We start from the raw sequence: 115,343 nt of genomic DNA, 5'->3' as shown, positions 1-115,343 counted from the left end.
CTAAGTATTGAAGCCGCAACAACTGAAACACGTGCTGCGGTTCGCACCAGATACGCCATGGATGAAGCGGATGCGGTGCGCGATCTTGCCGACCGTCTGGGATTGCCGGCGGAACGCCGCGACGCAATAGTTGAGGAGGCTGCAAAGCTTATTCAACGCGTTCGCGATGACACAGATCCGACCATGATGGAGGCGTTTCTCGACGAATATGGCCTGTCCACCGAAGAGGGTGTCGGGCTCATGTGTTTGGCTGAGGCGCTGCTGCGCGTGCCGGATGCCGAAACCATCGACGACCTGATCGAGGACAAGATCGCGCCGTCGAACTGGAGTTCCCATCTGGGGCATTCGTTCTCGCCGCTGGTCAACGCGTCCACTTGGGCGCTGATGCTGACGGGCCGCGTGCTGAAGGACGATCCTTCGCGCCCTGCCGCCGGTGCGCGACGTCTGATCAAGCGTCTTGGTGAACCGGTTGTCCGGACCGCGGTGGGTCAGGCCATGCGCGTTATGGGCCAGCAGTTTGTTCTCGGCCAGACTATCGAGGAAGGCATCAAACGGGCCGAACCGCTGCGGAAAAAGGGATATACCTATTCTTATGACATGCTCGGGGAGGGGGCACGTACTGAGGCGGATGCCCAGGCATTTTTTGACAGCTATTCGCACGCGATTTCACAGATAGCCAAGGCCGCTAAAGGCGACGTGCGGGACAATCCCGGGATCTCCGTGAAACTGTCCGCTCTTTCACCGCGTTACCTGACGACCCATCGCACGTCACTCGAGAATGATGTGATCCCGCGCTGCCTGAAACTGGCGCAAATGGCTGCCGAAGCCAAAGTCGGCTTCAATATCGATGCCGAGGAGCAGGACCGGCTCGATGTTTCCCTCGATGTAATTGATGCGGTGCTCTCCGACGAAAGCCTGAAGGGCTGGGACGGATTCGGTGTTGTGGTTCAGGCCTATGGCAAGCGCGCGCCGGAGGTTCTTCGCCATCTGCATTCGCTTGCGGAAAGCCTCGACCGGAAAATCATGGTCCGCCTCGTAAAGGGGGCCTACTGGGACACCGAGATCAAGCTTGCACAGGAACTTGGTGCCTCATCGTTCCCCGTGTTCACCCGCAAGGTCAACACGGACCTGTCCTATATGGCCTGCGCAAAAATGCTGCTCGACATGCGCGACCGGATCTATCCGCAGTTCGCAACGCATAATGCCCATACATGTGCGGCTGTCCTTGAAATGGCCGGCAACGACCGCGACGGATTTGAGTTCCAGCGCCTGCACGGAATGGGTGAATCGCTTCATGGCATCGTGCGGTCGCAGGCCGGTACCCGCTGCCGCATTTATGCACCCTGCGGACCGCATAAGGACCTTCTTGCCTATCTCGTACGGCGGTTGCTCGAAAACGGCGCCAATTCCAGCTTCGTGAACCAGATCGTGAATGAGGAGATACCTCCGCGCGAAATTGCCGCCGATCCGGTGGAGCGGGCTCTCGAAAACGACCCAATCCAAAATCCGGACATCCGCCTTCCCCTCGACCTGTTCCGGCCACGACGGCAGAACTCGAAAGGCTACCGTTTGGAGGAGCCCGCGAGTGCGCTGGAGCTGATAGAAGGCCGAAACGCTTTCGCGGACACCAAATGGACAGCCCGACCGGTTCTTGCCGATGACGCCGACCCCGAAGGTCCCGCCATTGAGGTCAAGGCGCCAGCCGATGGCAGCCCTGTGGGGACGGTCCATGAAGCGACCTCCGGCGAGGTCGCGCGAGCGCTGGAAGCGGCGAAGTCCGGTTTTGAGGAATGGTCCGCGACGCCGGTGAGCGAACGCGCCGCCATACTTCGTCGGATTGCTGACCTCTACGAGGACAACATGGCCGAGTTCTGTTCCATAGCCACGCGCGAGGCCGGAAAGATCCTGCTCGACGGGGTTGCCGAGGTTCGGGAAGCGGTCGATTTCCTGCGCTTTTATGCCGACGAGGCCGAGCGCCTGGACGAGGAGGAGCCGGGTTCCGCCAGAGGGATTTTTGTTTGCATCAGTCCCTGGAACTTCCCGTTGGCGATTTTCACTGGACAGATTGCTGCGGCCCTCGCAGCTGGAAACTCGGTGCTGGCCAAGCCCGCTGAACAGACGCCGATTATAGCAACACGCGCGGCCGAAATGTTCCGGGAAGCGGGCGTGCCAAAAGCTGCGTTCCAGTTGTTGCCGGGTGACGGACCGACCGTGGGTGGTCCGCTGACGTCGCATCCCGGAATTGCGGGAGTGTGCTTCACCGGTTCGACGGAAACGGCGCAGCGCATTCATGCGGCCCTTGCGGCGAATGCGCCCGCCGATGCAGTCCTCATCGCTGAAACAGGCGGCCTGAACGCGATGATCGTCGACTCCACCGCGCTTCCCGAGCAGGCAGTGGATGACATCGTCGCCTCGTCGTTCCAGTCGGCCGGTCAGCGCTGTTCGGCGCTTCGTATTCTCTATGTGCAGGAGGATACCCGCGACCGTCTTGTCGATATGCTCAAAGGAGCGATGGATGCCCTGGTGACGGGTGATCCATGGTCGATTGATACGGACATCGCCCCCGTGATCGATTCTGACGCTCAGGCGGACATTTCCGGATACATTGAGGCACAGGAGAAGAAGGGGCGGCTACTGAAACGGCTGGATGCGCCCGAAGAGGGCACATTCGTCGGCGCGGCCATGATTGAGGTTGGTGGCATCCAGGATCTTGAGCGTGAGATCTTTGGTCCGGTGCTTCATGTTGCGACGTTCAAGGCCAAAGATATCGATAAAACGGTGGATGCGATCAACGACCGCGGCTTCGGTCTGACATTTGGTCTTCATACCCGTATCGATGACCGCGTTCAGCAGATCGTCGACCGGATCCACGTGGGCAACATCTACGTCAACCGAAACCAGATCGGCGCCATTGTCGGCAGTCAGCCGTTTGGTGGCGAGGGCCTGTCGGGGACCGGACCGAAGGCGGGCGGGCCAAACTACGTCAACCGGTTCCGCAGAACGGAAACTCCGGGCGAGCATCCGGCGCCGGACGTTGAGGCTGTAGGTGGTGCGCAGATCGAGGAGGCCTTTGGCAAACTCGACGCGACCGCATGGGCGGCCCGCAACGACCGGGTTCAGGTCTTGCGGCGCGCGCTTGACGGAAAGGGCGCCGTGGTGAGGCGGGCGGTTAATGCCGCCGCCTCATTCGACAGCGGCCAGTTTGATCTGCCTGGTCCGACTGGTGAGTCCAATCAGATGTCCATGCCGCCCAAGGGCCCTGTGCTCTGTCTTGGTCCCGAGATTGAAACGGCTCTGGCCCAGGCGGCGCAGGCCCTTGCCGCGGGATGTCCGGCGGTGGTCGTGGCACCGGGCGCGGCCCAGGCGGTTGCGCCCATGGTCAGGGCAGGTGCGCCAGTGAGCGGGATCGATGGCACCGTGTCAGATGACACCCTCGCCAACGCCTCGGGTTTTGTTGCTGTGGCGGCAGCCGGGGCCTCTGACTGGACCCAGAATTTGAGAAAAGCGCTGGCGGGCCGAAACGGACGCATCATCCTTTTGGAAACAGAAGTGATCTGTCCGGCGCGATATTATGCCGAACGTCATGTCTGCATCGACACGACGGCGGCAGGCGGGAACACGAGTCTGCTGGCCGCCGAGGCCTGAGGACGCGTACCCAAAACATAGGAAGGGAGCACGATTATGCAGACTGGAATTTGGATCAGCCTGATCATTTATTTCGCTGCCATGCTTGGAATTGGTTTTTATGCGTTTCGCAAATCCACATCCAATTCCGAGGAATACATGCTGGGCGGGCGCAACCTTCCGCCCGCGGTTGCCGCCCTGTCCGCGGGGGCATCGGACATGTCCGGTTGGCTTCTGCTGGGCCTGCCCGGTGCCCTGTACGCTGCGGGACTGGTTGAGGCGTGGATTGGTATCGGCCTCTTCATCGGGGCGCTGGTCAACTGGATCGTGGTTGCGCCAAGGCTTCGTGAGCAGACGGAGCGGTATGATAACGCCCTGACCATCCCGGAATTTCTTGCGAAACGTTTCCCGAGCCAGGCCACTGCGCTACGCATGGTGTCCGCGGTCATCATTGTGGTGTTCTTCGCGGTCTATACTGCGTCCGGCCTGGTCGCGGGCGGCAAGCTGTTCTCCTCCGCATTCGACGGTGGATACCAGACCGGCGTCTGGCTCACGCTTGGTATCGTGCTGGTTTACACGGTTGTGGGTGGCTTCCTGGCCGTTTGTCTGACCGACTTCGTCCAGGGCTGCATCATGATGCTGGCCCTGATCGTGATGCCGGCGGTTGTGCTTTACGCCGGTGACGGTGGCGGTTTTGCACAGGCGGGTGAGACGCTTGCGGGCATTGAGGGCTTTACAATGTCCTGGTGGACGGAAGGCATGACGCTGATCGGGTGGCTCTCGCTGATGGCATGGGGGCTCGGCTATTTCGGGCAACCCCACATCATTGTGCGTTTCATGGCCGTACGGAGCGTCGAGGAGGTCGCAACCGCTCGAAACATCGCCATGGCCTGGATGGCGATTTCCCTCGTTGGCGCGATTGGTGTAGGCATCCTGGGTCGGGCCTATGTGGAGAGAAACGGGATTGAACTCGGTGACTCCGAGACGATTTTCATCCTGTTGGCCGAGACACTGTTCCCGGCGATCATCACGGGCTTCCTGTTTGCTGCTCTTTTGGCTGCGATCATGTCGACCGTATCGAGCCAATTGCTGGTATCCTCGTCCTCGCTGGCAGAGGACATCTACAAACTGCTGGTCAACAAAACGGCCAATGAAAAGACCATTGTGGCCGTTGGACGGATTGCAGTTGTAGCCGTTGGGGCGGTGGCCGCTGTGATTGCGGGTGATCCGGAGAGCAAGGTTCTTGGCCTCGTGGCAAACGCCTGGGCCGGCTTTGGTGCCGCGTTCGGTCCGCTGATGATTCTGGCGCTGACATGGAGCAGAATGACCGGGCGTGGGGCTTTGGCGGGCCTGGTTGTGGGTGCGTTGACCGTGATCATCTGGATCGCGTTTGGCTGGAACTCCAGCTTCTTGGGCGGTCCGGGCATCTATGAGATCATCCCCGGTTTCATCTTCGCGATGATTGCAATTGTTGCGGTCAGTCTGGCTACGGAAACCAAGGATGAGTTCAGACCTCTGACTGCCAGGTAGCGGCCTTACATAGACTGATTGAGGGCCATCGGGTGGAAGTCCCGATGGCCCCTTTACTTGGGTTATCGGCTTCGGTGATCGGGCAGGGAGCTTCCCTAGAAGATGAAATCCGCTTCCGTGTAGGATGAGGCCCGAACGTTACCATCCCGGATAATGCACTGGAACTCTATGGCGCGGTCTCCATCCGTGTTTCCGCAGATCAGGGTGTTTTTGCCGGAGTCGATCGCCCAGAGCCGACCTTTCCCGGTGGCGTTTCCGAACTCAAAGTCCTGAATGCCGCTTCGGGTGGTGTCTGCATCAAATGCCGAGAGGTCGATGCGGTCGCCAAAACCGCTGTCTGCGCGTTGAAAAGCGGATGTTCCGTCCCCACCACGAATGACGTCAGCCGCCCACGGCCTTGAATCCGAGGCATCGACAAACCGGAAAACGTCGTTCCCCGAGCCGCCAACCATGACGTCCCGGCCACCGTTGCCCTGAATAACATCATTTCCCGCGCCGCCGCGCAGGGTGTTGGCGGCACCGTTGCCTATCAGCGTGTCGGCGCCGGACCCGGTGACGGCGTTCTCGATTGAGACGATCTGTTCCCCCTGCCAGGGCTTGCCCGGAAAGGTGACGAGTCCAGCCGTCAGATCAACCCGCACGGAACTGGTATTCGCACTGTAGAGCACGGTGTCACTGCCGGCACCTCCATCAAAACTGTCGGTTCCTCCACGGCCATCAAACGTGTCATTTCCAGCGCCGCCTGAAAAAGAGTTGCCCGAGCGATTGCCTATGAGCACATCATTGCCGGAGCCGGTTACCGCGTTCTCAATCGAGACAAGCGTCTCTGCCGCCCAGTTGTTTCCTGGGAACGTCGCCTTGCCCGCGGTCAGATCAACCTTCACGGCCGACGTGTTGGAATCATATAGAACGGTGTCGCTACCGCCGCCGCCATCCATTGTGTCATTGCCACCGCCGCCGTCCAGGGTATCGTTCCCGCTGAGGCCGAACAGCGCATCCCTGCCGCCACCGCCGCTGAGAGCATTGTCCACTTCATTTCCGTAGATCGTGTCATGGCCTCCGCCACCAACCGCATTTTCGATCAGCGACCGCTGGTCTCCGTCGTGCAGCAATGCGTTGAAAACATTCCCGCGGGCGTGTCCGTTGTTTGGGCCTCCTCCAAGATAGGCGAGCTGTGCCGAGGAGAACTCGGAATGCGCCCCGGCCCGCAGATCAATATCAACGGACGTGTTATAGGCGGAAAGATCGTAGGTGTCGTTTCCACCGCCGTCCCATACCGTCATGAAAATGCGGTTGTCTGCGGAGGAGATGGCGGTTGCCCCATCGACCACTGTGTTGCCGGAGTTTGGTTTCCACGAGTAAACGGTGTCGCCGGAACTCGTGGTGTAATCCGCTCCGTACATATGTTGAAGTGCGGCAATGTCATACATCATGAAAGTCTGTGCATAGCCGCCATACTCGTTTTTGTAGTAGGCTGGATCGTGACCGACATGGGATCTGTAGGTCATCACAGAGTATTCCATGGAATCGGTATTGTAGGGGAGGCTCCCGTTGGGCGTCGTTTCGTGCCCGTGTTTCAGGCCAAGCGCATGCCCGATTTCGTGGATGACGGCATGGTAGTCATAGTTGCCAGCGTAGGGATAGTCGCCTGACGGACCGAAAAATACGTCACCGCCCCAAACTCCGGTGCTGGGGTAGTACGCGTAGGCTGTCGACGGGTCGCTGGTGTTTGCAAGGCGGATGGTGCCGTTGCCACTCCCGTGCCCAGCGTAATTCACGGTCAGATTGGTGAACCCTTCGACGGAAAACCCGGCATGGGCTGCGGGTTGAGTGAACGTGTCCGAATCAAGAGTTGCGTGAACCGCCCGCATTTGGGTGTCCGTGAGTTGGCTCAGGTTCGTAAAATTCTCCGGATGGTTGGTCTGGTAGTCCCAGCGTTTGTCCGGGTCGCTGTAGCTTATCGTGCTACCGGCCCATTTGATACCTTTAAGGAGGCCATCAATGCGCTGGTCATTCGTCTTCCCAACCCACTGAGTGCTGAATGACCCGCCCGCGCTTACCGGGGTCTGCCATCCGGAAGCATGTGCGTGTTCGCCTTCTTCTGCATGTGAACTTTTGGATTCACTTATCTGAAATCCGTGCATTTCAATTACCCCACCACAAGTAAGAACAAAAAATAAAATGGTCGTTGCAGCCATGCTTCAGATTAAAATTCCGGGCCGCAGGTTGAGTATACTTGGATGAGATGCCCGGTACAGGCTGTTTTTGGATAATTTTTGGGTGCAGCCGAGATGAATGCGTTGAGTCACTCCTATTACGATTTCTATATAAGGGAGTTCTCGAAAAATTTGGTGGAGCGATTCAATCTAATGAAAGCCTTGCTGATACCCCGCTTTATAGCGGGTCGGTATCACGCCGGAAAGCTTCTCAATACTAATCAGGCTCCCCGTAAGGATAGCTTCAACTCAATTGGATTTTTGGGAGGATTGGCTGGGGAACCTGGATTCGAACCAGGACTAACAGAGTCAGAGTCTGCGGGTCTACCGTTAACCTATTCCCCAGTAGAATGCGCGCTGTCTACAAAACCGGATCGCATAGTTCAAGACAAAGTATCGGCAATTTTTCATCATTCCGCATTTGAATGCGTCGATCCGCCAGCAGCCCTGGTTCAAAATGACAGGCGGTGGGCAGTCACGCGCTGTCGTGCGCTGCGGATTTCGACTCGGCCTCGTTAGAGAAACTTCTCAAAATACCCGGTAACCCCGAAAAAGATTGAAGCCAAAAAAGGCTAAAATTCAGACCGTTACAACAAGTTCCAACCTCGCCCGCGGTCTTGGAGCGGCGCTGGGCACAGGCTGGAAGCTCGGCGCGAAGATCCCACAAATGGCGACAATTTAAGGGAAACGGCCCGGGGTATTCGGTTCAAAATGTATGTATTTCAGTTGTTTAAATCCCGTTTGTCGGGTGGAGCGCAAAGTTGGTTAACTTCCTGTTAGCAACGTTGGCATCAAATCGCCTGGTAGTTTGTTTTGGGAGTATCTGGTTATGAGTGCATCTTCAGGAGAGCCCCGCCCGGTTTCACTTGGCGGTTTGCGCCGGCACTGTCTGTTTGCAGTTACAATTCTTCTCGTTGAGGACAGCCGTAGCGCATCGGAGGCCATTCGCCTCTTCGCCGCCGAAAGCGGCGCGCGGGTTCGCAGGGCGGACACCCTTCATTCCGCAAGCCGTCACCTGGCCATTTACCGGCCCAACGTGGTGATTGTGGATCTTGGTCTGCCCGACGGGGATGGCATGGCTCTGATCCGGCATCTCGCCTCCGCATCCACACCAATCAGCGGAATCATCGCCATGAGTGGCCACGACCGTGATGCATGGCAGGATGAGGCGCGGGCCGCTGGCGCCGCCACATGTCTGCAAAAGCCGATCGAGAGCCTTGCGGCTTTCCAGGAGTGCATTCTGTCCGTACTGAGCGATGCCGACAGCCGGATTGGCCCGGATCAGCGTTCCGTGGATTTCTCAGACCGTTCCTCCATGAGGATTGCCTTTAACGAGGACATGCTGCGCGCGCAGACGCTTCTGAATGAGGCGATGAAGGAAAATGACGCGGAAACCATCGCGTACTGCTCGCAGTTCCTCGTCTCCATCGGTGAGATGCTCGATGATCAGGAACTCGCTCGCACCGCCAGGGCTGCCGTTACGGATGCCGGGTCCGCCGCTGAACTGATGCTTCTGCTCGCGGCACGGATTCAAAAGGACGAACCGCCAGCCATCCGTGGTGTGGCCTGAGCCTCTGGTGGGGTCTGAAACTGAAAAAAGTGACGTTCCGGGGGCCGGGGCGTGATCAGTGCTCGCCGTCTGAGGCGCCCCGCTCGCGGTAGGGCGTCGTGCTGTACATGCTGCGATAGCATTTGGAGAAATGCGACGGTGAGGCAAAGCCGCAGGCTAGCGCCACATTTATGACGCTCATATCGGTTTGCAGCAGCAGGTTCCGGGCCTTTTTAAGGCGCAGCTCCATATAATACCGCTTGGGACTGCGGTTCATGTACCGTCGAAACAGCCGTTCCAGCTGGCGGGTCGACATGCCCACGTCTTTGGCGAGGGTCGATGGCGAGATCGTTTCCTCAATATTGTTTTCCATCTCCTGCACCACCTTCGCCAGTTTCGGGTGCCGCACGCCAATGCGTGTAGGGATCGAAAGGCGTTGTTCGTCTGATTCGGAGCGCAGTGAGGTGTGGATCAACTGATCCGCCACCTGGTTTGCAAGATCGGTGCCGTGTTTGCGGGCCACCAGGTTGAGCATCATATCGAAGGACGCCGAGCCTCCCGCAGCCGTGTAGCGATTCTGGTCGATGATAAAAACACTCTGGGTGAGTTCGATTTCCGGGAATTCCTCCATGAAGCTGTCCCGGTTTTCCCAGTGCGTGGTGCAGCGTTTCCCATTGAGCAGCCCCGCGCTCGCGATGGCGTAGGCACCGGTACAGACCGCACCAATCGCCATGCCCCTTCGGCTCTCCCGCCTCAGCCAGTTCAGGACCGTTTTGGTGGTCGACTGTTTGATTCCGATGCCGCCGATCACGATAATTGTCGTGTCACGGTCAAATTCCCCGAGGGCCTGATCGCAGCTGACCTGAACACCGGAGGAGGACGTAACCGGATTGCCGTCCTCGCTGACCACGACCCAATCATAAAGCTTCGTGTTGCTGATATGGTTGGCCAGTCGCAAAGGCTCGATGGCACCGGCAAACGCACTCAGGGTAAAGTTTTCCAGAAGTAGAAAAACCATCCGTTCGGCACGGGGGGAGGGGCCAGCATTCATGTCGATCCGTAACCTGTTCCAATCCCGCGAAACCTGTGCCTTGACGAAGCTGATTCGGGGATTGAAAAACCTAACGCCAAAAGGACGGGTATGGTCAACAATGAGCCCTGTCGCTATAGACGGAGCCCGAATCGAAATCGACTGCAGGGAGCAGGATAATGAGTGCTGAATGGGTCAAATCCGAATGGCGTGCCAAACCACGGGTCCAGATGCCGGATTATACCGATGCCGACGCCCTTAAAAGCGTTGAGGGCAAACTTGGCTCCTATCCACCGCTGGTGTTCGCCGGTGAAACCCGCAAGCTGAAACAGCAACTGGCCGAGGTTTCGGAAGGCAAGGCGTTCCTTCTGCAGGGCGGTGACTGCGCCGAGAGCTTCAATGACTTCCGCGCGGACATCATTCGTGACACCTTCCAGGTGATGCTGCAGATGGCCATCGTGCTGACCTTCGGCGCGAAATGCCCAGTCGTCAAAATCGGGCGTATAGCAGGACAGTTCGCGAAGCCCCGGTCCTCACCCACTGAAAATGTGAATGGTGAGGTTCTGCCGTCCTACCGCGGTGACATCATCAACGGTTTTGAGCCGACGTCCGAAAGCCGGATCCCTGACCCGGACCGCATGCTTCAGGCCTACACACAGGCTGCCGGTACGTTGAACCTTCTGCGCGCGTTCGGGCAGGGCGGTTTTGCTGACATCGCCCGGGTTCATGCGTGGACGCTCGATTTCACCGCCGGTGCCGAGGGATATTCCGAGTACCACAAAATTGCGAACCGTATTGGCGATTCACTCGAATTCATGCGGGCTGCGGGCGTTGACGGATCCAGCAACGACACACTGAGCCGGGTTGATTTCTACACCAGCCATGAGGCGCTTCTGCTCGAGTACGAGGAGGCCCTTTGCCGTGTCGACAGTACAACCGGTGTCCCGGTTGCCGGGTCCGGCCACATGCTCTGGATCGGCGACCGTACCCGCCAGCCGGACGGTGCGCATGTCGAGTTCCTGCGCGGTGTACAGAATCCGATTGGCCTGAAATGCGGTCCGTCGATCACCGAAAGTGACCTTCTCAAGCTGATTGACACGCTCAACCCCAAAAACGAGGCAGGGCGCCTAACTCTGATTGCTCGTTTTGGTGCCGGTCAGGTGGGCGAACACCTGCCGCGTCTCATCCAGGCCGTGCAGCGTGAAGGACGCAAGGTTGTCTGGTCATGCGATCCGATGCACGGGAACACGATCAAGTCGGAATCGGGCTACAAAACCCGTCCCTTTGACCGCGTCCTGCGTGAGGTGCGTGAATTCTTCGCAATCCACAGTTCCGAAGGCACGGTTCCCGGTGGCGTTCACTTCGAGATGACGGGCCGTGACGTGACCGAATGTACCGGTGGCGTGCGTGCGGTATCCGATGAGGATCTCTCCGACCGCTATCACACCGCCTGCGACCCGCGTCTAAATGCGGCGCAGTCGCTTGAGTTGGCCTTCCTCGTGGCTGACATGCTCCACAAGCGTCTTGAGGAACAGCGCGCGGTTAGCTGACCCGCGGGCTAAATTGAGTAAACGGGAGCCGGTGCATGAGTGGCCAGGGTTTTGTGGTTGTAACATCGGCTTCCGGCGTTTCCGACGCAGAGGCGGCTCAGGTCGCTGACGCGTCAAACGGCACCGAACCGCGACGTCTGGCGGACAGCGCGGTGGATTTTGCTCTGTCCTCCGCACCGGATGTTGAGGCCCTGCGCACGCAGTTTCAGCACTTCGATCTGAACTGGGTTCCCGAGCGCAACCGCGAGAAGAAACTCCTGATCGCAGACATGGACTCCACGATGATCAGCGTGGAATGCATTGATGAGCTTGCGGATTTCGCGGGCGTGAAGGACGAGGTTTCGCGCATCACGGAACTTGCAATGCAGGGCGAACTGGACTTCGAGGAGGCCATTCTCGCGCGCGTTGGCCTGCTACGGGACCTGCCGGTTGCATCGCTGTCCGACTGTTACGCGGAGCGTGTCAAACTCAATCCCGGCGCGTGGAGCCTGGTCCAGACAATGAATGCCCGTGGTGCGGTCACCGCGCTGGTTTCAGGCGGATTTGACTATTTTACCGGACGCGTGGCGGAAGAGGTTGGATTTGCAAGCCACCAGGCCAATGTCCTGCTGGAACGGGACGGTCGGCTCACCGGGGATGTTGGACGGCCGATCCTTGGCCGCGCGGCAAAGCTGGAAGCACTCGGCGAAAAGCTCCGGGAAAATGGTTTGGGTTTTGAGGAAGTGATTGCCGTCGGGGACGGTGCAAACGATCTCGACATGATCACGGCGTCAGGCCTTGGTGTGGCCTATCATGCCAAACCCGCGCTTGCGGAGGCTGCGGACGCCCGGCTGGACCATTCTGATCTCACCGCGCTCCTTGCGCTTCAGGGTATTCCGCAATCCTCCTGGATCACGCGGGACCACTGAACCCGGTTCTCAATCGCCGACTACTTGCCGTCGATAATTCTCAGTTTCGGCGCACCCTCGCGCGACCGCGAGCGGGCCTCCGGATTGCCCTCGATGGAGGTAAGTTTCGGCTGGCGTGGCGGCGGGCCATCAAACGATGCCTGTTCTTCCGCGAATCCTGGCAGCGGCTGACGCGCCTCAGACTTGCCGGACTGGTTTGTTTCAATCGGCGTTACGGTCACGTCCCTGATCGAGAAGGACAGGGGCGGGGCGAAAATATCGCTCTCGCCGGCCGTGCAGCCAAGCACACGGTTGATATCGCCAAAATCACTGCGCAGCGGCATCATCAGCATGGTCGCGTGATAGGAGCCCGACCGGTTCGGTGCCTCAAGCTTCAGCTCAACCACAGCGGGTTCGTTCATGACAACGTTGAGCAGCCGTTCATAGCGCTCACGGTCCACCTCGTTCACGAGCTGACCGGGCTGCATGCCGCGGACTTCCATATTGGCCATTTCGCAGATTTTCATACCGGCCAGCCGTATCCGCATGTTGTCCGCACCGATCTTTTCGATGATAAACATGTTTTCCAGAGCGGACTCGAACTGCCGCGGATCGATCTCCGCGCGATACGGCGCAACTCTGCCGGCGCGAAGACGCTCCCAGTAGGATTTCAGCGATGACAACATCAGATCATTCATTACTTAACTCGATCGTACCAAAACATCCCGCTGCACCTGTCCGTACGGGAAACGGACGTTGGTAAACAACTTCTTTATACGCTATACGACCTTTCCCGCAAAGTCGCCCGTTTTACGCGAGTTACGTTAATTTGCGCAAAAAAAATGAAAAAATTGATGATACTCTCTGATAAATTGCTGGAGCCGTCCCCAAAATGCCACTGAATTCAATGACCGGCTTCGCCGACCACTCCGGCACTGACGAAGAAACGTCCTGGGTGTGGGAAGCGAGGAGTGTCAACGGGCGCGGGCTGGAAATTCGTCTGCGTCTGCCGGATGGTTTCGAATCGCTCGAACCGGTGGTCCGGACGGCGGTCTCAAAAGCCTTCAGCCGCGGCAATATCAGCGTTTCCCTGAAGCTCGGCCGCCGTACCAGTGTAGCCGCACCGCGATTAAACCCCGCGGTGCTGGAAGAAGTCATTTCCGGCATTGAACAGGCTTCCACGCTTGCTGCCGAACGTGGTCTGGATCTGATGCCTCCAACGATTGCCGACCTGCTATCGATGCGTGGCGTTATGGAAACCGACACGCGGCTGCCGTCGGACTCGGCCGAACTCATGGCGGCGCTGAAGGCCGGGATTTCTGATCTGGTATCGGGTCTGAAAGAAGCCCGCGCTACCGAGGGCGCCAGCCTGCAGTCCATTCTTTCCGAGAAGCTCGATACCATAACGCAACTCTGCGCCGATGCCCGCAAGGCCGCGGAAGAGAGCGGCTTCCGCTCCGGAGAGGTTCTGCGCGCCCGGCTCCAGACAATTCTCGACAACACGGCGGACATGGACGAAAGCCGGATCGCGCAGGAACTGGCGGTCATCGCCGTGAAGGCGGATGTCTCGGAGGAACTTGACCGCCTGGATGCGCATCTGTCCGCTGCCCGCGACCTTCTGAAGCAGGAAGGTCCAGTGGGAAGAAAGCTTGATTTTCTCACCCAGGAATTTAACCGTGAGGCAAACACCCTTTGCTCCAAGGCCGGATCCACCGATCTCAAATCGGTAGGCTTGGAGCTGAAGGTGGTGATCGACCAGATGCGTGAACAGGTACAGAATGTGGAGTAGGCCATGAGTAACGTAAACCGCCGTGGCCTGCTGATTATCCTGTCGTCCCCCTCTGGCGCGGGCAAATCGACCCTGTCCCGGCGTTTGCTGGAATTCGACTCAAACGTACGGTTTTCGGTCTCCGCCACGACCCGCCCGCCGCGTCCCGGAGAACAGGAGGGACGGGAGTACTTCTTCCGCAGCCGCCATGAGTTCGAAACCATGGTGCGTGACGGAGAAATGCTTGAGCATGCCGAGGTGTTTGGCAATCTTTATGGTACGCCCCGCGCTCCGATCGAGGCTGCGATCAATGCCGGGCAGGACGTGCTGTTTGACGTGGATTGGCAGGGTGGACAGCAGATCCGCAACTCTCCGCTGCGGGACAGTGTTGTCTCGATCTTTATTCTGCCCCCATCAATTGCCGAACTGGAAAACCGTCTGCGCACGCGGGGTCAGGACAGCGAGGAAGTCGTGCGCAACAGGATGGCAAAATCACGCGATGAGATCAGCCACTGGGCGGAATACGACTATGTTTTGATCAACGAGAGCCTGCCAAACTGCGAAAAGGAACTGCTGGCAATTATCCAGGCCGAACGCCTGCGCCGCGACCGGCGCACGGGCCTGATGGAACTGGTCAACGAAATGAACCGCGAATTTGAGGAGCGCAACTGATGCCCCTGTTCACCCTTGACGGAACCGCGCCCAATCTCCCGGAAAACGGAGACTGCTGGATCGCACCCGGAGCGCAGGTGATGGGAAAGGTCATACTGCACGAGGGCACATCGGTCTGGTTCAATGCGGTCCTGCGCGGTGATAATGAAGCCATCACGTTGGGCGAGGGATCAAACATTCAGGATGGTTGCGTCTGTCATACCGACATGGGCTTCCCGCTGACCATTGGCGCTGGCTGCACGGTTGGGCATATGGCTATTCTGCATGGCTGCACCATCAGCGACGGCAGTCTCATCGGCATGGGATCGACCGTCCTGAACGGAGCGGTGATCGGCGAAAATGTTCTCGTCGGTGCTGGCTCACTGGTCACCGAAGGCAAGGAATTCCCCGAAGGCACGCTTGTGGTCGGACGTCCCGCCAAACCCGTTCGCGACCTCACGGAAGCTGAAATCGCGGGTCTCGCGAAATCGGCTGAAGGATATCGCCGAAACATGATGCGTTTCCGCAAGGGCCTGAACGAGCCCGTTTGAGATCACCAGGGAATTTCCCGTCCGGCATAGTCGAAGAATTTGCCGGTCTGGTCCGGTTTCAGGCTCTCGATTACGTTGAGCAGATTCGCCGCCGCCTCGTCCGCAGGCACCGTGTCGTGCCGGTCGGCATATTCGGCAGTGAAGGGTGTCTCGACCGTGCCAGGGTGGAGACAGACGCAAACAGCCTGTTTGTGGGTCCGCGCAACCTCAATAGCTGCACCATGTACAATCTGGTTCAGTGCCGCTTTCGACGCGCGATAGGAGTGCCATCCTCCCAACCGGTTGTCACCAATCGAACCAACCCGTGCCGAGAGTGCCGCAAACACGCTCCGTCGGTCACGCGGCAACAGCCTGAGAACGTGTTTGAGGATGAGAGCCGGCCCAATAGTGTTGACGCGGAACTGTCCCATCAGGCCCTCGGCTTCCAACGCCCGCACTGATTTCTCCGGCTGGTATCCATCCACCACCAGAGCGCCGGTCGCCACCAAGACGAGGTCGAACGTACCCGACAGCCGCCCGACAATGCGGTCGACAGAGTCGGGGTCGGTGATATCCAAACCATCACCGCTGCGCGAAAGACCCGTAACCTCGTCACCGCGTTCAGCGGCAGCGGATGCCACCGCGCTTCCGATACCGCCGGAGGCTCCAATAACGAGTGTACGCGCCATGTTTCGTTTCTCCCGTCAGCGGTTGATATTCAGTCGTCGTCCTTAAATCCGCTGTAAGCGTCAAGCGCGGCCTCGCGCCCCTCACGCAGACCAACGACAGGGGAGGGATAGTCATCCTCCGGTGAAAGCCCCCAGCTTTCCGGAATCGCCTCGAAATAGTCGAGCGCGTCCTGCGCGGGCTGCGAACGGCCTTCTGCAATGAACCGGTTGCGGTAGTCACCGTCGGAGTCAAACTTGTCGCCTTGAGTTTCCGGGTTGAACACCCGAAAATAGGGGGCCGCGTCCGGCCCGCATCCGGCGACCCACTGCCATCCGAGCGCGTTTGAGGCCGGGTCCCAGTCGATCAGACAGTCCTCGAACCAGGCCTTGCCGACCTTCCAGTGTGTCATCATGTGCTTGGTCAGGTATGACGCCACGATCATCCGCGACCGGTTATGCATGGTTCCGGTGACGTACATCTCGCGCATTGCGGCATCGACCATCTCGATCCCCGTGCGGCCCTGCTTCCATCGCAGCGCGTCCTTCCGGTCGTCCTTCCATGGAAAACCGTCCCAGTCGCCGTTCCAGTTTTCGGAGACAATTTCAGGCGTGTGATAGACCAGATGATAGGCAAATTCGCGCCAGACCAGTTCCTTCAAAAACGTTTCCGCACCGCGTTTGCCTTCCTGCACGGCCCGCCAGCCCGCGTGCCAGCATCGCCGCGCGGATATTTCGCCATAGGTGAGGTTTTCCGACAGCCTGGACGTTCCGTTCCCGGATGGTAGATCCCGCTTGTCCTTATAGCTTTCGATCCCGTTCGCGATGAAGGAGCCAAGTCTTCCCACGGCCGCGGATTCACCAACGCTGACGTGCTTTTTGACGATATCGGCGCCCCGCCGCATGGCGTCACCCATCTTCAGGTCGGCCAGGTCTTCGCTGTCAGGCCAGGTGTCCGGTGGCTGAAGTTCAGTAATGGCCGGCAGGCATTCAGCAATGTCCCGGTCGCGCACCGCTTTCCACATTGGCGTGTAGACCTTGTAGAACCCGCCGGATTTCGTCTCGACGGTCCATGGCTCGAACAGGACATGACCGGGGTGGCTCTCCGCCTCCAGTCCGTCATCCTTCAGGGCCGATTTGACGTCTTTGTCGCGTGCGACCGCATCCGGATCGTAGGCCCGCGTCCAGTAAACCGCCTCGGCTCCGGTCTCCTTGATAAGATCCCGAAGAACCTCCAGCGCCTTCCCTTGACGAATTATCAGTCGCGAGCCGATCTTTTCCAACTGCTCGGTAAAGTGTTCCACGACAAGACCCAGACGCCATTTCGGCGCGGCACCATGGGTTTCAACCACCTCATCCAGAATAAATACGGGTATGACCGGACGACCGGTCGCGGCAGCTTCCGTCAGCCCCGGATGATCGCCAAGTCGGAAATCCCGGCGGAGCCAAAAAATTACCGGTGCATTCGCCATTCGCAGCCTTTCAGTGATTCAAGGGACAAATCCCGCAGCGGCGTTTTGGTTCCACTGCGTCATGGCAATGGTACAGGCCTGTCATAACATTGTGACAAATTTTCACTATTTCCAGCCGGAAATGGAGAGGAACAGTCATGAAAATTGCGGTACTCGGCGGCGACGGTTTCGTGGGATGGCCAGCAGCCCTTCACCTGTCGGCTCAGGGACACGACATCCATATCATCGACAACCTTAGCCGGCGCTGGATTGATACCGAACTCGGTGTGCAGTCGCTGACACCGATGGACAGCATCCAGGAGCGCACCCGCATCTGGCTCTCTGAAACCGGACGCCGCATCCATTTTCACCTGATCGACATAGCCAAGGACTATGAAATTCTGAAATCCTGGATTGCGGAGGAGAAGCCCGAGGCAATAATTCATTTCGCCGAGCAGCGTGCCGCGCCCTATTCCATGAAAACGGACCGCCACAAGGTTTACACGGTCAACAACAACGTCAACGCAACACACAACGTGCTGAGCGCGCTTACCGAAACCGGTGTTGACGCTCACCTCGTCCATCTCGGCACGATGGGCGTATACGGTTACTCGACCGTCGGTGCCGCCATTCCGGAAGGCTATCTGCCCGTGCGGCTCGACCGCATGGATGGTGGTGAGACGGAGCAGGAAATTCTCTATCCCACCCGTCCGGGCTCGGTCTATCACATGACCAAATCGCTCGATCAGATCCTGTTTCAGTTCTACGCACAAAATGACGGGCGGCGGATCACCGATCTGCACCAGGGCATTGTCTGGGGCACGCACACGGACCAGACGCGCCGCCATGAGCAGCTCATCAACCGTTTTGACTATGACGGCGATTATGGCACGGTCCTGAACCGCTTCCTCATTCAGGCCGCGATTGGACACCCCCTGACGGTTCACGGCACCGGCGGGCAAACGCGCGCGTTTATTCACATTCAGGACAGCGTGCGCTGCGTGGAACTTGCCCTGCAGAACGCACCACAGAGAGGTGACCGGGTCCGCATCTACAACCAGATGACCGAAACCCACCGGGTACGCGATCTTGCCAACCTGATCGCGAAACTCACCGGAGCGGAAATCGCCTGGTTGCCCAACCCGCGCAAGGAGGCCGCCGAAAACGACCTTGTGGTGAAGAACGATCAGTTCCTCGCGCTCGGGCTTGATCCCATTCGCCTTCAGGACGGCCTGCTCGCCGAGATCATGGACGTGTCGCGCAAATATGCGCACCGCGTTGACCGGAGCCGCATTCCGTCGGTCTCTGCATGGACGCGCGACATTGAACCAACTATCGAACGTGACCCTGAGGGCAGGGCACTCAGATCAGTGTCGTGAGGAAAGCCTACGTCACGCTCGTCACCAATGACGGGTTCGCGACCGGCGCACGTGCGCTGGTAAATTCTCTTCGGCTGACGGGAACGGATGCGGATATTGTTGTCATGCACACCGACGGTGTTTCAACCGCGGTGCTGCCTGACGTCGTCCATGAACGTGTTGCGCTGCCGGAAACATCCGACGCATTCAACGCCCGCCATGCAAAACGTGAGGTCCACGCCAACGCGCCGTTCACCAAGGGGCGCAAACCGGAATTCCACACGCCTCTCGACAACTTTGCCAAGCTGCGGCTTTGGCAACTGCCCTATGACCGGGTCGTGTTCCTCGACGCTGACACACTGGTTCTGCGCAATATCGACAAGCTTTTTGACTACCCGGAGTTCTGCGCCGCTCCGAATGTCTATGAGAGCCTCGCCGACTTCCACCGCCTGAACTCGGGAGTTTTTACCGCGCGCCCGTCGCAGGCTACTTTCGACGCCATGATTGCCCGTCTCGACGCGCCGGACGCATACTGGCGGCGCACGGATCAGACGTTCCTTCAGGACTTTTTCCCCAATTGGCATGGCCTGCCGATTTACTACAACATGTTGCAATATGTGTGGTTCAACCTGCCTCAGCTGTGGGACTGGGCATCGGTGAAAGTGGTCCATTACCAGTATGAAAAACCCTGGGAGCGCTGCCATCCCCGCGCTGAACAACTCGGTCCGCTGATTGACCTCTGGTACGCCCATGCCGAAAGGGTTGCGCCCGATCCGAATTCACTGGCGAACCGATGCGTGCGCTGATTACCGGCGCTTCCGGTCTGGTGGGCTACCAGATCGCAAGAACCATGACAGCGCGGGGCTGGCGCATGGTTTATCTGGGCCGAAATCCGGTCGATGAGATTTCCTGGGAACTCGGTGAGGACCCCGACCTGCCACCAGCGGACGTACTGATCCATTGCGCCCTCGACCACGTGCCGGGTCTCTACCGGGGCGGGGAGGGCTCGGATCCGGCGGGCTTTCGCCGCCGCAATCTCATGGGGACACTGACACTGGCCCGTGCCGCTCAACGTGCCGGGGTGCCGCGTATCGCCTTCCTGTCCTCCCGCGCAATCTACGGCAGTCAACCACCGGGACAGCGACTAACCGAGGAGACAAGCCCAAATCCCGACACGCTCTATGGTGCCATGAAGCTGGAAACGGAGCACGCATTAAACCAGATGTCGACGCCGGATTTTACTGCGGTCTCCGTCCGGGCAACCGGCGTGTACGGTGAGCCACCATCAGGCCGGAATCACAAATGGCATTCGCTTTTCGAGGATTTCGTGGCGGGCCTCGCGATTAAGCCCAGATCAGGCACCGAGATCCATGGAATCGATCTCGCATATGCCGTAATGCGACTGGTGGACGCACCGCCCGGAGCCTACAACGTCTCCGATATCATCCTTGATCGCGCCGATCTGCTGTCCCGGTTCGCCGCACTCACCGGCATTGCGGGAAAGTTGCCCCCGCGGGCGGATGCGGAGGCGCTGAACGTGATGCTGACCGAAAAACTCCGCGCCCTGGGTTGGACGCCGGGCGGAATGTCCCGTTTTGACCAGACGCTTCCGCAACTGGTGCAAAGGCAATATGCGGTTCAGGAAAGCGCCTGAACCAACGCTCTTTACCGGCAGATGTGGCTAAACAGTCTGCGGCACCTTGCAGTCCAGCCGCGCGGTCGCCTCGGTTTCCCCGAAGTTGACATCCAAGTTCGAACCGGACCGCTCAAGCTCGCCTCTAAGTAGAGCAAACTGTACGCCGTCAGATTTCAGCCCATCCAGTTCGACACCGTCAAGCACGTGGTTCCAGAACTCCGCCGGCGGCGCAACTTTTCTCGCATTGATGGAAAACGCATAGCTTTCCGATCCGCCGGTCACAACAATTTGCCCTCCCATCGGCAGGCCTTTTTCAAGACAGAGCAGCGTAAGAAACAGCATCTGTCCGCAGCTGCGCGGGATATCCCGCTCCGCGATGTCCCAGGTCACGGTGATCCGGTTGTTGTAAATCCCGGACGTCACTTCGCGCATTTCATCTACCATCAACCGGCCTTCCGGGTCTGCCGGGCCGAATGCGATGCGGAAAAAGCGGATTTTCGACATGGCCGTACCGAGACTGTCCGATATCAGGTCGATTTCGGCTGATCCCGCGCCACCTGAGAGCTGCAAAAGTTCCAGGCCATTGCCGATAGCCCCTATAGGGCTTATCAAATCATGGCAGAGACGCGCACTGACCAGTGCACTCAGGTGTTGTGCGTTCATATATGAATCCCCTCGGGAGCGGTATCAACCTTGAATGAATTTCTGGAACCCGGAAACCTCGTGAGCCATCCGGACAGACCCGACTGGGGTCTTGGACAGGTGCAGTCCGTAATCAATGATCGCATTACGGTCAACTTCGAGCACGCGGGCAAGGTGGTCATCAATGGATCCCAGGTTCTGCTGGTTCCCGAATACGACGTTCCGGGAAGCTGACCGGAGTGTTCCCACACAGTTATTAATCGTATGTTAACCGTGTCCCCGGGCGGCCGTTTGTTGCCTGGCCCCGTTTCTGACGGTAGACAGGTCGCCGGACGATTGCCGTGAACGGGAAACGCAGCCCATATGCAGTTTGATGCAAGCCGCTACAAAGTGAAGATCGCTGACACGGAGGAGGAAATCCTCGGTGCCCAACGTCTCAGATACCGGGTGTTCGTCGAGGAAATGGGTGCGGGCGGCGAGGGATGCGACCATGTGCGGCGTCTTGAAACGGACCGCTTCGATCCGTGGTTTGATCATCTTATCCTGATGGACCGTGAAGCAAAGACGGATGATCCGCTCGACCGGGTGGCGGGTGTCTACCGGCTCATGCGCGACGATGCCGCCCGCGTGGGGCTCGGGTTTTACGGGGCGGGTGAATATGATCTCTCTCCCATCACAAACAGCGGCCGCAGGTCGGTCGAACTCGGCCGCTCCTGCGTGGCGCGCGAGCATCGGGGCGGCCCCGCGATGCATCTTTTGTGGAACGGGCTTGCGGCATATGTGCTGGAGCGTCAGATCGAAATCCTGTTTGGCGTTGCGAGCTTCCACGGGACCAACCCCGAACCCATCGCCGGCGCGCTGTCTTTCCTGCACCAGCGGTATCTCGCACCACCGGAGTTGCGGGTCCGGGCGGTGGACGAACACTTTCTCGACATGAGCATCCTGCCGCCTGAGGATTTCGATCCGATCGAGGCGCAGAAGCGAATCCCTCCGCTCATTAAGGCCTATCTCCGGTTGGGTGGTTTTGTGGGGGAGGGCGCCTTTGTCGATCACGCGTTCAATACCATCGACGTCTGCGTCATCATGGACACAAAGCGGATGACCGAACGGCATCTGAAATTTTATCAGCGGCAGCAGGGCCGCCCGGCGTGAGCATCAGCTGGAACGACGCGGAGCCTCCCGCGCTTCCGCCGATGACCGCGACCGAAAAAATGCGCGCCGTGCTGCGCGGCGGTCTCGCGCTTTTCTGGACACTGTCCCTTCTGATACTGTTTTTTCTCGCGCGGGCGGTCGATGTCTGCATCGCGTGGATCACCAAGACCAGCCATATTTCTTCCCGTGTCGTTCAGCTTTGGGCCGCTGGCGCCCTGCCGCTGATGGGGCTGAAATATCGGCAGCACGGTACGCCCCTGGCCGGCGGGGGCGCGTTTCTGGCCAATCACTCCAGCTGGATCGACATCGTCGTCCTGCAATGCGCCGCTGCCCCGTTTCTGGTTTCGAAATCCGAAGTCCGAAGCTGGCCGGGGATCGGTCTGATCGGCCGCGCCATTGGCACGATGTTCATCGAGCGCAATCCAGCCCGCATCCGTCAGCAGCAGGCAGAACTGGAACAGCGCCTGCGCAATGGCGACCGCATGGCCCTTTTTCCCGAAGGCACCAGCACCGACGGTCTGCGGGTTTTGCGGTTCAAATCCTCGCTGTTCTCGGTGTTCTTCTCAGCCGGAATGCCCGAGCACGTGCTCGCGCAGCCGGTCTGCATCAGGTACCGGACGTTAAACACGTCCCTGCCGGAGGAGTTCTATGGGTGGTGGGGGGACATGGATTTCGGCTCCCATCTCGCCCAGGTGCTTGGGCGGTCAGGTGGTGGCACAGTCGACGTGACGTTTCTGGAGCCGATGGATGTGGCCTCATTCGCCACCCGCAAGGACATGGCGCGGGAAGCTACTTCCCGCGTTATGAGCGCGTTCGAGGCCCGTTCCGCTTAGTACGGTCGCATCCGCGCCGTTTCAGTTCACGCGGTCGAGTGGCTCGCGGCCTTCGAAGAAGTCGACAAGGTTGTCCAGCACACGAAACCCCATGGCCTCCCTGGCCTCCCGGGTGGCGATTCCCAGATGCGGAAGCATCACGAGCCCGTCGCAGCCCAAAAGCTCGGGATTAATCTGCGGCTCACCGTCGAAGACATCAAGCGCCGCCCCGGCAATTTTGCCCGTCCGCAATGCCGCCACCAAAGCGTCCTCATCAATAACCTCGCCACGGGCGGTGTTGATCAGACAGGCATCCGGACGCATGAGATCCAGACGCGCCTCATTGATCAGATGCCGGTTGCTTCCACCGCCAGGGCAGTGCAGCGAGACAAAGTCACATTGCGGCAGCAGTTCCTCAACCGAAGCGACCTGGCGCGCGCCATACTTCTCGAGAACGTCCCCGGGCACCTGCGACCGGTTCTGAACCAGAATTTCCATATCAAACCCGAAATGCGCCCGCTTGGCCATCTGCTGACCGATCCGGCCGAAGCCGATAATGCCAAGGGTTTTGCCGGTTACCTTCCGCCCCACAAGATGCGTCGGCCGCCACCCCGTCCAGGCCCCGGCCCGGACCTCGCGTTCCCCCTCACCAGCCCGGCGGGCAATCATCAGCATAAGCGTCATGGCCAGGTCGGCGGTGCAACCGCTCAGCACATCCGGTGTGTTGGTCACGCAGATGCCAAGCTCGCTGGCGCGTTCCATGTTAATGTGACTGAACCCCACGCCGTAATTCGCCAGAATGCGTGTTTTTACCTCACCGGCCTCAAATGCGGCAGCACCCAGTTTGTCGGTCACGGTGGGCAAAACCGCATCATACTCCCTAAGTGCCTGGCGCAGTTCGTCCGGGGTCATTTCACGATCGTTGGTGTTAAGTACCGTGTCAAACCTGTCACTCAGAGCCGCCTCGACAGCCTCGGGCCAGCGGCGCGTCACCAAAATTTTGGGCTTCACCATTCGCAGTACTCCCTCAAACTCATTCGACACCCTGCCATTACGGCAGAGTTTTACAGCCCCGTCACCCCCTGTCCGCCAAAACGGATTGAAGCGCACCGTCGGCCGCCTTATCCTTTTGAGACATTGGAATTTGGGGGGATCGGGTGTGAGACCGGATGGTCAAAAGGCATTTACGCGTGCGACGCCCGAGCAGCGGCGTTCAGATCTGATAGACGCCACTCTGGAAATCATTGCTCGCTCCGGCACACAGGCGGCAACGGTGCGATCCATAGCGGCCGAAGCGAACGTGACACTTGGCCTCATCCGGCACCATTTTTCCTCCAAAGAAGACCTGATCGCGGCGGCCTTTGACCGGCACATGACGTCCATGACCGAACAGGCCATCGCCGCCGTGGCTCACGACACTACCGATCCCGTTGCCCGCCTGAGGGCATTTATTGAGGCGGCTCTCGCTCCACCTGTCACCTCGGCCCGGGCGGTTGCTCTGTGGGCGGCATTCATGCAGGCGGCGCAGCACAGCCCGCAGATGCGTGACGTTCACGGCCGAACCTACCGGGCCTATCGCGATTTCATGCAGGAACTCATTGGCGTGGCCCTAAAGGATGCGGGTCGCACGGTCGATGTGACCATGTTGCGCTCACACGCGATCGCCTGCAATGCCGTGATCGACGGTCTCTGGATTGAGGGCAGCACAATTCCGGACAGCTTTGAAAGCGGTGAACTGTCCAGGATTGCGCTCGTCTCCATTTCAAAGATACTTGACCTGCCCGCCCTCGAGCCTTCCGCTTGACAGTACCCCGGTCCGGGGCAACACCCGGTCACTCACTTATTCGGAGGCCCCCGTGTCGGAACAGCCGGACGTCATTCAGGTCAAAATAGGCGACAATCCGGCGCCCCGCCTGGACAAGGCACTGGCCGACGCCGTGCCGGACAATTCCGGTCTCAGCCGCTCCCGCCTTCAGGCCTTGATCGGCGAGGGAGCCGTGACGCGCGAGGACGGGACCACCCTGCTTGATGCCCGTACAAAAATAGAGCCCGGTGCGGTCCTGCTCATCAACATGCCAGCCGCGGTTCCCCTGGAGACAAAGGCTGAAAACATCCCGCTGGATGTGGTCTTCGAGGATGAGCACTTGATTGTCGTCAACAAGCCCGTGGGGATGGTTGTCCACCCTGCGGCGGGTGCTCTGACCGGTACGCTGGTCAATGCCCTGCTGTATCACTGCGGTGACAGCCTGTCCGGAATTGGCGGCACGGTTCGTCCCGGTATTGTTCATCGTATAGACCGGGAAACAAGTGGTCTGCTCGTGGTCGCCAAGTCGGACCTTGCTCATCACGGGCTGGCAAAACAGTTTGCGGCGCATGATCTGGAACGCCGCTATCTGGCGGTCGTCAAAGGAGCGCCGGAGAGGTCGGACCCGAGGCTGGCCGGTCTGAAAGGCGTGAGCTGGGAAAGCGGCGGCATCCTGCGGATCGAGGGCAATATCGGACGCCATCCCGGCGACCGCAAACGCATGGCGGTTTTGGCATCCCGTGGCAAACACGCGGTCACGCGTGCGCGTGTCCTGGAACGCTTCGGCGGTGACCGGCCCCTGGCGTCGCTGGTGGAGTGCCGCCTGGAAACAGGCCGGACGCACCAGATACGCGTGCACATGACCTTTGCCGGACATTCCCTGGTGGGCGACCGTGTCTATGGTCGCGTTGGGGGGCCGGACTTCATGCGGGATTTCCCGCGACAGGCGCTCCATGCGGAAACTTTAGGTTTCGTTCACCCGTTCACAGCTGTGAACTTGCGGTTTCAGGCTGACTTCCCGGACGACATGCGGGCCCTTATTGAGGACCTGAGGGCATTGTGACCATGACAGATCTTACAACGGGCCATGTTTTCATCGCCATGAGCCTCGATGGCTTCATTGCGCGTACGGACGGTTCCATTAACTGGCTGCTGCGACAGGACACCGGGGAGGAAGACCACGGGTTTGATGCCTTCATCTCGGGCATGGATGGCTTGGTGATGGGGAGCGGGACCTTCCGCTCAGTGCAGGAATTCGATCCGTGGCCCTACAAGGTGCCCGTAGTCGTAATGAGTGCCTCGATGACGGTGGACGACATTCCCGAACGGCTGCGGGGCGGTGTCGAAATCTCCGGCGAACGGCCGGAGGCCCTGATGGAACGCCTCAAATCCCGCGGGTGGAAGCGGGCCTATGTGGATGGCGGGCAGGTCATTCAGTCTTTTCTGCGGGCGGGGCTGATCGTCGACATGACGGTTACGGTGATCCCGATCCTGATTGGTGAGGGGCGGGGGCTTTTCGGTGCGGTGGATCGGGATATCGATCTGGAACTGACCGATGTGAAAAGCTTTCCGTCCGGTCTGGTTTCCAACACGTATCGTGTCATCACCGCCTGACGGCCAGGCCTTTTCCGCATTCGGGTTGACGCCGCAGCGCTGGGCGGCATTGTGTCGGCAACTCAGGGGAGGACTGACATGACAACCGCGACTTCACTCAATCTGGACGCCGACGCGCCTGATCCATCGCTTTCGCCGCCGGTACAGGCGCTTTGGTGGCTCAAAAAGGGTAATCTGGAAATGGGACCGGAATGGGAAAAGGCCCATTCGATTTGTCAGATGGGCGAGGGATCCAGGGATCACGACCGTGTCCATGCGTTGTCCCACTGGATTGAGGGCGACCTGGCCAATGCCAACTGGTGGTATCGCCGCACCGGTGAGGAGCGGGCTGCGGACATACCGGCGGAATGGGACCGGCTGTTGGCCGATATCGCCGGCTGACACCGGATTGGCGGTGAAGCAAACAAATTCGGGGGAACCTATCCGTGGAAAACACAGTTCTGGGTCGCACGGGAGTTAACGTCTCCCGGCTTTGCATGGGCACCATGTCATTCGGTCGGGAGGCCGATGAGGCGGGGGCGAAGGACCTGTATGCCGCATGCCGCGATGCGGGTATCAACTTCTTTGACTGCGCCAATGTCTACTCCGATGGCAGGGCGGAGGAGATCCTTGGTGGTTTGATGGCCCATGAGCGCGACGCGCTGGTCATCACCACCAAGGTCGGGTCTCCGTCTCCCGGCAATGAGGGCGGTCTCAACCGCCGGCATATTGCGCTTTCCGTCGAGAACAGCCTACGCCGGCTCGGGACCGACCGGGTCGATGTGCTGTTTGTTCACCGGTTTGACGAAGCCGTTGATATTGCGGAGACGCTGCACGGGCTCGACCTTCTCGTGAAATCGGGAAAGGTGCTTTATCTCGGCGTTTCGAACTGGGCGGCGTGGCAGATCGCGACCGCGCTGGGCATTTCGGCCCGTGAGGGCCTGGTACGGTTCGATGCAATACAGCCCATGTACAACCTGGTGAAACGGCAGGCCGAGGTGGAAATTCTTCCGTTGGCTTTGGCTGAAAATATGGCCGTAACGCCCTACAGCCCCGTGGGTGGTGGTCTGTTGAGTGGCAAGTACCGCAAGGGCCAGCCGGACGGTCGCATCAGCACCGACAACATGTACGCCAAACGCTACGGGCCGGACTGGATGAGGGACGTGGCCGGTGAATTTGCGGAGTTCGCTGAGGAAAATGGATGGCATCCGGTCAGTCTGGCGGTTGCCTGGGTTGCCTCGCACCCGGCAATCACAGCGCCGCTTATCGGTGCCCGGAACGTGGAGCAGTTGAAACCCTCGCTCAATGCGCTTGATGTGCCCATGACCGCGGAGTTGCGCGCGAAGGTGTCGGCCCTTTCTCCGACACCGGCACCAGCGACGGACAGGCTTGAGGAGACGCTGTAACCGCTGATGAGCGCGCCGCTCACGGCATTTTCAAAACGAGATGGCGTCAAACCGGATTAGGTTTGGCGCCATGCCGATTTTTAAAACGCTGATTGCATTATTCTTCGCAGGTGCCGTTTTCGCGCAGGACCGTGAGGAGGTGGGTCTTGAACTTGTTCTTCTGGCGGACGCATCCGGTTCTATAGATTCCGAGGAACTGGCTTTTCAGCGCCAGGGGTATGCCGCCGCAATGCAGGACCCGCTGGTGCTGTCAGCGATTACCGGGTCGCTTTATGGCAATATCGCGGTGACATATGTGGAGTGGGCAACCAATACCGCTGTGGTTGTGGACTGGATGGTGATTGACGGGCCGGAAAGCGCGAAAGCCTTTGCCGATGCGGCTGCCGCACCACCCCGCCAGGCTTTCGGTCGCAATGCAATAGGGTCGGCTTTGCTGGAGGGCAAGCACCTGATCGAGGGTAACGGGATCTTCGCGCCACGGGCTGTCATTGATTTCTCCGGCGACAGCATCGGGAATTCCTACGGCCCGCCGATCGCCGAGGCGCGGGAAGAGGTGCTGGCGGCGGGTATCACCATCAATGCGTTGCCGATTCTGCGGCCTGAGGACGGTCGCCGGGCGGGCGCCAATCTGGAACGTGAATACGCGACGCGGATCATTGGTGGACCCGCCGCGTTCATGGTCACGGCGGAGGGGCGCGACACGTTCGCGCAGGCGGTGCGACGCAAACTCGTGCTGGAAATATCCGGCACCGTACCGGACGGGTACACCGTGGCGTCCTGCTGTCGGTAGACGCTTACATCTAGCGGGAACCAAATGGCCGTCAGGCGGGTTTCTGGTACACATGGAGCGGATTTCAACCACCTTCACGTTTGATTGAACGGGATTTCGCTTCCAAAAACGAAGCAGTATCAGTGCCTTGTATTTTTTTCGACGGATTATCCCGATCCCGCCGTTTAAATATATGTAACAGGCACTATAATATTAATCAGACACGAGAGGAGTCCACTCGAGGGCAGGAAAGACCCGGATGGATTTCCAAGGAGGTAAGACAGTGAGCTATACAAATTTACCGGCACCTTCTCCCGAGCATGGGCTTTCCCGCTACATGCAGGAAATCCGTAAGTTCCCGATGCTGGAACCCGAGGAGGAATACATGCTGGCCAAGGCCTGGGTCGATCACCAGGACAGCAACGCCGCACATCAGCTGGTGACCAGCCACCTGCGCCTCGCTGCAAAGATCGCCATGGGCTACCGGGGTTACGGTCTCCCGACCTCCGAGGTGGTATCGGAGGCAAATGTTGGCCTGATGCAGGCGGTCAAACGCTTCGATCCGGAAAAGGGTTTCCGGCTCTCGACCTATGCCATGTGGTGGATCCGTGCCAGCATTCAGGAATACATCCTGCGCTCGTGGAGCCTCGTGAAGCTCGGTACGACCGCCGCGCAGAAGAAACTGTTCTTCAACCTGCGCAAGGCCAAAAGCCGGATTGGTGCTCTTGAGGATGGTGAGCTTCGTCCCGAAAACGTGGCAAAAATCGCCAGCGACCTGAATGTGACCGAGTCCGAGGTGATCTCCATGAACCGGCGCATGTCCGGCGGGGATGCAAGCCTGAACGCGCAGATCAACACCGACGGTGAGGGTGCTGCCGAGTGGCAGGACTGGCTCGAGGATGAGGATGCCAACCAGGCAGAGGCCTATGCCGAACAGGATGAATACAAGAGCCGCCAGGAACTCCTGATGGAAGCGATCGGCACGCTGAATGAGCGTGAGCAGAGCATTTTGACCGAGCGCCGCCTCAAGGAGGAGCCGGTTACGCTTGAGGACCTGTCGCGGATTTACAACGTAAGTCGGGAGCGTATTCGCCAGATTGAGGTTCGTGCTTTCGAGAAGCTTCAGAAAAAGATGCGCGAACTCGCCAGCGAGCGCGGGCTGAGCCCGAGTATGAACTGAGCCGGTACCCGGCCGAGTTCCCAAAAATAAACGAAGGGCGCGAAACATCCGCGCCCTTTTTGCTGTTTTGGCCCCAAAAACCTGCGGTTCCGCAACCTGTCATTAACCATGACGAATCCCAAAACACCCTGAATTCACGCCGGATTAATCCTCCTGTGAGCAGATCCAGGGCTCCGGCGACAGCCCCGTTCGCCGGTTGTCACGGAGAACAGGGAACGCGTAAATGGCCTATGGAGCATCCGGAATTAAATCCGTTGCGGACACCGGCGACAGTTCCATTGACGGCATCCTGGATGTGTACCGCTGGTCGTCGTCGACGCTGACCTACGGAGCGCCCGTTACATCTTCAGACTATGGTTTCAGCTACAGCGCTGACCTTGATGGCGACGGGACGCCTACGAACCAAGACGGCTTCTCCTCGTTGGATTCGAACCAGTTCAAGGCGCTGAAAAAAATACTCGACAGCGACTATTCCGGGTCCAACGCGGCACATGCAGGCTTTTCGGTCGAAGGTTTCACCAAACTCGAATTTGATCTTGAGGCCAACAACCCGGCGAACGCAGTGATCAAGGTCGGGAACACGGGTGAAACTGCCGGTGCTTTTGGCTATCTGCCCGGAACCACGGCCATGAGCGGCGATGTCTGGCTCGGTGGTGTGGGGGACAAGCCCAAGGACGGCAATTACGACATGATGGGGCTGAGGCACGAGATAGGCCATGCGCTGGGCCTGACCCATCCCCATGAGGACAATGGCTACGGTGCCGTTCCTGGAAAACATGACACGCGCGAATATACGGTCATGTCTTACAGCTCCTATGTGGGTCAGGGGCCGGCGGACAACACGCTGGTTGACGGCTGGTCCGAGCCGCAAAGCTACATGATGCTGGATATCGCGGCCCTGCAGCACATGTATGGCGCCAATTACAGCACAAATGCCGGCAACACGGTTTACAAATGGACGCCGTCGACCGGGAAGACAAAGGTCGATGGTGAGGTTGCGATAAACCCGGGCGATAATCGGATCTACGCCACAATCTGGGATGGGGATGGTAAGGACACCTTTGACCTGTCAGCATACGACACCCGCCTGAAGGTCGATCTTCGGCCCGGCCGGTATTCGGTCTTTTCAGAAGATCAACTCGCGCAAATCGGTGGGGACAAGAACGACGGTCTGGCCCGCGGAAACATTTTTAATGCCATGCTCCACGATGGGGATGAGAGGTCGCTGATCGAAAATGCAATCGGTGGCGACAATAACGACAAACTCTATGGCAACCAGGCCAGAAACAAACTGGAAGCTGGCAAAGGCAATGACCGCCTCAAGGGCTACGACCAAAAAGACAAGCTCCATGGGGGCTCCGGGAAGGATACTCTGGACGGTGGTAACGGCGATGACCGACTTTATGGCGATGGCGGTCGCGACGTCCTGATCGGTGGTAAGGGCGCCGATGTCCTGCGTGGAGGTTCAGGCAATGACATTTTCAGGTTCAAGAGCGCCAGTCATTCCAGCAAATCGAAATCAGACGTGATCCGTGCGGACGGCTCAACTGATGCGTTTGAAGGGGTCGGTAAAGCGGATGGTGATCTGATCGATCTGTCCTCAATCGACGCGAATACCGGCAGGAACGGCGACCAGGCGTTCAGCTTCGGTACGTCTAAGGGACGCGGCGATCTGTGGCTGCGAAACGTCGACGGCGACACGGTCGTTTATGGCAATACGGACAGGGACGATCAGCCCGAGTTCCGGCTCTATCTGGATGACGGACGTGTGAAGGCTTCGGACTACACCGCGGACGATTTCATACTCTAGCGCCGTAGCGGCCAATCCCAAAAACGGGTATCCTCCCGCCACCGTTTCACCGCATTTCGAAACGGAGGTTGTGAGGAGAGAGTAATTGGGTGCCGTCAGTAAGTCTTCCGTTCGACCAGTATCTTCAAGCCGTGATGACCGCATAGATGGAATTCTGCCCGCCTGGCGCTGGTCGAGCGACGAGTTGACCTACAGCGCGCCGACATCTTCGGATGACTACGCTGACGATTTTTTCTCCGATTGGGACGAAAATGACATCAGTGCCGAATTTCAGGACTTCTCGCCGCTATCAAATCGACAGCTCTTCTACTACAAATCCATCCTCGACAGTGACTTCGATGGCGCGGACGCCTATGCGGAAGCCTTTTCGGTGGAGAGCTTCACTGAACTCGAGTTCGAATTCAGCAATGCGGCCAATCCGAACGACGATATCGCTGCCGCCAACAGCGGCGACTATAGCGGGGCTTACGCCTATCTGCCGGGAACGACGAGCGAGGCGGGGAGGGTGTTCTTCGGCACTATCGGTGTGGAGCCGGAAGAGGGCAACGATGATCACCTGACAATGCTCCATGAAATCGGGCACGCGCTGGGCCTCCTTCATGGTCATGAGGAGTCCGAGTTCGGTGCGGTCCCCAACAAATACGACAGCAATGAATACACCGTCATGACCTACAGGAGCTATGTCGGCGAGGATCTCGGTGACGGCACGAGGGTGTCGCCGGAATTCTGGGGCAGGCCGCAAACTTACATGATGCTGGATATTGCTGCACTTCAGCATCTCTACGGCGCGAATTACGACACCAACTCCGGCGACACGGTCTATTCGTGGAAACCAGAGAGCGGAAAGACCAAAATCGACGGTGAGACCGCTATCGATCCCGGTGCCAACCGGATCTACGCCACGATCTGGGACGGTGGCGGGACCGATACCTACGACCTTTCGCGATATGAGCGGGGTGTTGATATCGATTTGCGTCCGGGAAAGCATTCGGTCTTCAGCAACAAACAGCTCGCCGACATTGGCGGCGATTTTGCGCAGCAGAGCGCCCGCGGCAACATCTTCAATGCTCTGAAATATGATGATGACCGCCGGTCGCTGATCGAAAACGCGCTGGGCGGGGAGGGGAACGACCGGATTGTCGGCAACGGCGCCAGGAACCGTCTTGAAGGCGGTAAGGGCCGGGATGAGCTGATTGGACGTAGCGGTTCGGACAGGCTTCTGGGCGGCAAAGGCAGCGACACGCTCACAGGCGATAACGGCCGGGACCGGCTCTATGGTGGAAACGCCCATGACGAAATCACGGGCGGCGCGGGTGCCGACATAATCAAGGGCGGGAAGGGAGATGATACGTTCGTCTTCCTGGACGTAAGCGATTCCACACCGGACGATTTCGACATTCTTCGGCCGGGAGGTTCGGTGGCGGCGTTTGAGAAAGCTGGCAGAGCTGATGGTGATGTGATCGATGTGTCGGAGATTGATGCCAACAACATCTCCGGCGGTGACCAGTCATTCTCCTTCAACCAGGGCACCGGGCGTGGTGATCTTTGGCTTGAGGATGACAGCAACACAACGAACACCCTGGTGTTTGGAAACATCGACGGCGACGCGCGCGCGGAGTTTTATTTCGTGATCCGTGACGGATCGGTGGAGGCCTCAGACTATCACCGGTCGGATTTCATTCTGTAGCTTGGGCGGGTACTGGTGCGGCCCCTCCGCAGTACTGAAAACGTATAAATAATCCGGTGAACCCCTTTGCCTTCCCCGGGCACCGGTTATACCCTCCGCCGCGACAGGGGAGGTATACATGTCTGAAAAAAACATGCGCTGGGGAATCCTGAGCGCCGCAAAAATCGCCCGCGAATGGGTATGTCCCGCCATCCACATGAGCGACCGCGGACACGTTGCCGCCGTTGCCAGCCGCGACGTGGACAGGGCCGCTGCAATGGCTGCGCCTTACGGGGCACGTGCAATCGAGGGCTATGACGCCCTTCTGGCTGATGATGACATTGATGCCATCTACATTCCGCTGCCCAACGGGGCGCATGTGGAATGGACTAAAAAATGTCTCGAAGCCGGAAAACACGTGCTGTGTGAGAAACCCATCGCCCTCAGTGCGGATGAGATCGACGGCCTGATTGCCGCACGCGATGCCAGCGGTAAATTTGCGGCCGAGGCATTCATGGTGACCCACCACCCGCAATGGGTACGCGCCCGGGAACTTGTCCAGTCGGGAGCGATCGGCAAACTCAATCACGTCCAGGCGGCCTTCAGCTTCTTTAATGATGACCCGGACAATATCCGCAACATGCCGGGGCAGGGCGGCGGTGCGCTGCGTGACATCGGGGTTTATCCCAGTGTGGTGACGCGGTTTGTGACCGGTGAGGAGCCTGACCGGATCGACGCCGAGATCGACTGGGACATGGGCATCGACGCGACCGCCCGGGTGAAGGCCGCATTTCCGGGCTTCAACATGGATTTCTATGTCTCAATGCGCATGGCGCCGCGCCAAAGCGTGACCTTCCACGGTGACAGGGGCTGGCTGACCGTTCATGCCCCGTTCAATGCCGGCGCCTATGGCGATGAGGTGCTTGAGCTGCGGGATGCGGATGGCGTCATCACGCTTGAGCGTTTCCCCCGCGCGGATCAGTACCGGTTCCAGATGGAAGCGTTCCACGCCACGGTATTCGATGGAGCCGACTACGCCTGTACCCTCGAATTCTCGAAGGGCAACCAGCGGATGATCGACATGATCTACGCGGCCGCTGGCACGGAGTAAAACTTCGGGCTTCGGCCTGTTGCGTTCAGCGCGACCGGCCGGCCCGCCTTAAGCCCGCAGGCTGTTTTTGATGTTGCGGTTGATCGTTGCAAGTCGCCCGCGGATGGCCAACAGGCTGTCATCCGCCGTGTTCTGGAACCCCTGAAGATCGTTGATGATCGAGGCGACGCTGTTGCCGCCGGTCTGGTTGATCTTCGCGTTTTCGATGGCACACATCACGCGCGTCGTGGACAGTCCACTGAGTTCGCGTTTGATGAGTTCCGTCTGCGTCATGAATTTCCGAAGGCGCGCGACGACTTCACGTAGATTGGAAAGGGATTTCTCCTCAAAAACCTTTTGCTGGTCCGCAATGATCTCCAGCTCCTGATCGTCGACGCCACCTTCCTCGCGCAGTGCTTCTTCGGTCTCGTGTAAAAGCCTGGTGACCCCCGACAGGAACAGGCTGTTGTAAATCGATCCTGTCACATGGTCGCCCGCAGCGGCAAACTCGCCCAGACCTTCGTTAATCTGATTGGCGATTTCGGCGAAGTTGGACGAGATGACGCTGAGGGCCACGCCCTTTTCCCGAAGCTGGGACGCCTGCACCCGCATGTTGGACGGCGTTGGCCCGAAGGTCTGGTAAACCTCGAAAACCCTGTCGCACTCCTGTCCCACGCCGCGCCAGTTGTCGACGACATCCAGCAGGTTCGTCACATTTCGGTCCGGTTGGATGTCCCGTGTCGTGTCCCGGGTGGCGAGTTCGGCTGCCAGCATCCTTGCCATAAAGGCTTCATAGTCCGGGAAGCCCATTTCTTTCAGGTTTTCCAGCAGAACTTCGGCGCTCTCTGCCGGTTCCATTTGGGAGGAGGCTTCCATTTCGCGGATTTTGGCGTAAAGCGGCTCGACAGTTCTGATCATCGCGGGAGACGGGGTGATCCGCATGGAGATAAAACCGTCGCGCAGCGGAGCCACGACTGCAAAAACCCAGTAATACCCGCCACTCTTCGTTTTGTTTTTGACGAAAGCGCCTATGGGCTTGTCCTGAAGCAGGTTGTGCCAAAGCAGCCAGAACACTCCGCGGGGCATGTCCTGGTGCCTAACGATCTTATGGGGGGCGTTGACAAGTTCCTCTGTCGTAAACCCGGCAATCCGCTGGAAAGTTGCATTTGCAAACTGGATGACACCGCGTCTGTCCGTCCGCGATACGAGCAGTTCCCCGCAATCCCAGGACGTGTCCGTTGCTGGTGCCATAAATCCCGTTCTTCCCGAAAATTGATCAAATGATCTCTCCGGCGTAGGGCTATCCCGTTTCGAAACCCTTAAAGCGCGTCTACCTGCTTTCTACCGCGGCATGCCAGGTGGGAAATTCAGGCCGATGTTCGTTTCGGCACCAGCCGGAACGTCATCAGCCTTGTTCCGGCCTCGTTCAGCGTCCGGTCGGATACCCGAACGAAACCACGTTTGAGAATTTCTTCCTCTGGCCCGTAGCGCGACTGTCCGGTGAACACTGGCAGGCCCTCACCAAACCGCACGGGCTCTATGGTCAGAAAAATCTTGCTGATGGCGTTGTGGTGCAAAAACCAGTCATGCACTGCCGTACCACCCAGGATTAGCCCAAACCGCAGGGGGTGATGGCCGTTGACCAGTTGCGGAAGATCAGAGGGGGTCAGTCCCTCCGGGTTGACCCAGATCTGGTTTGGCCGCCGCCACGTACCCTCGCCAGAAGACGAAAAGATGATCCTGCGCCTTTCGGGCCGGTCCACGGCCTCATGTGTGCCACGCCCCATGATTGACCAGTCCGCCGCGCTGACCCGGGAATGGAACAGCTGCTGCTCCTCAAAACTCGCCCAGTCTCCAGGCGTATGTCCCGGTTCGCGCGCGATGAAGCCATCTTCGGTACAGACAACGGCGAGTGTGAATTCCGGCATTGAGGTCATGCTATCTATTGGGAAGACGAAAACTGCATGGCGATCTCGCGACGGTGCGGCCTCGAACGGTGTTCCATCACGTAAATTCCCTGCCACGTTCCGAGTGCCAATTTGCCCCGGTCCACCGGTAAGCTCAAAGAGGTGGGCAGAAGTGCCGCCTTGATATGTGCCGGCATGTCGTCGGGCCCCTCATAGGTATGCGTCAGGTAGGCCATGGAGGGGTGGTTCGCGTCGGGAACCAGTCGATCAAAGAAATTCTTCAGGTCCGACTGAACCTCCGGGTCCGCGTTCTCTTGGATCACAAGCGATGCCGAGGTGTGGCGGATGAACAGCGTCAGCAGGCCGCTCCCGTTTTGGAGGTGCCGCTGAACCTTGCCGGTGATCTCATAAAGGCCGGGGCCGGCCGTTTCCTGCGTAATGATTTGCAATGTCAACTCGATGCTGAGCCACGATGGGACCAGTTGGTAAACAAAACCATCGGTTAATCAACGAAAATCAGGCTGGAAACTTTTCGAGGAATGCCAGCATCGCCTGTGATGGTCTCGGCCAACTGTACACGCCGCGTTCCTGCCAACTGACGGTGTTTAGCGCATTTATGTTTTTTTCGACCCATTCCACCAGCGTATCATGGGGCAGGATATATTCCTGCTCGTCGTATGTGATGTGAAGAACGACACCCTCCCCAACAAACTTCTTGTGGATGATGGGGCGATTGGATTTTCGTGTATGCCCGGTCATGGCGTCAGCTGAAAATGCCGACACCCTGCTGATCGATCAGCATTTTAGCCTTCGCCGTCGACATTTCGACGGCGGTATCGGCTGAGTCGAAAGTATCTGCACGGATCATCATGTGGGTTTTGGTATCCCCATCTATGTCTTTCTCGATCCGCGCGGACATGCGGTAGCTGCCCCCTTCCTTCGCCGGTTCGGCGTAAATCCGGAAATCCTTGTAGATTTCCGGTTCCGTCTCCTGGGCTTTGGGGCCGGAACCGCCGAACAGTCGTGAGAAAAGGGACATCAGTTCAGATCCTTGCAGTGGCCGTTTTTACTGGTCGAGGAAGGACCGAAGTTTGCGGGAGCGGCTGGGATGCTTCAGCTTGCGCAGCGCTTTCGCCTCAATCTGGCGGATACGCTCACGCGTAACGCTGAACTGCTGACCCACTTCCTCAAGCGTGTGGTCGGTATTCATTCCGATACCGAACCGCATTCGCAGAACACGCTCCTCACGGGCCGTCAGCGAAGCCAGAACCCGCGTCGTCGTTTCCTTCAGGTTCAGCTGAATAGCGCTGTCCAGAGGCAGAATCGCGTTTTTGTCCTCGATGAAGTCGCCAAGCTGGCTGTCCTCCTCGTCGCCAATTGGCGTCTCGAGGGAGATCGGTTCCTTGGCAATTTTCATTACCTTGCGAACCTTCTCAAGCGGCATCTGCAGCTTTTCAGCCAGTTCCTCCGGCGTCGGCTCGCGGCCGATTTCGTGAAGCATCTGACGCCCGGTGCGGACCAGCTTGTTGATCGTCTCGATCATGTGGACCGGGATACGGATCGTGCGGGCCTGGTCCGCGATGGACCGGGTGATCGCCTGCCGGATCCACCAGGTTGCGTAGGTCGAGAACTTGTAACCGCGACGGTATTCAAATTTATCCACGGCTTTCATCAGGCCGATGTTGCCTTCCTGAATCAGGTCGAGGAACTGCAGCCCGCGGTTGGTGTATTTCTTCGCAATCGAGATCACGAGGCGCAGGTTGGCCTCAACCATTTCCTTTTTGGCGAGACGGGCTTCCTTCTCACCCTTCTGGACCTGGTTCACGATGCGGCGGAATTCCGAGATGTCGAGGCCGACGAACTGACCGATTTCGGCCATTTCGTACCGTATATCCTCAGCCTTGTCGCGCAGTTCACCGGTCAGGCGGTCCCAGCCACGTGTTTTCAGTTCGCCAACCCGGTCGAGCCAGCCGGGCTCAAGCTCCGCACCGCGGTATTCCTTGATGAATTCCTGGCGGTTAATGCGGGCCTGATCCGACAGTTTGACCATGGCGCTGTCGAGCGACATGATCTTGCGGTTGATGCCGTAAAGCTGGTCGATCAGGGCGTCGATACGGTTGTTGTGCAGGTGCATGGAATTCACCAGCTCAACAATTTCCCCGCGCAGCCGCTGATATTCCCGCTCCTGGTTGAGAGAAAAGCTCTCGTCATGGTTCAGCGTGGCGGAAATACGGTCATCCTGCATTTCAGCCAGACGCACGTAATCTGCCGCAATCCGGTCGAGCGTTTCGAGAACCTGCGGTTTCAGCGCCTCTTCCATCGCGGCAAGCGACAGATTGCCCTGATCGTCGTCATCCTCATCGTCGTCGGATTCGCCACCTTCACCGGCGTCCTCGCCGCCTTCGGACTTGGCTTCCGGTTTTTCCGGGGCCGGGGCTCCGTTCATTTTCTGAGCGGGAGCCGCGCTGGCGTCGAGGCCGTTGACGGCGCCAAGAACGCTTTCGTCCGCGCCTTCCTCGTCGTCCGTGTCCATCTGGCCGGTGAACGTGGTTTCGAGGTCGATCACATCGCGCAGCATAATCGCTTCGTCGAGAAGCTCGTCGCGCCAGATCGTGATGGCCTGGAAGGTGAGGGGGCTCTCGCAGAGCCCGGCGATCATGGTGTTGCGACCGGCCTCGATCCGCTTGGCGATCGAAATCTCGCCCTCACGGGACAGAAGCTCAACCGACCCCATTTCGCGGAGGTACATGCGAACGGGGTCATCCGTCCGATCAAGGTTCTCGTTCGACGTCGACGATACGGTCAGCTCACGCGACCCACCGGTGTCGGCCTCGGTGCTCTGATCGTCCGGCTTGTCCTCGTCCTCGGCATCGTCGTTTTCGATGACGTTGATGCCCATCTCCGAGAGCATCGCCATGATGTCTTCGATCTGTTCGGAAGAGACCTGTTCGGGAGGAAGAACCTCGTTCAGTTCGTCATAGGTAATGTAGCCGCGGGACTTTGCCTGGGCGATCATCTTCTTGACGGCACCCTGACTCATGTCCAGCGCGGCGCTCGGGCTGTCCTGTGCTACGTCGGCTTTTTTGTCGACGTCGTCTTTGTCGGCCATGATCGACTCCGTAATGTCCCAATACGAATCACGAATCGGGTGTTTATTCCTTGTCTCTTACGAATCAGTGATTCGCAACGGGTCTAGCGATTTTTACGCTTTTTCCAGGTTTCACGGTCCAGGAGTTCCTGAATACTGGAAGACATCCTTTCCTCTTCCTGAGACCTCACGTCCATGTCCTCCGACAAGGGTGACCTGACTGACCGGTGATCCGCTTCGGTTGCCTGCTGAAGTCTCCAGGTGAGTTTCTCATCGGACGCCGACAGAATGTCCCGTTCCGCATCCCTGATCTCCGCAGCGCGACCGGTACGCGCTTCATGTTTCGTCAGTTCCTCGTCTATGGCCCGCATCGCGGTCCCAGGATCTGCCTTCGCGCTCAGGTGGCGGTTCGCCCCAACGATTCCGGGAGCCATCAGGCTGACCAAAGGCGGCCGACCGAGTGTTTGTCCCATGATTTCAACAAGTGCGGTAGCAGGATCAGGCTGAGATAGGGATTTTTCGTACCCTGACAAGAGTGCGTCACGGATTTCATTCAAATCATTTGACGAAAATTCGACGCTTTCCAGGCGGCTCTCAAACTCCGCGACGAGGTCCGGGTGATTGATGCACCCGATCAGGATGGCGCATTCACAGACCCGACCCGCGGAGGCCGCATCAACCGCTGCGCTCGCCAGAAACGAAGCCCGCAGTGCCGGGGTGGGGCCGGCCGGTGCTCTTCGGCCAAACCCGCGCGGCTGGAAAACGCCGCTCTTCCCGGTGGCTCCTTTCTTCTTCGGTGCAAACAGCTCCGCCCTTCGGTCGCGGAATTCCTGGCGGTAATGTTCCTTCAGGCCGCGGTCCTGAATTTTGTCGAGATGTGTCGCGAGTCGTTTGTCCAAAGCCCTGCGCCGCTCCGGGCTGTCGAGGACCTGGCCATCGGTTTCCCGGGCCCAAAGCAGACTGACCATCGGCCTTGAGCCTTCAATCAGATCCAGCATGGCCTGCGCGCCACCCGCGCGGATCACGTCATCAGGGTCCTGATTTGCCGGCATGATCGCGAATCGCAAAGCCTTGCCAGGTTCAAGCATTGGCAGGGCGAGGTCCGTCAGCCTGTGCGCCGCCGCCAGTCCGGCCTTGTCACCGTCGAGCGCCACGACCGGTTCCGGCGAAAGACGCCAGATCATCCGTAGCTGATGCTCCGTGATCGCCGTACCCAGGGGCGCTACGGCATGATCCAGCCCCGCACTCGCCAGCGCAATCACGTCCATATAGCCTTCGGTCACAATGAGCGTGCCCGCGCGATGCGCGGCACCACGCGCCGGTCCGACATTATATAGGCTGTGTCCCTTATCGAAGAGCGGCGTATCCGGTGAGTTCAGATATTTCGGCTCCTGACCGTCCCTCAGCGCTCTCGCTCCAAACGCAATCGCACGCTTCTGAGCGTCCCGAATTGGGAACATGACCCGCCCGCGAAACCGGTCGTATGGCGAGCCGCTGTCAGGAATTCCGATCAGACCGGCTTCAGCCATTCGGCTTTGGTCAAACCCCTTGTCCCGCAGGTGGTCCTGCAGGGCGCGCCGGTTGTCCGGGGCAAAGCCCAGCTCAAACCGGTCCACAATTTCGGGCTTTAGTCCGCGCCGCTCCAGATAGGCCCGGGCCTCTGACGCCCGTGCCGTGGAAAGCTGCATCCGGTAAAACTGGACCGCGGCCTCCATGATCTCAGCAAGTCCCTTGTTCTCCGCAGCTTTCTTCGCCGCCGCGGGGTCGCGCGCAGGCATGGGGATGCCGGCCTCAGTGGCGAGGGCCTCAACGGCTTCCATGAAGCCCATGTTCTCGCTGTCGCGCAGGAACGTCACGGCATCACCTTTGGCGTGACACCCGAAGCAGTAGAAAAATCCCTTGCTGTCCTGAACGTGGAACGAGGCCGTCTTTTCATGATGAAAAGGGCAGGGCGCCCAGAACTCGCCCTTGGACGGTTTCGACTTCTTGTTGTCCCAGATCACGCGCTGTCCAACGATCTGTGAGATCGGGACACGGTTGCGAAGTTCTTCCAGAAAACCAGGGGGCAGACTCATTGCGCAAATATCCGGTTTTGCCGGAGCCAACGCAAGAGGCATTGGTGGGAGCTTCCAGGTGGACGTTTGTGCCGAACTGAATGGTTGAGAGGTCGCCACATTTCTTTTTCTTTTGCATCAGTTTACATTTCAGTTGCCGGGGTTTGGGGTGTGGCGGCCCAGACCCAAGTGCATCGGAGCTGATTTTGAGGAAAAGAGCCAATTGAACCGGGACGCAATTCTCTCCGCTACATGCGCACTGCTCCTTTGCGTTCTTCCCGGCCGTCCCGCTGCGGATGCGTCGAGTGACGGCGGACTGTTTTTGACCATGGAGCGCGAGGTCGAACTGATTTCCCACGACTGGTTGCGTGATGTCCGTGAGAACCCCGCCAATCAACTGGCACCGTTCACGACCGATGGCTGTAGCGGTGGCATGTCGGATATCTGGAAACTCGTTGCAGGGGTTTCGGACCGGTTCGTTGAGGTCCATGACAGGCAGCCGCCGTGGGAAGCCTGTTGCGTGACCCACGACCGGGCCTATTACCTTGGTGGCGAAAACCCTGAGCCGGCGCAGAGCCATGCCGCCCGGCTCGCGGCCGATCGGGAGTTGAGGGTATGCGTCACGGAGGTTACTCAATCCGGCCGGGAAAAGGTGGCCGAGGAATATGGCCTGACCGTGGAGGAACTACACGCGATTTACGCCCGCATCGCGGATGGCATGTATCTGTCCGTGCGGCTTGGCGGGAAGCCCTGCTCCGGTTTGCCCTGGCGCTGGGGGTACGGCTGGCCGCAGTGCGGAATCGCCGCGCTGCCGTAACCGGGGAGTTCAGGGCTGAACAAGGAGTATGCCCCGGCTCTCACCGGTCTCCGCGTCAAACACGCGCACGCGCTCCTGGCCGTTCTCATCGACAGTAACGACCGCGACCCAGCCCGTTCCCATGGTCACGGCCCGGCCGCTTTCGCCCTCAGGGATCAGGATTTCCTGCGGAAGCTCAATGCCGGATCCGGTCGCGTTCAGTTTCACCACAAGTGTCACAACAATCACAACGAACCCGACGATCAGTGTGACCATCAGAGTATTGACCAGCCAGCGAAGCTGCCGCAGTCGCGGCGGCTCCGGAGGGTTGGGGTCCATGTTGTCGATGTCCTGGGTCATGGGGCGCTCCTGTGCGCGCACTGTTTATGCGATGGCGGCGGTCCGGGCCAGCCGTTTTGCGCAACTGGCCGATTGACGCGAGCGCGAGCCACTTCTACATCGGGCGCGCGTGGATGGCTGGATGGCCGCGGCCCTACGGGTCGAGGAAAGTCCGGACTCCGTGGAGAAATGGCGGCGGGTAATGCCCGCCCGGGGCAACCCGAGGGAAAGCGCCACAGAGAACAGACCGCCCGCGGCGTCAGCCACGGGTAAGGGTGAAACGGTGGGGTAAGAGCCCACCGCGCTGCCGGTAACGGGAGCGGCACGGCAAGCCCCGCCAGGAGCAAGGCCAAGTAGGGATCACGTGGGGGCTGGACCCCCGGGGCTTCTCCGGCCCCAGTGATCCGGGTGGCTGCCAGAGTGCGTCGGCAACGGCGGACCCAGATGAATGGTCATCGGCGGATCGGCAACGGTTCGCAACAAAATCCGGCTTACAGGCCATCCACGCGGATTCCCGGTGAATCTCATGGTACCTCAATGGTATTCCGGTGCACGCGGCCGGATCTGGCGGCAAATTCGGCTTCTGGTCGTGCATGGCTACAACTTTAGCTTCTTTTTTTGCCGGCCGCTGATCAGGCGGATTTACCTGGATATTGTGAGTGCAAATTTCGATTGGCCCAGATATGGATTTTTAGCTGGAATTTCGCCCTGAATTCATTTGATTCAATTTAATAATTTCCGAATTTCCATGGCGGGTACCACAAAAATCCATTGAAAACCATGTCCGGCCATGGTACCAAAATCCCCATGGAAGGCGGCGGTATAGCAACACGCCAAAAACATAAAAGAGCAGGTTCATACGGGCACGCCATCTTCCTTACGGGCAAAGATCCGGCTTGGTGGAAAATCGGGCAGACCACAGAAAGTGGCGCAGTTGGGTCGAGGGGCCTGAGACGGACTAAAGGGTGGGTCGTGCAAACAGGTAGCACGACTCACCTTTTGTTTTTTGAGAGAACGAAAGGCAGGAGTAACGCCTTTGACTGGGCACTTTAACGGGGCACACACCTTCAAGGTGGATCCGAAAGGCCGGGTATCGATTCCCGCGGACTTTCGGCGTGTGCTTGCTGAGGGTGATCCGGACTGCACCGATGGCGAATGCCCCCGTTTTGTCCTCGTTCTTGGCCTGTCGGACCAGCAGATGCTGGAGGGCATGACCGTAGAAAAGTCCCGCCAGATCGCCGCAGCTATCGCGCGGATGCCCAGAAAGGGCAAGGAAAAGCGCCTGGCGCAGCTCCGTTATCAGGCCAATTCCGTTACGCTCCAGGTGGACCCCAACGGTCGCCTGGTTCTGCCGCTGAACTGTCGGGAAAAGGCGGGCATTACCAATCAGGCCAAGTTTGTCGGCATGGGCGACGCCTTTGAGGTCTGGTCGGAGGAGCGCTTCAGCGCCGATTACGACGCGCTTGATGCCGAGGCCACCTCTGGCGAGGAGGGCGAGGCCCTTCAGGACAGCATGCATGATCTTCTCGATGCGGCGATGTACGGGGATGAGGCATGATGATGGCGGATGTCTCCCCCCACATCCCGGTGCTGCTGCAACCGATTCTCGACACGGCCTCTCCGATTCGCGGCACCTGGGTCGATGGAACTTTCGGGGCGGGGGGGTATTCCCGTGCGCTTTTGGAGGCCGGTGCCGACCAGGTGATCGCCATCGACCGTGACCCCGAAGTGTTTGAGCGGGCCGACGCTTGGATCGGAAGCTATTCCGGACGACTCACCACGGTTGAGGGCGTGTTCGGAAATCTCGACAAACTGGTGGCGGAAGCCGGGGTGCCGCACGCCGATGGTGTCGTGCTCGATATCGGGGTGTCGTCCATGCAGATCGACCAGGCCCATCGCGGTTTTTCTTTTCAGAAGGACGGCCCCCTCGACATGCGGATGTCCCGTGAGGGCCGCACCGCTGCGGACATCGTAAACGAGACACCCGAGGGCGAACTGGCCGACATCCTGTTTCAGCTCGGTGAGGAACGCGCCTCACGACGCATCGCCCGTGCCATTGTCGAGGCCCGCAAGGCAGAGCCCTTCACCTCGACGCTGCAGCTTGCATCGCTGATCGAACGCAAACTGCCCCGTCCAAAGCCGCGCCAGCCCCACGCCGCAACCCGCAGTTTTCAGGCGCTGCGTATAGCGGTGAATGATGAACTTGGCGAACTTGCCCGCGGTCTTGCGGCTGCCGAAGCCGCGCTCGCGCCGGGTGGCTATCTGGCCGTCGTCACGTTCCATTCGCTTGAGGACCGTATGGTCAAGCGGTTCATGCAGATGCGTTCCGGCGATGCGCCGCGCGGCAACCGTTATGCGCCGGTGCAGGAAGCAGATGAGCCCCGGTTTGAGCGTGTCACCCGCAAGGCAACCGGCCCCGATGACGCCGAGATCGCCGCCAATCCCCGGGCCAGGTCCGCACGTCTGCGGGTCGCCCGCCGTACCGATGCGCCCGCCGGAACCCTCGACCCGCGCGAACTTGGTCTGCCCCGTGTCGCCGCTAAAGGAACCGCGAAATGAGGCTGGTTCTTCAAATTTCAGCCGTCGTGCTCGTGGGCGTTTGTGCCACCTGGGCCTACAAGGTCAACTATGCGGCCCAGGACGGGCTGCGTCGCAACAACGCGCTGAAGCGTGAAATCCGCCATGAACAGCAGGCCCTCGAGGTTCTGCGGGCCGAGTGGGATTACCTCAACCGCCCGGAGCGCCTCCGCGCGATGGTGGAGGAGCACAACGAGCAGCTTCAGCTCGTCCCCCTTCAGCCAGATCATTTTGGCAACGTGGCCATGATTGCCTTCCCGCCGGTGGAAATTGACGTCACCGACCTGGTCGAGGCCGCCATGGAAGAAAGCAAAGACGGAGAAAACGAATGATCCGCCGCCCCCTGCGACCGCTCGCCCGAATTCTCCAGGCCCGTGATCAGGGCGTCGATCCCGATCGGATCGAGGCCCAGGAACGTGCTGCCCGTCTTGCCGCCTGTCAAAAGGCCGAACGCCGCAAGGCCGAACGCCGCCTCGTGCTTCTTGGTGGCGCGTTTGTGCTTGGCTTTGGTCTCGTGGCCGCTCAGATGGCCCGCGTGTCCGCGTCCGAGCCTGAACCGGAGCGGTCCGCCGGTCTTGCCAATCCCATTCTCAGCGACCGTGCGGACATCGTCGACCGCAACGGCCGTGTCCTTGCAACCAATGTCGCCACCACCTCCCTCTACGCCCATCCCAAATCGATGGTGGATCCCCGTGCTGCCGCCGATGGTCTGGCGCGGATATTCCCAGATCTCGATGCGGAGGAGCTTTTTGAGGATTTCACCGGATCTCAGAAATTTCTCTGGATTGAGCGTTCCATTTCCCCGGAACAGCACCAACTGGTCCATGACCTCGGGGAACCCGGCCTCCTGTTCGGTCGCCGTCAGTCGCGTCTCTATCCCAATGGCCGCATCCTCGCGCATACGCTCGGCGGTGCCAGGTACGGGCGTGAGGGTGTCCATTCCGCGGAGGTTCTTGGCCGTGCCGGCATTGAACTCGGTCTAAACAGCCGCTTGACCGACCCGAAAAAAACCGACGAGCCCCTGGTCCTGTCCATTGACCTCGCCGCGCAGACCGCGATGGAGGAGGTCCTGGCCGAGGGCATGGAAACCATGAACGCCAAGGGTGCGGTCGGTATTCTGATGGAAGCCGACACCGGTCAGATCCGCGCCATGGCGAGCCTGCCTGATTTCGACCCAAACAATCGCCCCACCGGACTGTTCGAGGGCGATCCCTCGGATAACCCGCTCTTCAACCGCGCATTGCAGGGGCGCTACGAACTTGGTTCCACGTTCAAGCCCTTTACGGTTGCCCTTGCGCTGGAAACCGGACTTGTCGCGCCGCAGACCATGGTCGACAGCAAAAGTCCGATGAAATGGGGCCGGTACCGCATCCGAGATTTCAAGGATTACGGCCCGCAGCTTTCCGTCGAGGATATCATCGTCAAATCTTCCAATGTCGGAACGGCGCGGATTGCGATTGAGCAGGGCGGAGCCGCGCAGCGTCGGTTTCTCGAAAACCTCGGCCTGATGACACCCCTGCGCGTGGAACTGGCCGAAAGCTCCAGTTCCGCCCCAATCCTGCCCCGTACGTGGTCGGAGCTGACAACCATGACCGTTTCCTACGGACACGGGATTTCCGTCACGCCTCTGCACCTGGCTGCCGCCTACGCAACCATTGCCAATGGCGGATACCGGGTCGAGCCGTCGTTCATTGAAAACCCCAATATCGACAAAACCGACAACCCCCAGGTCATCTCCGAGCGCACATCGCGGCAGGTCCGTGACATCATGCGCCAGGTCATGGTGCGTGGCACCGCCCGCGAGGCGGATGTCGAGGGGTATGCCCTTGCCGGTAAAACCGGTACGGCCGACAAGCCGCTCCCGGGCGGTGGATATGCCCGCGACAAGGTGATCTCGACGCTCGCATCCGTATTTCCGGCGGCGAACCCGAAATACGTTCTGATTGTGGCGCTTGATGAGCCAACAACGATTATCAACAAAACCTCGTTCCGCACGGCCGGTCTGACTGCCGCTCCGGTCGCTGCCGATATCGTGCGTCGCCTGGCGCCGATTCTGGGCATGCGGCCCGGTGATTTCGGCACCGAAGGGCCCGAGGTTCTTTACACGCTCGCGGGAAACAATTAGCCCCATTTCCCAAACAGGGTCTGAGGGGATCATGACCGGATCAGAACGAGCTGACACCCTGATGGGTTTTGAGGAACTGGGACTTTTGGCCGGGACACGTCGCGGTGGCGACTGGTCGGGAACCCTGCCGAGCATTTCCGGCATATCGGTCGACAGCCGCCGCACGGAGGAGGGCCACCTCTTCGCGGCCATGCCGGGCAGCAACGTTCATGGAGCCGAGTTCATATCCTACGCGCTCCGGATGAGAGCGGCCGTGGTTCTGACCGACGCGGCCGGCCTTGAGATCGCCGAGAAGGAACTCGGCCCTTTGCCGGTGCCGGTTGTGGTCTCGTCAGAACCAAGGCGCACCCTTGCCATTGCCGCGGCCCGCTGGTTCGGGGCGCAGCCCGAAACCATCGTTGCGGTAACGGGAACCAACGGAAAAACCTCCGTCGCCAGTTTCACGCGCCAAATCTGGGAAACCGCCGGCCAACGGGCCGTTAATTTCGGGACGGTCGGCGTAGAGGGCGCGGTCTCCGCTCCCCTGAGCCATACAACACCTGAGCCCGTAATCCTGCACGAACTGCTCAGTGATCTGGCCCGGAGCGGAGTGACCCACGCCGCCATGGAAGCCTCCAGCCATGGTCTGGACCAGCGTCGCCTTGATGGCGTGCGCCTCACCGCTGCAGGGTTTACCAATATTTCCCGCGACCATCTCGATTACCACGCCGGGTTCGAGGAATATTTTGACGCCAAAATGGGGCTTTTTGACCGCGTCCTGCCCCGGGGCGGAACGGCTGTCATCAACATGGACGACCGCCACGGCGAAAGCGTACTCGCGATTGTTCGCGCCCGAGGCCAGAACGCCATTACGGTTGGTCGCGGCGAGGATGCGGACCTTCGCCTGCTCGGCCAGCGGTTCGACGCGACCGGTCAGGAACTACTTTTCCAGTGGCGCGGCCGCAGTCACGGCACGCGGCTTGAACTGATCGGTGGCTTCCAGGGCCACAACGCCCTCGTCGCCGCGGGCCTCGCCATCGGTTCCGGTGCAAAGCCCGATGACGTCTTCGAGGCGTTGCGCGAGTTGCGCACGGTCCGTGGCCGTATGGAGCGTGCGGCGACCCGCGAAAACGGTGCGGCGGTTTTCGTCGACTATGCCCACACGCCCGAAGCTCTGCACACGGCGCTCGATGCCCTGCGTCCTCATGTCATGGGCCGTCTCGTCGTCGTGTTCGGCGCCGGTGGTGACCGGGACCGCGGCAAACGTTTGCTCATGGGGCAGGCTGCCGCGGAAAACGCCGATGTGGTCTATGTCACCGACGACAATCCGCGCAGCGAGGACCCGGCATCCATTCGCGCCGAAATCATGCCGGGCTGTCCGGAAGCAACGGAGATCGGCGATCGTGCGGAGGCCATTCTGGCCGCCGTTGACGCGCTTCAGCCCGGTGACGCGCTGCTGATTGCCGGCAAAGGCCACGAAACGGGCCAGATCGTGGGCGATGACGTGCTGCCCTTCAACGACCTTGAACAGGCCAGTGTCGCGGTATCCGCGCTGGACGGTCTCGGCTCGTGACCCCGCTCTGGACATCGGAGGAGGCAGCCCGCGCCACAGGCGGCAGGGCTCAGGGACATTGGAAAGCGCGTGGCGTGTCCATCGACACCCGTACGCTCATTCCGGGCGACCTCTTCGTTGCACTGAAGGCTGAACGGGATGGCCACGACTTCGTCGCCTCAGCACTTGAACGTGGGGCCGCCGCCGCGTTGGTATCCCGCATCCCGGACGGCGTCACTCCCGATGCACCGCTACTGCTCGTCGACGATGTTCTGCCCGCTCTTGAGGACATGGCCCGCGCCGCCCGAGCTAGGTTCTCAGGCAAAGTCGTAGCGGTCACCGGGTCTGCGGGGAAAACCGGCTCTAAGGAAATGCTCCGTACGGCGCTTGGTGCGCAGGCCCGCGTCCATGCGGCGGAGAAGAGCTACAACAACCATTGGGGCGTTCCCCTGACCCTGGCGCGGATGCCTGCGGATGCCGATTACGCCGTGATCGAAATTGGAATGAATGCGCCGGGCGAGATCGCCCCGCTGTCACGACTTGCGCGTCCAGATGTTTCGATCATCACGACGGTCGCGGCGGTCCATCTTGCGGCTTTCGCCAATGTGGAGGGTATTGCCCGCGAAAAGGCCTCAATCGTCCAGGGCATGGACCCGGGCGGCACGATCATTCTCAACCGCGACATCCCGACCTACCCAACCCTGTTGCGCGCCGCACGCAGGGCTGGGGTTCGTGTCGTCAGGTTTGGGGCCACCGGTCGGCCTGAGTATAGGTGCCTCGACGTTCGCGTGACCGGTAACGGCACGTCCGTCTCGGCCCGCAAAGGCTCCGAGAAATTCCTCTACCACGTCAGCGCCCCCGGAAAACATCTTGCGCTGAACGCCCTGGCGGTGCTGGCCGCCATTGACGCGCTGGGTGCGGATATGGGCCGCGCGGCTCTGTCCCTGTCCTCGTGGACCTCGCCCGAGGGCCGGGGGGCGCGCTGGAACGTGGTCATGGGGCCGGGCGGTTTGGACGGCAACATCCTGTTGATTGATGAAAGCTACAACGCCAATCCCGCCGCGATGGAAGCCGCGCTCGACGTGCTAGCGTCCGAGGAACCCGAGGACGGGGTTGGACGGGTCAGCCGCGGCCGCAGAATCGCCTTTCTCGGCGACATGCTTGAGCTCGGTGAGAGCGAAAAGGCGATTCACGCCGCACTGGCCGACATTCCGTCCATGGCGTCGGTTGCCACCGTTCACTGCGCGGGGCCACTCATGAAAGCCCTCCACGACGCGCTGCCGGTGGCAAGGCGTGGCGAATGGTTCAGCAGTTCGGAAAAAATGGCCGCGAAAACCGGAAAGCTTCTGGATGCGGGCGATATCGCGATGGTAAAAGGTTCACTCGGATCGCGCATGGGATGTGTCGTCGATGCGGTGAAACGCATGGGCGTCGCCGTGCCCGCGAACAAATCAGAGGAATGACATAGCCAAATGTTCTATTTTTTGGCCGAACTGTCCGAGAACGTAAGCTTTCTAAATGTTTTCAGATACATAACCTTTCGTTCCGGGGCTGCTTTCCTGACGGCCCTGCTGTTCGGCTTCATTTTTGGCCGCCCTCTCATCAACATGCTTCGGATCCGTCAGGGACGGGGTCAGCCCATCCGTACCGATGGACCCGAAGCCCACATCATCGCCAAGGCGGGAACGCCTACCATGGGCGGACTTTTGATCCTGTCAGCCATGGTGTTCTCGACGCTGCTCTGGGCGCGGTGGGACAATGGCTACATCTGGATGATCATGTTCGTGACCATCGGCTTCGGTCTGATCGGTTTCGCGGACGACTATGCCAAGGTCAGCAAACAGACCCACGCGGGCGTATCGGGCAAGGTCCGCCTCGCCATCGGTTTTCTAATTGCGCTCATCGCCGGTGGCTGGTCCATGTGGCTGCACCCGGAGCCCCTGAGCGGCCAGCTCGCCTTCCCGGTTTTCAAGGAATACCTGTTGGGCCTGGGTGTTCTCTTCGTGCCTTTCGCCATGCTGGTCATCGTCGGTTCCGCCAACGCGGTGAACCTGACCGACGGCCTTGATGGGCTCGCGATCATGCCGGTGATCATTGCCGCGTCGGCGTTGGGGTTCATCGCTTATGTCGTTGGCCGCGTGGACTACACCGAATATCTCGGCCTGCATTTCGTGCCGGGCACCGGTGAGATAGCTGTATTCGTCGCGGCCCTCATTGGCGGCGGTCTCGGCTTCCTGTGGTACAATGCGCCCCCCGCTGCCGTGTTCATGGGCGATACCGGCTCACTCGCGCTTGGCGGGGCTCTTGGGGCAATTGCCGTGGCCATCAAGCACGAAATCGTTCTGGCAATCGTCGGCGGCCTGTTCGTGGTCGAGGCCCTGTCCGTGATCATTCAGGTGCTTTACTACAAGCGCACGAAGAAGCGCGTGTTTCTTATGGCACCAATCCATCACCACTTCGAAAAGCTCGGCTGGGCCGAACCGCAGATCGTCATCCGGTTTTGGATCATTTCCCTGATACTGGCCATGATCGGTCTCGCAACCCTGAAAATCCGGTGACCGATATGGAGGTTTTGAGGCCTGGCGTGCTCCACGCTTGTCAGGATGCCGTGACGGGGCGGTAGAGCGCCCCCATGTTGAGCCAAGTGCATTTGCCTTACGAGCGGTAGAGATTAATTTCGAGTTATGTGATTTTTGAGGAGCCCGAAAAGCTCTGCTTGATCCTAGACCTCTTACAATAAAATTTCCAACGCTCGCTTGTCTTGTTTGGACAGTTTAATGTTTCTTAGCAACCATGTCGTCCCTTCGCGAGTCAATGTGTCGCCAGGATGTTTGGCCCGTAACCGTTGAAGCAACATATAAAGAGGGTTGTTCAGGAATGGGCCGAACGTTGGCAGGATATTTGATGGACATTCCGCGCCTGTTTTTGAATCTCCAAGGCCAAACGGGAAATTCCACGTACGCAGTACGTCATCGCGCGTTTTGGCCGGGAATTGTTGGCTAGGAAAGCAGATCAGTTTGTCCCACTCGCCAAATAGCTCCCTTGGCGTGTAGCTCGCATCGCTTTTTAAGACATCGCCATAAGTTCTGCCTCGGAAACCTTCATCTCGCAGGTCGATGTCAAAATCAATACCAATTACCCAGTTCAGGCCGACGGTGAGTCGCCGGATATCAAATGCGAGTTGATCCAGTTTAAAGAGTTCGTCGGGTTCCCGGTTCCAACTGACCAATCCATATCGACTTTCCGGGCTTCCTTTTCTTTCCATCTCACGTACGAAGTCTAACTTTGATCCGCCACGCCAGTGATCACTGTGCAATTGTTCGGGTTTACAAAATTCTGCAGCAACGTATCCGGGCATTTTTGTTGATAAAGTTTCGAACAGTTGGGTCAGATTGTGACCGAACCGGGAAACATCGGTTTCGTTCACAAGTAATGCTGCCTTTAGGTATTTCTCCAGACATTGGGCTGCCTGCCAAAAGAAATCGCCATGAAAGCCGTTGATCACCAGCCATCGCGCCAACAGGTAGTTCGTATCCGCTGGTTTCACGAAGAGTTGGTACGTCAGGACAGATTTAAAGTGGTTTAGGCTATGGTACATCGCGTCGGAGGCTGTGTCAGAGTGCAATACCTGTCGATACAACCCACGGTTCTTCAAATCGAGGATAATATCGTTATTTCCCGCCGGTGTATGGCATCTCTCCATTCCGCGCGATATTGCACTACAGAAATTGAAAGGTGATTGGTCCAATGTGTCCCGAAGCGAAAGGAAGCTGTCATGATCCCCGTTCGCGGCTATGACGGCCATAAAGTCGCGGTGCTCGGCCTTGGTCGGTCCGGTCTCCCGACCGTTCGTGCCCTTGAGGCGGGCGGGGCCGAGGTCATCGCGTGGGACGACACCGAAGCTGCCCGCATGACAGCGGATGGCGTCAACCTTCTGGATCTGAGCAAACCAGGCGCTTACGAGGGCGTTGCGGCCCTCATAGTGAGCCCAGGCATCCCACACCTGTACCCCGAACCGCATCCCGCAATCGCCGCCGCATGGGACGCGGGCGTCGCTGTGGATAACGACGTGGGCCTGTTCTTCCGCTCCTTCGCTGATGAGGAATGGGACTATTTCGACAGGATGCCCCAGGTGGTCTGCATCACCGGCTCGAACGGCAAATCCACAACCACCGCTCTGCTGACCCACATCCTGAAGGAGGCCCGACGACCGGCACAGATGGGCGGCAACATCGGCCGCGGTGTGCTCGATCTCGAACCCGCCGAGGACGGGATGGTGGTGGTCCTCGAACTGTCATCCTACCAGACCGAACTGGCCCGGGCGCTACAGCCTGACATTGCCGTTTTTCTCAACCTCTCGCCGGATCACCTTGACCGTCACGGAGGGGAGGGCGGCTATTTCGCAGCCAAGCGCCGCCTCTTCACCCAGGGTGGTCCGTCGCGCAGCATCATTGGGGTCGATGGCAAGGAGGGCCGCTTCCTCGCCAATACCATGCGCGAAATGGCCGGCACTGGCGATCCGGTCATTGAAATTGCCTCCAGCCGCAAACTTTCCGGCCCCGGCTGGAACATCTTTGCCCGCAAGGGTTTCCTCTCCGAGTGGCGGCACGGACGGCAAACCGGCTCGATTGACCTGCGCGACATGGAAAACCTGCCGGGCGCGCACAATCACCAAAACGCCTGCGCCGCCTACGCGGCCGCCCGCTCGCTTGGTCTTGGCCCCAAACCCATTGAGAAGGCCATGCGTTCCTATCCGGGCCTGCCGCACCGCTCCAAACTCGTCGCGATTCACAACGACATCCGCTACGTCAATGACAGCAAGGCCACCAATGCCGACGCCGCTGGCAAGGCGCTCAGCAGTTACAGGAACATCCGCTGGATCGCCGGTGGACAGCCCAAGGCCGGCGGCATCGAACCACTCCGCCCCCTGTTTGACCGCATCGCCGGGGCTTACCTGATCGGAGAAGCCGCTGGGGCGTTCGCGGACACTCTCGGCGATACGCCGAACCGTGTCTGCACCACGCTCGATGCGGCGGTGGAGGCGGCCATGGCTGACGCACAGCCCGGCGACACCGTTCTGTTAGCCCCGGCCTGCGCCAGCTTCGACCAGTTCAAAAGTTTCGAGGCCCGCGGCGATGCATTCGAGATGCTGGTGCGGGACGCGCTGAAAGGTGCCTGACGACCCCGCAGCCCGCAGCGAACTGCACCGCAGTGTCTACAACGAACACGCCCAGGCCTTTGACGCACATCGTGGCAAAACCCTGTTCGAGCGCGCCTGGCTCGATCGCTTCCTGTCAAGTCTGACCGATCAGGCTGAGATCCTCGATATGGGATGCGGCAGCGCCGAGCCCATTGCTGCGTACCTGATTGAAAGGGGGCATCGCGTTACAGGTGTGGATTTCGCTCCGGCCATGCTGGACCTCGCCCGAAACCGGTTCCCCGATTATGCCTGGATTGAAGCGGACATGACGGCTTTGTCCCTTAAGCAAAATTTCGACGGTATCATCGCCTGGAACAGTTTTTTCCATCTGACCATGGCTCAGCAGTCAGCCATGTTCCCCATCTTCGCACACCATCTGAAGCCGGGCGGCGCACTCATGTTCTCTTCCGGACCCAGTGCCGGGGAAAGTGTTCCCGGCACGGTCAACGGTCAAACCGTGCTGCACTCAAGCCACAGCCCCGCCGGCTACACTGAACTTATGGAGTCAAACGGCCTTGAACTGCGCCAGTTCAAGGCCGAGGACACGGAGTGTCGCGGTCACACGGTCTGGATCGCCCGCAAAGCGACCCAGGCCTGAATTATTTTGTTAAAGCCGCGAATTAACCACCCGACCGGACGGCGTCGGCTGCCCCACTGGCAAACGCCTTGACGATGGCATCGTAGTAGCCAGCGGTTGACGGATCGATATCCACGACATTTTCACTCTGGAGATAGGGCGTTGCATCCTGCGCAGTTGCCGTCACCGTGTAGGCCGGGTCCGGCCGTCCATCAGGCTCAATGTCACCAACCGTGACCACTCCGGCCAGTGCTGCGCTGTCAATCGTGGCATCCGCCGAGAACGTTTCGCTCAGCGAAAGTTCGTCAACATCGACCGTGAGCGGATGCCCGGACGGATCGACCGCGCCAATAAACTCGGCCGCGATTGCGGTTTCGAGGTCGCTGCTCAGGTTTTGCCAGTAATCGACCGCATCGCGGCTCTGAATGGCGGACAGATCGGTATTCACGGTCACGGACGAGATCGTAAACTGTTCCTCGGTTCCACCAGCACAGGCGGCAAGCGTCAGAACACCCATCACGGCTGCAGTACGTTTCAGCATCTCAAATTCCCCCGGTTTCAGGTTTGTCAGTATGACTTCAGATGCAGTCCAAACCCTGTATAGGCGCCAAAGTTCCCTGCGACAAACCTGCCCGGCACGCTCTTGGCGCGGTAAAATTCCCCAATTTAACGCTCTTTTCGACCCTCTGACACCGCATCCCGAAGCGTCGCGAAAGGCGAATTTCGCTCATGGCTAATCCTTCGTTAATGGATTGAGCCGAATTACTGGTAATGCCGCAGATTAATGGTAAACTGTCGCGCAAACGGTTCGCGCCGGGGATCAACCTTGGGTGAAACCGATAACAGGCAAGAGGGAAAGGGCAGTTCCCGATGACCGATATGGTCCATGGCCTCGTTCCGGACGAACCGGAAGAGGCGATTTTCTCCGCATGGTGGCGGACCGTCGATCGCTGGTCGCTGGCTGCGATTCTCGCGCTGTTTCTCATTGGTCTCCTGCTCGGCATGGCCGCGTCCCCGTCACTTGCTGCCCGCAATGGACTCGACGGTTTTCACTACGTCACCCGGCAGGTCATCTTCGGCATCGCCGCTCTCCTTGGCATGGTAACGCTGTCCATGATGTCGCCCACCAGACTGCGGCGGATCGCGGTGCTGGGCTTTGCCGTCGCGGTCGTGGCCGTCGTGCTGTTGCCGGTTTTCGGCACGGATTTCGGCAAGGGCGCCACCCGCTGGTACTCGCTCAAGGTCATCTCGGTTCAGCCCTCTGAGTTCCTTAAACCCACCTTTGCCGTCTTTGCCGCCTGGGTAATGGCCGCGAGTTTTGACATCAACGGACCACCAGGGCGCCTCATTTCCTTCGTTTTTGCCGTTGCCCTGATGCTGATCCTCGCCGCCCAGCCGGATTTCGGACAGGCGGGACTGATCATTTCCACCTGGATTCTGATGTATTTCGTGGCCGGCGCACCCATCAAAGTCCTCGGCACCGTCGGCGCCGGTATCATCGCGTTCGGGTGGTTTGCCTACAATAACTCAGCTCACGTCGCCTACCGCATCAACGGTTTCCTGACCGACGAGGTCGATCCGCGCAGCCAGATCGGCTATGCCACCAACGCCATCCATGAGGGCGGTTTTCTCGGTGTCGGTATCGGCAACGGCTCCGTCAAAAAGGTTCTGCCGGACGCCCATACCGATTTCATCATCGCCGTGGCGGCGGAAGAGTTCGGACTGATCCTGTGCGTGGTCATCCTTGGCCTCTACGGCGTTATTGTCGTCCGCTCGCTGTTCCGTCTCGTGGTCGAACGCGACATGTTCATCCGCCTCGCCGGAACCGGTCTCGCCGTGCTTCTTGGTATGCAGGCCCTGATAAATGTGGGCGTGGCCGTCCGCCTGCTCCCCGCAAAAGGCATGACGCTGCCACTTATTTCCTATGGCGGGTCGTCCCTCATCGCTGCAGGCTTCGGCCTCGGCATTCTCCTCGCCATGACACGCACACGGCCGCAAAACGAGTTTGATGAAATCCTGGCCCAGCATCCCCAGAACAGGACACTCCAGCCATGAGCACTCAACCCTATCTGCTCATCGCCGCAGGAGGCACCGGCGGGCACATGTTTCCCGCCCAGGCCCTGTCCGAGGCCATGCTGGCGCGGGGCTGGCGGGTCAGCCTGTCCACCGATGCCCGCGGCGCGCGCTATGCGGGCAATTTCCCCGAGGCCGTGACCCGTCAGGTCACCGCCGCCGCCACATTCGCCCAGGGCAGCAAACTGACCCGGGCGCTCACGCCGCTGACAATCGCCCGCGGCGTGGCAACCACGACATGGGAAATGTATCGCGACCGTCCCGATGTGGTGATCGGCTTCGGTGGATACCCGGCCCTCCCGGCCATGGCCGCAGCCGGGATCCTGCGCATCCCCCGCCTGATCCACGAACAGAACGGCGTCCTTGGTCGCGTGAACCGTCACTTTGCCTCCCGCGTTGACCTGGTGGCCTGTGGAACCTGGCCGACGCCGCTGCCCGAAGGGGCCGTTGGCGAGCATGTGGGCAATCCGGTACGCGCCACGATCCTCGAGGCTGCCGGTGCGCCATATCGCCTTTCTCCCGACGGAGGCATCGATATCCTCGTCATCGGCGGCAGCCAGGGAGCAGGGCTCTTTTCCTCCGTCGTCCCGGAAGCGATTTCCAAATTGCCCTGGGACATCCGCGACCGCCTGCGCCTGTCGCAGCAGGTCCGGCCCGAAGACATGGAAAGGGTTCAGCAGAAATACGCCGAACTTGAGGTTGAGGCTGAGTTGCGCCCGTTCTTCGACGACGTGCCCGAACGTCTGGCCTGGGCCTCGCTCGTCATCAGCCGTTCCGGCGCCAGCTCGGTCGCCGACATCACTGTTATGGGGCGTCCGGCCGTTCTCATCCCCTATGCCGCAGCCCTCGACGACCACCAGAACGCCAACGCCCAGGGCCTGGTGGAAGCGGGCGGGGCTTTTGTCATTCAGGAAAGCGAATTGACGCCGAAGCTCCTGGCAGGGCATATCACCGAAATTCTTTCCGACCCCGAGGGCGCCGCCGCCATGGCCCAGGCATGCCTCTCGCAGGGTAAACCCGACGCGACCGCCCACCTGGCCGAACTGGTGGAGGCGCTGCGCAAGACCAAAGGACGACCCGAATGAACGGACAGACCCGACTGCCCCATGATATCGGCCCCATCCATTTCACCGGTATCGGCGGCATAGGCATGTCCGGCATCGCCGAGGTTCTGCTCGACCATGGGTTCCAGGTCCAGGGATCGGATCTGCGCGGCTCGCCCATCACCAAACGTCTCGGAGAGATGGGCGCGAAAATCTTCATCGGTCAAAAGGCGGAAAACCTCGACGGCGCCGAGGTCGTGGTAATCTCCTCCGCCATCAAAAAGGGCAACCCGGAGCTCGACGCGGCCCGCGCCCGCAACCTGCCGGTTGTGCGTCGGGCGGAGATGCTCGCCGAACTGATGCGCCTGAAATCGAATGTGGCCATTGCCGGAACCCACGGAAAAACCACCACCACCTCCATGGTCGCGGCCCTGCTTGTAGGGGGTGCCATGGACCCGACCGTTATCAATGGAGGTATCATCCACGCCTACGGTTCCAACGCCCGCATCGGCGAGGGCGACTGGATGGTGGTTGAGGCTGACGAGAGTGACGGAACCTTCAACCGTTTGCCCGCGACCATAGCGGTCATCACCAATATCGACCCGGAACACCTGGACCACTATGGCGATTTCGAGGCCCTGAAAGAGGCGTTCCACACATTCGTCTCGAACATCCCTTTTTACGGCATCGCCGTTTGCTGCATCGACCACCCGGAGGTTCAGGCCCTTGTCGGTCGGATCACCGACCGCCGCGTCGCCACCTACGGCTTTAGCCCGCAGGCCGATGTCCAGTGCCGCAATCTCCGCTATGAAGACGGGAAGGCCGTTTTCGACGCCATGTTCCACGACAGCGACCGCCTGATCGAGGGCCTGATCCTGCCCATGACCGGCGACCACAACGTCTCGAACGCGCTCGCCGCCATCGCCGTCGCCCGCCATCTCGGAATTCCCGAAAGCGCCATCCGCGAGTCGCTGAAATCCTTTGGTGGCGTGAACCGGCGGTTTACCCGCGTGGGCGAATGGAACGGCGTCACGATCATCGACGACTACGCCCATCACCCGGTCGAGATCACCGCAGCCCTCAAGGCCGCCCGCCAGGCCACCAAGGGCCGGGTTATCGCCGTGCATCAGCCCCACCGCTATTCCCGTCTGCACGACCTCTTCACGGGGTTTTGCGGCTGCTTCAACGACGCCGATACCGTGGTCATCACTGATGTCTATGCCGCGGGCGAGGCGCCCATCGAGGGCATCAGCCGTGACACCCTCGTCGGCGGTCTCGTTGCCCACGGCCACCGCCGCGCCATCGCCGTTGCGGGGGAAGAGGGCCTTGTGGACCTCGCAAAGGCCGAGTGCCAGCCGGGTGACATTCTGATTTTCCTGGGCGCCGGTTCAATTTCCAACTGGGCCAACGCCTTGCCCGAGCGTCTGAACGAACCGGTTGAAGCATAAGGGGTCCGCACGGGTGGCTGATCAAATGACCAAAACCCTTCCGGAGGTCCGGGGCACTTTGGCGAAGGAACGCGCCCTCGACAGCCTGACCTGGCTCCGCGTCGGTGGTCCGGCCGAGTGGTTTTTCATGCCTGCCGACCCGGAGGACCTCGCCGCCTTTCTCAAAGGAACGCCCGAAGACATTCCCGTCATGCCAATGGGTGTCGGCTCCAACCTCATCGTGCGTGATGGCGGAATTGACGGCGTGGTCATCCGCATGGGACGCAATTTCAACCAGATCCATATCGAGGGCGACCGGGTCACGGCCGGTGCCGCAGCACTTGATGCCCAGGTCGCAAAAAAAGCCGCCGATGCGGGTATCGATTTGACGTTTCTCCGCACAATTCCTGGCTCAATCGGCGGCGCAGTCCGCATGAATGCGGGCTGTTACGGCGGGTACATGGCTGATGTGTTCGTAGGCGCGAAGGGTCTCACACGCCAGGGCGAGCCGGTAGAATTCACTGCCGCCGATCTCGGCTTCGCCTACCGGTCCAGCACCATTCCGGACGGCGTCATTATTACCGAGGTCACCATGACCGGGCCAACGGGCGATGCGGCAGGTCTCCATGCCAAAATGGAAAAACAGATCGCCAGCCGTGACGCGACCCAGCCCACAAAGGACCGCACCGCCGGTTCGACCTTTCGCAACCCGGCGGGCTTCTCCTCAACCGGACAGGACGACGACACCCATGATCTGAAGGCCTGGAAAGTCATTGATGACGCGGGCCTGCGCGGATTTTCGCTCGGCGGAGCGCAGATGTCGCCCAAGCATCCAAATTTCCTTGTAAATACAGGCACCGCTACGGCGGAGGATCTCGAAAATCTCGGACAATTTGTAATAAAAAAGGTTTTCGATCACAGCGGAATCAAGCTAGAGTGGGAAATAATGCGGGTCGGAAAAAAAATTGACCCGTAAATAAAGGTCCGAACAGCCGAAAACGGCGGCGGACAGAAATGAGGCCGGGCATGTCGAGCAGGACAGCAGCCCGCATTGCAGTGTTAAAAGGCGGCCTTTCGGTCGAGCGCGAAGTGTCGCTTGTATCGGGCCGTGAATGTGCCGCTGCGTTGCGGAATGAAGGATACGACGTCGTCGAAATAGACGCGGGCCGCGACCTTGCGCAGGTTCTCGACCGTGAAAAACCCGACGTGGTGTTCAATGCCCTGCATGGCCGCTGGGGCGAGGACGGATGCGTCCAGGGCCTCCTTGAATGGATGGCCATTCCCTATACCCATTCCGGCGTTTTGGCCTCCGCACTGGCCATAGACAAAATCCGCGCCAAGGATTTCTTCAGGGCCGCCGGACTTCCGGTCGCGACCAGTCTGCTCGAAACGAAAGAGCGGATCAGGACGTCCCACCCGATGGAGCCACCCTACGTGGTCAAACCCTACAATGAGGGGTCTTCCGTCGGCGTATATATAGTCAGCGAACATGCCAACGGCCCCGCCCGGATCGCAAATGACATGCCCGACCTGCTCATGGTCGAGGAATTTCTGCCCGGCCGCGAGCTGACTGTTGCCGTACGTGGGGACGAGCCGCTTGCAGTGACCGACATCTATGCGGATGGCTGGTACGACTATAATGCGAAATACTCCACGGGCGGCTCCCGCCACGTGATCCCCGCTGAGATCCCCAAAGACATCGAGACGGCCTGCCTCGACTACGCCCTGCGCGCCCACCAGTCGCTTGGATGCCGGGGGGTGAGCCGTACCGATTTTCGCTGGGACGAGACTAGGGGCCTCGAGGGTCTGTTTCTTCTCGAAACCAACACCCAGCCCGGCATGACGCCCACATCGCTTGCCCCTGAGCAGGCCGCCCATTGCGGTATGGATTTCGGCACCCTGTGTCGCTGGATGGTGGAGGACGCCTCATGCGACCGGTGAAAAACCGCCGGCGCGACCCGGCTCCTTCCCGTTTGCGCTATCGCGCGACCCGTCTGTGGCTCCGGCCAGGGTTCCGTCGGCTGGTGAATGTCGGCGTTCCCATGATCGCGGGCCTTGCCGCATCCTGGACCCTGATGGCGGAGTTTGATCTTGCGGGCAGCGTGAGCCGCATCTGGAACGACACCCGTGCGGCCATTGTTGAGCGCCCACAGTTCATCATTTCCAGCATGGACATCCCCGGCGTCAGTGAGGATCTGGCCGAACAGATCCGCGTGGCCGCCTTCGTCCGTCTTCCTGCCAACAGTCTTGAGGTCGATGTCAATCAGGTCCGCGAGCGGGTCGAGTCCCTCGATGCCGTGGAACGCGCCAGCGTGCGGGCCCATGCCAATGGTGTTCTTGAAATCCGCGCCATTGAGCGCCTGCCCGTGGTCGTCTGGCGGTCGATGACCGGGCTTCAACTTCTTGATCATAACGGGGTCCGCGTGGCGGAGGTCGACAGCCGCCTGCGCCGCCCCGACCTTCCGCTCATCGCCGGGGCAGGGGCCGCGGCCCATGTGCCCCAGGCCCTGCGCCTGCTGGACGGGGCGCAGCCGCTCCATGACCGCATCCGCGGCCTCGTCCGCGTGGGCGAGCGGCGCTGGGATCTGGTTCTGGACCGCGACCAGATCATCCAGCTGCCGGAAGAGGATCCCCTTTCCGCGCTGCGGCGGGTCATGGCGCTGCACGCCGCGGAAGACCTTCTGGACCGCGATGTGGTGGCAATAGATTTGCGCAATCCGGAAAGGCCGATGCTGCGTCTGTCCGAATTCGCGGAATCCGAACTGGTAAGATTGAGAATGATTGCGTTGGGAGAAGATGCATGAATCAGCAGATTTACGACCTGCAACGGGCGATGCGGGCCCGCCGTGAGGCCGCACTTAAACGGGGTGTGATCGCGGTTCTGGACATCGGTACGTCCAAGGTCGTCTGTCTGGTGCTTCAGTTCGTGCCCGAGGAGGTCGGCGAGGGCGCCGAAACCCGCACCGTGCTGCGCCAGGGCGCGTTTCGGGTCATCGGTGCCGCAATCACCCGATCCCGCGGTATCTCCTTTGGCGAGATTACCTCGATGGACGAATGCGAGCGCGCCGTGCGCACCGCGGTCCAGGGCGCCCAGAAGATGGCGAACCTGCGCCTCGACCATGTTCTCGTCAGCTTCTCCGGCGGCAAACCCCGATCCTATGGCGTGACGGGCGAGGTTGCCGTCGCCAATGGCGCGGTCGCGGAAACCGACATTGGTCACGTTCTCGCGGCCTGTGACTACCCCGACTACGGCGATGACCGCGACCCGATCCATGCCATGCCGGTCAATTTCTGCCTGGATCAGCGTTCGGGCCTGACCAACCCGCGCGGCCAGATCGGCAACCAGCTTGAGGTGGACATGCACCTCGTGACCGTCGGGTCCACGCCCATGCGCAACATTCTCCACTGCATCCGGCGCTGTGACCTCGAACTGGCCGGGCTGATCTCTACTCCCTATGCGAGTGCTCTCGCGAGCCTCGTGGAGGATGAGCAGGAACTCGGTGCCGCCTGTATCGACATCGGCGCGGGCATCTCCGGCATCAGCCTCTTCGTCCGCAAGCAGATGATCTACACCGACAGCATCCGCATGGGGGGCTCGCACATCACCAGCGACATCTCGCAGGGGCTTCAGATTTCCATGCAGGATGCCGAACGTCTCAAGACGATGCACGGCGGTCTGATCGCCACCGGCATCGACGACCGGGATATGATCGAACTGCCCTCTGCCCTCGGCGACTGGGACCACAACCGGCGCCAGATCAGCCGCTCGGAACTCATCGGAGTGATGCGTCCGAGGGTCGAGGAAATCCTCGAAGGCGTGCGCGCCAGACTCGACGCCTCGGGGTTCGAGCATCTTCCATCACAACAGATTGTGTTAACGGGTGGCACCGCACAGATCCCTGGAATGGACACCGTGGCCTCCCACATCCTCGGCCGCCAGTGCCGAATCGGTAAGCCGCTGAGGGTCCAGGGACTGCCCCAGTCGGCCTCCGGAACCGCGTTTTCGGCTCCTGTCGGACTCGCGATTCACGTCTCCGAACCCCATGACGAGTGCTGGGATTTCGAATTGCCAGCCGATCGGCAGGGGGCACGCAAAGTGGTCCGCGCTTTGCGGTGGTTTAAGGAGAACTGGTAACTTGCGGATACATAGCAAATTTCCTCTGCATCTAGTAGCAAAACACAATATATTGGGGCTAACCACATGATTTTGCGTGACCCCAGGGGTTGTTTGGGCTACGTTGGCGTCATGAAAACGGCGGGCTTCACCGCGCGGGGGCGCGGATGACGGAGCGAACAAAAGAGGCGGAGAACGAAGATATGGCGTTAACACTTAGCATTCCTGTGACCCAGGATCTCAGCCCCCGGATCACGGTGGTTGGGGTCGGCGGTGCTGGAGGCAACGCGGTCAACAACATGATCGAACAGGAGCTGGAGGGTTGTGAGTTTGTCGTGGCCAACACCGACGCTCAGGCCCTGAACCAGTCCAGCGCGGCCAACAAACTTCAGCTCGGCGCACGGGTGACCGAGGGACTTGGCGCGGGTGCGCGTCCCGAGGTTGGCGCGGCTGCGGCGGAAGAGTCCATCGAGGAAATTGTCGAGAAGCTGTCCGGCTGCCACATGTGCTTCATCACCGGTGGCATGGGCGGCGGTACCGGAACGGGTGCCGCTCCGATCATCGCCAAGGCCGCACGCGAGATGGGCATCCTGACGGTTGGTGTTGTCACCAAGCCGTTCCAGTTCGAGGGCTCGCGCCGCATGCGCCAGGCCGAACAGGGCGTTGAGGAACTGCAGAAGCACGTCGACACCCTGATCATCATTCCCAACCAGAACCTGTTCCGGCTGGCGAACGAGAAAACAACTTTCACCGAAGCCTTCACCCTGGCCGATGACGTACTCTACCAGGGCGTGAAAGGCGTGACCGACCTGATGGTTCGTCCTGGTATCATCAACCTCGACTTCGCGGACGTCCGCTCCGTGATGAACGAGATGGGCAAGGCCATGATGGGCACCGGCGAGTCCGAGGGCGAGGACCGCGCGGTTCAGGCAGCCGAGAAGGCGATAGCGAACCCGCTGCTCGACGAGATCAGCCTCAAGGGCGCCCGCGGCGTTCTAATCAATGTCACGGCTGGTCCGGACCTGACCCTGTTCGAACTGGACGAGGCCGCAAACCGGATCCGCACCGAGGTCGACCCGGAAGCCAACATCATGGTCGGCTCCACGCTGGACCCGGAAATGGCTGGCATGATGCGCGTATCGGTCGTTGCCACCGGCATCGACGCGGTCGCCAAAGCCGAGCCGGCACCGGCAACCGCTTCCTCGACCGTGAGCGAACCCGTAGCCGCACCGGCTCCGACGCCGGCACCTGCCGCTGAGGCAAAAACGGAACCGGTTGCCCAGCCTGAGGAAGCCCGCGTTGAGTATTCCGGTTACGCACCGGCCGCGGCAACCGTGGCGGATCAGCCCGCACCGGCCCCGAGCTTCGCCGATGCGCAGGTCCGTGAACCGGTCGCCGAGCCCGCACCGCAGGTTCAGCAGCGCACCGCGCCCTTCGGCCAGCCGAAGATCGACAACAAGCCCGAGCCGTCCCCGGAAGCGCTGTCGCGGCTTCAGGCCGCGGTTCACAACGTACCCCGCGCCGAGCCTATGGTTCGCTCCGTGCAGCAGCAGCCCAAGGCACAGCTTGGCCCCGCCGCCGCTCAGGGTCGTCTGACCATCAACAGCCTGATCCACAAAATGACGGGTCAGTCCAATCGCGAGCAGGCACCGGAGCGTCCGCGGGTAGCCGAGCAGCAGACCGCCGAGGCGCACGCCCACGCACCTGCCGAGTCCCGTTACGAGGACACCGAGCGCGAAAAAGTCGAGATCCCGGCTTTCCTGCGCCGCCAGGCAAACTGATTTAAACGCGAACCGGTCACGGTTCGTTCCATCGGTAACACAAAAAGGCGTCCGCATACCGCGGGCGCCTTTTTTGTGCGTGAAATCATTAACTTAAAACGTGTCATAACTCTGTTGCAATCGGTCACAAAGCTTGATTTGTCGCCAAACCGTCACACCCCTATATTGCGTTGCAACAGGTGGAAAACCACCGATCAGGTTTCAGGCAAGAGCAGTAATGCTGGGGGCTACAATGCAAACGACAGTCAGACGCGAGATATCGCTTGCGGGCATGGGCCTGCACTCCGGTCGTCCGGCGCGGCTTGTGCTGCGGCCGTCCGATGCCGGCGGGATTCGATTCCATCGTGTGGATATCACCGACCGCGACAACATGATTCCGGCCCGTTACGATCTGGTAAATGACACGACGCTCTGCACACGTCTTACGAACGAGGCTGGCGCATCCGTTTCCACCGTTGAGCATCTCATGGCCGCTCTTGCCGGTCTCGGCGTGACCCATGTCGATATCGACATCGATGGTCCCGAGGTTCCGATCATGGACGGCAGCTCGTACCGCTTCGTCAAGGCGATCCTCAAAACGGGTCTCCGCCCGATCGACCGCCCGGTCCGTGCGCTGCGTGTTCTGAAAACCGTGCGCTACGAGGACGGTCCGATCGTGGCTGAACTTTCGCCCGCCGAGTCCTTCTCGATCGATTTCGACATTGATTTCGAGGACGCGGCCATCGGTCACCAGAGCCGGCAGCTGTCCATGCACAATGGTACGTTCGTGCACGAGCTTTCCGACTGCCGGACCTTCGCCCGCCGCTCCGAGGTTGAGGCGCTGCAGGCCAATGGCCTGGGTCTTGGCGGCTCGCTTGACAACGCCGTGATCGTGGATGGCGACGAGGTGCTGAATCCGGGCGGCTTCCGTCGTGCGGACGAATGCGTGCGTCACAAAATGCTCGATGCGGTTGGCGACTTGGCGCTTGCCGGCGCTCCGATCATCGGTGCCTACAAGGGTGTGCGGGCCGGTCACGGACCGACCAACAAACTGCTGCGCAAGCTTTTCGCGACGCCCGGCGCCTGCGAGTTTGTCTATCTCGACCGCGATGCCGAGCACACGCTTCCTGGAGCGGGGGTCAACCCCGCCGATTTACCCCACGCCGTTTGAGGCGGGCTACAGGCCATGGCGCGGTCCACCCCGGTGGACTGCGCTTTTCGTTTCACCCCCCTGACAAGCTGTGCTAATCGGGTGCAGCCCTCACCATGCGTGAGGGGGTAGCGAAAGCAGGCAGGTTCGAAGGCAGTATGAGTATGATGAATGTTTCGGGACGCGGTACGGCCCTGGCCTGCCTTGTCGGCCTGACGTTGCTCATGTTGGGTGCCTGCAGCCGAAATCAGGAACCCCCGATTGAAACCCGCTCCGCCCAGGACATTTACCTCAGTGGCGAGGCCCTTCTGGCCGAAGGCGACCCGCGCGGGGCAGGGGAACGCTTCCTTGAGGTTGAAAGGCTCTATCCCTATTCCGAATGGGCAAAACGCTCGATGCTCATGTCGGCCTTCGCCTTCCACGAGGGCGCACTTTACGCCGAGAGCCGCGGCGCGGCGGAACGCTATCTTGAGTTTTTCCCCGCCGACGAGGATGCCGCCTACGCGCAGTTCCTTATTGCACTGTCCTACTACGATCAGATCGTCGATATTGGCCGCGACCAGGAAAACACCTTCCAGGCCCTCCAGGAAATGCGCGACATCATTGAGCGCTACCCGGACAGTGAATTTGCCAAATCGGCCGAACTGAAATTCGAACTCGCCCTCGACCATCTCGCCGGTAAGGAGATGGAGGTGGGCCGCTACTACCTCAACCGCGGCCATTACACCGCCGCGATCAACCGCTTCCGTGTCGTTGTCGAGGATTACCAAACCACGACCCACACCCCCGAGGCGCTTCACCGCATGGTGGAGGCGTATCTCTCTCTGGGCCTGGTGGAAGAGGCCAAGACGGCGGGTGCCATTCTCGGCCACAACTTCCAGGGAACCATCTGGTATGCCGAGAGTTATGAGCTTCTGACCGGCGCCGAGGTCGTGGCGACCGAAGACAACGCCGGATGGCTGGAACGCACGTACCGTCAGGTCGTCAAGGGAGACTGGCGCTGACACCGGCAACAAGGGTCTGAACAATGCTCACTTCCCTGAGTGTTCGCGACATGGTGCTGATCGAGACCGCTGAACTGGGGTTTCAGCCCGGCCTGAACGTGCTCACCGGCGAAACCGGCGCCGGTAAATCCATCCTTCTCGATTCACTCGGTTTCGTCCTCGGCTGGCGCGTCCGTTCCGGCCTTGTGCGCAGCGGAGCGGAGCAGGGCGAGGTCACGGCCGAATTCGATCTTCCTGCCGATCATCCCGCCCGATCCATCCTTGAGGAGGGCGGCTTCGATCCGGATGACGGCCTGATCATCCGCCGCACACTGTCGAAGGACGGTCGTCGCCAGGCCTGGGTCAATGATCGCCGCGCAACCGCCGAGACCCTGCGCAATCTCTCAGCCACTCTGGTCGAAATTCACGGTCAGCAGGATGACCGCGGCCTCCTGAACCCGACTGGCCACCGCCCGCTGCTCGACGACTACGCCGGGGCGGCACCCGCCCTGAAACGCGTGGCGGAGGCATGGGAAAAACGTCAGCATATCGCGCAACGCATCGCTGACGTGACCGCCGCCCATGAGGCCTCCAAAAAAGATGCCGAATACCTCGCCCATGCGGTTGAGGAAATCACCGCCATTGACCCGCAGCCGGAAGAGGAACCGCAACTCGACACCCGCCGGCGGCAGCTCCGCGCGGCCGAAAAAATCCGCGAGGATATCGCCAACGCGGTGCAGGCCACCGGATCCGAGGGGGCCGAAGGCGCGCTCATCCAGGCCATGCGCTGGCTTGAGGCCGCCGCGCCCGATGCGGATGGCCTGCTCGATCCCGTCATCGACAGCCTCTCCCGGGTCCTGAACGAGTTGGCCGAGGTCTCAACCGGTCTCGACGATGTTCAGTCCCAACTCGCGGGTGACCCTGGCGAACTTGAGGAGGTCGAGGAGCGGCTCTTCGCCATCCGCGGTCTCGCCCGCAAATACCAGGTCACACCGGAGGAACTGCCGGACCTCTCGGCTGAATTCGACGCGCGCCTGCAAAAAATCACCGGCGCCGAGGACGAACTGGCCGCACTCGCCAAAGACCTCAAAGCGGTCGAGGCCGACTACGCCACCGCCGCCGAAGCCCTGTCCAAAAAACGCCGCGCGGCGGCCAAAGACCTCGACCGGCGCATGAAGTCGGAACTGGTGCCGCTCAAACTCGACCGCGCAGTTTTCACGACCGAGATCAAACCTGCCGATCCCGGCCCCACCGGCACCGACCAGGTGCGCTTCACCGCGGCCACCAACCCCGGATCCCCGTCCGGACCCATCGACAAGGTGGCATCCGGCGGCGAGCTTTCCCGCTTCCTGCTGGCCCTGAAAGTCTGCCTCAGCGGCCGCTCGGACGGTCTCACGCTGATCTTTGACGAAATTGACCGCGGCGTCGGCGGAGCCACCGCAGACGCCGTGGGCCGACGTCTTCAGTCGCTCGGCCAAAACTCCCAGGTTCTCGTGGTCACCCATTCGCCCCAGGTCGCGTCATTCGGCGTGCAGCACTGGCGCATCGGCAAGGAGCCTGGCCCTAAAGGCACCGTCCGCACCATCGTTACGCCACTCTCCACCGAGGAACGGCGCGAGGAACTCGCCCGAATGCTGGCCGGCGACGTTGTCACCGCCGAAGCCCGCGCTGCCGCCAACGCCCTTCTGGTCGAGGCGGGGTAGGGCTCACACGGGTCGACAGGCCGCTTCGAGCCATGCCGCCGCATCCGCATCCAACAGAGGTGTCAGCTTCTCACGAACCTCCGCGTGATAGGCATTGAGCCAGTCACGGGCCTCGCGCCCCAGCAGGTGCACATCCACCAGCCGCGTATCAATCGGCGCAAAGGTGAGCGTCTCAAACTCCAGCATCGCCCGGTCCTCGCCCGCACGCCGTTTCGGGCCGCTCACCACCCCAAGGTTCTCGATCCGGATGCCAAACGCGCCCTCCCGGTAATATCCCGGCTCAATCGACAGGATCATTCCAGGCTCAAGTTTGGCCCCGGACCGCCGCGACAGCGAGGCCGGTCCCTCATGCACGCCCAGGTAGGCCCCAACGCCATGTCCCGTGCCGTGATCGTAATCCATGCCATGCCGCCACAGATCCGCCCGCGCTACCGCGTCGATCTCCCGCCCGGCCAGGCCTTCGGGCCAGCGCAGGTCCGACATCGCAATCATGCCTCGAAGAACCAGAGTATAGGGCACTTTCGCATCCTCCGGCACCGACCCGGTGGTCAGCGTCCGGGTGATGTCGGTGGTTCCGTCCTGATACTGCGCTCCACTGTCGAGCAGGAACAGTTCGCCGGGCACAATCTCCCGGTTGCTCGCCTCGCTCACGCGGTAGTGCACAATCGCCCCGTTGGGCCCGGCGGCGCTGATTGTCTCAAAGGAGATTTCTTTCAACACACCCGTCGCCGCACGTTCCTCCTCAAGGCGTTTGACCGCATCAATCTCGGTCAGCCCGCCCTCCGGCGCCCGTTTGTCAAACCAGGCGAGGAACCGCACCATCGCCGCCCCGTCACGCAAATGCGCCTCACGCGTCCCGGCGATCTCGGCCTCAGTCTTGCGCGTTTTCGGCAAAATGCAAGGATCCACCGCAGCCACGGTCTCAATCCCCGCCGCGCTCAGTCTGTCAGCCACCATGACCGGGGCCGTCGCCGGATCAACACCCACCGGTCCGGTGAGCCCGTCCAGCGCGGCCTCAAAATCCGCCACGTCACGAATGCTGACATCCGGCCCGAGATGGTCCCGTACCGTCGCGTCGATCTCACGCGGATTGATGAAAAACTCCACCGTCGCGTCAGCCTTCAGTACCGCAAACCCATGCACAACAGGCGTCCGGGCAATGTCCGATCCGCGAATGTTAAGGAGCCACGCAATTGAATCCGGCAGCGTCAGTATCTGCGCCGCCCGGCCTTTCTCCATCAGACCGGCGGCAATCTCCGCCCGTTTCTCCGCCGAAGATCGGCCCGCATACTCGACCGGATGCACCAGAACCGGGTTGGCCGGTGGCTCCGGCTGGTCCTCCCAAACGCGGTCGATCAGGTTGTCCGAACGGTGCAGGCCGATCTGACGCCCCTTGAGCGCTTTTTCCAGCCGGGAAATTGCGTCGCCCGTGTGCAGCCAGGGATCGAACGCAACCCGACCACCACCGGGCAGAACCTCGCGAAGATAGTCCTCGGCCCTGTCTCCCGGAATGTTGCGAATGTCGTAGATATCCGTATCCACCTCATCGCGCACCTGAATGGTATAGCGCCCGTCCACAAAAATCCCGGCCCGCTCCAGGGCGATCACCGCAAAGCCCGCCGAGCCCGTAAACCCGGTCAGCCAGGCCAGCCGCTCGTCCCGTTCGGCCACGTTCTCGCCCTGATGCGCGTCGGAGCGTGGCACCAGAAACGCGTCGACGCCCGCCTCCCGCATCGCCTCACGAAGAAGTGCCAGCCGGGCTGCGCCCGTTTCGGGTACGGTGCGTCTGCGGAAATCCTGCAACATACTGTTTTTCTCTCTTTTTGCGCGCCCCCGATCCTTACCGGCGGTTTGCGTAACGGGTCAATGAGCGATAGGAATCGAACAGTGGAATCGCGTTAGGGTTGAGGTCGCCATGCGTTTTATTTTCATGGTTCTTTTGCTGTTGGCCGCGCTGTGGCGGGCGTTTCTCGACTGGCAGGCCACCATCGGTGAGGGCTACGCCTTCCGCCCCAAATCCATTGGCGCTGTCCTGTCCGACAGTTTCCCCACCGTCCATGACGGCCTTGTGAAACTCCTGCAGTCCACAGGCATTTCGTGGCTCTGGGATCCGGTCGGCACCACCATTCTCTGGCTGCCCCTGAGCCTCGTTCTGGCCTTTCCCGCGCTCATCCTCTGGCTCACACGAAGCCGCGGACGAGGTCGTGGATAAAACACAGTTTGCGGATTGCCGCATTACTCAGTGCAAACGGGTATAAATCCCGCTGCCCCATGCTGCGGTTGAGACTGTTCATGGCCACCGTCATCGGAATCCAGGCCCTTATCAGATCGAAAAACCGTGCCGTGCCATAGGGATCAAACTCGATTTTCGCGTTGAATTTGATGTCGTTGCTCACCAGCGGATCAACAATCATCCCGAAGCTCGCTGCCGTGTCGAGCGTATCGACCATGTGCAGGTAATGGCTCCAGGTTTCCGCGAAATCCTCCCAGGGATGCATCGTGGCATAGGCGCTGACATACTCCTCCTGCCAGTTATCCGGCGGCCCCTTGGCATAATGGCGCTTCAGCGCGGCACCGTAACTCTGGCTCTCATCGCCAAAAACCGCGCGGCATTTCTCAATGCGGTCGCCATTGCGTACCAGCAGGTCCCAGTAATAGTGCCCGACCTCATGACGCATATGACCCAGCATGGTCCGGTACAGCTCTCCAAGCTCCTGGCGCCGCCTTTCCCGCTCCGCTGAGTCCGCTTCGGCAATATTGATGGTCACCAGACCGTTGAAATGACCGGTCGTCACCGGTTCGCCGGGCTCATCCGCGAGGAAATCGAACTGGAGACCTGGATTGTCATCCTCTCCCGGCGGCGGTCCGGTCTTCAAACCCAGCCGGCGCAGCGTATACACCACCCGGCGTTTTGCGGCCTCGATCTCGTTCCACTTTTTGAGGTTGCCCGAAATGTCCAGGTCGGGGATCGTCCGGTTCAGATCGCAGGCCAGACAGAAATCCGTCTCCGAATCCGCCGAAACCAGCCAGTTGCAGGCGATCTTCGAATAGTTGGCACAGCGCTTCATCGACCGGTCCCGCTGAACCGCCGCAGTCAGCGTGCCGTCATCGTTTTTGGCAAGGGTACTCAGTGTCAGCAGCCCGGGCACAAACCCCAGCTCGGAATGGCACTGCAGACATAACGTATTTTCAAAATGCAGCAGCTGCCCGCAATTTTGGCAGGAGAATACCCTCAATCACGTCACCCGTTTTTGGCCGCCCGCGGCCCAAAAAACAGCCATGCAATGAATCCGACCAGAGGCAGTAGCAAAATCACCATGATCCAGATGATTTTCTTTCCCATGCCCGAATTTGAGCCAACCACGGACACAATAGCCCAGATGGCGAGCGCGAGCAGTATGAGCCCGCCGATCCCAGTGACCTCAACCCTCATCTTCCATCCTCCAGTTCAAAATCTCAGGTGCCGGTGCGCCGTTTCCTCGCCGGACCTCCTGGATCATTGTCAAAGAGGCTGGCAAGCTGTTCCGTCATCGCACCGGCAAGCTGTTCCACATCCGTAATCGTCACCGCCCGCTGGTAGTAGCGGGTCACGTCATGGCCGATTCCAATGGCCACCAGTTCCACCGCACGCCGGCGTTCGACCATCTCGATCACGTCCCGCAGATGCTTTTCCAGATAGTTGGCCGGATTGACCGACAGAGTCGAGTCATCAACCGGCGCACCGTCGGAGATTACCATCAGCACCTTGCGTGCCTCCGGCCGGTTCAGCATCCGCCGGTGCGCCCACTCCAGCGCCTCACCGTCGATGTTTTCCTTCAGCAGGCCTTCCTTCATCATCAGACCAAGATTGGGCCGTGCCCGACGCCACGGCGCATCGGCCTTCTTGTAGACGATGTGGCGCAGATCATTCAGACGGCCGGGCAGGGGCTCCCGTCCGTCAGCCAGCCATTTTTCCCGCGACTGCCCGCCTTTCCAGGCCCGTGTGGTGAAGCCCAAAATCTCGACCTTCACCTGACAGCGTTCCAGCGTCCGCGCCATCACATCCGCGGAAATCGCCGCAATCGAAATCGGCCGTCCGCGCATCGACCCGGAATTGTCGAGCAGAAGCGTCACAACCGTATCCCGGAAATCCGTGTCCTGTTCCTGCTTGAACGACAGCGGCGTCAGCGGATTGGCCACAACCCGTGCCAGACGCCCCGCATCGAGCGTGCCTTCCTCCAGGTCGAAATCCCAGGCCCGGTTCTGTTGCGCCTGAAGCCGCCGTTGCAACTTGTTGGCGAGCCGCGACACTGCGCCCTTCAATGGCTCCAGCTGCTGGTCCAGATAGGTCCGCAGTCGTTCCAGTTCGGCCGGTTCCGCCAGATCCTCGGCGGCGATTTCCTCATCGAACTTCGTCTCAAAGACATTGTAGCCCGGATCCGCTTCCGAATGTGGCGGGGCGGGGCGCTCCTCGGGCATTTCCCCGTCCGGCATGTCCGCATCCTCGGCCATGTCCGCGTCATCGGAACTGTCCATTGAGGTCTGCATCTGCTGCGGATCGCTGCTCTGATCCTGCGGTGTATCCTGTTCGGACTGCTCCTGCTCGGCCTGATCGTCATCGCCGCCGCCGGTATCGTCCTCGTCCTGACCGTCCTCTGTCTGCTCTTCGTTTTCCTCGTCGTCCTCGCTCTCGTCGTCCGGATCATCGCCAAGCTGGTCGCCATAGCCCAGATCGTCGATCACCTGACGGGCAAATTTCGCGAAAGAGGCCTGATCCTCCAAAACACTGTCGAGGTCCGAGAGTGTCTCGCCGGTGTTCTTCTCCAGAAATCCGCGCCACAGATCGAGCACGTTCTGCGCACCCTCCGGAAGCTGCCGCCCCGTGGCCATCTGGCGCACAAGGTACCCCGCCGCCGCCGCCAAAGGCGCCTGCGAGGTCTCCGTAATGTCGGCATAGCCGCCCTTGCGGGCCTCATCCTCAATCTTCGCGTCAATATTTCCTGCGGTCCCGGGCATCGCCCGCGCGCCAACGGCTTCGCAACGGGCCGTTTCCATCGCCTCAAACAGGTCGTGGGCAATCTGCCCCTGCGGCGCGTAGCGTCTGTGCGTCGCATCGTCGTGGTAGCGCAGCCGCAGCGCATAGGCATCGGCCGTACCACGTGCCAGCATGACCTCCGATTTGGTCATGCGGCGCGTCACCTGTGGCAGACGCATCCCGTCGTTGCGCATCCCCGGGGGATCAACCGAGAACGCGACCTGCAGTTCCGCATCGCCCGACATCGCCCGCGTGGCTTCAGTCAGGGCTTTCTTGAACGGATCGGCCGGATTGTCCGATGGTTTGTTGCTCACGCGCGACCCGCCTAACCCAGGCTGACGCTGGCGGCACTCTCCGGCAGTTCCGCGTCAAAGCAGCGCTGATAAAACTCGGCAACGGTCTGGCGTTCCAGTTCGTCACATTTGTTGAGGAAGGTCACGCGGAACGCAAAGCCCACATCGCCGAAAATGCGCGTGTTTTCCGCCCAGGACAGAACCGTCCGCGGGCTCATCACCGTCGAAAGATCACCGTTCATGAACGCGGCCCGGCTCAGATCGGCGACCGTAACCATGCGGCTGATGGTCTTGCGGCCTTCCTCGGTGTCGTAGGTCGGGTTCTTCGCAAGAATAATGTCGGCCTCCGCGTCATGCTCAAGGTAGTTGAGCGTGACCACGAGGTTCCAGCGGTCCATCTGACCCTGGTTGATCTGCTGCGTGCCGTGATAGAGACCGGTCGTGTCTCCGAGGCCCACGGTGTTCGCCGTGGCAAACAGGCGAAAATACGGGTTCGGGTGAATCACTTTGTTCTGGTCGAGCAGCGTCAGCTTGCCGTCGACCTCCAGAACGCGCTGGATCACGAACATCACATCCGGACGGCCCGCATCGTACTCGTCAAACACAATCGCCACCGGATTGCGCAGCGCCCAGGGAAGAATACCTTCCTGAAATTCCGTGACCTGCATCCCGTCCACCAGCTTGATGGCGTCCTTGCCGATCAGGTCGATCCGGCTGATGTGGCTGTCCAGGTTGATACGCACGCAGGGCCAGTTCAGCCGCGCCGCAACCTGTTCAATATGCGTGGATTTACCCGTGCCGTGGTACCCCTGCACCATGACGCGGCGGTTATGGGCAAAACCGGCCAGAATGGCGAGCGTGGTGTCACGGTCAAACCGGTAGGTGCTGTCACGGTCCGGAACACGGTCGGAGTCGTCCGCGAAGCCGCGCACGGTCATGTCCAGGTCAATCCCAAACTCTTCCCGAACGCTAAAATCCTTTGTCGGTTCGACGCCTTGTTCCATACCGTATTCCGCCATTAATCAGATTAAGTCACCCGCCCGTACACCGGCGGCACCCACATGGGGCTTATGTGTCGTAAATGCCGACCTGATGCAAGCGCGGCAAACCGGCCGCGCCCGTCAGGTCTCAATCCGGAACGCCCCGTTCAGTCGAAGGTTCCGTTCAGCTTCGTCATCATCATGTAAGCCCGGCCCGACCGCGTATCCGCCAGTTCCAGAATACGCTCATCGCTCGCGTCTTTCGCAAACTCACTCAAAACCCGGTCAAACCGCCGCTGGAAAAACAGCGCCGTATCCCGGAAGATCGTGTCCGATTTCAAAAGCGACCGGGTCAGTTCCATGGCGTTGTCGTCGCGAATGCCAAAAACGCTGCCCACCGACGGCCCGCGCTGTCCGTTCATGAACCGCCGCCAGTCATCCGCGCTGCCCATCTCAATGGGCAGGTCATCCATGTAAACACCCTCCTGCGAGAGCAGGGTCAGAACGTCCTCCGCCGACTGCAGCATCTGCGCCAGCGGCCGGTATTTCAGCACTGTCTGCAGGGCGCGGAATCCCTCGAAATCCTGTGCATCCTTCGGGAAATCAAGCGCCCTTACCAGGTCCGGCCAGTCCGGCTTCTGCGGTTCCTCCTCATCCGGAAGAAGCGGCAAACCGGCCGGTTCCGGCTTCGGCTCACTGACCGGTTGCGGGGCCGGGGCCTCAACCTTGGGTGGCTCCACCGGTTCAGGCGCCTCGACCGGCTCGGGTGCCGGGGCAGGGGCCGCCTGCGGCTGTTCGGCCGGAACACTCCCCATCAGATCTTCCAGGGCGTCTCGCATCTGCTTCTGCCCCGCGGCCATGTCGGCCATCGCCACTGCAATCTCGTTGGGCAGACCGGCCTGCGGCCCGCGCGTGTCAAGCGCCCGGACCAGATCCTCCTGCGTCAGGAACGGGCCGGTCTCTATCGCCTTGCGCGTCTCTTCCAGCGCCCCCGCCAGCGGCTCGATCTGGCCGCTCAGCGCCGCAATCAGCTGCCGTTGCCGCTGCAACTCCTCGCCAATCCACGCCGCCAGCCAGATCAGCAGCAGCGGCAACACCAGAACCACGAGGAAAAACAGCACGTCGAGCACAACCGTCCCGCGCGGCTGGCTTCCGGAAACCACCGACACAAACCCGATCCCGTAGCCCGCCACAATGACAGCCCACACGATCGACGCGGCCACGGCCACAAAGCGTGACGTGTTTCCCGACCATCCGTTCACGAGCCCGGCACCCCGGGCAAACAGGGGGGCGCTCCGACTCAGCATGACGCGACCCCTCCTGGGATCCGGTCAGATAAACTCGACAGCCACAATTTCATAGGAACGGACCCCTCCAGGTGTTTTCACCTCGACGCTGTCCCCTTCCTCCTTGCCGATCAGGGCACGGGCAATGGGGGATTTCATGTTGAGCAGACCCTGTTCGATATTGGCCTCCTGCTCACCGACAATCTGGTATTTCTTTTCCTCGTCGGTGTCCTCATCGGCAATCGTCACGGTCGCCCCGAATTTCACGGTACCCGACAGCTTCGACGGGTCAATCACATCCGCACGGCCGAGAATGCCCTCAAGCTCACGCACACGACCCTCAATGAAACTCTGTTTCTCACGGGCAGCGTGGTATTCTGCGTTCTCACTCAGGTCGCCATGCTCGCGGGCCTCGGCGATCGCCTTGATCACGGCGGGCCGTTCCACGGATTTCAGCTGCTTCAGCTCCGAATCCAGCCTTGCAAAACCTTTCGAGGTAAGCGGAATTTTTTCCATTCTGTCTTTCCTGTCGCGCCTGTTTTCCCAGCGCCAAATACAACAACGGGCCGTTGGCTGCTGCCCCGGCCCTCATTGCGCGATCGTTCTGAGCGCTGAACACAATCTTATGAGGTGCATTCCGCCTTCGCAAGGACTCTAATTCATCAACCGGTCACATGGCTTTTCCGCAGGCCCCTGCGTCCGTTTCGTTTGACGGGATTGCAAAGCTTGGGATACCCAGAAAAAAGGGAATAAACGGTACCTAACCAGGAGAGTTGTCAGGCATGTCCGATATCGAACGCGAAGTCATGGAATACGATGTTGTGATCGTGGGGGCGGGACCTGCCGGGCTCTCGGCCGCGATCCGCATCAAACAGCTCGATGCGGACATGAATGTCGTCGTTCTCGAAAAAGGATCCGAGGTCGGCGCGCACATTCTCTCCGGTGCCGTACTCGACCCGGTTGGTCTCGACAAACTTCTGCCCGACTGGCGCAACATGGGCTCGCCCATCAAGACCGAAGTGACCTCCGACAGCTTCTACTACCTCAGCGAACACGGCCAGGTCCGCGTCCCGAATTTCCCCATGCCGAAGCTCATGAGCAACCACGGCAACTACATTGTTTCCATGGGCAATGTCTGCCGCTGGATGGCGGAACAGGCCGAGGAACTGGGCGTGGAAATCTTCCCCGGCATGGCCGCCAGCGAACTTGTGTACGGTGACCGGGGCGAGGTCAAAGGCGTGGTCGCCGGTGAGTTTGGCCTCGCGCCCGACCGCACCCCCGGGCCGAACTACGAGCCGGGCATGGAACTGCACGGCAAATACGTGTTCCTGTCTGAAGGCGTGCGCGGAAGTCTCTCAAAACAGGCCATTTCCCGCTACGATCTCTCCGCCAACAGCGACCCCCAGAAATACGGTCTGGGCATGAAGGAAATCTGGGAAATCGACCCGGCCAAACACCAGGAAGGCAAGGTCGTCCACACCATGGGCTGGCCGCTTGATGATCGCGCCGGTGGTGGCTCTTTCATGTACCACATTGAAAACAATCAGGTTTACGTGGGCTTTGTGGTTCACCTGAACTACAAAAACCCCTACCTTTTCCCTTACATGGAATTCCAGCGGTTCAAACACCACCCGCTGATCGAGGAAACCCTGCGCGGCGGCAAGCGTGTGGCTTACGGTGCACGCGCCATCTCCGAGGGTGGCTGGCAGTCTATCCCGAAACTCACATTCCCCGGCGGTGCTTTGCTCGGTTGTTCAGCCGGCTTCGTTAACGTCCCGAGAATCAAGGGAAATCACAACGCCATGCTTTCGGGCATAGCGGCGGCCGAAGCCGTGGTTCCGGCCATCGCCGCCGGTCGCGAGGGGGATGAGCTTATCGCCTATGGCGAGGATGTCCTGTCCGGCCCCATCGCCGAGGACCTCAAACCCGTGCGCAACGTCAAACCGCTCTGGAGCGAATACGGCCTCACCGCCTCGCTGGTATTCGGCGGATTCGACATGTGGTGGAACTCGGTCTTTGCCAACAAATCCCTGTTCGGCACCATGAAGCATGGCAAGTCCGACGCGAAGGCAACCCAGCGCGCCGATCACTACGAGCCGATCGACTACCCGAAACCCGACGGTGTCCTGTCCTTCGACCGCCTGACCAACGTGGCCTATTCCTTCACCAACCATGACGAGGACCAGCCCGCCCATCTCACGCTCGAAAACGACGACATCCCCGTGGGTTTCAACCTCCCGGCCTATGCCGAACCGGCGCAGCGCTACTGCCCGGCCGGGGTGTATGAGATCCTGCGCGACGATGACGGCTCAAACCCGCGGTTCCAGATCAACTTCCAGAACTGCGTCCACTGCAAGACTTGTGACATCAAGGATCCGGCGCAGAACATCAACTGGGTCACGCCGCAGGGCGGGGACGGGCCGAATTATCCCAACATGTGACCAATATGTGACCGGACGTGAGTGTCTGATTAACCACTCGCATTGCAACATTGGCGGGTGCGGCCTAAAGTCGCATCCGACCTGATCCGGGAGAAGTCCACATTGCCGAAAACATTGGCTAATCTGACGCGGGCCGCGTTCCTGGCCGTTGCACTCACTGCAGGCGCGGCACCGGCTTCGGCGCTCAATCTGTCCGGGGCATATCTCGCAGCAATGCAGGCCGACTTTCGCGACGACTACGCTCCGGCGGCGGAATACTACGAACGCGCCCTGCGCAAGGACCCCGAGAATGCGGGCCTTCTGCAGAACTCGGTGGTCATGCTCGCCGCAATGGGCCGAATCGGTGACGCCCGCGAACAGGCCGACCGTCTCTCGGAACTGATGCCCGAAAACCAGGTCGCCATTCTGGTGCGCCTGTCCGACGCAATCGCCAACAAGGACTTTGAGGGCGCGCTCGAAATTCTGAACGCTTCCGGCAACACGGTGAACCCCCTGCTGGAGGGACTGCTTGAGGGCTGGATCCACGCCGGCATGGGTGACTTCACCGCCGCGCAGGAACAGTTCGACAGCATGACCGCCAGCGATGCGCTGGAAGCCTATGGCCAGTACCACAAGGCCCTTGTCCTGGCCCTGGCCGGTGACTTCAATTCCGCCGACCGCATCATGGATGGCGATGCCAACGGCCCGCTGCACCTCAACCGCTCCTCCCTGCTGGCCCACGCCCAGGTCATGGCCCAGGTTGGCCAGACCGAAGAGGCCATCGCCGTCCTCGACGGCGCGCTCGCCAACGGTGTGCCCGATGCAGCTCTCGTGAGCCTGCGCGACCGTCTCGCGTCCGGCGAGGAGGTGGTCTTCACCCACATCACCAGCGCCGCCCGCGGGGCCGCCGAGGCTTATCTGACGCTCGCCGAGGCCATGGACGGCCGCGAATCCAGCCGCGTTTCGCTGATCCACGCCCAGCTTGCCGCCCATATCGATCCCGATCTGACAGAGGCGCGGATGCTCTCCGCCGAACTGTTGGAAGAGCAGGGCCAGTTCGAACTCGCGGGCGCGGCCCTCGCCGAAATTCCGGCCACCTCGCCGTGGTTTGTGACGTCACAGATCCGCCGCGCAACCATAGAAAACTCCGCCGGAAATATCGATCGGGGCATCGAGGTCCTCGAGGAATTGGCTGCCACGGAACCTGACCGCGTAGAGGTCCACTCCGCCCTCGGCGACGCCCTGCGCAGCGCCGAGCGCTATGAGGAGGCCGTCACCGCCTATACCGACGCCATTGACCTCGTGGAAAATCCGGTCCGCTCGCACTGGGTCATTTTCTACACCCGCGGCATCTCCAACGAACGGGCCGACGACTGGCCCGCCGCGAAGGCCGATTTCCGAAAGGCACTCGAACTTGAACCCAACCAGCCGCTGGTCCTGAACTACCTCGGCTATTCCATGGTTGAGGAGGGCGAGGAACTCGACGAGGCGCTCGAACTGATCGAGGCCGCCGTCGCCGCCCGTCCCGATGACGGTTACATCACCGACTCGCTCGGCTGGGTGCTTTACCGCCTTGGCCGCATCGAGGAGGCCGTGCCACACATGCTGAGGGCCGTGGAACTTACGCCCGACGACCCGATCATCAACGACCATCTCGGCGATGTTCTGTGGAAGGCCGGTCGCAAACGCGAGGCCGAATTTCAGTGGCGGCGTGCCCTGTCTTTTGGTCCGGCCGAGGATCTCGACATGGACCGCGTGCGCAAGAAAATCGAAATGGGCCTCGACAGGGTCATTGAGGAATACGGGTCCGGCACGGATCTCTGACGCCCTTGTCCGCCATCGAATTCGCTCCCGCCAAGGTCAACCTGACCCTGCACGTTACCGGACGCCGCGCCGACGGCTACCACCTGCTCGACAGCCTGGTGGTCTTCCCGCAGACCGGTGACAGCGTCAGCGCCACACCCGCATCCGAGCCTGCCCTCACCATCACCGGCCCGTTCGCGGAAGGTCTCGAAACCGGCCCGGACAACCTCGTCCTGCGCGCCGCCGCCCTGTGTGACGCACCACCCCACGCCCTCACACTGACCAAAAACCTGCCCGTCGCCAGCGGCATTGGTGGTGGCTCGGCCGACGCCGCCGCAACCCTGCGCCTCCTGACGCGCCTCACCGGCACCGCACTCCCCGACCGTACCAAAATCCTCGATCTGGGCGCTGACATCCCGGTCTGCCTTGATGGCCGTTCCTGCCGCATGAGCGGAATAGGGGAGGTCATCGACCCCGTCACGCTACCGGAATTCCACCTCGTGCTGGTCAACCCGCGTGTCGCCGTCATGACCGGAGCCGTCTTTCAAGGCCTCAGATCACGCGACAACCCGTCCATGAGCGACCCGCCGGAATTTACCGATCTCAACACCTTCGTGGAGTTCCTGCGCACCTGCCGAAACGAACTCGAACACCCCGCGATAGCGGTCCAGCCGGTCATAGCCGACGTCATCGCGGCCCTCGCCGACACAACCGGCTGCCGCCTCGCCCGCATGTCGGGCTCCGGCGCAACGTGTTATGGAGTGTTCAAAACCGCAGCCGAATCTGAAAGCGCCGTCAGCTCCCTGCGCTCCACCCACCCCAACTGGTGGGTCTCAACAGGCCGTGTCGCCTAAACCGTCAAACGATACGCTCGACCACAAAATCCGCCAGCGCGTGCAACTCGTCCCGAATGGGGTGTTCCGGCAGGATGCTCAGATACTCCCGCGCCCGCGCCGCATGATCCAAGGCCGCCGCCCGGGTGCTTTCCAGCGCTCCGTGCTTCGCCATCAGCTTCAGCGCATGTTCCAGATCCCCGTCCACCTGACGGTTCTTCCCGATCGTCCGCTGCCAGAACTCGCGCTCGGTCTCATCCGCACCGGCAATCGCCTTGATCACCGGCATGGACATCTTACCCTCACGGAAGTCATCCCCGACGTTCTTGCCCAACTCGGCCGTCAGCCCGCCATAATCGAGTAAATCGTCCGTAATCTGAAAGCTGATCCCCAGCGCGTCGCCATAGCCCCGCACCGCGTCCACATGCTCCTCCGGCGCCCCGGCCAGAACCGCACCCGCTTCCGTCGCGGCTGAGAACAGCGCGGCCGTCTTGCCCCGGATCACGTTCAGATACGTCTCTTCTCCGGTCGAAATGTCGCCCGCCACGGTCAGCTGCAACACCTCACCCTCGGCAATCACGGCCGATGCGTTCGACAGGATCTCCAGAACCCGGATCGACCCGGTATCCACCATCATCCGAAACGCCCGCGCGAACAGGTAATCGCCCACCAGAACGCTGGATTTGTTGTCCCAAAGCAGGTTGGCAGTCGGCCGCCCCCGCCGTTTCGAGCTTTCATCCACCACATCATCATGCAGCAGCGTCGCGGTATGGATAAACTCCACCGCCGCCGCCAGGTTCTGATGCAGCGTGCCCTCAAATCCGCTCATCCGCGCCGTCGCCAGGGTCAGCAGCGGCCGTATGCGTTTGCCCCCGGCTTCGACCAGGTGCGCCGTGACCTCCGGAATGCGCGGGGCCTGCTCGCTCGCCATCCGCTCACGGATTAGACCGTTCACGGCCTCCATGTCGTCTGTCAGAATGTCCTGAAGGTTCTGGACCGGTGTTTTGACCCGCGTCTGCGTATTCATGGCTCTTGGCTCTCGACCTTGTGGCGGGCGGATACTAGGCTCCCCGGAATGAAGGAAATAATCCGGACAACCGACCCGACGATAATCGCATTCTGTACCGCGCTTCTGCGCGCGGAGGATATAGACTGCTTTGTCCTGGACGTCCATATGAGCGTTCTGGAAGGCGGCATCGGGCTGTTCCCCAAACGGCTTGTTGTCGCGCAGCGTGATGCCTTTATGGCGCGTGCGGTGCTCAGGGACAATGATGTTCCGGATGTGCTGGACTGACAATGGGTTTTTCGCCGGATCAGCTCTCGCGCGACGGGTTTCTCGGCGGTGCTCTGCACATTTTTCAGCCCCTGAACGGCTACCGCGCCGCCACCGACCCGGTGTTCCTTGCTGCCTTCACACCGGCCCGGCCTGGCCAGTCCGTTCTTGACCTTGGCTGCGGCGTCGGCACCGCGGGCCTCTGCCTTGCAAGCCGCGTGGGCGGGATCGACCTCCATGGCCTCGAAATCCAGCGGGACTACGCGGACCTCGCCGCACGCAACGCCCGTGAAAACGGCATATCCCTGACGGTCCACCAGGGCGACATCCTCGCGCCCCCGTCCGACCTCCGCCAGCGCGTGTTCGACCACGTAATCATGAACCCGCCCTATTACCGCAAAACGGATGCCAGTGCCGCCACCGATGCCGGCCGCGACCGTGCCAACCGGGAAGGGGAGGCCGAACTCTCCGACTGGATCGCCGCAGGCCTGCGCCGCACCGCCCAGGGCGGCCGCGTGGTCATTGTCCACCGGGTTGAACGCCTGGGCGACATCCTGGCGGCGCTTCAGAACGGCGCGGGAGGGATCGAGGTGCTGCCCATCGCCTCCCGCCGCAACCGGCCCGCATCCCGTGTCCTGGTCCGCGCCGTCAAATCCGGCCGCGCCCCGCTGATTCTCCACGCGCCCCTTATTGTTCATGCCTCCGACACCCATCAGGAGGGAAAAAGTGGTGATTTTACAGACACGGTTAAGGCGATTTTGGCCTTTTCTGCCGAACTAAATCCCAATACCGGGTCCATTTGACTCAAAATTTAAGAAAACGTTTATTTTTTTAGAATCAATTTCCGTTAAACGACGATCAACAAAGGGAGTATCGCCGTGCAGTCCGGAATTTGTTTTCTCATCCTCGCAATGCTGTTCACACCTGCAGTTGATGGTGCGGCCAAAACACTTTCCGCCGACGTCTCCCCAATGATGATCGCCTTTATTCGCTACCTGATGGCGGGCCTGATCGCTCTGGCCATTGCCAACATGACGGGCCGCAAGATCAGCATCCCGCGCAATGACCGCATCGGCCAGGTCGCCCGCACCGCCCTGATCATGAGCGCCATGACCGCCCTGATCGCAGCCCTTGGCATGGTCCCCATGGCCAAGGCCGTTGGCGGCTTCCTGATCGCCCCCATCGTCTCGGGCCTGCTCGGCGTCATCGTCTGGCGCGAACAGCTCACCGCCCCGCGTCTCGTTGGCTCGCTCATCAGCTTCGCCGGAGCCGCACTTCTGCTGCGCCCCGAGGCCGGTCTCGAGGCCGGTTGTCTCTTCTCGCTTCTGGGCGGGGCGCTGCTCGGCACCTACCTCGCCGCCACCCGTGGCGCCACCACCCAGACCGACGCCTTGTCCACCCTCGCGGTCCAGTCGCTGCTTGGCTCAATGATGCTTCTGCCCTTCGCCATCTCGGGTGGTCTGCCCGCTCTGTCCATGGGTCTGCTCTTTGGTGCGCTCACCCTTGGCGGCGTCTCCGCAATCTGCCATTTTCTGACCGTCGCCGCCTACCAGCGGGCCGACGCCTCGGCTCTCGCGCCCTTCCTGTATTTCAATCTTCTGACTGCCGTGGCGGTGGGATATTTCTGGTTCGGTGAGACACTCGCCCCGTCCGCGCTGCTCGGGGTGACGGCCATCGCGCTCGGCGGGATGACGACACTGATCACTCCAGGGATGACTCTACCGGCAATTGTTCGCAAATGGTCACCAAGAGTTGCGTGACAAGTCAAAAAATCCGTGCTTAACTCCATGTGTCGTAAAAGTGCTACATGGAGGAACCATATGACTATGACTTCTCACCTGTCCGAGCTTCGCAAGAAGCACAGGGTTCTTTCCGAAACCATTGAACGCGAACAGAGGCATCCGGCCTCAGACGACCTCACCATCAAACGAATGAAACTCCAGAAACTTCAGCTGAAACAGGAAATCGAAAAGCTGGCGGAAGCCACGGCCTGACACTGACTCCCTTCTGAAGAAAACAGGACCGGCCCGCGCGCCTTGCGGAGCCGGTCCATTTATTTTTGCGACTGGCTTTCCCGCGATGTCCGTTCCCGCCGACATCGACGCCAGATCGAACATTTCCCAGACATATCAGCCCGATAGCGCGCTAATCTCGGCCACTTTCTCCAGTATCATGGCGAGGCAGGCATCGGTACTGAACCGGTGATCCGCACCCTTCACCAAGGTCAGTTGCAGGTCCTCGCACGCCGCGTGATCCACGATCCGAAGCGCAACCGACAGGTCCACATCCGTGTCATCCGTCCCGTGCAGAAGCCGAACCGGATACGCCAGGGGCAGGGGCTCCCGCAGCACCAGGTTGTTCCGCCCCTCCTCGATGAAGTGCTTCGTGATGACATAGGGCTCGTCGGAATAGTCCGATGGAACCTCCACCCGACCGGCGTCAATGAGCTGTTTTTTCTGTTCCGGGCTGAACCACGCCCACATGGAATCCTCCGTGAAATCCGGCGCAGCCGCGATTCCGACAATACCCGCTATACGTGTGGAAAGGCGCTTCGACATCAGGAGCGACATCCACCCGCCCATGCTGGACCCCACCAGGATCTGCGGCCCCTCGGTCAGCGTCGAGATCGCCTGAAACGCGTCCTCGGCCCATTCCCCGATGCAGCCTTCCTCGAACGTGCCCGACGACGCGCCATGCCCGCTGTAGTCAAAGCGCAAAAACGCCTGGCCCCGCGCGGTGATCTCCCGCTCCAGGAACTCCGCTTTCGTGCCGGTCATGTCCGACCGCAGCCCGCCAAGAAACACTACGCCTGGCCCGCTTCCGGGGCTCCGGCGATACGCAATCCGCCGACCCTGCGGCGTGTCAAAATAACTGTTTTCCATACCCGTTCGATACCAGCGGGAAACCGGCGCGGCAACGTGCTTGACACATGCGCAAACGGGTATAAACGGGGGGCATCCAGGAACCGGGCGTTTGGTGGGCGCCAAAGCATGGGAGATATGCGATGAACGACATGAGTGCAGCCGCGAATGAGGTTGTGATAACGCTGCCCGACGGGGCACAGCGAAACTACCCCCAGGGCGTCACCGGAGCGGACATCGCCGCAGGCATTTCCAAATCCCTCGCAAAATCCGCACTTGCCGTGAAAATCGACGGCAAACTCTCCGACCTTTCCCAGCCCATCGAGGCCGACGCCTCACTCGCCATAGTCACCTCAAAGGACGACGAGGCGCTTGAGCTGTTCCGCCACGACTGCGCCCATATCATGGCCCGCGCCGTGCAGGAGCTCTGGCCCGACGTGCAGGTCACCATCGGGCCGGTCATCGACAACGGCTGGTACTACGATTTCGACCGCAAGGACCCCTTCACGCCCGAGGATCTCGAGAAAATCGAGGCCCGCATGAAGCAGATTATCGCGGCCAAGGACGGCGTCCGCACCGAAATCTGGCCCCGTGAGAAGGCCATCGCCCATTACGAGGCGCTGAACGAGCCTTACAAGGTTGAACTCGTGGGCATGATCCCCGAGGGCGAACCGGTGCGCATGTACTGGCATGGCGACTGGCAGGATCTCTGCCGCGGCCCGCATCTAGCCCATACCGGCCAGGTCCCCGGCGACGCATTCAAGCTCATGTCCATCGCCGGTGCCTACTGGCGCGGTGACTCGTCCCGTCCAATGCTCCAGCGCATCTACGGCGTCGGCTTCCGCAACCGCCAGGATCTCAAGGCCCACCTGACGATGCTGGAGGAGGCCGCGAAACGCGACCACCGCAAACTCGCCCGCGAAATGGACCTCTTCCACATGCAGGAGGAAGCTCCGGGCCAGATCTTCTGGCACCCCAACGGCTGGAACATCTACACCATCCTTCAAGACTACATGCGCCGCAAACAGCGCGCCGACGGCTATGTGGAGGTCAACACCCCCCAGGTCGTGAACCGCAAACTGTGGGAGGCCTCCGGCCACTGGGACAACTACCAGGAGCACATGTTCATCGTCGAGGTCGACGAGGAGCACGCGCGGGAAAAGGCGATCAACGCACTCAAGCCCATGAACTGCCCCTGCCACGTCCAGGTGTTCAACCACGGTTTGAAATCCTACCGCGACCTGCCGCTGCGCATGGCCGAATTCGGCTCCTGCAACCGCTACGAGCCCTCCGGCGCCCTGCACGGCATCATGCGCGTGCGCGGCTTCACCCAGGACGACGCGCACATCTTCTGCACCGAGGACCAGATCGAGGAGGAAACCGCGAAGTTCATTTCCTTCCTCGCGGGCATCTACGCAGACCTGGAATTCAACGACTGGACCATCAAGCTCTCCACCCGGCCGGAAAAACGCATCGGCTCCGAGGAAAGCTGGGACCGGGTCGAGGCCGCACTCGGCAACGCCTGCCGCGCCGCCGGGTATGACTACGAAATCCAGGAAGGCGAGGGCGCGTTCTACGGCCCCAAATTGGAGTTCACCCTGACCGACGCCATCGGCCGTGAGTGGCAGTGCGGCACCTTACAGGTGGACCCCAACCTGCCGGAGCGTCTTGACGCCACCTATATCGGTCAGGACGGTGAAAAACACCGCCCCATCATGCTCCACCGAGCCGTGCTGGGCAGCTTTGAGCGTTTCATCGGCATCTTGATCGAACAGCACGCCGGTAAATTCCCGCTCTGGCTCGCCCCGCGCCAGGTCGTGGTCGCACCCATCGTGTCCGACGCCAATGAGTATGCCGAGGAAATTCTCGCCAAACTCACCGCCGCAGGCCTCCGCGCCGAGGCCGACCTGCGCAACGAGAAGATCAACTACAAGGTCCGTGAGCACTCCATGGCCAAGGTGCCGGTCATCCTCGCCGTCGGCATGCGCGAGGTTGAGGAAAAAACCGTCTCCGTGCGCCGCCTCGGTGAAAAACAGTCGAAGGTGGTCTCCCTGGACGAGATCCTGGAAAGCCTTGGCGATGAGGCCACGCCACCCGATCTGGCCGCGGCGAAACAGGCCTGACAGGACCCTGATGACGGCGGGAGCGGCACCGGTCCGCTCCCAATAATACGAAAATCGTACACATTTTGCCGGTCTCAAAAATGCGCTAAATCGCCGCCGTTAACACTTTGGGCGGAATTGCCCCCTAACGCTGCTCCCTGCATTTGGGGCGGCTGAAGTGGGGGCCAGAAACATGCTGCGACTGGTTTCGTGTATTGCGTACGACCATGATCTGACACTGGTCGGGCTGGCGGCTCTGATCTGTTCGCTCGGCGCGCTGGTCTCCACGCATCTGCTGGGCAAGACCATGACCATCCGCTCCAACGCGCGCTTTGCCTGGGGATTCATCGGTGCCATTGCCGGCGGCTCGACCATCTGGTGTACGCATTTCGTGGCCATGCTCGCCTATCAGCCCGGCATCCCCATCACCTACGAATTCGGCCCCACCTTCGCCTCGCTCATGGTCGGCATCGTCGGCTGCGGCATTTCCTTTGCGGTGGTTGGCGAGAACATCCGCCACGCGGCCAAAATCGGTGGCGCCATCTTCGGCCTCAGCGTCTCGGCCATGCACTACACCGGCATGATGGCCTTCGCGACCCACGCCATTTTCACCTGGGAAGTTCCATATCTCATCGCTTCCGTCATTCTCGCGATCTCCATCAGTATCTGCGCTTTCGAGAGCATCCGGCTGTGGTCGGGTACCAAAGCCCTGATCGGCGGCACCGGTTTTCTCGTGCTCGCAATCGTCATGCTGCATTTCACCGGCATGACCGCAATCGCCATCAACCCCTACGCCTATTTCCCCGCCGACTACACCGACGACGCCGCCCGCAGCATGATCGCTGTCGCCGTGGCGGGTGTTGCCCTCCTGGTGCTCGGTACCGGCGCGGTCAGCTATTTCCTCGACGGTCAGGCCCGCTCCTATGCCGCCATCCGCCTGCGCCACCTGGCCGAAAGCGCGGTGGACGGCATGGTCGTCGTCCGCGACGAAACCGTGGTGGAGGCCAACACCGAATTCCTGCGCATGACCGGTGCTGCCTCGCGGGACGTCGTCGGCAAACACGTCTCGAAGTTCCTTAGGGAACATGACAGCCACCCACGAAACAAACTCGTCCGCGCCGAGGTCCGCACACTGGAGGGTGCACTGATCCAGGTGGAACTGACCATCCGCACTGAAACGGTCACGGATGACGACCACCCGCTGACAATCTACGCCCTCCGCGACATCAGCCAGCGACTGGAACACGAAAAACGCATCTCGTTTCTCGCCCAGTTCGACAGCCTCACCGGCCTGCGCAACCGCACGTCATTTCTCGAGCAGACCGCGAACATCCTCGACTGGAACCGGGGCAGGGCGCAGTACGCCGTGATGGCCATCGACCTCAACCGCTTCAAGGAGGTCAACGACACCCACGGCCACGCCGCCGGCGACCGCGTGCTGTCCGAGACCGGAGACCGCCTCAAGACCCTGCTGAACGGCAGCCAGATGGCCGCCCGTATCGGCGGCGACGAGTTCGTCATCTTCTCCGAGATCCAAAACCGGGAAGACGCGGTTCAGTTCGCCGAACGCCTCGAGGAAATGTTCTCCCGCGAAATCGACCACGAGGGCATCGCACTTCAGTGTGGCGCCAGCATCGGCGTGGCCCTGGCCCCGGCGGATGGCAACGACATCACCACGCTTCTGAACAACGCCGATCTTGCCATGTACCGCGCCAAATCCTCGGAAACCGCCCATATCTGTCTCTACGACAAATCCATGGACGACACCGTTCGCGCTCACCGTCGAATGATTGAGGAACTCCGCCACGCCATTGAAAACGATGAACTGGAACTGCACTACCAGGTTCAGATGAACGTGACCCACGAGGAAATCGCGGGCTACGAGGCGCTGGTGCGCTGGAACCACCCCGAGCGCGGCCTCATCCCCCCAACCAGTTCATTCCGCTGGCTGAGCAGACCGGTTTAATCGTTAAACTTGGCGAATGGGTCCTCCGTACCGCCTGTCAGGAAGCCGCCAGCTGGACCACCGGAACACCCGTCTCGGTCAACGTCTCCCCGGCCCAGCTCGTCGATCCGAACTTCAGCGAGATGCTGCTCGACATTCTCTGGATGTCCCGGCTCGAACCCGGCCGTCTCGAGCTTGAGGTCACGGAAACCTGCTTCATTGCCGACCAGGCCAAAGCCATCGCCGTGCTCCAAAAGATCAGGAACGTGGGCGTGTCGGTCTCCATCGACGATTTCGGCACCGGCTATTCCTCACTCGCCATGCTCCAGGCCTTCCCGTTCGACAAGATCAAACTGGACAAGTCGCTGGTGGACACCATCGCGGAGAGCCAGACATCCAAGGGCGTGTTCCGCGCGGTTCTCTCCCTTGGCGACGCCCTGTCCGTGCCCATTCTGGCCGAGGGCGTGGAAAGCGCGGAACAGCTCGCATACCTGCGCTCGCAGGGCTGCAACCTGGTCCAGGGCTACTACTACGGCAAACCCGAACCCATTTGCGTCACCCGCGGCACCGGCCGGGGCCCCACGGAAACACCCGCATCCCCCGGCCTCAACAGGGCGGGCTGATCATAAAACATTCGAGTTGGCGACGCCCGGAAAACCCGGGCAGACGGCAGGGGAGAACCCCCTCCGTCCAAATAGAATACGGGTGACCTAAAGCCCCACAAAAAACCGAATGACAAACGCGTTCGCCAGGTCCACGAAAAACGCAGACACCAGCGGCAAAACCACAAACGCCAGCGGCGCCGCGCCATAGCGTTTGGTCACCGCCGACATGTTCGCAATCGCAGTTGGCGTCGCGCCCAGGGCAAACCCGGCGAACCCCGAACTCAGCACCGCCGCCTGGTAATCCCGCCCCGCCGTGCGGAACACCACAAACAGCGCGAAACACACGGTCATCGCCACCTGCATCGCCAGCACGCCGAGAATGGGTCCGCCCAGTTCCGCCAGCGTCCAGAGCTGCATGCTCATCAGCGACATCGCCAGAAAGATCGACAGGCTGAAATCCGAGATCACGGCCAGCGCCCGGCTGCCGGTCGGCCAGGAAATATGCGGGAAGACATACGGAACCGTATTCGACATCACGATCCCCACCAGCAGACACGGCACAAACAGAGGCAGCATAAGCCCCATCTGCGCGATCGCCTGATGGGCAAACCAGCCCAGCAAAATCGCCACATGCGCCGCCAGCGTCGCCCGCATCAGGCTGATATGGTTCACAACCTCCGCAGGCTCGCCCTTCTCCGGGAATTCCAGACCCACCACAGGCGGCGCGTCCCGGTCCCCTTCGAGCCCGTTCCGGTCGATCAGCGACTTCCCAATCGGCCCGCCAATCAGCGCCGCCAGCACTAGCCCCAGTGTCGCGGAGGCAATCCCAACCTCTTCCGCCGCCGCAAACCCGGTGATCGCCTCGATCTGCGGCCCCCAGGCAATCGCGGTCCCATGCCCCCCGATCAGCGCGGCCGACCCCAGAAGCACCGCAAGCGGCCGGTCCAGCCCAAACAGAAGCGTGCCCACCAAGCCAACTAGGTTCTGCAAAATCATGAAACCAATGGTCAGACACAACAGCACAACCAGCAGCCTGCCACCCTTAAAGAGGTCGGCAATCCGCGCATTGAGCCCAATCGTCGAGAAAAACAGCACCAGCAGGTAATCCCGCACCGAAAGGTCAAACACGATCCGCCGGTCGGTCAGCACATAGAAACCCCAGGTCACAAGGGCGACGGCAATGCCCCCGGAAACCGGTTCGGGAATGTTGTAATCCTTGAGAAACGCGACCTCGCGGGTCAGCAGGGCGCCGATGAAAAACACGACCATGCCAAGCGTGACCGCAATAAAGGCCGGAACCGTCATTTCCATTTCATGGCACCCCTGTCGTGACCGGGGCTGACGCCATGCGGCGTCACCCCAAATACGGTGCGTATTCCGTCATGGCCACGTCCGGGCCTTCAGGGTGCGACCACAGCTCCTCACCCAGAGCGATGAAGTCACAGATCGACGCCAGGTCCTGGGCCTGCTGCACCGAAATGCCGCCCTCGGCGACAACCGGCACCTCAATCATTTCCGACCACCAGGAAAACAGATCCATCGGCGCCAGTGTGCCATCCCCGAGGCTCGACGGCGACACGGGGCCGAAGCTCACGTAATCCGCGCCAATCTCGCCCGCGTTCATCCCGTCATGACGCGAGGCCTGGGCATAGGCGCCCACGATACTGTCCGAGGGCAGGGCCTTGCGCGCCGCCCGAACCTGTTTCGCCCCGTCCGGCAGATGCACCCCGTCCAGTCCCAGAGGCGTGACCATGCGGAAATGCCCCGTGATCACCAGCGGCACATCCCGCTCATGACAGATCGGGCGAAGCGTGTCGGCCATGCGCGACAGCTCGTCCTCCGTCTCGCCGGTATGGCCCATCCGCACGCAGGCAATGTCGTGATCGTCAAGGAGCCGCGCCAGAATATCGGGAAACTGCGCCAGCCGCGGATGGGTCGGCGCAATCAGATAGGGGCGCGGAGCGGCAGCGTCCGTCATGCAGTCAAATCAGCTCCGAAGAATCGAACGTCCGGCATAGATCGCGCTCTCGCCCAGATCCTCCTCAAGCCGGATCAGCTGGTTGTATTTCGCCAGACGGTCCGACCGAGACAGGGACCCCGTCTTGATCTGACCACAGTTCGTCGCAACCGCCAGGTCGGCAATTGTGGAGTCCTCAGTCTCGCCGGAGCGGTGCGACATGACGGCGGTGTAGCGCGCGTGATGCGCCATTTCCACGGCGGCCATGGTCTCGGTCAGGCTGCCGATCTGGTTGACCTTCACGAGGATGGAGTTGGCGATACCCTCCTCGATACCACGGACCAGACGCTCGGTATTGGTCACGAACAGATCGTCACCCACCAGCTGGCACCGGTCACCGATCTTGTCGGTCAGGGCCTTCCACCCCTCCCAGTCGTCCTCACCCATGCCGTCCTCAATCGAGATGATGGGGTAAGTGTCGACGAGCTTCGCCAGGTAATCCGCGTTTTCCCCGGACGACAGCTTCACGCCTTCGCCCTTCATGTCGTAAACGCCGTCTTTGTAATACTCGGTCGCCGCACAATCGAGCGCCAGGAACACATCGGAACCCGGCTTGTATCCGGCCTTCTCGATGCTCTTCATGATGAAGTCGAGTGCGGCATTGGTCGAGCTCAGGTTCGGCGCAAAGCCACCCTCATCACCCACGGCGGTGTTGTGACCGGCGGCGGACAGTTCCTTCTTGAGAGAGTGGAAAATTTCCGCGCCAATCCGGATCGCCTCGGACACGCTCTCCGCGCCGACGGGCATGACCATAAATTCCTGAATGTCGATGGGGTTGTCCGCGTGCTCGCCACCATTGATGATGTTCATCATCGGAACCGGCAGAACCCTGGCCGAAGTACCACCCACATAACGGTAGAGCGGCGTGCCGAGGCTCTGCGCCGCGGCCTTCGCCGCTGCCAGGCTCACGCCCAGGATCGCGTTCGCGCCAAGGTTGCCCTTGTTCTTGGTCCCGTCGAGCTCAATCATGGTGCGGTCGATCAGCGCCTGATCCATCGCGTCCACACCGTTCAGCGCGTCACAGATCGTTCCGTTCACGGCCTTCACCGCTTTCAGAACACCCTTGCCGCCAAACCGTTTTTTGTCTCCGTCGCGAAGCTCAACAGCCTCATGCGCACCCGTCGATGCCCCGGAGGGAACAGCCGCGCGGCCCATTGCGCCATCCTCGAGCAGAACATCAACCTCAACGGTTGGATTGCCCCGGCTGTCGAGAATTTCGCGCCCTACGATGTCAATGATTACCGACATGGATATACTTCCCCCGCGTTTCGGTCCGTCAACGTTATGCGCGAGGCTTAGAACAATAACTCTGCGGGGGGAAACGGAATCTGTCGCCCGAACGAAAACCGGGTACTCCGTTGTGGCAGGAAAATGACGGGTTTAGCCCCTAAACGGCGGCTTTTCGCCGTTTAACGCCTGTTCTCCCGCTCAACACACGCAGGAGGCGATCACGGCATCGCCCGTCGCTGCCGCAGCCCGGCAAGTCCATCCACCACGCGTTCCTCCTCGTCGAGGATCGCCTGCAGCTTCTCGGTTGTGATGGGTTTTTTGATGTTGGCGCCGACATTCATGTTTTTGGCCGTGGCGATCAGATTGGCCGCCCTGATCTGCGCCTCAACCCCGCCCGACATAAACCGCACGCGCAGCGGCCGGTCCTGATGGTGGATCCGGTCAATCACCTCAATCCCATCAAGTTCCGGCATCATGATATCAATCAGCAGCAGTGCCGGAGCGGTCCCGGCCATCACCGCATCCACAAGTTCATTGCCGTCCACGCAGGTCTCCACGGACCAGCCCTGTTCACGGCAAAACTCACCCATCATGGTCAGAAGCCCACGCTCGTCATCCGCGATAATAACGTGCGGCGTACTAAAAAAATCTCGCGCCATAATGCTGTCCGCTCCAAAAATCGATTTTCGCCGCACAGAATAAATGGCGCTGCTAAACAAAATCCTACGTTTTTGAAATAAATGTCGCGTTATTTGCTCCGGCCCTTTCGGACCATCCCGCAAACAAAAAGGCCCGAACCCCGCAGGGTCCGGACCACTCCGTCCTCACAAAAAAAAGGCGACCCGGCGGGGGGACAGCCAGGCCGCCCTGACAGGTCCCTCAGCTCTCGTCCGCAAGACAGCCGGCCAGGCCATCCGCAATACCGTTGAGCAGTTGCCCGTAAAGCTCCGGCCCCGGTTCCAGGTCAAATCCCACCGGATCCAGAACACCGGTCCGCAGCCCGCTGCCCTCACGCACGGTCTCAACCAGTTTGGCGTCAAACTGGGGCTCCGCGAAAATGCAGGTAACCTCACCGCTCTGCACCATTTCGCGCACCTCGGTCAGGCGCCCGGCACCGGGTTTCGACGCATCCGACGCGCTGAGCCAGCCCGCACTGTCGATGCCGAACCGGTCCTCAAAATAGCCATAGGCATCGTGGAACACGAGATATCCCGCGCCCCTGACCGGCTCGATTTTCGCCTCAATCTCCTGCGACAGGTCACTGATTTCAGACGTAAAAGCCTCAAGGTTGGCCGCATAGGCATCCGCATTGTCCGGGTCAATCTCCGACAGCGCATCCGCGACGGCCCGTCCGATTTCCAGACCGTTATCCGGGTTCAGCCAGATATGCGGGTCAACCGGTCCATGATCATGCCCGTGGTCGTCATGGCCATGATCATCATGCTCCGCCTCGGCATGTTCCTCATGATCATGGTCGTGATGCTCCTCCTCATGCTCATGGCCGTGGTCATGGTCGTGATCTTCATGCCCATGCTCCTCATGGTCATGATCGTGGTCGTCATCATGCCCGTGATCATGCGCCTCCTCATCGAACTCCAGCACCTCCATGTCCGGAACCGCCGTCAGAACAACAACTTTCGCGTCCTGGTTCAGGGATGAAATCGTATCGGCGAACCACGGAAACAGTTCCGGACCCACCTCAAATACCAGATCCGCATCCTGCAACGCGCCAGCGGTCGACGGCCTCAGGCTGTAGTCATGGGGGGAAACGCCCGGCGGCACCATCAGGTCCGGCTCGCCCACACCCTCCATGATGCGGGCCACAATGGAATGCACCGGAGCAATATCCGTCACCACCTTGGGAGCGGCCGCCGCCAGAGCGGGCAGGGAGGAAAACAACAGGGCGGAGAACAGTTTTACCGGTTTCATCAAAAATCCAGACAGACTTGTGTTTAGAACGGGAAGTTGCTAGGTACTTCCGGAGTCGAACTGTTATAACATTACAATTATGCCCGCAAGCCAAAAACCCGTCGCCCCAAAGGTCGACGCATTCCAGCCGCATGACCACCGCCGGTGCCGCGCCACCGCCATGGCCGAGGTGCGCGCGCGCTGCGAGCAGGAAAAGCTGCGCCTGACTCCAGCCCGGGAATCCGTCCTGAACGCCCTTCTGGAGACGCACCGCGCCATGACCGCCTACGAACTGCTGGACCGCCTGCGCGACGATGGCTTGCCCCATCAGCCCCCCGTGGCCTACCGCGCGCTCGACTTCCTCGTGGAACACGGCTTTGCCCACCGCATCGAAAGGCTGTCCGCCTTCGTGGCCTGCACCCACGGGTCGGACCACCACGCCGCGGCCTTCCTCGTCTGCCGCGGCTGCCGCACGGTCGCGGAGAGCAAACTGCCCGCGCCCATCCGCGGTATCGAGGAAACCATGTCCAGGGAATCCTTCACCGTCGAACGTCTGGTCGTCGAAGCCGAGGGTCTCTGCGCCGCCTGTGCCGAAGCCGGAACCGAAACCCCATGAACGCACCGCTTCTGAAAACCGACCGGATGGGCGTCACGCTCACCGGGAACCGCATCCTGTCCGACATCAATATCGACCTGCAACCCAATGAGATCGTGACGATTGTTGGGCCAAACGGCTCGGGAAAAACCACACTGCTGCGCCTGCTGATCGGCGCGCGCAAACCGACCGAGGGCACGATCACACGCGCCTCCAACCTGCGCATCGGATACGTGCCGCAGAAACTCACCATCGACCGCACCCTGCCGCTCTCCGTCGACCGCTTCCTGTCACTCGCCGACACCTCCAGGAAAGCCCGGTCGCACGCCCTCGAGCGCGTCAATCTGCCCGGACTGGAAAAACGCCAGATGTCGAGCCTCTCCGGCGGCCAGTTCCAGCGGGCGCTGCTTGCCCAGGCCCTCCTGCGCAAACCAAACCTTCTCGTCCTCGACGAAGCCGCCCAGGGCCTCGACCAGCCCGGAGAGGCCCGGTTCTACCAGTTGATCGGGGAACTCCGCGACGAGCTTGGCTGCTGCGTCCTGATGGTCAGCCACGACCTCCACGTGGTCATGGCCTCCAGCGACCGTGTGATCTGCCTCAATGGCCATGTCTGCTGCGAGGGTACGCCAACGGTTGTCTCCGCAACCCCCGAATACCGCGCACTTTTCGGCTACGGAACCGAGGGCGCCCTGGCGCTCTACCGTCACGACCACGACCATTCCCACCACCACGACCATGCCGGGGACCACCACCATTGAGCTTTCTGGATGACTTTCTTATCCGCGCCGTGATCGCGGGCATCGGTGTTGCCATGGCCGCAGGTCCCCTGGGGTGCTTCGTCGTCTGGCGCCGCATGGCCTATTTCGGGGACGCCACCTCCCACGCGGCCCTGCTGGGCGTGGTTCTGGCCCTCGCCGTCGAAATGCCCATCCTGCCCGGCGTCGCCATCGCGGCCGTGGCCATGGCCCTGACCGTGTCACTGGCCTCCGGCGAACGCTACGGCGCTGACACCATGCTCGGCGTCGCCGCCCACGCGGCCCTCGCCCTCGGCCTCGTGGCCCTCTCGCTCATGCCCAACGTGCGCGTCGACCTCTCCGGCTACCTCTTCGGCGATATCCTCTCCGTCAGCCGGGCGGACCTCGTCACCATCTGGGTCGGCGCAGCCATAATCGTGGGCATCCTGCTCTGGCGCTGGTCGCGCCTTCTGCTTGCGACATTGAACGAGGACCTGGCTGTATCCACCGGAGTTAACACGGATTTTGAGAAGATCGTCCTGACGGTTGCGCTGGCCCTTCTTGTTGCCGTGGCGCTCCAGGTCGTGGGCGCGCTGCTCATCACCGCCATGCTCATCATCCCGGCCGCCGCCGCCCGCGCGGTCACAGGCAGCCCCGAGGCCATGGCCCGTCTCGCCGTTCTCATCGGGATCCTCTCCGTCCTCGCGGGCCTTGAGGCGTCATACCACCTCGACACGCCCGCCGGCCCGTCCATCGTCACCGCGTCGGTCGTGGCTCTCGTGCTGACGTCGATGATTGGCGCAATCCGTGGCCGGAAAGCCTGACGCCGTCCGGCCCGGCGAATTTACTTCGGTTCCGGCACCACGCCATCGCGGATAAACCGCTCGTCGAGATACTTCTCCAGCCCCACCAGATCATCGGGCAGGGGCAGGCCCAGAGCCTGCATCTCCGCCAGCTTCTCACGCAGGCTTTCCTGCGCCTCGTGCATGTCCTCGGGCTGGTTCGTAATCTGGTCCAGCAGCATCGCCAGCTGGATCCTGAACTCCTCCATCGCCATCCCCACACCTCCTGGTCAAACATGGAAAGATTGCAGCAAGTTTAGGTCCATAGCACGCTTGCGGGCAAGGGGTGGTTGATATGGAACAAGGACATCCCGTTAAAATCATGTTAGATTCGGGTAAACGAACAAGGAGCAGCAACATGGGATTCAAAACCGTATTTTATCTCACGGGGATCGGGACCGGCAATGACGACGCGCTGCACGTCGCCCGCATCTGCCGTGACCTGGACGCCCACCTCATGGTCCTCGTGGCCGGCCTCTCCGTGCCGCCGCCGACGTCGCCCTATGGCGTGATCGGAAACGAACACTGGGCCGAGGAAATCAGCCAGGGCCAGCAGGAGGTCAAGGCTCGCGCCGACGAACTCAAGGCCGAGCTGTCCGACAAGGTCCCCGGCCTCGTGGTGGAGGCGCAGTTCGTCGACCGTGCAACCCTGCCCACGCTCGCAGCCCGTTTTGCCCGCTACGCCGACCTCACGCTCATTCCGCCCGCCCGCGACGAGACCTCCGTTTTCCACGGCTGCACCGTCGATGGCGCGCTGTTTGAATCCGGCCGTCCGGTCCTGCTGTTGCCCGGGGATGACACCGTCTTCCCCAACATCAAAAAGGTCATGGTCGCCTGGGACGCCAGCGTGGAGGCCTCCAAGGCCGTGCGCGACGGTATAGGCATCATGAAACGCGCGGAGGCAACCGACATCGTGCTGATCGACCCTGTACCCTCCTTCGACGGCCACGGCCCGGAACCCGGCTCGGATCTCGCCCGCTATCTCAACCGGCATGGCATCTCGGCCACCGTTCACTGCATCCCGCGACAGGGACGCGAAACCGGTGACGCGCTTCTCGCCACGGCCAGGGATCTCGGTTCGGAACTGATCATAATGGGCGGCTTCGGCCATTCCCGCCTGCGTCAGCGCATCTTCGGCGGCACCACAACCAACATGCTGAAAAACGCCGACCTGCCGATCTTCATGGCGCACTGACCGCCATCAAAAAGCGCCGTCCGGCTTCAGGCCGGGCGCCGCCGTCCGCGCAAAAACGCCACGGCCGCGCCAATCCCGGCCAGCGCACCGAACCCCGCGCCCGCATCAATTTCCGGCACTGCGCTCTCACGCAGTTCCATGCGCATCGCAGCACCCGCATCCGCCGCACTGGCATAGTCGAAATACGCCTCGTTGAAATACCCGTCATTGAGGTACACCCGGTACGTCTCCGGCGGGCTCAGAAACCCAGGCGTCGTGCCCGCGCCACACCCGGCCAGGTCACAGCCGAAAAAGCCCACGCCATCCGCTGAAAACGGCCCCGACAGCCCGTCGAACACCGCGCTTCGGCCATCCGCGCTGATCCAGCCGCTCACACCCGCATTCCATTCGGTAAAGGTGAAGGGCTCGAACCAGGCGGACCCGTCCACCTCAATCCGGCTCGCGGAAATATCCGCCGCCCCAAAACTCCCGCCCGGCGCAACACCGTCAATCTCGACACTGCCCGTGGCCCAGTAGGAGTGGTCCAGGTAATCTCCCGACCAGTCGAAATCGAACACCGCCGTCACTGCAGCCACCGGCCCCGCGGCAAACAGACCAAACCCCGCCAGGGCGGACACACGGACAAAACACGACAGAGAGGAAATACACACGGCAGAAAATCCCAATGATGGAGCCTCCCGCCGTTAAACCGGGTTTCCTTGAAGTGAGCGTTAACGGCCTACGACGCCTGCCGGCCACCGCTCACGGCCAGCGTCCCCGGATCAACCAGATACCGGTCAAAGAGGGGCAGGCTCGCCCCGCCAATCGCCCGCGCATCCGGCCCGACCGTACCGGTCCGCACCTCCGGCCGTTCGAACCCGCGCATGTCATACAGCTCAAGCTCGTCCCGGACCCGCGCCACCAGCCGGTCGCGCACCGGATCGGGCAGGGCACCATCCACCACAACCGTCCCAAGTTCCAGCACCGAGGCCGCCGCCACCACCGCCTGCGCAATCGCCGGTCCCGCCCCGTCAAGCCAGGCTTCCAGAACATCGCCCAGGCTCTCCCAGTCCCCCGACAGATCGTGCAGAAGCTCCACCGGCAGCCCCGCCGCCAGAACACGCCGCTCCAGCAAAATCAGCGACGCCCGGTCCAGTAGAGGCACCGTCCCGCCTTTCCCGTCACTCACCGGCAACGGCCAAAGCGCCGCCGCCTTGCCCGTCCGCCCGGTATGCAGCGCCCCGTTCAGAACAATCCCGCCGCCAATGAACGCCCCCACATGCACATGCAGAAAATCCATCAGCCCCTCAGGATTGCCAAAGGCCAGCTCCGCACCACAGGCCGCCGTCGCGTCATCCTGCACGTAAACGGGCAGGGCGGGAACGAGCGCCAGTTCCGCAGCAATATCTATATCCGCCCACCGCGCCAACTCCGCCTGATCCGCGCCAATCTCATCGGCCCATTCCCAGATGCGCGACGGCATCGCGAGCCCCAGCCCCGCCAGACGGTCCGCCTTCGGCCCCAGCATCGCGGCATATTCCGCCACCTGCGACCGCACGCGCCCGAAGCACTCCAGCGTTTTCGGGAAGTCATACCCGTGCGTCACCGAATGCCGCACGCCCCCCTCAAAATCCACCAGCATGATCTGAAGACTGCGCCGCCCGATCTTCACGCCCACGAAAAACGCGCCTTCGGGATTAATCGACATCGGCACCCGCGGCTGCCCGACCTTGCCTCGCTGCGGTTCACCGCGCAGCAGAAGGTCATCCGCTTCCAGCTGCCGCATGATCACCGACACCGTCTGCACCGACAGCCCGGTCATGCCCGCAATCGCGGACTTCGCCAGCGCCCGGTGCCGCCGCACCAGGGACAGAACGAGCCGTTCGTTAAACGCCCGCATGCCCGCCTGGTTGGTGCCGCGCTGCACTGGTGCCGTCGCCGTGGCGCCCGGTTCGTCTTCCGCCATACCGATTTCGTACTCCGGAGTTGTCCGTCACAGCGGCTTACCGTCAATCGCCCCTCCAGGACAAACGGTAATTCACACCACCTGACCAATTCCCCCGGCCTGACAGCCCCGCTCCGTTGACATCGTCGTCGCGATGGAAATGATCCTCAGCCTGCGCATCGGAGGAGGAACATGGCATGACCGGCGACGTGACCGCACTGGCAAGAGACGTGCTGGAAAAGGCCGGGGGCCGTGACCGGTTCATGGTCGCCATCGCCGGACCGCCCGCGGGCGGCAAATCAACCCTCTCCGAACAACTCTGGGCTGAACTGGAGCGTCTTGATCCCGGCTCTTCCACCCTCGTGCCCATGGACGGCTACCACTACGACGACGCGGTGCTCACCGCCTCCGGTGATCTGCCGCGCAAGGGCGCGCCCTGGACCTTTGATGCGCTCGGCTTCCTCGCCACGCTTGAACGCATCCGCGCCGCGCGGGACCCCGTCGCCGTGCCCGTTTTCGACCGGTCGCTGGAACTTGCGCGTGCCGGAGCCCGCATTGTTGCGCCCGATACGCGAATCATTCTCGTCGAAGGCAATTATCTGCTTTTGACAACCCCACCCTGGCACCGGCTTCGGCCGCTTTTCGACCACACCATCATGGTCTCCGCCCCGATGGAGGTGCTGGAGGCCCGGCTCATGGAGCGCTGGCTCGGTTTCGGTTTTGACCGCGAATCGGCCAAAACGAAAGCGGGCGATAACGATCTGCCAAATGCCGAAACCGTGCTGAGGGATTCGGCAAAAGCCGACGTGATCTGGACCAATTCGTGAATACCTGCGGCAAACGGCTTGGGCGGATTTTCGCCCATCCCGAAAAAATCGTTATTTTTCGGTAATCCTGTTGCAATTGTAACACAATGTGAGCGCCTGAATCATTGACCGACCCGGATTCCGGGTTGATCCGGCGCAATTCATCAACGATTAACCATACTGATCAGTGTTGAACCGCGTTTATCCAGGGGTGGGTAACGAGTACCGGCAAACAGTATTGCCGACCGTTCAGCGAGTGGGTTCAACAGGGATCACGTTCGCCCTTACCCGGGGGCGGAAGGAGCGGGCGGGTGTTCAGATTTTCTGAAACACCCGCCTCACAATTGGTGACCGTGACAACCGAATGTTGAGGGGTGGGGTGGTCATCAGGGCCCCGTGATCTAAGATCATGGGGCTATTAACCTTATTCCGGACGCGCCCTGCAATAGTCTTATTGGCTGTATTCCGCCAATGCCCGCGGCCCAAGCCCGGCGTTTTCCACCTCAAATGGTACGCATTTTCCATTTCTGACCAATTGGTTCGCGAAAAGGTTAACGATTTCATATGCCTACAGGGTCAAAATTTTTGAGCCATTTTTGGTTCCGCCGGAACGGACGCATAGGCAAATTTCCGCCGATACTCGCGCGACGATATCCAGCCCCCGTTTATCCACAGCAAACTGGTCAATTCGCAGGCAGAATCCCGCCTGGACTCGCCTGCATCCGAACTCCGCCTGCCGCATACGTCCAATGCGCCCGGACCACCCGAATCGTGATCCGTCCCAGGCGCGGGTAGCGGGATCCTTCGTCTCAAAACCACGGTCGCCCCGCCCGCGTCAGTACGTCGCGCGCCCGCCGGAGATATCAAACGTCGCGCCCGTGCTGAACGAGTTCTCCTCGCAGGCCAGCCACGCGACCAGCGACGCGATCTCCTCGACCTTCACAAACCGGCCCCGCGGGATTTTCGAGCGCATGTACTCAATAAACTCCTGGCTCAACTGATCCAGAATGCGCGTGTTCGCCGTCACCGGTGTGATGCAGTTCACCGCAATATCATTATCGGCCAGTTCCTTGCCCAACGATTTCGTCAGCGTGATCACCGCAGCCTTGGACGCCGAATAGGCGCTCGCCATCGGGTTGCCTTCCTTCCCGGCAATCGAGGCAATATTCACGATCCGCCCGTAATCCCGCTCGATCATGCCCGGCACAACCGTTCGAATGGTGTGCAGCGTGCCTTCCACATTCACCGCCTGAACCTGCTTCCAGGCGTCGAGCGGATATTCCCAGGTCTTCGCATTCGGCCCCGCGATCCCCGCACTGTTCACCAGCACGTCGATGGAGCGGAATTTCTCCTCCGTCGCTTTGGCCGCCGCCTCCACGCTGGCAATATCGGCGACATCCACAACCTCATGGGCCAGCATCGCCTGGTCCAGGTCCGCCACCCGCGGCTCCGGCGCATCCGGCTCAATGTCCCAGATAGACACCCGCGCCCCGGACCGGACCAGCAGTTCCACCACCGCGGCCCCGATCCCGTTCGCTCCGCCGGTCACCACCGCGTTCCGGCCACTAAAATCGTATTTGTTCATGCGTCGTTTTCCCGCTCCCTGAGTACCGGCGGGCATCAAAGCATGGCGGAGCGCGGCGCGGCAAGCGCAACCCGTCCGCGCCCGACCGCCCCCAAATGACGGGTTGATTTTCAATCCCCGAGCCTGTCCTTATGCGGTCTGTGCCCCGGGCCGCACCGGGTCGCGGGCATACGGAGGAGGGGACATGACCGAACTGCCACAATCCATAGACGCCACCGCCAAAATGCTGGCCGATGTGGGATACGTTGCCGGACGCGGCCTCTCGACCGTGGTTTTCCTCTCCCTCAAACTCGGAAGGCCCCTGTTCCTGGAAGGCGAGGCCGGAGTGGGCAAAACCGAGATCGCCAAGGCGCTCTCCCGTGCCCTCGGCCGTCGCCTGATCCGGCTCCAGTGCTACGAGGGTCTCGACGTCTCCGGCGCGGTCTACGAGTGGAACTTCCCCGCCCAGATGGTCGCCATCCGCACCGCCGAGGCCGCGGGCCAGACCGACCGGTCGCAGCTGAACTCCGAGCTTTTCTCAGAGGAATTCCTCATCCGCCGCCCCCTGCTGGAAGCCATGCAGGACCAGGACGGCGGCCCGCCCGTGCTGCTGATCGACGAGCTTGACCGCACCGACGAGCCCTTCGAGGCGTTCCTGCTCGAGGCCCTGTCCGACTTCCAGGTCACCATCCCCGAGCTCGGCACCGTCGCGGCGAAGGAGCCGCCCATTGTCATCATCACCTCCAACCGCACACGTGAGGTCCATGACGCGCTCAAACGCCGCTGTCTCTACCACTGGGTCGACTATCCCGGCTTCGACCGGGAACTGGCCATTCTCCTGGCCCGCGCCCCGGAAGCCACGGAAACCCTCAGCCGCGAGGTGGTGGCCTTCGTTCAGCGCCTGCGCGACGAGGATCTCTTCAAGCATCCCGGCGTGGCCGAGACCATCGACTGGGCCAAATGTCTCGTCGCCCTCGACGCGGTGCAGCTCTCGCCGCAGGTCATCGCCGACACGCTTGGCGCGGTGCTGAAATACCAGGACGACATCGCCAAAATGCAGTCGTCGGAGGTCAAACGCATCCTCGACGGCGTCCAGGCCGACCCGGCCGTGGCGTGATGCACGGTTTCGCAATTCCACACTTCGACGGTTGGACCCTTACATTTCAACCCTCCCGCCCGGCGGTAACGCCGGGCAGCGCCGACCCTCCCCCAGGAGGCGCTATCGCGCCACCAGGGTCAGCGCTGCCCTCCGGTTATGGGCGGAAGCGTTTCTCATGGCTGGACACCCGACCCCATGCCTGACCCCATCCCCATCCTCGAAAACGGTCACCTCGCCCAAAACATCACCCATTTCGCCCGCGCCCTGCGCCGCGCCGGCCTGCCCGTGGGCACCGGCCGCGTGGTGGACGCCATTCGCGCCGTGGAAACCGCGGGCTTCACCAACCGCACCGATTTCTACCACACGCTCCAGGCCTGTTTCGTCAGCCGCCCCGAGCACCGCGAGGTCTTCTCCCGCATCTTCCAGCTCTACTGGCGCGACCCGCAGTTCCTCGAGCACATGATGTCCATGCTCCTGCCCATGGTGCGCGGCGTCAACGAGCCCGAGGACCCCAAAGCCGCCGACCGCCGCGCGGCGGAAGCCCTGCTCGACGGCGCCGATGAGCCACCCCCGCCGCCCAAAGCGGAGGAGGGCGAGGAAATCCAGATCGACGCGAGCCTCACAGCCTCCACCGACGAGACCCTCAAAAACATGGATTTCGAGCAGATGTCCGTTGCGGAAACCGCCGATGCCAAACGCGCCATCGCACGGCTCGACCTCGCCATCAAACCCCTGACCAGCCGCCGCACCGCGCCCGATCCGCGCGGCCACGTCCCCGACTGGCAGGGCACCATGCGCGCCACCCTGCGCGCGGGCGGAGAAATGCGCCAGCCCCGCTTCCGCGCCCGCCGCACCCGCCCGCCCAATCTCGTGGCCCTCTGCGACATTTCCGGCTCCATGTCCTCCTATTCCCGAATGCTGCTCCATTTCCTGCACGCCGTCTCGAACGCGAAGGGCGCGGGCTGGGCCCAGGTGCACGCCTTCACCTTCGGCACCAGGCTCACCAACATCACCCGCCACCTGCGCCGCCGCGATGTGGACATGGCCCTGGAGGCCGCCGGGCGCGAGGCCCGCGACTGGGAGGGCGGCACCCGCATCGGCGCCTGCCTGCACGAGTTCAACCGCGACTGGTCCCGCCGCGTGCTGGGGCAGGGCGCGGTGATCCTGCTCATCACCGACGGCCTCGACCGCGACGACCCTGACCGCCTGGCCGCCGAGATGGAACGTCTCCACCTCTCCGCCCGCCGCGTCATCTGGCTCAACCCGCTGCTGCGCTGGGACGGCTTCTCCGCCCGCGCCCGCGGCGTCCGCGCCATGCTGCCCCATGTGGACAGCTTCCGGGCCTGCCACAGCCTCGCCTCGCTCTCGGACCTCACCAACGTCCTGACCGCACCTGAAAACGCCGTCGAACGGCACCGCCTGAAACGGATGCTCGACGCCCCCTCAACCGCTGCCTGACCCGGCATCGCGGCGCCGCGGGTGCAATAGAATATCTACACGCAGGCAACAGCCCATCTGGCTGGCCCGTCACTCCCCTGGCCCCTATCTTCTCAACAACAGACCGAAAACCACATTCCGGCCAGTGAGGAGACACCATCATGACAGCAGAAAAAACAGCCCTGATCACAGCAGGCGGCAGCGGCATGGGCGCGGGCGCCGCAAAACGCCTCGCCGCGGACGGCTTCAAGGTCGGCGTCCTGTCCTCCTCCGGCAAGGGCGAGGCGCTCGGCGAAAGCCTCGGCGGCTTCGGCGTCACCGGATCAAACCGGTCGGTCGATGATCTCGCCCGCCTCGTCGACGGCGCGATGGAGAGATGGGGCCGCGTGGACGTTCTGGTCAACTCCGCCGGCCACGGCCCCAAGGGCGACATTCTCGACATGACGGACGATGACTGGCACGCGGGCCTCGATGTCTACCTGATGAACGTCATCCGCCCGACCCGCCTCGTGACCCCGGTCATGGCCGGGCAGGGCGGCGGCGCGATCATCAACATCTCAACCTTCGCCGCCTTCGAGCCCGACCCGCTTTTCCCGACCTCGGGCGTCTTCCGCGCAGGTCTCGCAGGCTTCACCAAGCTCTACGCCGACAAATACGCCGCGCAAAACATCCGCATGAACAACGTGCTGCCCGGCTTCATCGACAGCCTGCCTGAAACGGAGGTCCGCCGCGCCCGCATCCCCATGGGCCGCTACGGACGGGAAGAGGAGGTGTCGTCGCTGATCGGCTGGCTCGCCTCGGACGATGGTGGCTACGTCACCGGCCAGAACTGGCGCATCGACGGCGGCCTCACCCGCTCCGTCTGAGCACGCAAAAACAGGCGGAAGCGGTCAACCCGCTTCCGGTCTGGCTTCCAAAAATACTGTCAGGTTAAACCCGGCGACGGCCCCGCAGAAACGCCAGCATACCGCCCAAAGCGGCCAAAGCACCCAGCCCCGCCGATGCGTCAATCTCCGGCACGGCCGTGCCGTAATCCGGGTCGGTCGTAATCACGCCACTCACCAGCGTGCGCTCAATCGGTCCAATCACCGAACAGGCCGCATTGCCGCAGGTCGTTTCGTATTTCAGCCCGCCAACCGCGTCGATCGTGCCTTCCGCATACATCACGCCCCAGAGCTGCGACCACATGGTCCCGGTGCCGGTCAGATCCGCCGCAGGCTCCTCGATCATGTAAAGCAGGCTCGCGCCCGAGCGCGGCGTCATCGCGGTATAAACCCGGTTGACCGAGCCCGTGTCGCTGAAGGTCGTCACGTCCACATTGCTGAACTGGCGGGAGGTGAAATCATAGTCGAACAGCCCTTCGGCCGTGCCACCATCGTCAAACACCCATTCCCGCAAATGCCAGGTCAGTGCATCGGCGGGTGCGGTCCAGACCGGAAGAACCAAAGCGGCGGCGGCCAACAGCCTGACTGAGTTCAAACGCAATTCCTGTCACTCCCGGGCAAACCATTTAAAGCCACCGAAGCCCGCCTCCAGGCGCAGCTCCACGGTCCGAACGGGTTCTCCGTCCAGCATCCGGCAATAGACACGGCGAAGGTGAACAAAAACTTAACCGCCAGTTTACCGTGTTTTGCCCGCCATCCGCGCGCAACTCCGATGGAAATTGCTCCGCGTCATGCCTATATTTCGCCACGGAGATACACCTTACGGGCAACCGGAGCAGCGAGATGGTGGGGCACGACGATATTCCCGAAACGGCGCTCGCCTGGGCGGATGAGGGCCAGGGCGTGGCGATTGCAACCGTGGTGGAAACCTGGGGTTCCGCCCCGCGCCCCCGTGGCTCCCAGTTGGCCATTAGCGCGGGCGGCACCATGGCCGGCTCGGTCTCCGGCGGCTGCGTCGAGGGCGCCGTGGTGGCCGAGGCGCTCGACGCGATTGAAAACGGCGAACCCACCATCCTTGAATTCGGCGTCAGCGACGACGAGGCCTTCGCCGTCGGTCTTGCCTGTGGCGGCCGCATCCGCGTACTCGTGGAACCGGTTGGCGTGGGGCAGGGGCCCGACCGTCAGCTTCTCGCGGATCTCGTCGCCGCCCGCGCCGCCCGCCGCCCCGCCGTCTACTGCGTGAACACCGAAACCTGGGAACGCCGGCTGGCCGACGCCACCGACCCCGATCTTGGCGAGGCGGTCGAATCCGCACTTCTGCGCGACCGCTCCGGTTTCGAGGGCGACTGGTTCCTCGGCACCCACAACCCGCCCCTGCGGATGGCAATTGTGGGCGCGGTCCACATCGCCCAGGCCCTCGTCCCCATGGCCCGCATCGCCGGTTACGATGTGGTTGTCATCGACCCCCGCGGTGCCTTCGCCAGCGAGGAGCGTTTCCCCGACACCAACCTGCTTGAGGACTGGCCCGACGAGGCGCTCCAGGCCTGGGGGCTCGACACCCGCACCGCCGTGGTCACGCTCACCCACGACCCCAAGCTCGACGACCCGGCCATCATCGCCGCCCTGAAATCCGACATATTCTACCTGGGCTGCCTCGGCTCCACCCGCACCCATGCCAAACGCGTCGACCGTCTGCTGGAAGCCGGTTTCACCCGCGACGACATCGCCCGCATCCACGCCCCCATCGGCGCAGATATCGGTTCCTCCTCCACCGCGGAAATCGCCGTCTCCATCCTCGCCCAGATCACCGAGCGTCTGCGCCGCCCGGACACGAGGCCCTGACATGCGCTTCGGTCCGGTCCCCGTCGCCGAGGCGGAGGGCGCCATCCTCGCCCATTCGATGCAGGCAGGCTCCACCAAACTCAAAAAGGGCCACATCCTCAGCGGTGACGACCTCAAAACCCTGACCGACCAGGGCACCACCACCGTCTGGATCGCCCGCCCCGACGCCGAGGACGTCATCGAGAACGCCGCCGCTGAAACCCTCGGCCACGGCCTCTTCCCCGACCCGCAGGCGCATGGCCTGACCATGACCGACGCCTTCGCGGGTCGCGTCAATTTCAAGTCGAACACCTCCGGCCTCTTCACGGTGGACCCCGCCGCCATCCAGGCCTTCAACACCGTCGATCCCGCCATCACCATCGCCACGCTGCCCAACCACACCCGCGTCCGCGAAGGCCAGATGACCGCGACCATCAAGATCATCCCCTACGCCGTGAACCGCGCCGGCATCGACACGGTTCTCGCCCGCACGGCCCCCGCGCCGTTTTCCGTCCGCGCCTTCAAACCCGGTACGGCCACGCTCATCCTGACCCGTACGCCGGACACCCCCGACAAAATACTCGACAAGTCCATCCGCACCCTCGAAACCCGCCTCTCGGCCCTGGATGCCAGCCTCATCGAGACCGTCACCGTCCCTCACGAAACCGACGACGTGGCCAGGGCGGTCGCGGAGGCCAAAGGCGACATGATCCTGATCCTCGGGGCTTCCGCCACATCCGACGCCGCCGACACCTGTCCGGCGGGCCTTGTCGCGGCGGGCGGCACGCTCACCCGGTTCGGCATGCCTGTCGACCCCGGCAACCTGCTCTTCCTGGGCTGGTACAACACCCGTCCCGTCATCGGCCTGCCCGGCTGCGCCCGCTCACCGGCGCTCAACGGGGCCGACTGGGTGCTCGAACGCCTGGCGGCGGGCATGGAGGTCGGCTTCGATGACATCGCCGCCATGGGCGTGGGCGGTCTGCTCAAGGAAATCCCGGCCCGCCCGCAGCCCCGCGCCGCCCGCGAGGCCCGACCCGCAAAAACACCCCAAACCACCGCCATTATCCTCGCCGCCGGGGCCAGCCGCCGGATGCGCGGCACCGACAAGCTGCTGGAGCAGGTCGACGGCAGCTCCATCCTGCGCCGCACGGTTGAGACCGCCTGCGCCTCCCGCGCCGATCAGGTCCTGGTCGTCCTGCCCCCCGATCCCGGAAAACGTCTCGCGGAGGTCGAGGGCGCGGACACCGGCGCCAAACCCGTCCGGACCATCACCGCCACCAACGCCACTGAGGGCATGTCCGCCTCGCTTGCCACTGCCGCCGCCCGGCTCGGCCCCGACACCGACGCCGCCATTGTGCTTCTGGCCGACATGCCCGAACTGGACCACGACGCCATCGACAGCCTCATCGCCGCCTACGACCCTGCCAAATCCCGCGAGATCTGCCGCGCCGTCACTGCCGACGGCACCCCCGGCCACCCGGTCCTGTTCGGCTCCCGCTTCTTTGAGGCTCTCGGCGCCGTGACCGGCGACATCGGCGCCCGCGAGGTCCTGCGCGCCTCACCCGGTTTCGTCCACGACGTCCCAACCCCCGGCCGCTCCGCCACCATCGACCTGGACACCCCCGAAGCCTGGGCCGCCTGGCGCGCCGGGGAGGGCGGCTGACGACTTACGGCTTATTACAGGGAGGCATCGCAGACCGCTTCGTCGCCGGGTATTAGGAACAGGTCCTGTGACCATCCCCGGCGTGTCGGCACGACACGCCATGCCCGACTTTCCCCCCGGGAGGGCATCCTGACGTCGGCAACCGCTCAATGGCTTCAGTAGCTTAACCGACCCGCGCTGAACACCCGGGTCGAAGCCCTCCCAAAGTCGGTCATGGCGCGTCGCGCCTCGGGTCAGGGTAAAGGGCTTCCGCTCATTTCAACACGGCACCGCTGTTCAATTGGACCAAGAGGCTCCAACCGTCCCGCCCGGCGGCCACGCCGGGCTGCGCCGGCCCTCCCCCAGGAGGCGCATTCGCGCCCCCAGGGTCAGCGCTGCCCTCCGGCAACTTTCCCGAGGGAGGGGAACCCCCTCCACAACTCCTACTGCCTCCATTACAATCGCACCGCAAAACTCACACGGTCCCGCCCGCACCCAGTCGTCCCCTACCGGTACTTCGTCGCCTCAAGCTCCAGGTTGAACAGGGACCGCGACACCTGCGCGCCCTCGGTCATGCTCTCAACCTCGATCTTCGTGCGCTGGCCGTTTTTCATCTGCACGACCCACTGCCGCAACTCCACCGGCCCCGTGCCAAAGGTCATGACCAGCCGCCCCTCATCGGGCGCGCGCGGATCGACCACCGTGATATGCGTCCCCGCCGCATCCTCCGTGGCCCCCAGCACCAAACCCGGTTCCGCGAGGCTCACGTCATCGCGCAGCAGCATGTAAAGCGGCGTGCGCTTGAGCGGATAGCGCGTGGGGTTGCGGTTCGATTTGGGGTCAAACACCCCCACCCAGGACCCGTCCGACACCACCATCGCGCCTTTCGGGCTGTCATACTCAAACCGGATGCGCCCCGGTTTCGCCAGCATGAACTGCCCGGTCTGCACCGAGCCATTGGGGTTGGTCTGCGTGAACCGCCCCGTCGCCGTGCGCAGGTTTCGCAGATAGGCGTCAATGTCCGCCACATTAACGGCAGCCCATGCCGGCACCGCCGCCACACCCGCCAGGGCGCCCGCGCCCAGAATGAAATCACGTCTTTTCATGGTCACTACCTAATCCCAATCCCCATGCCGCGCACCACATTTCCGATCACGCTTTGGGGAACGGAGCAGGGGAGGGGGCGGTTCCATTCAGCCTGATATGACGCGTGGCAAATCGGGCCGCGACTGCCCTGCCGGGGGCGGTCGCGATCCCGCGACCACCAGGGCAGTCCCGTCCTGATCCAGTCGACCGGGCTGAACCCAACCCCCCTTGACCTCCGCGCCAGCGCTCCGGTCAAACCGATCGCGCGGCGCTCCCCCGGAGCCCCGCCCGTTGCGATCGTTACAGCGAAATGCTCACCGCTCCGGGATCAGAACCTCGCGCTTGCCCACGTGGTTGGCCTGGCTGACGACGCCCTCGTCCTCCATCTGCTCGACGAGCTTGGCGGCCTTGTTGTAGCCGATGGACAGCTTGCGCTGAATGTAGGACGTCGAGCACTTCCGGTCCTGGGCCACAATCGCCACGGCCTGGTCGTAAAGCGCGTCCTCGCCATTGGTGTTGCCACCGAGCCCCAGAACCGCGTCGATCTCCGACTGCTGGTCCGCTTCCGGCCCGTCAACCACGCCGCTGTCATATTCCGGCGGGCCGAGTTCCTTCAGATGCCGCACCACGTCCTCGACCTCCTCGTCGGAGACAAACGGCCCGTGAACGCGGGTGATCCGGCCACCACCGGCCATGTAAAGCATGTCACCCATGCCCAGAAGCTGCTCGGCCCCCATTTCGCCCAGAATGGTGCGGCTGTCGATTTTCGACGTCACCTGGAACGAGATACGCGTGGGGAAGTTCGCCTTGATCGTACCGGTGATCACATCCACCGAAGGCCGCTGCGTCGCCATGATCAGGTGAATACCCGACGCACGCGCCATCTGCGCCAGACGCTGGATGCAGGCCTCGATCTCCTTGCCCGCCACCATCATCAGGTCGGCCATCTCATCGACGATCACCACGATGAACGGCATCGTCTCGGGGGTGAACTCCTCGGTCTCGAAGATCGGCTCGCCCGTGTCCTCGTCAAAGCCGGTCTGCACCGTGCGGGTGAAATCCTCACCCTTGGCCAGGGCATCGCGCACGCGGGCATTGTAGCCGTCGATGTTGCGCACACCCATCTTGGACATCTTGCGGTAGCGTTCCTCCATCTCCGCAACCGTCCATTTCAGCGCCACCACGGCCTTCTTCGGATCGGTCACCACGGGCGAGAGAAGATGCGGAATGCCGTCATACACACTCAGTTCGAGCATCTTCGGGTCGATCATGATCAACCGGCAGTCCTTCGGCCCCAGCTTGTAGAGCAGGCTCAGGATCATGGTGTTCACGGCCACCGACTTGCCCGAACCGGTCGTACCCGCGATCAGAAGATGCGGCATCCGCGCCAGGTTCGCCACCACCGGCTCACCACCAATATCCTTGCCCAGAGCCAGCGGCAGGGAATGCGGGCTGTCGCCATACTGTTTCGCAGACAAAATCTCGCGCAGCAGAACCTTCTCGCGCTTCTCATTGGGCAGTTCGATACCGATCACCGAGCGGCCCGGAATGGTCGACACGCGACAGGCCAGCGCCGACATCGACCGCGCAATATCGTCCGACAGACCCATGACCCGGCTTGCCTTCAGCCCGGCCGCGGGCTCCAGCTCATACATGGTCACGACCGGACCAGGCCGGATCGAGACGATATCCCCGCGCACGCCATAGTCATCCAGAACGGTCTCCAGCATCCGCGCGTTCTCTTCCAGCGCCTCATCCGAGAGCAGATGCCGCTCAATCGCATCGGGGCTTTCCAGCAGCGACAGGCCAGGCTCCTCATATTCCGCCGCATCGCCCTTGCCGAACAGCTCCGGCTGCTCCTCGGACCGCGCCTTCGCACTTTTGCGCAGCTTCGTCGTGCGGCTTTTCTGCACCCGTGGCTCCGCCGCCGGGGCAGGGGGGGTGGCCCGCATCACCGGCTCCGCATGTTCGATCACGTCGTCATCATCATCGGCCTGGTCGGAGGTCAGCGGCGGAATGGTCCGCGAGCGCGCCACGCGGCCCGCCGCATCGGCCTCGGCGCGGGCTTTCACCGCCGCCGTGATCTTGGCCATGATGCTGTCCTCGGCCTCATCCTCATCCCGCGTCTCAGGCTCCGGTGTCGGCTCCGCCCGGCGTGGTTTCGCGACCACTTCCGGCTCACTCTCCGCCGCCTCAAGCCGCCGCGCCCGGCGTTCGGCCGCATAGGACTGGGCCGACCGTGCGCCCTTTGCCGCACCATCCACCGCATGACCCGTCAGCTTCAGCGCCGTCATCCAGACCATGCGCAGGAACGACCGCACGGCTACGGAAACAACAATCGCGCCCTGACGCAGGTAATCCATCAGCACAAGCGTCTCGAACCGGTTGATCCCCAGCGCAAAACCGCCCGTCAATACCAGCAGCACCGCCAGAACCAGCGACGCCACCAGCAGGGCATGTTCCACCGGCAACGGAATGGCCGCCACCAGTTCACTCGACACCGCATCGCCCAGCAGCCCGCCAAGCCCGTAATCATGGGGCCAGGCCGCGCCCGGCACATGGGTCGAGGCAAAGGCCGCGCCGACCAGAATGGCAATGGGTGTGGCGATATTCCGCGTCAACACCCGGTTGTCCCCGGCATGGAGCAGCATCCGCACACCCCAGACACCCAGCGCCAGCGGCACGCCAAACGCGGCCCAGCCAATCGCCCGGTGCAGCGGGTCGGCAATAAACGCCCCGATCAGGCCAAGCGCGTTTTGCGGCGGCGCATCCGTGGCGCTGAACAGGCTCGGATCATCCGGCGAATAGGTCCAGATCAGCGTGAAGGACAGAACCGACAGAAGCAGAAGGATCAGACCGATCAGCTCCGCACCACGTTTTCGCAGAGCCTCTTCCGTATCGCTTTCAATCAGGGGGGCGCGGCGTTTCGCCTTGGTACGGGATGCCATGTTCTTACTCAACCTTGCTCGTTTATGCCTTCGTCCAGAACGGACCGGATTTTTTCAAGGCCCTGCTCGACCTCGTCTGCCCCGGAAACCAGGGCTACTCGGATGAAACCCTCTCCGGGGTCACTGCCATCCCAGCTTTGCCGCGAAAGATAGGCCCCAGGCAGAACCTGGATCCCCGTTTTGCGGTAAATCTCCAGCGTCGCGACCTCGCTGTCCCACACGGGCAGCCACAGGAAGAAGCCGGCCTGGGGCGGCTGATAGCCCTCAAAGCCTGCGAAAACCCTGTCCGCGATCTCGAATTTTTCCCGATAAAGCCTGCGGTTTTCCTCCACATGGGCCTCATCGTTCCAGAGAGCCGCCGCCGCATATTGCAGCGGCTTCGGCTGGGGCGCGCAGAAATAGGAGCGCACCCGTTTGAATTCCTTAATGGTCTTTTCGCCACCCGCGACAAACCCCGACCGCAGCCCCGCCGCGTTCGACCGTTTCGAGAGCGAATGAAAAACCAGCAGACGCTCCGGATCGAACCCGCACACGCTGGCCGCTTCCAACGCGCCCATGGGCGGCGTGTCGCGATAGATCTCCGCATAGCACTCGTCGGCCAGCACCATGAAGTCATGCTTTTCGGCCAGCGCAAACAGCCTGCGCCAGTAAGCCTCATCCGCCACGCCCCCCTGCGGGTTCGAAGGCGAGCAAACGTATGCCAGCGTCGTCCGGTCCAGGATCTCCCGGTCCAGCGTCTCAAAATCCGGCAGGAAACCCGTCTCCGGCATGGCCGAAACGGGCACGGGTTCCGCGCCACTGGCCAGCGCCGCCGCGCCGTAACAGGGGTAATAGGGGTTGGGTATGATAATTGCCGGACGCCTCGAGTTTTTGTTTTCCGGCGACACTGCGAGCGCTGCGTTAAAAAGTCCTTCACGGGTGCCATTAAGCGTGATCACCTGCGTCTCCGGCGACACACTCACGCCGTACCGCCGCTCAAGCCAGCCCGCGATCGCCTCACGCAGTTCCGGGATGCCCTCATTGGGCGGATACCCGCGAAACCCCTCCGCATGTTCCGCCACCACCGGCCCTACAAAATCGGGCAGGGCGTGCTTCGGCTCACCGATGGTCATCAGAAATTCAGGGCCACCCGGCGTCTGCCCGGTCAGAAGCGCGCGCAGGCGCGGAAACGGGTATTCTGCCAGATCGGCAAACCTGTCTGGAAACTGCATAACATTGGCCTCGTTACCGGGATCATTCACGCCCCGTTGCGCCCAAGTCTACATGCCCGAACGCCCCCGGTCCAGATAATTGACCGGATGAGGACCGGAGCAGGGCGCTCCCCTCTTGACCCTTCCGCCCGGCGGCACCGCCGGGCAGCGCCTGACCCTCCCCCAGGAG

103 protein-coding genes, 1 tRNA gene, 1 other RNA gene and 1 pseudogene (1 of these 106 running past the window's edge) are annotated in these 115,343 nt (G+C 61.3%); 66 read left to right on the top strand and 40 right to left on the bottom strand.

Features of this window, described 5'->3' with window-relative positions; genetic code table 11:
* Positions 1-3,645 carry the 3' portion of a bifunctional proline dehydrogenase/L-glutamate gamma-semialdehyde dehydrogenase PutA gene (gene putA, locus ACP15P_RS04325; RefSeq protein ID WP_424927264.1) on the top strand. 30 nt of this gene lie to the left of the window's left edge, so only the last 3,645 of its 3,675 coding nucleotides appear in the window; the start codon falls outside the window, past its left edge; it ends in the stop codon at positions 3,643-3,645.
* Positions 3,646-3,681: 36 nt separating this feature from the next.
* Positions 3,682-5,154, top strand: coding sequence for a sodium/proline symporter PutP (putP, locus tag ACP15P_RS04320; RefSeq protein ID WP_424927263.1), 1,473 nt, complete (start codon positions 3,682-3,684; stop codon positions 5,152-5,154).
* A 95-nt stretch (positions 5,155-5,249) separates the two neighbouring features.
* On the opposite strand, the gene ACP15P_RS04315 is transcribed toward putP, so the two are convergent.
* Together ACP15P_RS04315 and ACP15P_RS04310 are read right to left on the bottom strand one after the other, a co-directional pair.
* Positions 5,250-7,298, bottom strand: a complete 2,049-nt coding sequence (locus ACP15P_RS04315) for a M10 family metallopeptidase (protein WP_424927262.1) — start codon at positions 7,296-7,298, stop codon at positions 5,250-5,252.
* Between the two features lie 343 nt (positions 7,299-7,641).
* Positions 7,642-7,715 (bottom strand) — tRNA-Gln (locus tag ACP15P_RS04310).
* A gap of 484 nt (positions 7,716-8,199) precedes the next feature.
* On the opposite strand from ACP15P_RS04310, the gene ACP15P_RS04305 reads away from it, so the two are divergent.
* Positions 8,200-8,940 carry a response regulator gene (locus ACP15P_RS04305; protein WP_424927261.1) on the top strand — a complete coding sequence of 247 codons (741 nt, stop codon included), beginning with the start codon at positions 8,200-8,202 and terminating at the stop codon, positions 8,938-8,940.
* A gap of 55 nt (positions 8,941-8,995) precedes the next feature.
* On the opposite strand, the gene ACP15P_RS04300 is transcribed toward ACP15P_RS04305, so the two are convergent.
* Positions 8,996-9,970: a GlxA family transcriptional regulator gene (locus ACP15P_RS04300; RefSeq protein WP_424927260.1), complete on the bottom strand. Its 975-nt coding sequence runs from the start codon at positions 9,968-9,970 to the stop codon at positions 8,996-8,998.
* Positions 9,971-10,128: 158 nt separating this feature from the next.
* Between ACP15P_RS04300 and ACP15P_RS04295 the strand changes: the two genes are divergently transcribed.
* Positions 10,129-11,499 (top strand): class II 3-deoxy-7-phosphoheptulonate synthase, encoded by a 1,371-nt coding sequence (locus tag ACP15P_RS04295; protein WP_424927259.1) that lies wholly within the window; start codon positions 10,129-10,131, stop codon positions 11,497-11,499.
* Positions 11,500-11,534: 35 nt separating this feature from the next.
* Positions 11,535-12,407: a phosphoserine phosphatase SerB gene (serB, locus tag ACP15P_RS04290; protein ID WP_424927258.1), complete on the top strand. Its 873-nt coding sequence runs from the start codon at positions 11,535-11,537 to the stop codon at positions 12,405-12,407.
* A gap of 20 nt (positions 12,408-12,427) precedes the next feature.
* Here serB and ACP15P_RS04285 read toward each other — a convergent pair whose 3' ends face one another.
* Positions 12,428-13,084 (bottom strand): PAS domain-containing protein, encoded by a 657-nt coding sequence (locus ACP15P_RS04285; RefSeq protein ID WP_424927257.1) that lies wholly within the window; start codon positions 13,082-13,084, stop codon positions 12,428-12,430.
* 194 nt (positions 13,085-13,278) lie between these two features.
* Here ACP15P_RS04285 and ACP15P_RS04280 point away from each other — a divergent pair, with 194 nt between their 5' ends.
* The 3 genes from ACP15P_RS04280 to ACP15P_RS04270 are packed head-to-tail and all read left to right on the top strand — an operon-like array spanning position 13,279 to position 15,356.
* Entirely contained in the window at positions 13,279-14,175 is an 897-nt protein-coding gene (locus ACP15P_RS04280; RefSeq protein WP_424927256.1) for a YicC/YloC family endoribonuclease, read from the top strand.
* A gap of 3 nt (positions 14,176-14,178) precedes the next feature.
* Positions 14,179-14,826, top strand: coding sequence for a guanylate kinase (gene gmk, locus ACP15P_RS04275; protein WP_424927255.1), 648 nt, complete (start codon positions 14,179-14,181; stop codon positions 14,824-14,826).
* Complete coding sequence (locus ACP15P_RS04270; RefSeq protein WP_424927254.1) at positions 14,826-15,356, top strand: gamma carbonic anhydrase family protein; 531 nt, start codon at positions 14,826-14,828, stop codon at positions 15,354-15,356. The genes gmk and ACP15P_RS04270 overlap by 1 nt, the downstream gene beginning before the upstream one ends.
* A 2-nt stretch (positions 15,357-15,358) precedes the next feature.
* Here ACP15P_RS04270 and ACP15P_RS04265 read toward each other — a convergent pair whose 3' ends face one another.
* Together ACP15P_RS04265 and ACP15P_RS04260 are read right to left on the bottom strand one after the other, a co-directional pair.
* Positions 15,359-16,024, bottom strand: coding sequence for an SDR family NAD(P)-dependent oxidoreductase (locus tag ACP15P_RS04265; RefSeq protein WP_424927253.1), 666 nt, complete (start codon positions 16,022-16,024; stop codon positions 15,359-15,361).
* A 29-nt stretch (positions 16,025-16,053) separates the two neighbouring features.
* On the bottom strand, positions 16,054-17,472 hold the full coding sequence (locus tag ACP15P_RS04260; protein WP_424927252.1) for a cryptochrome/photolyase family protein: 1,419 nt from the start codon (positions 17,470-17,472) through the stop codon (positions 16,054-16,056).
* Between the two features lie 137 nt (positions 17,473-17,609).
* On the opposite strand from ACP15P_RS04260, the gene ACP15P_RS04255 reads away from it, so the two are divergent.
* The 3 genes from ACP15P_RS04255 to ACP15P_RS04245 are packed head-to-tail and all read left to right on the top strand — an operon-like array spanning position 17,610 to position 20,463.
* Complete coding sequence (locus ACP15P_RS04255; protein WP_424927251.1) at positions 17,610-18,830, top strand: NAD-dependent epimerase/dehydratase family protein; 1,221 nt, start codon at positions 17,610-17,612, stop codon at positions 18,828-18,830.
* Positions 18,827-19,615, top strand: coding sequence for a glycosyltransferase (locus tag ACP15P_RS04250; protein ID WP_424927250.1), 789 nt, complete (start codon positions 18,827-18,829; stop codon positions 19,613-19,615). Before ACP15P_RS04255 ends, ACP15P_RS04250 begins: the two co-directional genes overlap by 4 nt.
* Positions 19,603-20,463, top strand: coding sequence for an NAD-dependent epimerase/dehydratase family protein (locus ACP15P_RS04245; protein WP_424927249.1), 861 nt, complete (start codon positions 19,603-19,605; stop codon positions 20,461-20,463). Before ACP15P_RS04250 ends, ACP15P_RS04245 begins: the two co-directional genes overlap by 13 nt.
* A 27-nt stretch (positions 20,464-20,490) precedes the next feature.
* Here ACP15P_RS04245 and ACP15P_RS04240 read toward each other — a convergent pair whose 3' ends face one another.
* On the bottom strand, positions 20,491-21,108 hold the full coding sequence (locus tag ACP15P_RS04240; RefSeq protein ID WP_424927248.1) for a histidine phosphotransferase family protein: 618 nt from the start codon (positions 21,106-21,108) through the stop codon (positions 20,491-20,493).
* Positions 21,109-21,138: 30 nt separating this feature from the next.
* On the opposite strand from ACP15P_RS04240, the gene ACP15P_RS04235 reads away from it, so the two are divergent.
* The 3 genes from ACP15P_RS04235 (at position 21,139) to ACP15P_RS04225 (ending at position 23,072) form a co-directional block, all read left to right on the top strand.
* Entirely contained in the window at positions 21,139-21,321 is a 183-nt protein-coding gene (locus ACP15P_RS04235; RefSeq protein ID WP_424927247.1) for a DUF3553 domain-containing protein, read from the top strand.
* A gap of 129 nt (positions 21,322-21,450) precedes the next feature.
* The gene (olsB, locus tag ACP15P_RS04230; protein ID WP_424927246.1) at positions 21,451-22,239 is read left to right on the top strand and encodes an L-ornithine N(alpha)-acyltransferase; all 789 of its coding nucleotides are present in this window, start codon (positions 21,451-21,453) and stop codon (positions 22,237-22,239) included.
* Entirely contained in the window at positions 22,236-23,072 is an 837-nt protein-coding gene (locus ACP15P_RS04225) for a lysophospholipid acyltransferase family protein (protein WP_424927245.1), read from the top strand. The genes olsB and ACP15P_RS04225 overlap by 4 nt, the downstream gene beginning before the upstream one ends.
* Positions 23,073-23,093: 21 nt before the next feature.
* Here the strand turns inward: ACP15P_RS04225 and ACP15P_RS04220 are convergent, their stop codons facing one another.
* The gene (locus ACP15P_RS04220; protein ID WP_424927244.1) at positions 23,094-24,065 is read right to left on the bottom strand and encodes a 2-hydroxyacid dehydrogenase; all 972 of its coding nucleotides are present in this window, start codon (positions 24,063-24,065) and stop codon (positions 23,094-23,096) included.
* Positions 24,066-24,210: 145 nt separating this feature from the next.
* Between ACP15P_RS04220 and ACP15P_RS04215 the strand changes: the two genes are divergently transcribed.
* The 10 genes from ACP15P_RS04215 (at position 24,211) to ACP15P_RS04170 (ending at position 34,390) form a co-directional block, all read left to right on the top strand.
* Positions 24,211-24,855 (top strand): TetR/AcrR family transcriptional regulator, encoded by a 645-nt coding sequence (locus tag ACP15P_RS04215; RefSeq protein WP_424927243.1) that lies wholly within the window; start codon positions 24,211-24,213, stop codon positions 24,853-24,855.
* A 52-nt stretch (positions 24,856-24,907) separates the two neighbouring features.
* Positions 24,908-25,918: an RluA family pseudouridine synthase gene (locus ACP15P_RS04210; RefSeq protein ID WP_424927242.1), complete on the top strand. Its 1,011-nt coding sequence runs from the start codon at positions 24,908-24,910 to the stop codon at positions 25,916-25,918.
* 2 nt (positions 25,919-25,920) lie between these two features.
* Positions 25,921-26,469, top strand: coding sequence for a dihydrofolate reductase family protein (locus tag ACP15P_RS04205; RefSeq protein WP_424927241.1), 549 nt, complete (start codon positions 25,921-25,923; stop codon positions 26,467-26,469).
* 78 nt (positions 26,470-26,547) lie between these two features.
* Positions 26,548-26,850: a hypothetical protein gene (locus ACP15P_RS04200; RefSeq protein WP_424927240.1), complete on the top strand. Its 303-nt coding sequence runs from the start codon at positions 26,548-26,550 to the stop codon at positions 26,848-26,850.
* 44 nt (positions 26,851-26,894) lie between these two features.
* The gene (locus ACP15P_RS04195) at positions 26,895-27,854 is read left to right on the top strand and encodes an aldo/keto reductase (RefSeq protein WP_424927239.1); all 960 of its coding nucleotides are present in this window, start codon (positions 26,895-26,897) and stop codon (positions 27,852-27,854) included.
* Between the two features lie 70 nt (positions 27,855-27,924).
* Entirely contained in the window at positions 27,925-28,644 is a 720-nt protein-coding gene (locus ACP15P_RS04190) for a DUF1194 domain-containing protein (protein WP_424927238.1), read from the top strand.
* Positions 28,645-28,906: 262 nt separating this feature from the next.
* Complete coding sequence (gene rpoH / locus ACP15P_RS04185; protein WP_424927237.1) at positions 28,907-29,803, top strand: RNA polymerase sigma factor RpoH; 897 nt, start codon at positions 28,907-28,909, stop codon at positions 29,801-29,803.
* 223 nt (positions 29,804-30,026) lie between these two features.
* Positions 30,027-31,613 (top strand): M10 family metallopeptidase C-terminal domain-containing protein, encoded by a 1,587-nt coding sequence (locus ACP15P_RS04180; RefSeq protein WP_424927236.1) that lies wholly within the window; start codon positions 30,027-30,029, stop codon positions 31,611-31,613.
* 85 nt (positions 31,614-31,698) lie between these two features.
* Positions 31,699-33,300, top strand: coding sequence for a M10 family metallopeptidase C-terminal domain-containing protein (locus tag ACP15P_RS04175; RefSeq protein WP_424927235.1), 1,602 nt, complete (start codon positions 31,699-31,701; stop codon positions 33,298-33,300).
* A gap of 118 nt (positions 33,301-33,418) precedes the next feature.
* Positions 33,419-34,390: a Gfo/Idh/MocA family protein gene (locus tag ACP15P_RS04170; RefSeq protein ID WP_424927234.1), complete on the top strand. Its 972-nt coding sequence runs from the start codon at positions 33,419-33,421 to the stop codon at positions 34,388-34,390.
* A gap of 48 nt (positions 34,391-34,438) precedes the next feature.
* Here ACP15P_RS04170 and ACP15P_RS04165 read toward each other — a convergent pair whose 3' ends face one another.
* The 7 genes from ACP15P_RS04165 to dnaG all read right to left on the bottom strand — a co-directional run bounded on the left by ACP15P_RS04165 (position 34,439) and on the right by dnaG (position 41,439).
* Positions 34,439-35,620, bottom strand: a complete 1,182-nt coding sequence (locus tag ACP15P_RS04165) for a PAS domain-containing protein (protein ID WP_424927233.1) — start codon at positions 35,618-35,620, stop codon at positions 34,439-34,441.
* 116 nt (positions 35,621-35,736) lie between these two features.
* Complete coding sequence (locus ACP15P_RS04160) at positions 35,737-36,297, bottom strand: dihydrofolate reductase family protein (protein WP_424927232.1); 561 nt, start codon at positions 36,295-36,297, stop codon at positions 35,737-35,739.
* 14 nt (positions 36,298-36,311) lie between these two features.
* On the bottom strand, positions 36,312-36,725 hold the full coding sequence (locus ACP15P_RS04155) for a secondary thiamine-phosphate synthase enzyme YjbQ (RefSeq protein ID WP_424927231.1): 414 nt from the start codon (positions 36,723-36,725) through the stop codon (positions 36,312-36,314).
* Positions 36,726-36,792: 67 nt separating this feature from the next.
* Complete coding sequence (locus ACP15P_RS04150; protein ID WP_424927230.1) at positions 36,793-37,035, bottom strand: hypothetical protein; 243 nt, start codon at positions 37,033-37,035, stop codon at positions 36,793-36,795.
* Between the two features lie 4 nt (positions 37,036-37,039).
* A complete protein-coding gene (locus ACP15P_RS04145) occupies positions 37,040-37,315 on the bottom strand; it encodes an HlyU family transcriptional regulator (protein WP_424927229.1) in 276 nt (91 codons plus the stop codon).
* A 27-nt stretch (positions 37,316-37,342) separates the two neighbouring features.
* Positions 37,343-39,385 carry an RNA polymerase sigma factor RpoD gene (gene rpoD / locus ACP15P_RS04140; RefSeq protein ID WP_424927228.1) on the bottom strand — a complete coding sequence of 681 codons (2,043 nt, stop codon included), beginning with the start codon at positions 39,383-39,385 and terminating at the stop codon, positions 37,343-37,345.
* A gap of 83 nt (positions 39,386-39,468) precedes the next feature.
* Positions 39,469-41,439: a DNA primase gene (dnaG, locus tag ACP15P_RS04135; protein WP_424927227.1), complete on the bottom strand. Its 1,971-nt coding sequence runs from the start codon at positions 41,437-41,439 to the stop codon at positions 39,469-39,471.
* A 202-nt stretch (positions 41,440-41,641) separates the two neighbouring features.
* Here dnaG and ACP15P_RS04130 point away from each other — a divergent pair, with 202 nt between their 5' ends.
* The gene (locus ACP15P_RS04130; RefSeq protein ID WP_424927226.1) at positions 41,642-42,235 is read left to right on the top strand and encodes a hypothetical protein; all 594 of its coding nucleotides are present in this window, start codon (positions 41,642-41,644) and stop codon (positions 42,233-42,235) included.
* Positions 42,236-42,244: 9 nt separating this feature from the next.
* Here the strand turns inward: ACP15P_RS04130 and ACP15P_RS04125 are convergent, their stop codons facing one another.
* On the bottom strand, positions 42,245-42,574 hold the full coding sequence (locus tag ACP15P_RS04125; protein WP_424927225.1) for a DUF6476 family protein: 330 nt from the start codon (positions 42,572-42,574) through the stop codon (positions 42,245-42,247).
* A 109-nt stretch (positions 42,575-42,683) separates the two neighbouring features.
* Between ACP15P_RS04125 and rnpB the strand changes: the two genes are divergently transcribed.
* From rnpB to mraY, 8 genes are all read left to right on the top strand, one after another.
* An RNA gene (gene rnpB / locus ACP15P_RS04120) (RNase P RNA component class A) lies at positions 42,684-43,063 on the top strand.
* Positions 43,064-43,559: 496 nt separating this feature from the next.
* Positions 43,560-44,111, top strand: coding sequence for a division/cell wall cluster transcriptional repressor MraZ (locus tag ACP15P_RS04115; RefSeq protein WP_424927224.1), 552 nt, complete (start codon positions 43,560-43,562; stop codon positions 44,109-44,111).
* Positions 44,108-45,112, top strand: coding sequence for a 16S rRNA (cytosine(1402)-N(4))-methyltransferase RsmH (gene rsmH, locus ACP15P_RS04110; protein ID WP_424927223.1), 1,005 nt, complete (start codon positions 44,108-44,110; stop codon positions 45,110-45,112). Before ACP15P_RS04115 ends, rsmH begins: the two co-directional genes overlap by 4 nt.
* Positions 45,109-45,462 (top strand): cell division protein FtsL, encoded by a 354-nt coding sequence (ftsL, locus tag ACP15P_RS04105; protein WP_424927222.1) that lies wholly within the window; start codon positions 45,109-45,111, stop codon positions 45,460-45,462. The genes rsmH and ftsL overlap by 4 nt, the downstream gene beginning before the upstream one ends.
* On the top strand, positions 45,459-47,255 hold the full coding sequence (locus ACP15P_RS04100) for a peptidoglycan D,D-transpeptidase FtsI family protein (RefSeq protein ID WP_424927221.1): 1,797 nt from the start codon (positions 45,459-45,461) through the stop codon (positions 47,253-47,255). Before ftsL ends, ACP15P_RS04100 begins: the two co-directional genes overlap by 4 nt.
* A gap of 31 nt (positions 47,256-47,286) precedes the next feature.
* Positions 47,287-48,807 carry a UDP-N-acetylmuramoyl-L-alanyl-D-glutamate--2,6-diaminopimelate ligase gene (locus tag ACP15P_RS04095; RefSeq protein WP_424927220.1) on the top strand — a complete coding sequence of 507 codons (1,521 nt, stop codon included), beginning with the start codon at positions 47,287-47,289 and terminating at the stop codon, positions 48,805-48,807.
* Between the two features lie 74 nt (positions 48,808-48,881).
* A complete protein-coding gene (locus ACP15P_RS04090; protein WP_424927219.1) occupies positions 48,882-50,249 on the top strand; it encodes a UDP-N-acetylmuramoyl-tripeptide--D-alanyl-D-alanine ligase in 1,368 nt (455 codons plus the stop codon).
* A 9-nt stretch (positions 50,250-50,258) separates the two neighbouring features.
* Positions 50,259-51,344, top strand: coding sequence for a phospho-N-acetylmuramoyl-pentapeptide-transferase (gene mraY, locus ACP15P_RS04085; protein ID WP_424927218.1), 1,086 nt, complete (start codon positions 50,259-50,261; stop codon positions 51,342-51,344).
* Positions 51,345-51,517: 173 nt separating this feature from the next.
* On the opposite strand, the gene ACP15P_RS04080 is transcribed toward mraY, so the two are convergent.
* Positions 51,518-52,306 (bottom strand): HEPN domain-containing protein, encoded by a 789-nt coding sequence (locus tag ACP15P_RS04080; protein ID WP_424927217.1) that lies wholly within the window; start codon positions 52,304-52,306, stop codon positions 51,518-51,520.
* Between the two features lie 255 nt (positions 52,307-52,561).
* Between ACP15P_RS04080 and murD the strand changes: the two genes are divergently transcribed.
* Both murD and ACP15P_RS04070 read left to right on the top strand, forming a co-directional pair.
* Positions 52,562-53,965, top strand: coding sequence for a UDP-N-acetylmuramoyl-L-alanine--D-glutamate ligase (gene murD / locus ACP15P_RS04075; protein WP_424927216.1), 1,404 nt, complete (start codon positions 52,562-52,564; stop codon positions 53,963-53,965).
* Positions 53,958-54,584: a class I SAM-dependent DNA methyltransferase gene (locus ACP15P_RS04070; RefSeq protein ID WP_424927215.1), complete on the top strand. Its 627-nt coding sequence runs from the start codon at positions 53,958-53,960 to the stop codon at positions 54,582-54,584. The genes murD and ACP15P_RS04070 overlap by 8 nt, the downstream gene beginning before the upstream one ends.
* A 22-nt stretch (positions 54,585-54,606) precedes the next feature.
* Here ACP15P_RS04070 and ACP15P_RS04065 read toward each other — a convergent pair whose 3' ends face one another.
* A complete protein-coding gene (locus tag ACP15P_RS04065; protein ID WP_424927214.1) occupies positions 54,607-55,104 on the bottom strand; it encodes a hypothetical protein in 498 nt (165 codons plus the stop codon).
* Between the two features lie 329 nt (positions 55,105-55,433).
* On the opposite strand from ACP15P_RS04065, the gene ACP15P_RS04060 reads away from it, so the two are divergent.
* The 11 genes from ACP15P_RS04060 (at position 55,434) to recN (ending at position 68,816) form a co-directional block, all read left to right on the top strand.
* Positions 55,434-56,618, top strand: a complete 1,185-nt coding sequence (locus ACP15P_RS04060; RefSeq protein WP_424927213.1) for an FtsW/RodA/SpoVE family cell cycle protein — start codon at positions 55,434-55,436, stop codon at positions 56,616-56,618.
* Positions 56,615-57,721 carry a UDP-N-acetylglucosamine--N-acetylmuramyl-(pentapeptide) pyrophosphoryl-undecaprenol N-acetylglucosamine transferase gene (locus ACP15P_RS04055; RefSeq protein WP_424927212.1) on the top strand — a complete coding sequence of 369 codons (1,107 nt, stop codon included), beginning with the start codon at positions 56,615-56,617 and terminating at the stop codon, positions 57,719-57,721. The genes ACP15P_RS04060 and ACP15P_RS04055 overlap by 4 nt, the downstream gene beginning before the upstream one ends.
* Positions 57,718-59,127 (top strand): UDP-N-acetylmuramate--L-alanine ligase, encoded by a 1,410-nt coding sequence (gene murC, locus ACP15P_RS04050; protein WP_424927211.1) that lies wholly within the window; start codon positions 57,718-57,720, stop codon positions 59,125-59,127. The genes ACP15P_RS04055 and murC overlap by 4 nt, the downstream gene beginning before the upstream one ends.
* Positions 59,128-59,152: 25 nt before the next feature.
* A complete protein-coding gene (murB, locus tag ACP15P_RS04045; RefSeq protein WP_424927210.1) occupies positions 59,153-60,082 on the top strand; it encodes a UDP-N-acetylmuramate dehydrogenase in 930 nt (309 codons plus the stop codon).
* A gap of 50 nt (positions 60,083-60,132) precedes the next feature.
* The gene (locus tag ACP15P_RS04040; protein ID WP_424927209.1) at positions 60,133-61,047 is read left to right on the top strand and encodes a D-alanine--D-alanine ligase; all 915 of its coding nucleotides are present in this window, start codon (positions 60,133-60,135) and stop codon (positions 61,045-61,047) included.
* Positions 61,035-61,910, top strand: a complete 876-nt coding sequence (locus tag ACP15P_RS04035) for a cell division protein FtsQ/DivIB (RefSeq protein ID WP_424927208.1) — start codon at positions 61,035-61,037, stop codon at positions 61,908-61,910. Before ACP15P_RS04040 ends, ACP15P_RS04035 begins: the two co-directional genes overlap by 13 nt.
* The gene (ftsA, locus tag ACP15P_RS04030; protein WP_424927207.1) at positions 61,907-63,241 is read left to right on the top strand and encodes a cell division protein FtsA; all 1,335 of its coding nucleotides are present in this window, start codon (positions 61,907-61,909) and stop codon (positions 63,239-63,241) included. The genes ACP15P_RS04035 and ftsA overlap by 4 nt, the downstream gene beginning before the upstream one ends.
* Before the next feature lie 182 nt (positions 63,242-63,423).
* Positions 63,424-65,001 (top strand): cell division protein FtsZ, encoded by a 1,578-nt coding sequence (ftsZ, locus tag ACP15P_RS04025; RefSeq protein WP_424927300.1) that lies wholly within the window; start codon positions 63,424-63,426, stop codon positions 64,999-65,001.
* Positions 65,002-65,233: 232 nt separating this feature from the next.
* Complete coding sequence (gene lpxC / locus ACP15P_RS04020) at positions 65,234-66,151, top strand: UDP-3-O-acyl-N-acetylglucosamine deacetylase (protein WP_424927206.1); 918 nt, start codon at positions 65,234-65,236, stop codon at positions 66,149-66,151.
* Between the two features lie 146 nt (positions 66,152-66,297).
* Positions 66,298-67,134 (top strand): outer membrane protein assembly factor BamD, encoded by an 837-nt coding sequence (locus ACP15P_RS04015; protein ID WP_424927299.1) that lies wholly within the window; start codon positions 66,298-66,300, stop codon positions 67,132-67,134.
* 23 nt (positions 67,135-67,157) lie between these two features.
* Positions 67,158-68,816 (top strand): DNA repair protein RecN, encoded by a 1,659-nt coding sequence (recN, locus tag ACP15P_RS04010; protein WP_424927205.1) that lies wholly within the window; start codon positions 67,158-67,160, stop codon positions 68,814-68,816.
* A 3-nt stretch (positions 68,817-68,819) separates the two neighbouring features.
* Here recN and ACP15P_RS04005 read toward each other — a convergent pair whose 3' ends face one another.
* Complete coding sequence (locus ACP15P_RS04005) at positions 68,820-70,622, bottom strand: aminopeptidase P family protein (protein ID WP_424927204.1); 1,803 nt, start codon at positions 70,620-70,622, stop codon at positions 68,820-68,822.
* Between the two features lie 109 nt (positions 70,623-70,731).
* On the opposite strand from ACP15P_RS04005, the gene ACP15P_RS04000 reads away from it, so the two are divergent.
* The gene (locus ACP15P_RS04000) at positions 70,732-71,028 is read left to right on the top strand and encodes a hypothetical protein (protein ID WP_424927203.1); all 297 of its coding nucleotides are present in this window, start codon (positions 70,732-70,734) and stop codon (positions 71,026-71,028) included.
* Here the strand turns inward: ACP15P_RS04000 and ACP15P_RS03995 are convergent.
* The 6 genes from ACP15P_RS03995 to greA form a co-directional block, all read right to left on the bottom strand.
* Entirely contained in the window at positions 70,997-72,052 is a 1,056-nt protein-coding gene (locus ACP15P_RS03995; protein ID WP_424927202.1) for a zinc-binding metallopeptidase family protein, read from the bottom strand. The two genes, ACP15P_RS04000 and ACP15P_RS03995, sit on opposite strands and share 32 nt — an antisense overlap.
* A 5-nt stretch (positions 72,053-72,057) precedes the next feature.
* On the bottom strand, positions 72,058-72,249 hold the full coding sequence (locus ACP15P_RS03990; RefSeq protein ID WP_424927201.1) for a PLDc N-terminal domain-containing protein: 192 nt from the start codon (positions 72,247-72,249) through the stop codon (positions 72,058-72,060).
* Between the two features lie 23 nt (positions 72,250-72,272).
* On the bottom strand, positions 72,273-74,144 hold the full coding sequence (gene cobT / locus ACP15P_RS03985) for a cobaltochelatase subunit CobT (RefSeq protein ID WP_424927200.1): 1,872 nt from the start codon (positions 74,142-74,144) through the stop codon (positions 72,273-72,275).
* A gap of 11 nt (positions 74,145-74,155) precedes the next feature.
* Positions 74,156-75,127, bottom strand: coding sequence for a cobaltochelatase subunit CobS (gene cobS / locus ACP15P_RS03980; RefSeq protein WP_424927199.1), 972 nt, complete (start codon positions 75,125-75,127; stop codon positions 74,156-74,158).
* A gap of 143 nt (positions 75,128-75,270) precedes the next feature.
* Complete coding sequence (locus ACP15P_RS03975) at positions 75,271-76,410, bottom strand: hypothetical protein (RefSeq protein ID WP_424927198.1); 1,140 nt, start codon at positions 76,408-76,410, stop codon at positions 75,271-75,273.
* A 24-nt stretch (positions 76,411-76,434) separates the two neighbouring features.
* On the bottom strand, positions 76,435-76,905 hold the full coding sequence (gene greA, locus ACP15P_RS03970; protein ID WP_424927197.1) for a transcription elongation factor GreA: 471 nt from the start codon (positions 76,903-76,905) through the stop codon (positions 76,435-76,437).
* A gap of 266 nt (positions 76,906-77,171) precedes the next feature.
* Here greA and ACP15P_RS03965 point away from each other — a divergent pair, with 266 nt between their 5' ends.
* From ACP15P_RS03965 to ACP15P_RS03955, 3 genes are all read left to right on the top strand, one after another.
* The gene (locus tag ACP15P_RS03965; protein WP_424927196.1) at positions 77,172-78,830 is read left to right on the top strand and encodes an electron transfer flavoprotein-ubiquinone oxidoreductase; all 1,659 of its coding nucleotides are present in this window, start codon (positions 77,172-77,174) and stop codon (positions 78,828-78,830) included.
* A 102-nt stretch (positions 78,831-78,932) separates the two neighbouring features.
* On the top strand, positions 78,933-80,633 hold the full coding sequence (locus ACP15P_RS03960; protein WP_424927195.1) for a tetratricopeptide repeat protein: 1,701 nt from the start codon (positions 78,933-78,935) through the stop codon (positions 80,631-80,633).
* Between the two features lie 5 nt (positions 80,634-80,638).
* Complete coding sequence (locus tag ACP15P_RS03955; RefSeq protein ID WP_424927194.1) at positions 80,639-81,466, top strand: 4-(cytidine 5'-diphospho)-2-C-methyl-D-erythritol kinase; 828 nt, start codon at positions 80,639-80,641, stop codon at positions 81,464-81,466.
* Between the two features lie 4 nt (positions 81,467-81,470).
* Here ACP15P_RS03955 and ACP15P_RS03950 read toward each other — a convergent pair whose 3' ends face one another.
* The gene (locus ACP15P_RS03950; protein WP_424927193.1) at positions 81,471-82,472 is read right to left on the bottom strand and encodes a polyprenyl synthetase family protein; all 1,002 of its coding nucleotides are present in this window, start codon (positions 82,470-82,472) and stop codon (positions 81,471-81,473) included.
* Between the two features lie 48 nt (positions 82,473-82,520).
* Here ACP15P_RS03950 and ACP15P_RS03945 point away from each other — a divergent pair, with 48 nt between their 5' ends.
* The 4 genes from ACP15P_RS03945 (at position 82,521) to ACP15P_RS03930 (ending at position 84,712) form a co-directional block, all read left to right on the top strand.
* Complete coding sequence (locus ACP15P_RS03945; protein ID WP_424927192.1) at positions 82,521-82,739, top strand: putative signal transducing protein; 219 nt, start codon at positions 82,521-82,523, stop codon at positions 82,737-82,739.
* Between the two features lie 2 nt (positions 82,740-82,741).
* Complete coding sequence (locus ACP15P_RS03940; protein ID WP_424927191.1) at positions 82,742-83,521, top strand: tRNA1(Val) (adenine(37)-N6)-methyltransferase; 780 nt, start codon at positions 82,742-82,744, stop codon at positions 83,519-83,521.
* A gap of 75 nt (positions 83,522-83,596) precedes the next feature.
* Positions 83,597-84,478 carry a DMT family transporter gene (locus ACP15P_RS03935; RefSeq protein ID WP_424927190.1) on the top strand — a complete coding sequence of 294 codons (882 nt, stop codon included), beginning with the start codon at positions 83,597-83,599 and terminating at the stop codon, positions 84,476-84,478.
* Positions 84,479-84,538: 60 nt separating this feature from the next.
* Positions 84,539-84,712 (top strand): YdcH family protein, encoded by a 174-nt coding sequence (locus ACP15P_RS03930; protein WP_424927189.1) that lies wholly within the window; start codon positions 84,539-84,541, stop codon positions 84,710-84,712.
* Between the two features lie 135 nt (positions 84,713-84,847).
* Here the strand turns inward: ACP15P_RS03930 and ACP15P_RS03925 are convergent, their stop codons facing one another.
* A complete protein-coding gene (locus tag ACP15P_RS03925) occupies positions 84,848-85,600 on the bottom strand; it encodes an alpha/beta hydrolase (RefSeq protein ID WP_424927188.1) in 753 nt (250 codons plus the stop codon).
* Positions 85,601-85,731: 131 nt separating this feature from the next.
* Here ACP15P_RS03925 and thrS point away from each other — a divergent pair, with 131 nt between their 5' ends.
* A complete protein-coding gene (gene thrS, locus ACP15P_RS03920) occupies positions 85,732-87,702 on the top strand; it encodes a threonine--tRNA ligase (protein ID WP_424927298.1) in 1,971 nt (656 codons plus the stop codon).
* Positions 87,703-87,874: 172 nt separating this feature from the next.
* Positions 87,875-90,249 (top strand): annotated as a pseudogene (locus tag ACP15P_RS03915) (bifunctional diguanylate cyclase/phosphodiesterase).
* Between the two features lie 87 nt (positions 90,250-90,336).
* Here ACP15P_RS03915 and gltS read toward each other — a convergent pair.
* The 5 genes from gltS to ACP15P_RS03890 all read right to left on the bottom strand — a co-directional run bounded on the left by gltS (position 90,337) and on the right by ACP15P_RS03890 (position 95,407).
* Entirely contained in the window at positions 90,337-91,542 is a 1,206-nt protein-coding gene (gene gltS / locus ACP15P_RS03910; protein ID WP_424927187.1) for a sodium/glutamate symporter, read from the bottom strand.
* 43 nt (positions 91,543-91,585) lie between these two features.
* Positions 91,586-92,209: a thiamine phosphate synthase gene (locus ACP15P_RS03905; RefSeq protein WP_424927186.1), complete on the bottom strand. Its 624-nt coding sequence runs from the start codon at positions 92,207-92,209 to the stop codon at positions 91,586-91,588.
* A 9-nt stretch (positions 92,210-92,218) separates the two neighbouring features.
* The gene (eno, locus tag ACP15P_RS03900) at positions 92,219-93,496 is read right to left on the bottom strand and encodes a phosphopyruvate hydratase (RefSeq protein ID WP_424927185.1); all 1,278 of its coding nucleotides are present in this window, start codon (positions 93,494-93,496) and stop codon (positions 92,219-92,221) included.
* A gap of 200 nt (positions 93,497-93,696) precedes the next feature.
* On the bottom strand, positions 93,697-94,137 hold the full coding sequence (locus ACP15P_RS03895) for a response regulator (protein ID WP_424927184.1): 441 nt from the start codon (positions 94,135-94,137) through the stop codon (positions 93,697-93,699).
* Between the two features lie 220 nt (positions 94,138-94,357).
* Positions 94,358-95,407, bottom strand: a complete 1,050-nt coding sequence (locus ACP15P_RS03890; protein WP_424927183.1) for a zinc ABC transporter substrate-binding protein — start codon at positions 95,405-95,407, stop codon at positions 94,358-94,360.
* A gap of 79 nt (positions 95,408-95,486) precedes the next feature.
* Here ACP15P_RS03890 and ACP15P_RS03885 point away from each other — a divergent pair, with 79 nt between their 5' ends.
* Genes ACP15P_RS03885 through ACP15P_RS03875 form a run of 3 tightly spaced genes read left to right on the top strand, consistent with a single transcriptional unit; the run spans position 95,487 to position 97,539 of the window.
* Complete coding sequence (locus tag ACP15P_RS03885; RefSeq protein ID WP_424927182.1) at positions 95,487-96,002, top strand: Fur family transcriptional regulator; 516 nt, start codon at positions 95,487-95,489, stop codon at positions 96,000-96,002.
* Positions 95,999-96,739 (top strand): ATP-binding cassette domain-containing protein, encoded by a 741-nt coding sequence (locus ACP15P_RS03880; protein WP_424927181.1) that lies wholly within the window; start codon positions 95,999-96,001, stop codon positions 96,737-96,739. The genes ACP15P_RS03885 and ACP15P_RS03880 overlap by 4 nt, the downstream gene beginning before the upstream one ends.
* Entirely contained in the window at positions 96,736-97,539 is an 804-nt protein-coding gene (locus tag ACP15P_RS03875) for a metal ABC transporter permease (RefSeq protein WP_424927180.1), read from the top strand. Before ACP15P_RS03880 ends, ACP15P_RS03875 begins: the two co-directional genes overlap by 4 nt.
* A gap of 20 nt (positions 97,540-97,559) precedes the next feature.
* On the opposite strand, the gene ACP15P_RS03870 is transcribed toward ACP15P_RS03875, so the two are convergent.
* The gene (locus ACP15P_RS03870; RefSeq protein ID WP_424927179.1) at positions 97,560-97,772 is read right to left on the bottom strand and encodes a hypothetical protein; all 213 of its coding nucleotides are present in this window, start codon (positions 97,770-97,772) and stop codon (positions 97,560-97,562) included.
* 143 nt (positions 97,773-97,915) lie between these two features.
* Here ACP15P_RS03870 and ACP15P_RS03865 point away from each other — a divergent pair, with 143 nt between their 5' ends.
* Complete coding sequence (locus tag ACP15P_RS03865) at positions 97,916-98,752, top strand: universal stress protein (RefSeq protein WP_424927178.1); 837 nt, start codon at positions 97,916-97,918, stop codon at positions 98,750-98,752.
* Between the two features lie 26 nt (positions 98,753-98,778).
* Here ACP15P_RS03865 and ACP15P_RS03860 read toward each other — a convergent pair whose 3' ends face one another.
* Both ACP15P_RS03860 and ACP15P_RS03855 read right to left on the bottom strand, forming a co-directional pair.
* On the bottom strand, positions 98,779-99,402 hold the full coding sequence (locus ACP15P_RS03860) for a hypothetical protein (RefSeq protein ID WP_424927177.1): 624 nt from the start codon (positions 99,400-99,402) through the stop codon (positions 98,779-98,781).
* A 68-nt stretch (positions 99,403-99,470) separates the two neighbouring features.
* Complete coding sequence (locus ACP15P_RS03855) at positions 99,471-100,697, bottom strand: ROK family protein (protein WP_424927176.1); 1,227 nt, start codon at positions 100,695-100,697, stop codon at positions 99,471-99,473.
* 176 nt (positions 100,698-100,873) lie between these two features.
* On the opposite strand from ACP15P_RS03855, the gene ACP15P_RS03850 reads away from it, so the two are divergent.
* Positions 100,874-101,503, top strand: coding sequence for a nucleoside triphosphate hydrolase (locus tag ACP15P_RS03850; protein ID WP_424927175.1), 630 nt, complete (start codon positions 100,874-100,876; stop codon positions 101,501-101,503).
* Between the two features lie 814 nt (positions 101,504-102,317).
* Here the strand turns inward: ACP15P_RS03850 and ACP15P_RS03845 are convergent.
* A complete protein-coding gene (locus tag ACP15P_RS03845; RefSeq protein WP_424927174.1) occupies positions 102,318-103,067 on the bottom strand; it encodes an SDR family NAD(P)-dependent oxidoreductase in 750 nt (249 codons plus the stop codon).
* A 184-nt stretch (positions 103,068-103,251) separates the two neighbouring features.
* On the opposite strand from ACP15P_RS03845, the gene ACP15P_RS03840 reads away from it, so the two are divergent.
* The 3 genes from ACP15P_RS03840 to ACP15P_RS03830 all read left to right on the top strand — a co-directional run bounded on the left by ACP15P_RS03840 (position 103,252) and on the right by ACP15P_RS03830 (position 106,448).
* Complete coding sequence (locus ACP15P_RS03840) at positions 103,252-104,163, top strand: AAA family ATPase (RefSeq protein ID WP_424927173.1); 912 nt, start codon at positions 103,252-103,254, stop codon at positions 104,161-104,163.
* Between the two features lie 177 nt (positions 104,164-104,340).
* Positions 104,341-105,603 carry a vWA domain-containing protein gene (locus ACP15P_RS03835; RefSeq protein WP_424927172.1) on the top strand — a complete coding sequence of 421 codons (1,263 nt, stop codon included), beginning with the start codon at positions 104,341-104,343 and terminating at the stop codon, positions 105,601-105,603.
* A 140-nt stretch (positions 105,604-105,743) separates the two neighbouring features.
* On the top strand, positions 105,744-106,448 hold the full coding sequence (locus tag ACP15P_RS03830; RefSeq protein WP_424927171.1) for an SDR family oxidoreductase: 705 nt from the start codon (positions 105,744-105,746) through the stop codon (positions 106,446-106,448).
* Between the two features lie 64 nt (positions 106,449-106,512).
* Here the strand turns inward: ACP15P_RS03830 and ACP15P_RS03825 are convergent, their stop codons facing one another.
* The gene (locus ACP15P_RS03825) at positions 106,513-107,061 is read right to left on the bottom strand and encodes a VPEID-CTERM sorting domain-containing protein (RefSeq protein ID WP_424927170.1); all 549 of its coding nucleotides are present in this window, start codon (positions 107,059-107,061) and stop codon (positions 106,513-106,515) included.
* Between the two features lie 248 nt (positions 107,062-107,309).
* Between ACP15P_RS03825 and ACP15P_RS03820 the strand changes: the two genes are divergently transcribed.
* Both ACP15P_RS03820 and ACP15P_RS03815 read left to right on the top strand, forming a co-directional pair.
* Complete coding sequence (locus ACP15P_RS03820; protein ID WP_424927169.1) at positions 107,310-108,308, top strand: XdhC family protein; 999 nt, start codon at positions 107,310-107,312, stop codon at positions 108,306-108,308.
* A gap of 1 nt (position 108,309) precedes the next feature.
* Positions 108,310-109,950, top strand: coding sequence for an NTP transferase domain-containing protein (locus ACP15P_RS03815; RefSeq protein ID WP_424927168.1), 1,641 nt, complete (start codon positions 108,310-108,312; stop codon positions 109,948-109,950).
* Between the two features lie 485 nt (positions 109,951-110,435).
* Here ACP15P_RS03815 and ACP15P_RS03810 read toward each other — a convergent pair whose 3' ends face one another.
* From ACP15P_RS03810 to ACP15P_RS03800, 3 genes are all read right to left on the bottom strand, one after another.
* Positions 110,436-111,035, bottom strand: coding sequence for a LolA family protein (locus ACP15P_RS03810; protein WP_424927167.1), 600 nt, complete (start codon positions 111,033-111,035; stop codon positions 110,436-110,438).
* 294 nt (positions 111,036-111,329) lie between these two features.
* Entirely contained in the window at positions 111,330-113,963 is a 2,634-nt protein-coding gene (locus tag ACP15P_RS03805) for a DNA translocase FtsK (RefSeq protein WP_424927166.1), read from the bottom strand.
* 8 nt (positions 113,964-113,971) lie between these two features.
* Positions 113,972-115,174, bottom strand: coding sequence for an aminotransferase class I/II-fold pyridoxal phosphate-dependent enzyme (locus ACP15P_RS03800; RefSeq protein ID WP_424927297.1), 1,203 nt, complete (start codon positions 115,172-115,174; stop codon positions 113,972-113,974).
* Positions 115,175-115,343 lie beyond the last annotated feature (169 nt).

This window comes from Amaricoccus tamworthensis, assembly GCF_049800875.1.
GTDB lineage: Bacteria > Pseudomonadota > Alphaproteobacteria > Rhodobacterales > Rhodobacteraceae > Amaricoccus > Amaricoccus tamworthensis.
This window is presented reverse-complemented; position numbering and strand designations above follow the sequence as displayed.

What these genes read in the sequence shown, in the direction of transcription:
- ACP15P_RS04245 (WP_424927249.1), top strand. Translation starts at nt 19,603, where the DNA reads ATGCGTGCGCTGATTACCGGCGCTTCCGGTCTGGTGGGCTACCAGATC.
- ACP15P_RS03800 (WP_424927297.1), bottom strand. Translation starts at nt 115,174, where the DNA reads ATGCAGTTTCCAGACAGGTTTGCCGATCTGGCAGAATACCCGTTTCCG.
- ACP15P_RS04040 (WP_424927209.1), top strand. Translation starts at nt 60,133, where the DNA reads ATGTCGAGCAGGACAGCAGCCCGCATTGCAGTGTTAAAAGGCGGCCTT.
- ACP15P_RS03805 (WP_424927166.1), bottom strand. Translation starts at nt 113,963, where the DNA reads ATGGCATCCCGTACCAAGGCGAAACGCCGCGCCCCCCTGATTGAAAGC.
- ACP15P_RS03965 (WP_424927196.1), top strand. Translation starts at nt 77,172, where the DNA reads ATGTCCGATATCGAACGCGAAGTCATGGAATACGATGTTGTGATCGTG.
- ACP15P_RS03845 (WP_424927174.1), bottom strand. Translation starts at nt 103,067, where the DNA reads ATGAACAAATACGATTTTAGTGGCCGGAACGCGGTGGTGACCGGCGGA.
- rpoD (WP_424927228.1), bottom strand. Translation starts at nt 39,385, where the DNA reads ATGGCCGACAAAGACGACGTCGACAAAAAAGCCGACGTAGCACAGGAC.
- ACP15P_RS04315 (WP_424927262.1), bottom strand. Translation starts at nt 7,298, where the DNA reads ATGCACGGATTTCAGATAAGTGAATCCAAAAGTTCACATGCAGAAGAA.
- ACP15P_RS04150 (WP_424927230.1), bottom strand. Translation starts at nt 37,035, where the DNA reads ATGACCGGGCATACACGAAAATCCAATCGCCCCATCATCCACAAGAAG.
- rsmH (WP_424927223.1), top strand. Translation starts at nt 44,108, where the DNA reads ATGATGATGGCGGATGTCTCCCCCCACATCCCGGTGCTGCTGCAACCG.
- ACP15P_RS03945 (WP_424927192.1), top strand. Translation starts at nt 82,521, where the DNA reads ATGAAGGAAATAATCCGGACAACCGACCCGACGATAATCGCATTCTGT.
- murC (WP_424927211.1), top strand. Translation starts at nt 57,718, where the DNA reads ATGAACGGACAGACCCGACTGCCCCATGATATCGGCCCCATCCATTTC.
- ACP15P_RS03850 (WP_424927175.1), top strand. Translation starts at nt 100,874, where the DNA reads ATGACCGGCGACGTGACCGCACTGGCAAGAGACGTGCTGGAAAAGGCC.
- gltS (WP_424927187.1), bottom strand. Translation starts at nt 91,542, where the DNA reads ATGGAAATGACGGTTCCGGCCTTTATTGCGGTCACGCTTGGCATGGTC.
- ACP15P_RS03865 (WP_424927178.1), top strand. Translation starts at nt 97,916, where the DNA reads ATGGGATTCAAAACCGTATTTTATCTCACGGGGATCGGGACCGGCAAT.
- ACP15P_RS03815 (WP_424927168.1), top strand. Translation starts at nt 108,310, where the DNA reads ATGCGCTTCGGTCCGGTCCCCGTCGCCGAGGCGGAGGGCGCCATCCTC.
- ACP15P_RS03895 (WP_424927184.1), bottom strand. Translation starts at nt 94,137, where the DNA reads ATGGCGCGAGATTTTTTTAGTACGCCGCACGTTATTATCGCGGATGAC.
- ACP15P_RS04180 (WP_424927236.1), top strand. Translation starts at nt 30,027, where the DNA reads ATGGCCTATGGAGCATCCGGAATTAAATCCGTTGCGGACACCGGCGAC.
- ACP15P_RS04285 (WP_424927257.1), bottom strand. Translation starts at nt 13,084, where the DNA reads ATGAATGATCTGATGTTGTCATCGCTGAAATCCTACTGGGAGCGTCTT.
- lpxC (WP_424927206.1), top strand. Translation starts at nt 65,234, where the DNA reads ATGCAAACGACAGTCAGACGCGAGATATCGCTTGCGGGCATGGGCCTG.
- olsB (WP_424927246.1), top strand. Translation starts at nt 21,451, where the DNA reads ATGCAGTTTGATGCAAGCCGCTACAAAGTGAAGATCGCTGACACGGAG.
- gmk (WP_424927255.1), top strand. Translation starts at nt 14,179, where the DNA reads ATGAGTAACGTAAACCGCCGTGGCCTGCTGATTATCCTGTCGTCCCCC.
- murB (WP_424927210.1), top strand. Translation starts at nt 59,153, where the DNA reads ATGACCAAAACCCTTCCGGAGGTCCGGGGCACTTTGGCGAAGGAACGC.
- greA (WP_424927197.1), bottom strand. Translation starts at nt 76,905, where the DNA reads ATGGAAAAAATTCCGCTTACCTCGAAAGGTTTTGCAAGGCTGGATTCG.
- ACP15P_RS03885 (WP_424927182.1), top strand. Translation starts at nt 95,487, where the DNA reads ATGCCCGCAAGCCAAAAACCCGTCGCCCCAAAGGTCGACGCATTCCAG.
- ACP15P_RS03880 (WP_424927181.1), top strand. Translation starts at nt 95,999, where the DNA reads ATGAACGCACCGCTTCTGAAAACCGACCGGATGGGCGTCACGCTCACC.
- murD (WP_424927216.1), top strand. Translation starts at nt 52,562, where the DNA reads ATGATCCCCGTTCGCGGCTATGACGGCCATAAAGTCGCGGTGCTCGGC.
- ACP15P_RS04055 (WP_424927212.1), top strand. Translation starts at nt 56,615, where the DNA reads ATGAGCACTCAACCCTATCTGCTCATCGCCGCAGGAGGCACCGGCGGG.
- ACP15P_RS04260 (WP_424927252.1), bottom strand. Translation starts at nt 17,472, where the DNA reads ATGGCGAATGCACCGGTAATTTTTTGGCTCCGCCGGGATTTCCGACTT.
- ACP15P_RS04220 (WP_424927244.1), bottom strand. Translation starts at nt 24,065, where the DNA reads ATGGTGAAGCCCAAAATTTTGGTGACGCGCCGCTGGCCCGAGGCTGTC.
- ACP15P_RS03940 (WP_424927191.1), top strand. Translation starts at nt 82,742, where the DNA reads ATGGGTTTTTCGCCGGATCAGCTCTCGCGCGACGGGTTTCTCGGCGGT.
- ACP15P_RS03950 (WP_424927193.1), bottom strand. Translation starts at nt 82,472, where the DNA reads ATGAATACGCAGACGCGGGTCAAAACACCGGTCCAGAACCTTCAGGAC.
- ACP15P_RS03820 (WP_424927169.1), top strand. Translation starts at nt 107,310, where the DNA reads ATGGTGGGGCACGACGATATTCCCGAAACGGCGCTCGCCTGGGCGGAT.
- ACP15P_RS03930 (WP_424927189.1), top strand. Translation starts at nt 84,539, where the DNA reads ATGACTATGACTTCTCACCTGTCCGAGCTTCGCAAGAAGCACAGGGTT.
- ACP15P_RS04145 (WP_424927229.1), bottom strand. Translation starts at nt 37,315, where the DNA reads ATGTCCCTTTTCTCACGACTGTTCGGCGGTTCCGGCCCCAAAGCCCAG.
- ACP15P_RS04280 (WP_424927256.1), top strand. Translation starts at nt 13,279, where the DNA reads ATGCCACTGAATTCAATGACCGGCTTCGCCGACCACTCCGGCACTGAC.
- ACP15P_RS03835 (WP_424927172.1), top strand. Translation starts at nt 104,341, where the DNA reads ATGCCTGACCCCATCCCCATCCTCGAAAACGGTCACCTCGCCCAAAAC.
- mraY (WP_424927218.1), top strand. Translation starts at nt 50,259, where the DNA reads ATGTTCTATTTTTTGGCCGAACTGTCCGAGAACGTAAGCTTTCTAAAT.
- ACP15P_RS04165 (WP_424927233.1), bottom strand. Translation starts at nt 35,620, where the DNA reads ATGGCACCAGCAACGGACACGTCCTGGGATTGCGGGGAACTGCTCGTA.
- ACP15P_RS04015 (WP_424927299.1), top strand. Translation starts at nt 66,298, where the DNA reads ATGAATGTTTCGGGACGCGGTACGGCCCTGGCCTGCCTTGTCGGCCTG.
- serB (WP_424927258.1), top strand. Translation starts at nt 11,535, where the DNA reads ATGAGTGGCCAGGGTTTTGTGGTTGTAACATCGGCTTCCGGCGTTTCC.
- cobS (WP_424927199.1), bottom strand. Translation starts at nt 75,127, where the DNA reads ATGGAACAAGGCGTCGAACCGACAAAGGATTTTAGCGTTCGGGAAGAG.
- ACP15P_RS04205 (WP_424927241.1), top strand. Translation starts at nt 25,921, where the DNA reads ATGACAGATCTTACAACGGGCCATGTTTTCATCGCCATGAGCCTCGAT.
- dnaG (WP_424927227.1), bottom strand. Translation starts at nt 41,439, where the DNA reads ATGAGTCTGCCCCCTGGTTTTCTGGAAGAACTTCGCAACCGTGTCCCG.
- recN (WP_424927205.1), top strand. Translation starts at nt 67,158, where the DNA reads ATGCTCACTTCCCTGAGTGTTCGCGACATGGTGCTGATCGAGACCGCT.
- ACP15P_RS04305 (WP_424927261.1), top strand. Translation starts at nt 8,200, where the DNA reads ATGAGTGCATCTTCAGGAGAGCCCCGCCCGGTTTCACTTGGCGGTTTG.
- ACP15P_RS04035 (WP_424927208.1), top strand. Translation starts at nt 61,035, where the DNA reads ATGCGACCGGTGAAAAACCGCCGGCGCGACCCGGCTCCTTCCCGTTTG.
- ACP15P_RS04240 (WP_424927248.1), bottom strand. Translation starts at nt 21,108, where the DNA reads ATGAACGCACAACACCTGAGTGCACTGGTCAGTGCGCGTCTCTGCCAT.
- ACP15P_RS04060 (WP_424927213.1), top strand. Translation starts at nt 55,434, where the DNA reads ATGACCGATATGGTCCATGGCCTCGTTCCGGACGAACCGGAAGAGGCG.
- ACP15P_RS04295 (WP_424927259.1), top strand. Translation starts at nt 10,129, where the DNA reads ATGAGTGCTGAATGGGTCAAATCCGAATGGCGTGCCAAACCACGGGTC.
- ftsA (WP_424927207.1), top strand. Translation starts at nt 61,907, where the DNA reads ATGAATCAGCAGATTTACGACCTGCAACGGGCGATGCGGGCCCGCCGT.
- ACP15P_RS03890 (WP_424927183.1), bottom strand. Translation starts at nt 95,407, where the DNA reads ATGAAACCGGTAAAACTGTTCTCCGCCCTGTTGTTTTCCTCCCTGCCC.
- thrS (WP_424927298.1), top strand. Translation starts at nt 85,732, where the DNA reads ATGAGTGCAGCCGCGAATGAGGTTGTGATAACGCTGCCCGACGGGGCA.
- ACP15P_RS03830 (WP_424927171.1), top strand. Translation starts at nt 105,744, where the DNA reads ATGACAGCAGAAAAAACAGCCCTGATCACAGCAGGCGGCAGCGGCATG.
- ftsZ (WP_424927300.1), top strand. Translation starts at nt 63,424, where the DNA reads ATGGCGTTAACACTTAGCATTCCTGTGACCCAGGATCTCAGCCCCCGG.
- ACP15P_RS03840 (WP_424927173.1), top strand. Translation starts at nt 103,252, where the DNA reads ATGACCGAACTGCCACAATCCATAGACGCCACCGCCAAAATGCTGGCC.
- ACP15P_RS03975 (WP_424927198.1), bottom strand. Translation starts at nt 76,410, where the DNA reads ATGCTGAGTCGGAGCGCCCCCCTGTTTGCCCGGGGTGCCGGGCTCGTG.
- putP (WP_424927263.1), top strand. Translation starts at nt 3,682, where the DNA reads ATGCAGACTGGAATTTGGATCAGCCTGATCATTTATTTCGCTGCCATG.
- ACP15P_RS04270 (WP_424927254.1), top strand. Translation starts at nt 14,826, where the DNA reads ATGCCCCTGTTCACCCTTGACGGAACCGCGCCCAATCTCCCGGAAAAC.
- ACP15P_RS04095 (WP_424927220.1), top strand. Translation starts at nt 47,287, where the DNA reads ATGACCGGATCAGAACGAGCTGACACCCTGATGGGTTTTGAGGAACTG.
- ACP15P_RS04200 (WP_424927240.1), top strand. Translation starts at nt 26,548, where the DNA reads ATGACAACCGCGACTTCACTCAATCTGGACGCCGACGCGCCTGATCCA.
- ACP15P_RS03925 (WP_424927188.1), bottom strand. Translation starts at nt 85,600, where the DNA reads ATGGAAAACAGTTATTTTGACACGCCGCAGGGTCGGCGGATTGCGTAT.
- ACP15P_RS03810 (WP_424927167.1), bottom strand. Translation starts at nt 111,035, where the DNA reads ATGAAAAGACGTGATTTCATTCTGGGCGCGGGCGCCCTGGCGGGTGTG.
- ACP15P_RS04065 (WP_424927214.1), bottom strand. Translation starts at nt 55,104, where the DNA reads ATGCTGAAACGTACTGCAGCCGTGATGGGTGTTCTGACGCTTGCCGCC.
- ACP15P_RS04265 (WP_424927253.1), bottom strand. Translation starts at nt 16,024, where the DNA reads ATGGCGCGTACACTCGTTATTGGAGCCTCCGGCGGTATCGGAAGCGCG.
- ftsL (WP_424927222.1), top strand. Translation starts at nt 45,109, where the DNA reads ATGAGGCTGGTTCTTCAAATTTCAGCCGTCGTGCTCGTGGGCGTTTGT.
- ACP15P_RS04300 (WP_424927260.1), bottom strand. Translation starts at nt 9,970, where the DNA reads ATGAATGCTGGCCCCTCCCCCCGTGCCGAACGGATGGTTTTTCTACTT.
- ACP15P_RS04190 (WP_424927238.1), top strand. Translation starts at nt 27,925, where the DNA reads ATGCCGATTTTTAAAACGCTGATTGCATTATTCTTCGCAGGTGCCGTT.
- ACP15P_RS03870 (WP_424927179.1), bottom strand. Translation starts at nt 97,772, where the DNA reads ATGGCGATGGAGGAGTTCAGGATCCAGCTGGCGATGCTGCTGGACCAG.
- eno (WP_424927185.1), bottom strand. Translation starts at nt 93,496, where the DNA reads ATGTCGGTAATCATTGACATCGTAGGGCGCGAAATTCTCGACAGCCGG.
- ACP15P_RS04100 (WP_424927221.1), top strand. Translation starts at nt 45,459, where the DNA reads ATGATCCGCCGCCCCCTGCGACCGCTCGCCCGAATTCTCCAGGCCCGT.
- ACP15P_RS03990 (WP_424927201.1), bottom strand. Translation starts at nt 72,249, where the DNA reads ATGAGGGTTGAGGTCACTGGGATCGGCGGGCTCATACTGCTCGCGCTC.
- ACP15P_RS03905 (WP_424927186.1), bottom strand. Translation starts at nt 92,209, where the DNA reads ATGACGGACGCTGCCGCTCCGCGCCCCTATCTGATTGCGCCGACCCAT.
- ACP15P_RS04255 (WP_424927251.1), top strand. Translation starts at nt 17,610, where the DNA reads ATGAAAATTGCGGTACTCGGCGGCGACGGTTTCGTGGGATGGCCAGCA.
- ACP15P_RS04125 (WP_424927225.1), bottom strand. Translation starts at nt 42,574, where the DNA reads ATGACCCAGGACATCGACAACATGGACCCCAACCCTCCGGAGCCGCCG.
- ACP15P_RS04005 (WP_424927204.1), bottom strand. Translation starts at nt 70,622, where the DNA reads ATGTTGCAGGATTTCCGCAGACGCACCGTACCCGAAACGGGCGCAGCC.
- ACP15P_RS04000 (WP_424927203.1), top strand. Translation starts at nt 70,732, where the DNA reads ATGCGTTTTATTTTCATGGTTCTTTTGCTGTTGGCCGCGCTGTGGCGG.
- ACP15P_RS04160 (WP_424927232.1), bottom strand. Translation starts at nt 36,297, where the DNA reads ATGCCGGAATTCACACTCGCCGTTGTCTGTACCGAAGATGGCTTCATC.
- ACP15P_RS03855 (WP_424927176.1), bottom strand. Translation starts at nt 100,697, where the DNA reads ATGGCGGAAGACGAACCGGGCGCCACGGCGACGGCACCAGTGCAGCGC.
- ACP15P_RS04170 (WP_424927234.1), top strand. Translation starts at nt 33,419, where the DNA reads ATGTCTGAAAAAAACATGCGCTGGGGAATCCTGAGCGCCGCAAAAATC.